Source organism: Leifsonia tongyongensis (assembly GCF_010686705.1).
GTDB lineage: Bacteria > Actinomycetota > Actinomycetes > Actinomycetales > Microbacteriaceae > Diaminobutyricibacter > Diaminobutyricibacter tongyongensis.
Genome location: NZ_JAAGWY010000002.1, coordinates 743,085 through 856,336, shown reverse-complemented (window position 1 = coordinate 856,336; position 113,252 = coordinate 743,085). Strand labels below are relative to the sequence as shown.

The window sequence follows — 113,252 nt, the reverse complement described above, 5'->3', positions numbered from 1 at the left end:
TCAGGATTCCTCGCTCGCGGGACGGCTCAGCCAACTCGCGGTCGAGCGTCTCGCCGACGAGGGCGTCGAAGCCGAGTTCATCGCTATGCGCCTTCCGTATTCTGTGCAGCATGACGAAGAGGACGCCCAGCTTGCCCTCGGCTTCATCAAGCCGCAGCGGACCGTTACTTTCAACATCCAGCGCGGTGTCGACGGCTTCGAGGCGGAGTTCCCGGATGCCGTGAGCGAGCCCATGACGGATTTCACCAAAGGCAACGCGAAGGCTCGCGCACGCATGATCGCGCAGTACGCCATCGCAGGGCAGCGTCGCCTCCTCGTGGTCGGAACCGACCACGCAGCGGAGGCTGTGACGGGGTTCTTCACCAAGTACGGTGATGGCGGAACCGACGTCCTGCCGCTCACGGGGCTCACCAAGCGGCAGGGCCGAGCTCTCCTCGAGTACCTCGAGGCGCCATCGCGGCTCTACCTCAAGGCGCCGACCGCCGACCTGCTCGACCATCGGCCGGGCCAGACCGACGAAGAGAACCTCGGACTGACCTATGCGGACATCGACGACTTCCTCGAAGGCAAAGACGTGGCCGAGGAGGTCGCGATCGCGATCGAGAACCGCTACCTGGCGACCGAGCACAAGCGCCGCGTGCCCGTGAGCATGTTCGACGACTGGTGGCACGAGCGCGGCGGCTACTCGAAGTAGCCGCCCCGTTCGTAGCTAGCCGACCGGCGTGTAGCGCTGGGTCGGGGCGGTGTCCGTACGCTCCTCGGCGGTCGCTGCAGTGGATGCCGCGACAGGCTCGCTGCGGAGTGCGGGCTCCGGCACCTGCGCGGCCTGCGTGCCCGCATACTGTTCGTGGTGCTGCTGGGCGACCCACGCATCCTGCTGCGCGAGCAGGGCACGTTCGCTGTCCGAGTTCTCGAACCGCCAGCGCTCGAGGTCGCTCTGGAAGATACGACGTGCGCGCGACGGGTTGTTCTGCCACTCGATGAGCCGGTCGCGGAACTCGGCGATGGCCGGGTCGAGCTGGTAGCCGAATGTCGCGGAGCTCCGCTTGAGCTCGGCGAGCTGGTGCCCAGCCCAGTTGGCCGCGATGCCCGCGCCCTTGATGGGCAGCAGACGGACCAGGATGTCGGCCTGGCCGACGGCGCGGTCTGAGAGGACTTGCTCGCCAGGGGTCAGGGAATTCCAGACGGATGCCTCGGTCGCCGCATCGACGAGGGCAGCGATGGCCGACGCCTTCTGCTGGCGGTCCGTGCGGGAGAGCAGGCCTTTGATCGCCCCGCGGGCGATCCAGGCTGCCAGCAACCCGGAGATGATCACGGCGACTGCGAGCACCACCGCGTTGAAGATCGCCGGGCTTGCGCTGGGCGAGAGAAGCCAGTCTACGAAGTCATTCCACCACTGCATGATCGGATGGTACCCGTGCGAATCCCTAACGCCCGGATGCACGCGCGCAGTGTCGCAGACTGGCCGGCGATCTTCATCCGCCGCCTTCTCTACGAGGCGTGATCGGTGCCGTGCACGGCGTACGGCTCGATCGCGTCGATCTCGTCGGCCGTGAGCGGCGGAGCGTCGAGGGCGGCGACGTTCTGTTCGAGCTGGACGACACTCGACGCACCGATGAGCGCACTCGTGATCTGGGGTTGGCGCAGCACCCAGCTCAGGGCGAGCTGGGCGAGGGTCTGACCGCGGCCTGCCGCGATCTCATTCAGTGCGCGTGCGCGCTCCAGGTAGAGCGGGCTCAGCTGGTCTCCCGAGAGGAACCGGCTTGTCGCCGCCCGGGAATCGCTCGGCACCTGCCCGTCGAGATAGCGGTCGGTGAGCATCCCCTGCGCAAGCGGCGAGTAGACGATGCTTCCGATGCCGAGTTCGTCGAGCACCGGGAACAGTCCGTCCTCGATGTGGCGGTCGAACATGGAGTAGCGGGGCTGGTGGATCAGCAGCGGAACCTTGTGCTCTGCCAAGGCGGCGGCCGCGGCGACCGTCTGCTCCGGGTCGTAGTTGGAGATGCCGACGTAGAGGGCTTTGCCCTGCCGAACCGCGGTCGCGAGCGCGCCCATGGTCTCTTCGATCGGCGTCTCCGGGTCGGGGCGGTGCGAGTAGAAGATGTCGACGTAGTCGAGGCCGAGCCGACCGAGGCTCTGGTCAAGGGAGGACAGCAGGGTCTTGCGCGATCCCCACTCGCCGTAGGGTCCCGCCCACATGTCGTAGCCGGCCTTGGTCGAGATGATGAGCTCGTCCCGGAAGGGGCGGAGGTCTTCGGCGAAGATCCGGCCGAAGTTGGTCTCGGCGCTCCCCGGGGGCGGACCGTAGTTGTTCGCGAGGTCGAAGTGGGTGATGCCGAGGTCGAACGCGCGTCGCACGATCGCACGCTGGGTATCGATCGGGCGCGCGTGCCCGAAGTTCTGCCAGAGCCCGAGCGAGAGGGCGGGGAGTTTCAGCCCGCTCCGTCCGGTGCGGTTGTAGGTCATCGAGTCGTAGCGATCCGCGGATGGGGCGTAGGTCATGACCTCATCGTAGGAGACCAGTCCTTCACAATCCTGGCCGTCGTTGAGTTATCCACGGGTTCAGAGTCTTCGGTCGACCCAGCGGGTGCGCCCGTCGAGACTCGAACGGAGACGCCGAACCGGCGCTCAGAATTCGAGGAGGCATCCGATGAACGATTCTCTGTCCACCCGCGGCCTGGTGGCCACCGTGCCCAACCACATCGTCACGAGCGAAGGGCTGCCGATCACGAGCTTCCGGCTCGCAGCCGCCCAGCGCAAGTTCAACCGATCGACCCAGTCGTGGGAGACGAGCGACACCAACTGGTACACCGTGACCGCGTTCCGCCAGCTCGCGCTCAATATCGCGGCCTGCGTCGCGAAAGGCGACCGAATCGTCGTCTCGGGCCGGTTGTCGATCCGGGACTGGGAGAGCGGGGAACGCAGCGGAACGGTCGTGGAGATCGATGCGGATGCGGTGGGCCACGACCTGACCTGGGGCACGTCGACCTACTCCCGCACGCTGAAGCGCTCGGAGCCTGCCGAGTCGCAGCCCGCGGCGGGGTCGACCGATGCGATCACGCAGACGGCATGGGGTGAGGCGGACCAGCCCGCGCCGCCTGGAGGGCTCCTCACAGCGTCGGAGGAATTGCGGTCGGATGAGGACACCGATTCGGACACCGGGGCCGACTCCGGTTCGGACACCGGGGCCGACTCCGGCGCAGCCGCGGCGGCGGATGAGGATGCGTCTCTCGTGCTTTCCCTGGACGACGCCGAAGCGCTCACCGTCGGCTCAGGGAGCGCACCCTAGACTCACGAAGAAGGTTCGGGCCGATGCATGAAGGAGGCGCAATGCGGGCAGTCCGTGATGTGCCCCGACGGAGCCGGCCCGGTCGTGTGCTCGCCGGCGCAGCGGGTCTCCTGGTGGCGGTCACGGGGCTCGCCGCGTGCATGTCGCCCCCGCCGCCACCGCCGAAGTCGTCCCCCGTGTCGTCCTCGGCACCGTCTTCGTCGGCGTCCACGACGCCCTCACCCAGCGCGCTCGCGCTCGACCCGACCGGTACCGCGGCCGACAACAAGGCCTTCTTCGATGACGTCAACCGCGCTGTGCTGGCGAGGAACCCTGCTGCTGTGGGGCGCGATTTCATTGACGCGCTGGTCGCGGCCGGCTTCCACAAAGCCGACATGCAGCTCACGGTCGACACGACGACGATCGGGCTCAAGGCCAATTCGATCCAGTTCTCCGTCCGCTTCAACGGCGGCTGCCTGATCGGCCAGAACGGCGACGGGAGCGGCGGCTACCAGAGCGCCGTGACCCCCGTGCTCGCGACCGGGAACTGCCTCGTCGGCGACACCCGCCCCATCGACTGGTAGCCCGACTCGGCGCAAGGTGGGCCTGTGGGCCCAATTAGACTGGAACGCATGGCCGAATACATTTACTCGATGGTGCGCGCCCGCAAAGCGGTTGGCGACAAGCTGATTCTCGACGACGTGACCATGGCGTTCCTGCCCGGGGCGAAGATCGGTGTCGTCGGGCCCAACGGCGCCGGAAAGTCGACCATCCTCAAGATCATGGCCGGCCTCGACACCCCCAGCAACGGCGAGGCCAAGCTGACCCCGGGGTACTCGGTGGGCATCCTGATGCAGGAGCCGGTCCTCGACGAGACCAAGACCGTCCTCGAGAACGTGCAGGAAGGCGTCGGCGAGATCAAGGCAAAGGTCGATCGCTTCAACGAGATCTCGACCGCGCTCGCCGACCCCGACGCCGACTTCGACACGCTGCTGGCCGAGATGGGCACGCTGCAGGAGCAGATCGACGCCGCCGACGCGTGGGATCTCGACTCGCAGCTCGAACAGGCGATGGATGCGCTCCGCTGCCCGCCCGGCGATTGGCCGGTCAACACGCTCTCCGGTGGTGAGCGGCGCCGCGTCGCCCTGTGCAAGCTCCTCCTCCAGAAGCCGGATCTCCTGCTGCTCGACGAGCCCACCAACCACCTCGACGCCGAAAGCGTGCTCTGGCTCGAGCAGCACCTCGCCAAGTACCACGGCGCCGTCCTCGCCGTGACCCACGACCGGTACTTCCTCGACCACGTCGCGGAATGGATCGCCGAGGTCGACCGCGGCCACCTCTACCCGTACGAAGGCAACTACTCGACCTACCTCGAGAAGAAGCGCGAGCGTCTCGCCGTCCAAGGCAAGAAGGATGCGAAGCTCGCGAAGCGGCTGTCTGACGAACTCGACTGGGTGCGCAGCAACGCGAAGGGCCGCCAGGCGAAGTCGAAGGCGCGACTCGCCCGCTACGAGGAAATGGCTTCCGAAGCGGAGCGCACCAGGAAGCTCGACTTCGAAGAGATCCAGATCCCGCCGGGACCGCGTCTCGGCCAGATCGTCCTCGACGCGAAGAACCTCGAGAAGGGGTTCGGCGACCGGCAGCTCATCGACGGCCTCACCTTCACGCTCCCGCGCAACGGCATCGTCGGGGTGATCGGCCCGAACGGCGTCGGAAAGACGACGCTCTTCAAGACCATCGTCGGGCTCGAACCGCTCGACGGCGGCGACCTGAAGGTGGGCGAGACGGTCCAGATCTCGTACGTCGACCAGAGCCGTGGCGGCATCGACCCGAACAAGACCCTGTGGGAGGTCGTCTCCGACGGTCTCGACTACATCCAGGTCGGCAAGACCGAGGTCCCGAGCCGGGCCTACGTTTCCACGTTCGGCTTCAAGGGCCCCGACCAGCAGAAACGCGCGGGGATCCTCTCCGGTGGTGAGCGCAACCGCCTGAACCTCGCACTCACGCTCAAGCAGGGCGGCAATCTGCTGCTGCTCGACGAGCCGACGAACGACCTCGACGTCGAGACGCTGTCCAGCCTCGAGAACGCGCTCCTCGAGTTCCCCGGTTGCGCCGTGGTCATCACGCACGACCGGTGGTTCCTCGACCGCATCGCAACGCACATCCTCGCCTACGAGGGCACCGACGAGGATCCGGCCAACTGGTACTGGTTCGAAGGCAACTTCGAGGCGTATGAAGAGAACAAGGTCGAGCGCCTCGGACCGGACGCGGCCAAGCCGCACCGTTCGGCGTACCGCAAACTCACCCGCGACTGATCCGGCGCGGGAGGCGGGCCGACCATGAAACTGCACGTTCCCATCGGGCTTCGCTGGAGCGACCTCGACGCCTACGGGCACGTCAACAACGCCGCGATGCTGCGCCTCCTCGAGGAGGCGCGCATCCAGGCGTTCTGGGTGAACGATGACGCCGAAGAGGCCGTCGGCGGCACCACCGCCGTACTCGACGGCCGGCCCGGAGCCGACACGCTCACGCTGATCGCGCGGCAGGAGATCGAGTACCTGGCGCAGATCCCGTACCTGCGGCAGCCGCTCGACGTCCAGCTCTGGCTCGGCCGGCTCGGAGGCGCCAGCCTCGAAGTCTGCTACGAAGTGTGGTCGCCCCTCGGGATGGAACCGCGAACCCTGTACTCACGCGCCGCGACCACGATCGTGCTCGTCGACGCTGCAACCCAGCGTCCTCGTCGCATCAGCGACCACGAGCGCGCCGCCTGGACGCCCTACGTCGACGAACCCGTCCAGTTCGCCAAGCGCGGCTGACCGCATCCGTCTGCTGCTCAGCCTGCCTCCTCGCCCTCCCGAGCCCAGCCATCCGGCGACTTGGCACTAGTGGACGTTCCCACGCGATCAGAACAGCCACGACTGCCAACTCATCGACGGGTCGTCCGTTTGAGAGCACGGGACGATCGGGGACAGCAGCCCGCTCAGGAGACGGTGACGGTACTCCCGGAGACCGTGGCGCTCAGTTTCGGCAGGGGCGAGGGCGCCGGGCCCTGGATCACGGCCCCCGTCGCCGCATCGAAGCGCGAGCCGTGGCAGGGGCAGTCGAACTCCTTGCCCGCAGGCGCGACGGTGCAGCCCAGATGGGTGCACACAGCGCTGAAGGCGACGACGCTGCCGGCGGTCGGCTGAGCGACGACGATCGGCGTCGATCCCAGGTTCGCCGAGGTCGCACCGCCGACCGGTATGTCCGAGAGCTTGAGGGTTACGGGAGACGCGCCTGCGGAGCCCGATCCGCCACCGGCCGCGCCTCCCGTTCCGGAACCCGCACCGCCGGGCGTGCATGCGGCAAGGGCTAGCGCCCCGGCCCCAAGCAGAGTGGCCCCTCCGATCGTGATGACGGATCGGCGTGTGAGCGGCGTGGGTTCGTTCATGCGGGCTCCTTCGTTTGCGGCGTAGTTTAGCCGTTACCGATATGCACGAAGCGTGAGGGTGAACGGTTCAGAGGGCCCGGTGAACTTTCCGGCGCTGGAGGCCGTGTCATTGGTGGAGGTGTTCATGCCGCAGGACGACGCGCAGCTCCTGCGCGAGCTGCACGACCAGCACGCACAGGCTTTGTGGCGCTATGTCGTGCACCTGACCGGCGATCGTGCGATGGCGGATGATGTGGTTCAGGAGACGCTGCTGCGCGCGTGGCGCAGGCCCGCCATCCTCGACCAGTCCCAGTCGTCGGCACGGGCGTGGTTGTTCACCGTCGCCCGGAACATCGTGATCGACGACAGGCGCAGCGCACATGCCACTCACGAGATCGGCACGGACACCCTGCCGGAGAAACCGACCGGCAACGAAGCGGATGCTGTTCTCGAGTCCTGGTTGGTGACGGATGCGCTGGCCGAGCTCTCCGTCGAGCACCGCGCGGTCATCGTGCACGCCTACTACGCAGGACGTTCGATCGCAGAGATCGCGCGCGAGCTGGACATCCCGGAGGGGACGGTGAAGTCGCGCATCCATTACGGCCTGCGAGCTTTGCGACTCGCACTTCAGGAGAGGGGGGTGACCGAGCGATGACCAGTCATGACGAGTTCTCGACGTGGGACGGCGCGTACCTTCTCGGGGCGCTCTCCCCGGCCGATCGCCGCGCTTTCGAAGCGCACCTTGCGACATGCTCGGCATGCGCAGCCTCGGTGAGCGAGCTGGCGGGCCTTCCCGGCCTGCTCGCACGGGTCCCTGCAGAGCAGGCGCTCGCCCTGGTTCCGTCGGCGGCGGCCGAACCCGGAGCCGCTGCAGAGGCCGACGACACGTCTCCCCGTCTGGGTACGGCACCGGATGCCCTCCCGAAGCTTCTCAGCGCAGCCCGCCGTCACCGGGCACGCGTCCGTTGGTGGACCGCCGGATCGATGCTGGCCGCCGCTGCCGTCCTGGCGTTCGTCGCCGCGCTGGTCCTTCCCGGCGTAGTCACCCCGAGCGCCCCCCTCGCGCAGGGCACGCACGTGACCCTCTCGCAGGTCGAACCGAATCCGTTGAGCGCCGATGTCCGGCTGATCTCGGAGCCGTGGGGGACCCGCATCGAGGCGAACTGCAGGTACGACGAGTGGGAGGGTTCGACGAAGTCGGGTCCGTGGACGTACACGATGGTGGTCACCGATCGCAAGGGCGCGTCGATGCAGGTCTCGAGCTGGACTGCCTCGGCCGGCACCACCGTGTCGCCGACCGCCACGACGAGCGTCCCTGTCGCGGATATCGCATCCATCGACATTCGTGCCGCAAGCGGACAGGTGCTCCTCAAGACCACCTTCGAGTGACCGGGGTGTGGGCTTTGGCCTTCGATTCGGCTTCCACTGGCACAGGGCCCACACCTCACCTCACCTGCCGGGATCAGGTTCGGCCGGGAACCCGGATCATCCCTTCCTGCGCGACGCTGGCCAGCAGTCGCCCGTCGCGGCTGTAGATGCGGCCGAGCGAGAGCCCGCGGCCGCCGGTCGCGCTCGGAGACTCCTGCGCGTAGAGGAGCCATTCGTCGACCCGTCCGAATCGGTGCCACCACATCGCGTGGTCGAGGCTCGCGGCCTTCAGCCCGGGGGTGGACCAGGCGACGCCGTGGCGGCGCATCGCGGATTCCATGATCGTGTAGTCGCTCGCGTAGGCGAGGGCCGCACGGTGAAGGTCGGGGTCGTCGGGGAGCTGGCCGACCGATTTGATCCAGACCGCCTGGTGGGCGACGTGTTCGCCTTCGACGCTGAGGTAGACGGGACTCGGCACATGCCGCATGTCGAAGGGACGGTCGCTGGCCCAGTACTGCGCGACCGGATGGTCGATGTGGGCGAGCGTGGCCGCCGAGTTCGGCAGCGACTCGGGGTCCGGCAGGCCTTCGGGCATCTCGACCTGGTGGTCGAGCCCCTCGTCTTCGTCCTGGAACGACGCGATCATCGACAGGATGGGCAGCCCTTCCTGGTACGCCTGGGTGCGTCGCGTGGAGAACGAGCGGCCGTCGTGGATCCGGTCGACGGAGAACGTGATGGGGAGGTTGACGTCTCCGGGGCGCAGGAAGTAGCCGTGCATCGAGTGCACGACCCGCTCATCCGGAACCGTGCGCATGGCCGCGATCAGGGACTGCGCGAGCACCTGGCCGCCGTAGACGCGACCGAGCGGCATCCATTGTGACGGGCCTGTGAAGATGTCCTCGCTGGTTCGGGCACCGGTGTCGGTCAGGTCGAGCGCGGTGAGCAATGAAGCGAGGGGCTCTGTCATGGTGCCTCCGTATCGGTGTCCCTTGGTAGTTTAGACAGCAGATGAGCCAGTCATTCTTTCTCGTGGATTCCCTCGCGGTGTCCGATCTTCAGGTCTACCTGTCGCGTGCCGGTCGTGTTGAGGACGGTTCGGTGCGCCTGATCGGCGGTTCCGGGGTCCTCGCCGTCTACACGGCCATCCTGTATCCGCGCGGTCTGCTCGACCAGACCCCGACTGTGCTGGGCCTGCGCACGTTCGCGATCCAGCCGGGCGTCGCCTTCGACGCCGTCGTGCCGATGCGCTCGCTTCTCGATCGTCTCGCGCGCATCACGGAGACGCTGAACGCGGGCGGCGCGGACACGGATGCCCCGTCCGGGCCTGTCGAGGTACGCATGCCTCTCGAGGTGAGCACCGTCACCTGGGCGGGCATCTCGCCTCCGCGCGGTGGTTGGCGTGCCGTCGGCGAGACCGGCTACGACGTCCTGGCGCCGACCGCGAAGGCGGGTATCGCCGAGGTTGCGGAGGCGATCCCGTCGGGCACAGGGGAGCAGCTCGTGCAGCGGGTTCGCGCCGAAGTGTGGGGGCGGCCCATCGACGGGCTGGAGTATGTTCCCGCCGGTGCGGCGTTCGCGGCCGAGAGCCTCGGGTTCTTGGCGCAGGATGAGCCGATCACGATCCACGAGACCGGCCCGTGGACGCGCCTCACCACGCGCCGCGGCCACATCCTGATCCGCCGTCAGGCCTGGACGCTGCGGCCCTGACCCCGCCGCCCCGTCACAGGTGGGCGATCGCCCGTCCCGCCTGGCGCCCGGAGAACAGGCATCCGCCGAGGAAGGTCCCTTCGAGCGACCGGTACCCGTGCACGCCCCCGCCGCCGAACCCGCTCGCTTCGCCGGCCGCGTACAGCCCAGGGATCGGCTGGCCGTCCGCGCCGAGTGCGCGACCGCTCAGGTCGGTCTCGATGCCGCCGAGGCTCTTGCGCGTGAGCACGTGCAGTTTCACCGCAATCAGTGGCCCGGCTTTCGGGTCGAGCAGTTTGTGCGGCGTCGCCACCCGGATGAGCTTGTCACCACGGTAGGAACGCGCGCCGCGCAGCGCGGTGATCTGCGCATCCTTCGTGAAGTCGTTGTCCATCTCGCGGTCGCGCTCCCGGATGTGCCGTTCGACCCGGTCGACGTCGAGCGGGGTGTCGGAAAGCCGCTGCATCCCTTCCAGCAGCTCGGGAAGGGTCTGCGCGACGATGAAGTCTGCACCTTTCTGCTTGAAGGCCTCGACCGGCCCGGGCGCACCAGGGCCGACCCGCTTGGCGAGCAGCCGGTAGTCCTTGTTCGTGAAGTCGGGGTTCTGCTCGCTCCCCGACAGCGTGAACTCCTTCTCGAGGATCTTCTCGGTGAGCACGAACCAGCTGTAGTCGTGGCCGGTCGCCCGGAGGTGTTCGAGGGTTCCGAGCGTGTCGAACCCGGGGAACAGGGGTGCGGGGAGCCGGTTCCCTTCTGCGTCCAACCACAGTGAGGAGGGACCGGGGAGGATGCGGATCCCGTGGCTCGGCCACACCGGGTTCCAGTTCTGGATCCCCTCGACGTAGTGCCACATCCGATCGCCGTTGATCAGGCGCGCACCGGCCTTCTCGGTGATGCCGAGCATCCGCCCGTCGACGTGCGCGGGCACACCCGAGAGCATGAATTCCGGCGGAGTGCCGAGCCGTTCCGGCCAGTTCGCGCGCACCAGGTCGTGGTTTCCGCCGATGCCGCCGCTCGTCACCGCGACCGCGGGCGCACGCAGCGCGAACTCACCGACGACGTCGCGGTTGCTCGCGGCGCCCCGCAGTGCCGGGTCGTCGGCCAGCACCGCGCCGCGCACACCGACGACGGCACCGCCGTCGACGATCAGCTCGTCGACGCGGTGGCGATGCAGGACGGTCACCAGTCCGGCCTCGACGCCTTCCTGGACGCGCCGGATGAACGGGGCGAGCACGCCGGGCCCGGTGCCCCAGGTGATGTGGAAGCGCGGCACGGAATTGCCGGGGCCGCCCGCGGAGTATCCGCCGCGCTCCGCCCATCCGACGATGGGGAAGAACCGCACCCCCTTCTCGTGGAGCCACGCGCGCTTCTCTCCTGCGGCGAAGTCGAGGTAGGCCTCGGCCCACTTTTTCGGCCAGTGGTCTTCGTCGCGGTCGAAGCCGGCGGTACCGAACCAGTCCTGGCGGGCGAGTTCGAGCGAGTCGTGGACACCGAGCCTGCGCTGTTCCGGGGAGTCGATGAGGAAGAGCCCACCGAAGGACCACCACGCCTGACCGCCGAACGATGCGGCGGGCTCCTGTTCGACGATGGTCACGTGCTTGCCGGCCTCGACGAGTTCGGCTGCCGCGACCATGCCGGCGAGTCCTGCTCCGACGATGATGGCGTGGGGTTCGGTGGATGGGGTCATCGGTGTGTCTCCTTCGGCACGGGTCACCCAATTGTGCAGTATCCCGGTGGTGCTCCAGCGTCGCCACGGCAGGGACGCGCGCCCGCTACTCCTCGAAGGTGTTGACCATCGCGTGGGCGGCCCGTTCCAGATAGCTCCACAGGGTCTCGTGCTGCAGCGGCGGAAGGTCGAGAGCGTCGACGGCTTCGCGCATGTGGGTCAGCCAGCGGTCACGGGCCTCCGGGTTGACCTTGAAGGGCATGTGGCGCATCCGGAGTCGCGGATGACCGCGCTGCTCACTGTACGTCCCTGGGCCACCCCAGTACTGCTCGAGGAACAGGGTGAGGCGTTCCTCGGCGGGGCCGAGGTCTTCCTCCGGGTACATCGGCTTGAGCACGGGATCAGCTGCGACGCCCCGGTAGAACGCCCCGACGAGCCGCCGGAACGTCTCGTGGCCGCCGACCTGTTCGTAGAAGGTCTCTTCGACACCCGCACCGTTCTCGCTGGAGCGGAGGATCACGGGGCTGGGAGCGACGGATGTGACGGGCGCGCCGGACGCGGATGATGCGGTCTCGCTGGTGGGCTCGATCGGGCCGAGGGGGATGGTCACGTCAGTCCTCGTGTTTCGCGGGTGGGCGCGGCGTGGTTCGCGGGAGTTTCACGGTTGGATCGACGACGGGCATCGAGCGCGGGTCCGGCGAGGTGGGGGAGACGACGGTCGGCGAGGCGGCCGCAGGCGCCGCGCTGGCGGGCGCAGCGGCCTTCCGTGCTGCGCGGGCCTTGCGCCCCTTGGGCGCTTCGACGACCGCGACCGGCTTGGTGCGGGGAGGCCGGGCCCCGGTGACGCTCGCAGCGCCGTCGAATCCGCTGAGCACGATCGTGTTCAGCGACGGCAGCCTCACATCCATCTCGTCGAGCGCCTCCTTGAGGCGCATCCGGAGTTCGCGGGCCACATCGTCGCGTGCGGTCGTGCGCGACTTCATGACGATGCGGATGACGAGGGCGTCTTCAGAGATCGACTCGAGTCCCCAGATCTCGGGCTTCTCGATGATGCGCGACCGCCATTTCGGGCTGGTCGCAAGCGCGTTCGCGGTTTCCAGCATCTTCGCCTGGACCGCTTCGACGTCCGTGTCGTACGGCACAGCGAGGTCGATGATGACGCGCGCCCAGCCCTGCGACATGTTGCCGACGCGGAGGATCTCGCCGTTGCGCACGAACCAGAGCGTCCCGTTGACGTCGCGCACCTGGGTGACCCGGATGCCGACCGCTTCGACCACGCCGGTCGCCGACCCGAGGTCGACGATGTCGCCGACGCCCAGCTGGTCCTCCATCACCATGAACAGGCCGTTGAGCACGTCTTTGACGATGTTCTGAGCACCGAAACCGAGGCCGGCGCCCAGGGCCGCCGTCAGGAGGGCGAGCGATCCGAGCGCAGTGGGCGCAGCCGTGTTGATGATGAGGATGACGGCGATGATCCCGATCGTGACGTTCACGACGTTGCTCAGCACCGTGCCGATGGTGCGCGTACGCTGCACGACGCGAACGGCGGCGAGGGGGGACGCGGCGATCGCCTGCGTGTCCTGCACGTTCTGCGTCTTCTTCACGCCGTTGACGATCTGGCGCACGACGCGGCGGATGACGACCCGGAGGATCCAGGCGAGCAGGAACGCGCCGACGATGATGCCCGCGATCTGCGCGAGGACCCAGCCGGCGTCGACCGCCCAGTTGCCGAGGTCGGTCCAGAAGGTTGCTTTGAAGATCACCATACGAAGCCCAGCTTATCGATCGTGCTCTGGACGCCGCCTGAATCGTCAGCGTGCATTGAGGCCGTTCTCGTAGGCGAAGATCACCGCATGAACCCTGTCGCGCAGGCCCAGTTTGGCGAGGACGCGGCCGACGTGCGTCTTCACGGTCGACTCGGTGAGGTAGAAGCGCTGGGCGATCTCACCGTTCGAGAGCCCTTCGCCGATGGCCTGCAGGATCTCCCGCTCGCGCGGGGTCAGCACGCGGACGGGATCGTTCGCCGCCTTCGGAGAGCCGGCTGCAGGCAGCCGGTCGGAGAACAGCTCGAGCATCGCCCGTGTGACGCGGCCCGACACCGCGGCGTCGCCCGCCGCGACCGCGCGGATCGCCTGCGTGAGTTCCGAAGGACGCACGTCTTTGAGCAGGAAACCGCTCGCGCCCGCCCGGAGGCCGCCGAACGCGTACTCGTCGAGGTCGAACGTTGTCAGGATGATCACCCGTGCCGTCGGGGTTGCCGCGACGATCCGGCGGGTCGCCTCGATACCGTCGAGCCCCGGCATGCGCACGTCCATGAGGATCACGTCGGGCGCGGCTTCGACGGCGAGCCTCGTCGCGCTCTCGCCGTCGCCGGCCTCGCCGACGACCTGCAGATCGGGTTCGGCCTCGAGCACCATGCGGAAGCCGAGACGCACGAGCGCCTGGTCGTCGACGATCAGGACCCGGATGCGACGGGCGGCTTCAGCGGTTGCGGCGTCTGTCACGTGTGCTCCTCCATCGACTGGCCGTCCTTCGACAGGCCGGGCAGCTCTGCGTGGACGCGCCACCCACCCGCGGGCCGCGGACCCGACTCGACGGTGCCGCCGTAGAGTCCGGCCCGCTCGCGGATCCCGAGCAGCCCTCGGCCCGCGCCCTGCCCGGCGGGGGTGTGAACGGTGGCGTCGTCCTCGACGGTCACGGTGACTTTCGACGGAGAGTAGGCGATCACCACATCCACCGTCGACGCGGCCGGCGCGTAACGCAGCACGTTCGTGAGCGCCTCCTGGACGATCCGGTACACGGTCAGCTGCTGACCGGTGTCGTCCGGTGCCGTGCCCGTCGTCCGGAACCGGACCGGGAGGCCTGCGCCGCGGAAGGTCTCGACCAGCGACGAGAGGTCGTCCGCGCCCGGCTGCGGCTGCCTCACGGCATCCAGCGCGTCGTCCTCGCTCAGCACCCCGAGCATCCGCCGCATGTCGCCGAGCGCCGAGCGCCCGGTCTCGGCGACCTGGCGCATCGCGTCCGCCGACCGTTCCGGTGCCGTGGCCGTGAGTGCCGCCGAGCCATCGGCGAGCGTGATCATGACCGTGAGGCTGTGCGAGACGATGTCATGCATCTCGCGGGCGATTCGTGAGCGTTCTGCAGCCGTGGCGATGGTGGCCTGCTGGTCCCTTTCGCGGGCGAGCTGCCCTGCCCGCTCGATGAGCGCCTCCAGGTACCGGCGCCGGTTGCCGATGTTGATCGCGATGACGACGACGAGAAGCGCGAGCACGATGACCTGGAAGAACGCGTTGATCGGGGGAGCGGCCAGCGGAGCCACATCCGTATTGCCGTGCAGCACTTCGAAGGTGATCCCCGCGACCGCCGTGACCGCACACACCACGCCGTACGCGATCCAGCCTTCACGCGTCGACCGGTACACGGCGACGGCGTACAACCCGAAGAGCGCGGCCAGGAAATCGAAGTCGCGCCCGACGAGGACGAGCGTGAACATCGCGGCGAGACCGATCCCGAGCACGACCCACGGTCGGTAGCGCCGGAACAGCAGAGCGACCGCGCAGAGCACGGCGAGTACGAGCGGAACCACGGCCCCGGCGACCGTCGTCACCGGGCCGCTGCGCTGCGTGAACGACGAGACGCCGGCGCCAGCGAGGTAGAACCCCGCAATGAGCGAGTCGACCAGCCACGGGTGGCGCGCCCAGAACTGCCGGATGACCCCCGGAGCCTTGGGCAGACGCAGGTCTCCCTCGGTGGGCGAAGCCGGCCCACCGAGGGAGAGGTCGTGTTGCGTCATGGTTGGGACTTTACGCGTCCCGGCGCTTGAGGAGGATCGCACCCGCGGCCAGCGAGACCGCGGCCCAGGCTGCGACGACGAGCACCTGCTGCCACGTGTCGAGCGTGCTGCTCCCACCGAACCCGCGGAGTCCGAACGACGAGAGGCCGGCGTTCATCAGCAGGTAGGGCGCCCAGTCGTGCATCCACTGCAGCGGGGCGATCGTGAACACGATCGGGAGGAGCAGGATGATCCCGAGCGCTGCGGCGATTCCGCCCGCGCTCGCTCGAAGGACCGCACCGAGGCCGAGCGCGAAGACCGAGACGATCGCGAGGTACAGCGCGCTGCCGAGGATCGGCATGATCACAGCGCCGTCGAACGTCGCGCTGAAGCCCTTCGACGCCAGGATCGGCGAGGCGGCGAAGAATGCGAGGGTGGACGCGACGACTCCGACCACGAACGAAGAGACGAACAGGACAGCGGCCTTCGCCCAGAGCGCCGGCAGCCGGCGGGGGACCGCCGTGAGGGTCGAGCGGATCATCCCCGTCGTGTACTCGCCGCTGATGACCAGCACCCCGAGCACCGCGATCACCAGCTGCCCGAAGAAGACCCCGAACAACGATGCGTTGAGGACGATCGTCAGCTGCTGGGCAGCGGGCAGAGCGCCGTGTTCGGCGGGGATGCCGAGGCTGATCAGGAGCGCGAGCCCGACGGAGACGACGATGACGATAGCGAACGACCAGACCGTCGAGCGCAGGGTGCGGAGCTTGATCCATTCCGACCGGAGCACACGCGGGAAGGAGAGCCCGCCGGTCCCGGCCGTTCGGGCGTGGGTGAGGGTTGCGGTGGTCATCGGGAGATCTCCGTCCGGTATTCGACGTCGTCCTGCGTGAGGGCGAGGTACGCCTCTTCGAGCGAAGCGTTGATGGGTGTGAGTTCGTGGAGGACGATCCCGGCCTGGGCCGCGGCCTCGCCGACCTGCGCGGCGGTGAGTCCGCCGACCTCCAGGAGCTGGGCTTCAAGACCGGTGATGGTCACATCCGGGCCGCCCACGAGGTTCGCGAGCTGGTCGGGCTGCGGGGTGCGGACGCGCACAGCGTTGCGGGTCGCGCCGGTCAGGATGTCCTGCACAGGCGCATCCGCCAGGATGCGGCCCCGTCCGAGCACGATGATGTGGTCAGCCGTCTGCGCCATCTCGCTCATCAGGTGACTCGACAGGAAGACCGTACGGCCTTCCGCGGCGAGCTGCCGGGCGAATTGCCGAACCCAGAGCACGCCTTCCGGGTCGAGACCGTTGACCGGCTCGTCCAGGATGAGGGTGGCCGGGTCACCGAGCATCGCTGCGGCGATGCCGAGTCGCTGCCCCATCCCGAGCGAGAAGCCGCCGACGCGCTTGCCGGCGACCGCCTCGAGGCCGGTCAGGGCGATGACCTCGTGCACGCGCTTGGTGGGGATGCCGTGCGTGGCGGCCATGGCGAGCAGGTGGTTGTACGCCGTGCGCCCGGTGTGGACCGCTTTGGCGTCGAGAAGAGCGCCCACTTCGTGGAGCGGTGCGCGGTGATCGGCGTATCGCTTGCCGTTCACGATCGCCGATCCGGAGGTCGGGCGGTCGAGCCCGACGATCATGCGCATCGTGGTCGACTTGCCGGCGCCGTTCGGGCCGAGGAAGCCGGTCACCTTGCCGGGCTGCACCGTTGCGCTGATGTCATTGACGGCGGTCTTCGCGCCGTACGTCTTGGTCAGTCGTTCGAGTTGGATCATGGCTTCGAGCCTAGGAAAGGCGGGCGCGGACCGGATCGACCGCTGGGACGCATTAACGGCGGATGCCGTGGTACTCGGGTACCACGGCATCCGTCAGCGGGCGCGATGACTAGGAGGCGTCCTTCGCCTGGGCGGCGAGGGCTCGCTCGACTCCGGCCAGGTTCTCGACAACCAGGCGGCGGAGGGCCGCCGGCTCCGGGTTCGCGTCGAGCCAGGCCCTGGTCGCGTCACGGAGCTCGAGGTTCGCCAGCGGGGCCGGGTACATGCCGGCCACGAGGTATTCCGCGATCTTGTAGGTGCGCGAGGTCCAGATGTCCTGCAGCGACGCGAAGTACGGGCGGATGAACGCGGCGAGCACGTTCTTGTCGGCGGCGCGCTGGAACCCGAGACCGGTGAAGCGGACGATCGTGTTCGGCAGGGCATCCGAGCCGAAGACCGAGTCCCACGCCGCCTGCTTGCCTTCCAGCGTCGGGATGGAGGCTGCGGCCTGCGCAGCGAACTGAGCCCCGTTCGCGGTGTTGTCGGCGGCGAGAGCCGCCTCGATCTCCGCCGTGCCGGCCTTGCCGCCGGCAGCCAGCGCGACCAGCAGCTCCCAGGCGAGATCGGTGTCGATCTCGAGTCCGTCGAGCTTCGTCGCACCGTCGCGCAAAGCAGCGACGGTCGCCAGCTGCTCGTCCGTCGACGCCAGGGCGGCGAAGAACTTCACGAACTGGAACTGTGCGTCGCTGCCGGCCTCGGCCTGCTCGGCGAGCGTCCACAGGGCCGCGGCCGCCTCCTCGCTCGTCGCCTTCTGGCTGTCAGGCGCGACGTAGGCACTGGCCGCCAGGACAAGCTGGTTGAGGGTGGTGCGGAGAGTGGTCGACTCGGTCTCCGAAGCGATGTTCCCGAGAACCAGGCGCACGTAGTCGCAGGCCTTGGTTTCGGCGTCGCGGGTCGCATCCCACACCGCCCCCCAGACGAGCGAGCGCGCGAGCGGGCTCTCGATCCGGGAGAGGTGCTCGATCGCGACGGCGAGCGACTCCTCGTCGAGGCGGATCTTCGCGTACGCGAGATCGTCGTCGTTGATCAGTACGAGGTCGGGGCGCTTGAGCCCGACGAGCTCGGCTACGTCCGTGCGCTCGCCGTCGACGTCGAGCTCGACGCGGTGGTCGCGGACGAGCTTTCCGTCGACGAGGTTGTAGAACCCGATCGCGAGACGGTGCGGGCGGATGGTGGGGTAGTCGGGGGCGGCGGACTGCAGCACCGAGAATGCGGTGATCACGCCATCCGCATCCACCTCCAGCTCCGGGCGGAGCGTGTTCACGCCGGCTGTCTCCAGCCACTTCCTCGACCAGTCGGCGAGGTCGCGGCCGCTCTTCGCCTCCAGCTGCACGAGAAGGTCGCGCAGTTCGGTGTTCCCGTGCGCGTTCTCCTTGAAGTAGGCGCTGACCCCGGCGAGGAAGTCGTCCTGGCCGACCCACGCGACGAGCTGCTTGAGCACGGAGGCGCCCTTGGCGTACGTGATGCCGTCGAAGTTGACCTGAACGTCTTCGAGATCGTTGATCGTCGCGACGATCGGGTGCGTCGACGGCAGCTGGTCCTGGCGGTAGGCCCAGCTCTTCTCCATCGCGGCGAAGGTGGTCCATGCCTCGTGCCACTCGGTGGCCTCAGCGGTCGCGAGAGTCGATGCGTACTCGGCGAACGACTCGTTCAGCCACAGGTCGTTCCACCACTTCATGGTGACCAGGTCGCCGAACCACATGTGGGCGAGCTCGTGGAGGATCGTGACGACGCGGCGCTCCTTGATCGCGTCGGTGACCTTGGAGCGGAACACGTACGTCTCGGTGAACGTGACGGCGCCGGCGTTCTCCATCGCTCCCGCGTTGAACTCGGGCACGAAGAGCTGGTCGTACTTCTCGAACGGGTAGGCGTAGTCGAACTTCTCCTCGTAGAAGGCGAAGCCCTCGCGCGTCTTCTCGAAGATGTAGTCGGCGTCGAGGTACTCGGCGAGGCTCTTCCGCGCGAACACGCCGAGCGGAACGGTGCGGCCGTCGCGGCTGGTCAGCTCACTGTGGACGGAGTGGTACGGCCCGGCGATCAGCGCGGTGATGTACGAGGAGATCACCGGCGACGGGGCGAACGTCCAGGTCTTCGCACCGTTTCCGGCATCCGTCGGCTGAGGGGTGGGCGAGTTGCTGACGACCTGCCAGTGGTCGGGCGCGGTGACCGTGAACTGGAAGGTCGCCTTCAGGTCGGGCTGCTCGAACACGGCGAACATGCGGCGCGAATCCGGTACCTCGAACTGGCTGTACAGGTACACCTCGCCGTCGACAGGGTCCACGAAGCGGTGCAGGCCCTCACCGGTGTTGGTGTAGATCGCGTCCGCGACGACGGTCAGCTCGTTCTCGACCTGCAGGCCGTCGAGCCGGATGCGCACGCCGTCGCTGACCGACGCCGGGTCGAGCTCGACACCATTGAGGGTCACCGAGTGCACCGTGCGCGTGATGGCGTCGATGAAGGTGGACGCACCGTCGGCGGCGCCGAAGCGGACGGTCGTCGTGCTGCGGAACGTCTCCGGCCCCGTCGTCAGGTCGAGCGCGACCTCATAGTTGTAGGTGCGGATGAGCGCAGCGCGCTCCTGGGCTTCGACGCGGGTGAGGTTCTCTCCGGGCACGCTGACTCCTTCGGTATGCGCTTGTGGCGTGGGATGGGATCCAACACACCACCCTATGCGAAGGGCCGGCGAGGCTCAGGCTACGAAGGCGAACCGATCGGCTCACGCACCATCGACCGGACCGGCTGCTCGAGCGAGATGAACCGCTTGGACACGTCGATCGTCGAGATCAGCAGCGAGCGCAGCCGCTCGTCCCGGTCGTCGACGAAGGCGTGAGCGATCCCGTCTACGGCGCTGAGGACCAGCGCCTGGGTCTGACGAGGCGTCGTCGACTCCGGCAGCTTGGTCTGGTAGCGGCCGAGGAACTCGCGGGCCCAGGCTTCGGCGGCGGGCGCGGAATGCAGGGCCTCCGCGATCGGCGCCTCGGTCCCACTCGGTGCGCCGCCCATCCGTGTCAGCACCGCGTCGCAGACGATCGCTCCTACCGCCAGCGAGTCCTGTCGGGCCTCGGAGGCGATGGGAAGGGCGGCCGACGCGACGTGCAGCGCGATGATGATCTCCAGTCGCGGGTCGGTCGTCGTCAGGCCGATCACCGACGGGATGAGGGGTGCGAGCGTGTTCCGCGCCTTGTTGGAGATCGTGTCGTTCACGGCTCTGGCCAGGTTCGCCAGCCCCGGGTGGGTGCACGAGGGATGGTCGCTCCAGCGTTCGCCGGCGAGATAGGAGGCGAACTCCATGAAGCACGCGCCCCGGCGTGGGTTGCGGTGCTTTCCGGCCGAGAGGATGGGAACGAGGACTTCAGGATCCGATGAAGTTGGCATCTGGCGCCTCCGCGCAATTAGACCGTTGTATCCGACTCTCCTCCATGTGGCCGCGAAGATCAATGGTCCTCATAAACTGTTCGAATGCGCATCCACATCGCCACCGATCACGCCGGTCTCGACTTCAGCACGCACCTCAAGCAGCACCTCGCCGAGGCCGGCCACGAGGTCGTCGACCACGGTCCGACCGAGTACGATCCGATCGACGACTACCCTGCCTTCTGCATCAACGCGGCGAAGGCCGTGGTCGCCGACCAGCAGGCAGGAGTCCAGGCTCTCGGTGTCGTCTTCGGCGGGTCGGGCAACGGTGAGCAGATCGCTGCGAACAAGGTCCACGGCATCCGGGCCGCACTCGTCTGGAACACCAGCACCGCCGAACTCGCTCGTCAGCACAACGATGCGAATGTCATCTCGATCGGCGCCCGCCAGCACACGATCGAGGAGGCCACCGGGTTCATCGACACCTTCATCGCCGAACCCTTCTCGTTCGAAGAACGGCATGCCCGCCGCATCGCCCAGCTCGCCGAATTCGAGGCGACCGGCACCATCGCGGGCAAGCACGTCGACGCATAGAGGAGCCGCCGATGCCTGAGGGTCACTCCGTCCACCGCATCGCCCGCCAGTTCGCACAGAACTTCGTCGGGCGCCGCGTCGCCGCCTCATCACCGCAGGGGCGTTTCGCCGAGGGGGCGTCGCTCATCGACGGTCGGACGATGACCGACGCGAAAGCCGTCGGCAAGCAGATGTTCCTCGAGTTCGACAACGGCCTCTGGTTGCGCATCCACCTCGGAATCTACGGAGCGTGGGACTTCGCGGGCGACATCAGTGTCGACCCGACGATCGCATCCGCCAACGGACGCATGGGGCAGACCAACCAGCGGGGGACCGTGCTGGACAGTGCAGGCGAGAACTCGCTGCACAGTATCGGCGCACCCCGGCGTACGCGACTGCGCATGGCGGAGTCGGAGAAACTCGAAGACGAGATCACCGAGTTCCCGCCCGAGCCGATCGGTCAGGTGCGGGTGAGGCTGCTGACCGACACAGCCGTCGCCGACCTCCGGGGACCGACCGCGTGCGAGGTGCTCGACGCCGCGCAGGTCGATGCCGTGATCGCGAAGCTCGGCCCCGACCCGCTGGTCGATGACAGCGCCGAGGCCGAGGAGCGCTTCGTCACGGCGGTGCGCAAGAAGCCGACGCCGATCGCGCTGCTCCTGATGGACCAGAGCGTGGTCAGCGGGATCGGGAACGTCTACCGCGCCGAACTGCTCTTCCGGGCCCGGCAGAACCCGCACACCCCCGGGAAGCTCGTGCCCGAGGAGACGGCACGCGCCCTCTGGCGCGACTGGACGAAACTGCTGCGCATCGGATTCGAGACCGGCCAGATGATGACGATGGACGACCTCGACGACGACGCCTACCGCAAGGCGATGGCGTCGCGCGACGACCGACACTGGGTCTACAAGCGCGAGGGGCTGCCGTGCCGGGTCTGCGGAACGCACATCCTGATGGAAGAGCTCGGCGGGCGGAAGCTTTATTGGTGCCCGATCGACCAGAATTGAGCCATGCGCCAGAATCCCAGCTTCGTGCTCGCCGACCCTGAAGAGATCGCCCGGGTGATCCGCGAGAACCCATGGGCGACGATCGTCAGCAACACATCGGGCGGTCTCGTCGCATCCCATTACCCCGTCCTCATCGACGAGACCCGCGACGAGCTGTCGCTGGTGACGCATGTCGGGCGCCCTGACGAGCAGCTGCACGAGCTCGGCCAGCACGAAGTGCTGTTCATCATCCAGGGGCCGCACGGGTACATCTCGCCGGGCTGGTACGACCCGAAGCCCGCGGTCCCCACCTGGAACTTCATCGTCGTGCACCTCAGCGGCGTCCCCGAGATCCTCAGCGACGAAGAGAACCTCGAGGTGCTGGCCTCGCTCGTCGACCACTTCGAGGACCGGATGCCCGAACCGCGCCGCATGAACGGCACGCCGGAGAACACCGAATACGCCGCCCGCATCTCGAGCGGGACGGTCGGCGTCCGCCTCACGCCCACCCGTATCGTCGCGAAGTCGAAGATGAGCCAGAACCGCCCACAGGAGTCGGTCGACCGCATCATCGCCGAACTCGAGGGCGACGGCCCGTACTCGAGCGAGGCGCTCGCGGCAGAGATGCGACGCGTGCGCGACCGCATGCGCCGATGAGCCTCGCGCTGCGTGGCGCGCGGCTTCCCGGCCACGACGGGCTCGTCGATCTGCTCGTCGAGGATGGCCGGATCGCCTCGATCGCGCCCGCGGCGCACGAAGCCGCCGAGCCGCCGGCCGGAGCCGAACCGCTCGCCGTCGACGGCCGCTGGGTGGTCCCGGGGCTGTGGGACAACCATGTCCATTTCACCCAGTGGGCGCGCACGTCGCGGCGCCTCGACGTGTCGGATGCCGAATCGGCGGCCCACGCCGCGCGCCTGGTCGAGGTGACGGCCCCCGCTCGCGACGACGAGGTGCTCGTCGGCTTCGGCTACCACTCTGCGCGCTGGCCCGACGAGCCGACCAGGGAGCTGCTCGACCGGGCTGCAGGCGGCAGGCCGGTGGTGCTCATCGCCGGGGACCTGCACGCGTGCTGGCTGAGTACGTCCGCGGCGGGGCGTTTCGCCCCCGATTCGGTCGCTGCCGTCCTGTGCGAAGACGAGTCCTTCGCCGTGATCACAGCCCTCGAATCGCGCGACGAACCCGACCTCGATGCGTGGGCCCTCGAGGCCGGCCGGCAGGCGGCCGCGCGGGGCGTCGTCGGGATCGTCGACCTCGAGATGGCATGGAACCTCGACGTCTGGCTTCGCCGGATCGAGGCCGGCCACGACAGCCTGCGCATCGACTTCGGCACGTACACGCAGGACCTCGGCCGCGCGATCGAGCTCGGTCTCCGAACCGGCGAGGTCATCGACGGGAGCAGCGGCCTGCTCAGCGTCGGCCCGTTCAAGGTCATCACCGACGGATCGCTCAACACCCGCACCGCGTTCTGCTTCGACCCCTACCCTGATTCGGGCGCGAGCGAGCATCCGTTCGGGGTCCTCACCGTGCCCACCGACGAACTGATCGAGCTCATGACGATCGCGAGCGAGGCAGGTCTGGAGCCGGCGGTCCATGCGATCGGCGACCACGCGAACCATCTCGCGCTCGACGCCTTCGAACGGGTCGGCTGCACGGGCCGCATCGAGCACGCGCAACTGCTCGCGACGGACGACATCGCGCGGTTCGCCCGCCTCGGCGTCACGGCCAGCGTGCAGCCGGAGCACGCGATGGACGACCGCGACGCTGCGGATGCGCTCTGGGCCGGGCGGACCGGTCGAGCCTTCCCGCTCGCCGCACTGCACCGCGCCGGGGCGAGACTGGCGTTCGGATCGGATGCTCCCGTCGCGCCCCTCGACCCGTGGGCGTCGATCGCGTCCGCCGTCGCGCGCAGCAGGGGAGCGCGGGCGCCGTGGCATCCCGCGAATGCGGTGTCCCGCGAGGTCGCGCTGACCGCATCCGCCCGCTCGTCCGTCGCGGTCGGCGAGGTCGCCGACCTGGCCGTCGTCGAACGCGATCCGCTCGCCTGCACGCTCGGCGAACTGCGCCGGATGCCCGTGGCCGCCACCCTCCTGGGCGGCCGCTTCACCCACACCACCCTGCACTGATTGCCTTAGCTCCCGGGACGACGAAGGGTCGCCCGAAGGCGACCCTGTGCGTCGGTGCGACCGGTGCTACTTGCTGATGTGGGCGAACAGGAACCAGCGGTCTTTGTCGAGACTGCGGGCGATCTCGATGGCGACGCCCTGGCTGGTCTGGTCGAGCTCGTGCACCCCGACGAAGTTGGCGCCGCGCACATGCCAGTGGGCCTGCGCTGACCGTCGAGGCGGTGCTGCGAGCGGGCATCCGGGGGGATAACCCCCGACCCTGTTCGGATGCTGGCCGGGTTCAGCAGCCGACCCGCGATCGCGAGGCTGGAAGCATGACCGGCGAACCACGACCATCCCGCCTCCGACGCCCTCGAGCGACGCTCGCCGCGCTGACCATCGCAGCCGCATCTGCGCTCGCGATCGCGGGTGGTCTTGCCGCCTGCAGCCTCGTCGGCGGCGGAACAATCGACACGGCCGGAAAGGTCCCCTTCGATCGGCCGCTTGCGATCCCGCCGATCGCGGTGGCGAAGACGGATGCGACAGGTGAGAAGGTCGTCGGCCTCACGGCAGAAGCTGGAACCAGTTCGTTCCTGCCGGGCAGGAGGACCACGACCTGGGGCTTCGACGGCGCCTATCTCGGCCCGACGATCGTCGCGAATCGTGGGGACCGGCTCCGCGTCAACGTGAAGAACGACCTCGCCGAGGCCACGACTGTGCACTGGCACGGGATGCACCTTCCCGCGGCGATGGACGGCGGACCGCACCAGGTCGTGGACCCGGGCGAGACCTGGTCACCCCACTGGCGCATCGACCAGCCGGCCGCGACCCTCTGGTACCACCCGCATCTGCACGGCGAGACCGAGAGGCACGTGATGATGGGAATGGCGGGCATGGTGATCCTGCGCGACCAGCAGGAGGCCGCGCTGAACCTGCCGCGCACCTACGGCGTCGACGACATCCCGGTGATCGTGCAGGACAAGCGTTTCGACGCCCAGGGCCAGTTCACCGACAGCACGCGGGGATTCATCGGTGCGATCGGCGACACGCTCCTGGTGAACGGCACCGTCGGACCCTATCTCGATGTCACCACCGACGTGGTGCGGCTCCGGCTGCTCAACGCATCGCCGGCGCGGGTGTACGACTTCGGCTTCAGCGATGGCCGGACGTTCGACATGATCGCGTCGGATGGCGGACTGCTGGCGAAGCCTGCTCCGCTCAGGGGCATCCGCCTGTCGCCGGGGGAACGCGCCGAAGTGCTGGTGCGGCTCACCCCCGGCGAGAAGGTCAGCCTCCGCTCGACGAAGCCGGACCTCGGTCTGGACGGCGTCACGAGCGGGATGAACGCCGGCAACGACACCCTCGATGTGCTGCAGCTTCGTGCCGGCGCAACACTGCGGCCGCTCGGCGCGATGCCAACCGTGCTGGCGCCGCTCGAACGATGGTCGCTGGGGGCGGCATCCGTCACCCGCACCTTCGACCTGAGTGGTCACAGCATCAACGAACAGAAGATGGACATGGGCCGGATCGACGAGACGGTCGAAGTCGGCACCCTCGAGCAGTGGGTCGTCACCAACTCGATGCACGCACCACACAGCTTCCATGTGCACGACGTGCAGTTCCAGATCGCCAATATCGGTGGATCGCCCCCGCCGCCTGAACTCGCCGGCTGGAAGGACACCGTCTACCTGCCGCCGCAGACCGAGTTCCGCCTGCTCATGCGGTTCACCGACTACACGAGCCGGACCGTTCCATACATGTACCACTGCCACCTGCTCACCCACGAAGACGCCGGAATGATGGGCCAGTTCGTCGTCGTGAAGCACGGTCAGAAGGCCGGCACGCCGCCGGCGGACACCACCACCCCGACCGGCGACGGCCGGGGCCCGAGAAACCAGGAGATACACCATGAGCACTGAATCGCTCGCTCAGCACACCCCATCTGACACTCTGGATGCTGTGAGCAGCACCCGCCCGCAGCAACCGGCCCGACGCGGTTACGTCGCGCTCTGGCGCGGGGTTCCCCGCGAGCTCGGCTTCCTCATCCTGACGATGCCCATCGCGTACACCGCCTTCACCATCCTGAACGTCACGTTCTGGACCGGTGTCGGCACCCTCATCATCTACATCGGCGTCTTCCTCGTGGCCGGTTCCCTCTACATCGCACGCGGTTTCGGCACGCTCGAACTCGTCCGGCTCCGGTGGGCGGGACAGCCGGAGATCGGGCGGCCCGACTGGAACCCCGGCGACAAGCCGATCACCTTCTGGCGCGGGGTCTTCGGGCCGTACGCCAACGGGCACTACTGGCTCTACCTGCTGCACGCCATGGTGCTCAACCCGATCATCAGCATGATCAGCTGGGTGTTCACGGTCGTGTGGGTCTCGGTCGGCCTCGGTGGTGTCACCTACTGGTTCTGGGACCGCTTCGTCCCGCATCCGGACAGTGAGATCTACCTCTCCAAGGTCATCTACGAATGGTGGTTCGGGACACCCGCCCCGTTCAACCCGATCGCCGGCGACAACCTCATGGAGTTCGTGCTCGGCGCCATCTGCCTGGTCACCCTCCCGTACATCACCCACGTCATGACCTTGATGCACCAGGCCGTCGCCCGTGGCGTACTCGGTGCGTGGCGGTCGGAGGCGCTCCAGCGGGAGGTCGCGGACCTCTCCGCGTCACGCGGGGCGGCCGTCGTGGCGGAGGACCAGTCGCTGCGCCGGCTGGAACGCGACCTGCACGACGGGCCGCAGCAGCGCCTCATCCGGTTGCAGATGGACCTCGCAAGCGCCGAACGCAAACTCGACAGCGACCCCGAGGGCGCCCGCGCCATCCTCGCGGAGGCGGGCCAGCAGGCGAAGGACACACTCGAAGAACTCCGCGCCCTGTCACGCGGATTCGCGCCGCCCATCCTCCAGGATCGCGGCCTCGCCGCAGCGCTCGACTCCCTGGTCGCCCGGAGCACGGTGCCCGTCACCTTCGAGAACGGCCTCGAATCCGACCTGCGGCTGCCGTCGGAGATCGAGCGCAGCGCGTATTTCATCGCGGCAGAACTGCTCACGAACGTGTCCCGCCACGCGGGTGCGACCGCCGCCCGGCTCGCCGTGGATGTGGCGGAGGACCCGGACGGAGCCCGCCGACTCGACCTGTGGGTCACCGACAACGGCCACGGGGGAGCGACCCCCACCGCGGGTCACGGCCTCAGTGGACTCGACGAACGGGCCCGCGGCCTGCGCGGCGACCTGGTGATCGACAGTCCGGTCGGCGGCCCGACCCGTATCGGCGTACGGATCCCGGTGACGGAGACGCCCGCGAACTGAGCCATATGCTGGGGGGATGCACGCGCATCCCCCCGCTTTGCGTGTCGTCGTCGCCGACGATTCCGTGCTCCTGCGCGAAGGGCTCGTGCGACTGTTCGACGAGGCAGGCTTCGACACGGTCGGAGCCTACGGCGATGCGGATGCGCTTCTCACCGACGTCGGCGAGCTCCGGCCCGACGTCGTGGTGCTCGACGTGCGCATGCCGCCGACGTTCCGGGATGAGGGTGTGCGCGCCGCGGTCCGGCTGCGGTCCGAGCATCCGGGCGTCGGGGTGCTCCTCCTCAGCCAGTACGTCGAGGGGACGTACGCGCAGGAGCTGCTGGCCGCCGGTGAAGGGGGAGTGGGCTACCTGCTCAAGGACCGCGTCGCTTCGCTCGACGAGCTGCAGGATGCGATCACCCGGGTCGCCGACGGCGGCACCGTGCTCGATCCCCAGGTCGTGCGCGAACTGCTCGTACGGCGCACCGACCCGCTCGAGTCGCTGACCCCGCGGGAGAGCGAGGTGCTGCAGCTGATGGCGGAGGGGCGCACCAACGCAGGGATCGCATCCCGGCTCGTGATCGGCGTCGGGGCCGTCGAGAAGAACGTGACGGCGATCTTCCAGAAACTCGGGCTCGAGGACTCGGGAAACGACCATCGCCGGGTGCTCGCCGTGCTCGCCTTCCTGCAGCACTGAGCTTTCTGCAGCGAGGCGGCCACTCATCGGGGGGTGGGACGAGCTGTGGTCCTCCCTTTTTGGAGCTACTGGTGCGGATGCCCGCTCGATACGCTGCACCCATGGGTCTCTTCTCCAGGCGTGCGCCGGTGCCATCGACCGGTCATTCCGAAGACGATGAACTGTACGCGCTGATCGCCCAGCGCAGCGATATCAGGGCGCCGCGGCACTGGGTGCACTACCTGTATTTCCCGGATGAGAGCGGAGCGCGCGCTGCGTGCGCGGCCGCCGTGGACCACGGGTGGGTGCTCCAGCGCGTCGGGGCTCCTGCGGCAGGCGAGGAGTGGATCGTCATTGCCGAGCGCCGCGACATCGTCGTCACGCCGGAAGCCATCCGTGACGCCCGCGCCTTCTTCGGCGCGCTCGCCGCATCCATCCGCGGCGGGGAGTACGACGGCTGGGAAGCCAGCCTCTGAGGCTCGCTTGTGGCGTCGAGTGGTCACGAACGCACCGAATGGTCGCGTTGTGAGGTGAGTTACCGACGACTCGAGGGCTAGACGGGCGGGATGGGGAACGGCGTCAGCAGCTGGCGGCTGACCAGGTTGACCGTGTTCGCCAGTGCCTGCTCGGTCGCCTCCGGCACGAAGGGGACGTCGCGCACCGTCCAGAGTGTGACCGCCGCAGCCCAGGCCGCGTCGCGGGCCCGGTCCATGGAGAAGCTGGTCAGGATGTTCGCAAGCGGCGCCAGCGGTGCGCCGTACTGCACGACCGTCTTGTCGAGGAACTCCGCCCGGATCGGTCCCACGAGTTGCGCCAGCAAGCCGTTGATGCGGTCGAAGTCGCCGTGGATCGAACCCGACTGGGGATCGCGGTTGCGCTGCCTGCAGGTGTCCACGACCGCGAGGGCCAGGTCGTGGTTGATGTGCGCGTTCATCCCTGCGAGGGCGAACTGGAGCGGGAAACGCGGCGCCGCGCGCGCGTCGACCAGCGGCTGCCATGCTGTCGCCACCGGCTGACCTGCCGCGATGGCGCGGGGGACGTCCAGGAAGATGTCGGCGAACACGACATCCAGCGCTTCGGTGAACGCCGGGTCCTGGAAGGTGCCGTCGGTGAGGCGCTGGGCGACGAGCGCAGTCACCTGGCGGTAGATGTCGAGGAACACCGCGATCCCGTCGGATGCAGGGAGCGGCATGAGCACCGCATCCATCTCGCTGAGGACTGCTTCGATCGCAGCCGGGGCCGGCGTCGGGGACATGTCTGCATGCTGCCACCATTCCGCTCGCTGGCGGAAGGGCGAGTCGTCACTATGTCCCCGATTCGCGCCGCCTTTCGGTTACATGGCGACCACTGGACGGGCCGGATGAGGCGGGGCTACGGTTGGCCTGTGTCCAGCGAACCGGCCAAGCCCGAAAGTGCACATCTCGGCGACGTCGTCTCCACTGTGGTGCTGATCGTCGTCTCGCTCGGGGTGGGCATCGCCCTCTTCTTCGGAGTCTTCCTCTGGGACACGACCGGCAGCACGCACGCGCTCGGGTTCTTCCTCGGCGTCTGGGTACCGCCGGTGCTGACCGTGCTCGGGATCGTCGGCGGGATCGCCGCGCTCGTGCGCCGTCGACTCGCATTCGTCTACCCGCTCGCGGGCATCCTGCTCAGCCTGCTGGCCTGGTGGATCGCGGAGTCGCTGGCGACCGCGTAGGTGTGGCCGCCCTCCGTGAGGAGCGGGGCTTGAACCCGATACTCACCGAGACACAAGAGCGTTACTTGACCGGGGAAGGCGACTCTCTTGCGGCCCTCGCTCGGAAGGCCGGCACGTAGATTGCACGCATATGAGTAGATTGCACGCATATAGAGGGCAAAGGGTGTGGCCAGTTCGAGACGTATGCGGCTGCACGGGACTGTCTGGCTCACGAAGCGATAGCCCCCATTTCGGGGCAAAAAGTGGTCGGGAGATATTGTTAGTGGAACTATGTGTCTACTGCCTAATGCATCGGAGGCCACATGCCCGTAGATCTCCCCTATATGCCTTCCGTCGCGAACGTGCCAGCTATCTTCGACAAGATAAAGGGCGCTGGCACGCCCCCGAAATTCACGCATGACTTTCTTAAGACAAATCTCGGATTTGGTTCGTCAAACGATCGATCGGTGATAAAGATCCTCAGGTCGCTTGGGTTCCTGACCGCCGATGGAGTTCCAACCCAGCGATATAACGACTTCAAGGGCACGCAAGGCAAGGCTGCCGTTGCAGAAGGACTGAGGGAGGGTTGGTCTGAACTCTTTCTGAGCGACCAGAAGATCTACGAAAAGTCAGCTGCCGACATCCTTGCCACGGTTAAGGGCGTATCCGGTGCGGGAGACGCGGTAGCAAGGAAGATGGCGACCACGTTCAAGGCGTTGTGTGACCAAGCCTCTTGGAATTCGCGACCTCAGCAACACGGCACCATCGAAGATGCGGAACGTGAGAGTCCCGAGGTCGGAGAACAGAGCCGGCCGGGACAGCAAGCTCCGATACTTCCGGACTCATCGTCAGGTCTGCTTCGGCTGCATCACGATATTCATCTCCACTTGCCTCCGACCTCCGACGTGAGCGTGTACCGCGCTATCTTTCAGGCGTTGAAGATGGAGCTGATGTGAGCGGCGAGTCGTCACTTCGTGAATGGCTATTCAAAGGGTTGACAGTCGACTCGGCACTTAACGAATTGGAAGCGCAGGGACTATCGGTTCGTGCTCCGACTGATCCGCAAGCGCTCCAGCGAGTGATGCCTCTCGAGGATTTTTCTCCTGAGTTGCGGGCGTCTGCCATGCGCGCCCTACCTGCCTACTTGGCCTTTTTTTGCTTCGAGAATTCAGCTCGCGAAGTGGTTGCAGAGCGGCTGTCTGAGGCTAATGGTCCGGAGTGGTGGGACTCGTGCGCATCCACCTCCCTCAAGCAAAAGGTGAGTAGACGCCAGGAGAGTGAAGGTAAGGATCGGTGGCACATGCGTCGCGGTGCTACAGAGATCTATTACACCGATTTTGGCGACCTTGAGTCCCTTATTCGAAATAATTGGGAGGCTTTCGAGGACTTGTTCCCCGATATCAACTGGGTCGTCAGTCGTTTCGATGAACTCGAGAAAAGCCGCAACATCGTCGCCCACAACAACTTGTTAGAGCCGAACGAGGTAAACCGGATTGGCCTCTATCTTCGAGACTGGACCCGACAGGTCGGCTGAGACACTGACACAGGACCATGTCTCAGAAGCTTCTCGACACGAAAGTTGCTCAGGCGAACCCGCGCAATCGACCAGATGGTGGATCACTTCGCGATCTGAGCGCCCTATGCGTCATAGTCGCCACCGCGCCTTTCCACAACACCGATCACTTCGTACAGGAATGATTCCACTCAGCATTGCTGAGAGACTCTGCTCGCGGAGCCTCGACGAAAACTTTCCGGATCCCGCGGCGATCGGTCGTCGCTCTGCACCGCGCCTTTGTCAGGGCTCAAACGCCTTCACCAGCTGAACGAGTGGAGTTAAAGTACGCAAACTTGTCTACGTCACGTGGAGCAATGAGGTAGTCGGCGAGCATCAACGTTCTACGCGCTGGCTCCGCCACATTTAGGGTTGTTTGCCAATACCCAATTTTGGATCTCGCATTCCGCGAGAAGGGTTGGACCACAGCGGCGGTCGTTCCGCGGTACTTTCCCATCGAAGTCGGAGAACGGATTTCGAGTTGTGACGCACGACAGCCATGAACCACGTCACAGGGATAGCGCGAGGATCTGGCTCTGAAGAATCTCGACCCGATAGGCCGCTCGTCCAGTGTTAGTAAGAGAGGGGATGACGGGAATCGAACCCGCGTAATCAGTTTGGAAGACTGAGGCTCTACCATTGAGCTACATCCCCGCGCCGGCTCAGCCGGGCACCCGAACATCGTAATACAGGTTCGCTGGGCGCTCTGACCACCGCGCCGCGCGGGTCAGCGGGCTCCATGCCGGTGCAGTAGACTTGCGCGTGGTCTTTCGCCCCCGACGGGTTCGTTCGCGTCGCGGTAACGGACCGGGCGGGTTGAGGTCGACGAACCCGGGGCGTAGCTCAGCTTGGCTAGAGCGCCCGCTTTGGGAGCGGGAGGTCGCAGGTTCGAATCCTGTCGCCCCGACCAACCTCATAACCTCCGCAGAGACCATCGTTCAACTATCAGGAGAACCCAACACGTGAAGACCACGGTCGAAAAGCTCAGCCCCACACGCGCGAAGCTCACCATCTCGGTGACGCCGGAGGAGCTGAGGCCCAGCATCACCCACGCCTACGGGCACATCGCCGAGCAGGTCAACATCCCCGGCTTCCGTAAGGGCAAGGTTCCGCCGCCCATCATCGACCAGCGGGTCGGCAAGGCCGCCGTTCTCGAGCACGCGGTCAACGAGGGTCTCGACGGGTTCTACCGCCAGGCTGTCGAAGAGAACGACCTCCGTCCGCTGGGCCGCCCCGAGGCGGACATCACCGAGTGGCCGAACGAGAAGGACTTCTCGGGCGACCTGCTGCTGACCATCGAGGTCGACGTGCGCCCCGAGATCACGCTGCCCGACTACAACAATGTGAAGATCACGGTCGACGCGGCCGAGGTCAGCGTCGACGACGTCGAGGAGGAGCTCGACCGCCTGCGCAGCCGCTTCGGCACGCTCGTCACGGTCGACCGCCCCGCGAAGACGGGCGACTTCGCCCAGATCGACCTGGTCGCCACGATCGGCGATGAAGAGGTCGACACGGCCAACAGCATCTCGTACGAGATCGGTTCGGGCGAGCTCATCGAGGGCATCGACGAGGCTCTCGACTCGCTGAGCGCGGGGGAGACCACCACGTTCGAGGCGCCGCTGATGGGTGGAGACCACGAGGGCGAGAACGCCCAGATCACGGTCACCGTCTCGGCTGTCAAGGAGCGCGAGCTTCCCGAGGCCGACGACGACTTCGCGCAGATCGCGAGCGAGTTCGACACGATCGGCGAGCTCCGCAGCAGCCTGCGCACGCAGGTCGAGCGGTCGAAGACCTTCGGTCAGGGGTCGGATGCACGCAACCAGCTCGTCGAGAAACTCCTCCAGCTCGTCGAGGTCCCGGTTCCCGAGAAGCTCGTCGAAGACGAGGTCCACCGTCACCTCGAGAGCGAGAACCGCCTCGAAGACGACGTGCACCGCGCCGAGGTCACCGAGTCGAGCGAGCGCACGTTCCGCACGCAGATCCTGCTCGACGAGATCGCGCAGGTCGAGAACGTCAAGGTCAGCCAGGACGAGCTGACCCAGTACCTCATCCAGGGTGCCGCCCAGTACGGCATGGAGCCGAACGAGTTCGTGCAGGTGCTCAGCGAGAACGGCCAGATCCCGTCGATGGTCGGCGAGGTCGCCCGCAACAAGGCCCTCGCGATCGTCCTCGGCCGCGCCGAAGTGACCGACACCAACGGCAAGAAGGTCGACCTGGCCGAGTTCACGGCTGTCGACAACGGTGACGAAGACGGCGAGAACATCTTCGAAGAGGTCGTCGAGACCGCCGAGGCCGCCGAGGCTGCAGAGGCAGACGGCGGAGCCGCCGACGCTGACGCCGAGGCCGAAGCCGCGGAGAAGCCGGCACGGAAGTCGAAGAAGAAGTAGCAGTCCACGAGCGTGAACGGGCCGGGGTCGAAAGACACCCGGCCCGTTCTGCATTGCCGAAGGCCCGCTCTGGTTGTCAAACCTTGTGGGTGCAGTTCGGCGGCACGGGCACTTTTTGACGAATCGGATGCGGAACCGCTCTACCGACGCGCGCTCGCCCTGGGCCTGGCCGAGCCGTACCGGGCGCAATCGGTCATCCAGCTGGCCAGCACCCTCCGCAATCTGGGCCGCGCGGAGGAGAGCGTCGCCCTGCTGAGAGAAGTGCTGGCCGAGCATCCGGACCACGAACTGGCCGACGCCGCGCGGGCCTTCCTCGCGCTCGCGCTCGTCAGCCGAGGGGATGCCGTGGCCGGCGCATCCGTCGCCCTGGCTGCGCTCGCGCCACACCTCCCTCGCTACAGGCGCGCCGTCGAAGGGTACGCAGCCGAGCTGTAAGAAAAGGGGACCCCCTGGCCGACGCCGTGGGCACGAGACGGGAACGAGCTCAGCGATGCCGTCAGCGACTACCGTCCGGGTCGGCAGCTCGACCCGTCAGCGCTGGGCAGCCAGAGACGTCTTCGCGGCGCGCGGCCCCATAACCCGTCCGACGACGTTGACGAGCATCCGCCGGGGAACGAGTCGCATCGCCACGATGCTGAGCCTGTTGACGCGACCGGATACGACACTCGGCGGCGGGTTGCGCCGGTCCAGTGTGCTGAGAGCCAGCGCGACGACCTCCTCGGGCGTCTTGTAGGAGCCATTCTTCGCTCGCTCGGTGCCGACGACGTCGAAGAATTCGGTGCGGGTCGCGCCGGGGGAGAGCGCGAGGACCCGAAGACCCGTCGGCTTCGCCTCATTCCAGAGCGCCTCGGTGAAGCTGAGGACGAACGCCTTTGTTGCGCCGTAGACCGCCATGGAAGGGATGGGCTGGTAGGCGGCGGTGCTCGCGACATTGATGAGGGCTCCGTCACCGTGGGACGTGAGCGAGGGGAAGAACGCCCTCGACAGATCGACGAGTGCGGCCACATTCAACTGGACCTGTTCGGTGAGGCGGTCCGCGTCGGCGGTGGCGAACGGTCCGTACATGCCGAAGCCGGCATTATTGACGAGGGTGTGCACGTCGACGCCGAGCTGGTCGAGCCGGCCCGCGAGGTCCGCTGCGGCTCCTGGCGCGGACAGGTCGAGGGCGATCGGGGTCACGGCGACCCGATGGGCTGCCCGGAGTTCTGCCGCGAGGGCTTCGAGCCGGTCGGCGCGCCGGGCCACGAGCACGAGGTCTGCACCGCGTGCCGCGAGCTGCTTGGCGAACTCCGCACCGAGGCCGGAACTGGCTCCAGTGATGACCGCTGCGCCGCGGGAGTAGTCGATGGGTGGCATGAATGCGTCTCCTGGGTATTTGGTGAACAGCTGTTTACCAAGGTAGCTTTACACGTGTACACCCATTGTGTCCAGTGCCCCCGGTGAAAAGGAGAGCGGATGACCGCCAAACGCGAACCCAACGCCCGCGGCGACGGCGACCGCCTCCGATCCCAGCTCGTCGACGCCGCCAGCGACCTGCTTCTCCGTCCACAGCCGCTCGCCGCACCATCGCTCCGCGCTGTCGCTCGCGCATGCAACGTGTCGCCCGCCGCCGTCTACCTGCACTTCGAATCGCAGCAGTCGCTCATCTGGGCTGTCATCGAAAGCCAGCTGGATGCACTCCGCACCGACCTCCCCGGCCTCGACGACCCAGAACTCCCGCTCACCGAGCGGATGCGACGATTCGCGGAAGGATACGTCGCCTGGGGAATCGCCCACCCCGGCGCCTACCAGCTCATCTTCGAAAGTGCCGACCAGCTGGGCCTGGAACCCCACGAAGGCGGCCCCGGCTGGGACCTCATCCTCAGCGCAGCGGCGCTCATCAGGGAAGCCGGCGGCCTCGACCAGGCAGAGGCCCAACTCATGGCCACGAGAGTCTGGGTCGGCCTGCACGGCCTCGTATCGCTGCGCATCCACAAAGCGGGACTGCGCTGGGCGACCACACCGGCCGAAGAAGCCGAGGGCATCGTCGGGATGCACCTTGCAGCGCTCACCGCCCGTAGTAGCTGACCGCAAGCAAACACTGGAGCCGCAAAGCGGCGCCGAGCTGTTCAGCCCACGGCACTGTGTTTGTCTCGTTCGCCGTGGCCAGATCAGCCCGCCCAGAGGGCGCGCTGATCTGCCCACGGCGAACAGTACGGATTCTGTGTGTTGGCTCCTATAGATTCGATTCGAAGCGACAAGGAAATGGAGCGAGACATGGCCGAATCGGGCATGCAACCGAGTGTTTTTGACCGACTCTTGAAGGACCGCATCATCTGGCTCGGGTCGGAGGTGCGTGACGAGAACGCCAACGAGATCGCGGCGAAGCTGCTCCTGCTCGCAGCAGAGGACTCCAAGCGGGACATCTACCTCTACATCAACTCTCCCGGTGGTTCGATCACCGCGGGTATGGCGATCTACGACACCATGCAGTTCGTCCCGAACGACATCGTCACGGTGGGCATCGGCATGGCGGCGTCGATGGGGCAGCTGCTGCTGACCGCAGGCACGAAGGGCAAGCGGTACATCACGCCGAACGCGCGCGTGCTGCTGCACCAGCCGCACGGCGGCTTCGGTGGAACGGCGAGCGACATCCAGACGCAGGCGGCTCTCATCCTCGACATGAAGAAGCGCCTCGCCGAGATCACCGCGGCACAGACCGGCAAGTCGGTCGAGCAGATCAACGCCGACGGCGACCGCGACCGCTGGTTCACCGCCCAGGAGGCACTCGAGTACGGCTTCGTCGACCACATCCGCGAGACCGCGACCGAGGTCGTCGGCGGCGGCGGCACGGACGTCAAGTAGACCACCGGAAGGAACAGGAAAGAACATGAACATCCCCACTTTCGGCGGACAGGCGTTCAACGGCCTCCAGGCGCCGGGCTCGCGGTACATTCTGCCGAGCTTCGAGGAGCGCACGGCCTACGGCTACAAGCGTCAGGATCCGTACGCGAAGCTCTTCGAGGACCGCATCATCTTCCTCGGTGTGCAGGTCGACGACGCGTCGGCCGACGACATCATGGCCCAGCTCCTCGTGCTCGAGAGCCAGGATCCGGACCGCGACATCGTCATGTACATCAACTCGCCCGGTGGCTCGTTCACCGCGATGACGGCGATCTACGACACGATGCAGTACATCCGCCCGCAGATCCAGACGGTCGTGCTCGGCCAGGCGGCATCGGCTGCGGCCGTGCTGACCGCGGCGGGCTCGCCGGGCAAGCGGCTCGCGCTGCCGAACGCACGCATCCTCATCCACCAGCCCGCCGTCGGCGAGGCCGGGCAGGGCCAGGCGTCCGACATCGAGATCCAGGCCAACGAGATCATGCGGATGCGCACTTGGCTGGAGGAGACGCTCGCGCGCCACTCCAACCGGTCGCAGGAGCAGGTGAACAAGGACATCGACCGCGACAAGATCCTCTCCGCCGAGGAGGCCCTGGAGTACGGTCTCATCGACCAGGTTCTCACCAGCCGCAAGAACCTTCCGGCTCTCGTGAAGTAGCCTCCGCGGCACGACCGAACGGGGCGATCGTCTGACGACGATCGCCCCGTTCGGCGTGTCAGGGCCCCCGCATCGCTGAGGGCGAACGCGCCGTGAAGCATTTGCGGCACGGGTGCGCACCTTTGTCGCTCGTTCAGGTTAGGCTCGTCAGAAGATACCCAAAGGAGGAGGGTGACGGATGGCTCGCATAGGGGAAAGCGCCGATCTGCTCAAGTGTTCCTTCTGTGGCAAGAGCCAGAAGCAGGTCCAGCAGCTCATCGCCGGTCCGGGTGTCTACATCTGCGATGAGTGCGTCGAACTCTGCAACGAGATCATCGAGGAGCGGCTCGCCGAAGCCGGCGAAGAGGCCACCGGCGAATTCGACCTTCCCAAACCGAAGGAGATCTTCGGTTTCCTCGAGGAGTACGTCATCGGCCAGGAGGCGGCCAAGCGCGCGCTCGCGGTCGCGGTCTACAACCACTACAAGCGCGTTCGCGCGAAGGCCACCATCACCTCGGCCGACACGATCGACGATATCGAGATCGCCAAGAGCAACATCCTGCTCATCGGTCCGACCGGGTGCGGCAAGACCTATCTGGCGCAGACCCTGGCGAAGCGTCTCAACGTTCCGTTCGCAGTCGCCGATGCCACTGCGCTCACCGAGGCGGGCTACGTCGGTGAAGACGTTGAGAACATCCTCCTGAAGCTCATCCAGGCCGCCGACTACGACGTCAAGCGGGCCGAGACCGGCATCATCTACATCGACGAGGTCGACAAGATCGCCCGCAAGGCCGAGAACCCGTCGATCACGCGAGACGTCTCCGGCGAAGGCGTGCAGCAGGCACTCCTCAAGATCCTCGAGGGCACCGTCGCCTCCGTGCCGCCGCAGGGCGGCCGCAAGCACCCGCACCAGGAGTTCATCCAGATCGACACGACGAACGTCCTGTTCATCGTCGCCGGTGCTTTCGCGGGGCTCGAAGACATCATCTCCCAGCGTGCCGGCAAGAAGGGCATCGGCTTCGGAGCCCCGCTGCACAGCAAGGGCGACGACATGAACCTCTTCAGCGAGGTTCTTCCCGAAGACCTGCACAAGTTCGGGCTCATCCCCGAATTCATCGGCCGGCTTCCGGTCGTGACCACCGTGACGCCGCTCGATCAGGATGCTCTGATGCAGATCCTGACCGTTCCGAAGAACGCGCTCGTGCGCCAGTACCAGCGCATGTTCGAACTCGACGGTGTCGAACTCGACTTCGAGCCGTCAGCGCTCGAAGCGATCGCCGACCTCGCTGTGCTTCGCAAGACCGGCGCCCGTGGGCTCCGCGCGATCATGGAAGAAGTGCTCGGCCCGATCATGTTCGAGGTTCCCTCGAGCAGCGAGGTGGCCCGCGTCGTGGTCACCCGCGAAGCAGTGCTCGAGAACGCCGCACCCACGATCGTCCCTCACCGCCCGCGTCGCGAAGAGAAATCCGCCTGACCTGACGGTCACGCACTCGCGGTCACGCACTCGTCGGTGACGGCGAAGGTTTGTCGGCTACCGGCGGCTCGGCGGCGGGAATCAGCATCAACGGGGCCCGCGAAACCATGAGCCATGTCGGCAAGACGACCAGGCAGAGCAGCGGGAACAACGCTGGTGAACCCGTCACCGCAGCCGCGACGAAGAGAGCCACCCATCCGTCGCGGGCGATCGCCAGGGTCAAGCCCAGGATTCCACATCCCACTGCGACAACCAGCGGAATGGAAGGAACCAGCGCATTCGCCAGGACGCCTACTGCCGCTCCGATGAAGACCGCAGGGAAGATGCGTCCACCGCGGAACCCCGCAGACGCGGCAACGAGGAGGGCGACAACCTTCACGGCAACGATCCCGAGAAGCTGCCAGCCGGAGAACTCGGCACGACCCGACACGAGCTCACCCATCTGAGCAAGCCCCTTGAACAAGGTGATCGGGCCTCCGAGAGCCCCCAGAACGCCGAGCACAGCACCGCCGAGCGTGATGTAGATCACCGGGTGTCCGATCCGGTGGAACAGCCGGTGCACCACGGGAAACAGGAACACCGCCACCAGCCCGACCGCGGTTGCCAGTACGCCGATGATCAGGCCCGAGAGCAGATCCATCGGCTGGATCTTGTCGTACGCGGGCATCGGGACCAGGAATGTCGGATGATCGAGCAGCGTCATCGTGATCGACCCTGCGCCTGCGGCCACCAGCGGGAGGAACAGCCGATCCCAGAGCGCGCCACCGGTTTTCAGCGCTGCCACGATTCCGGTGAAGACGAGGGCCGCTGCCACCGGGGTACCGAAGAGGGCGCCGATCGTTCCTGCCGCGGTTATCAGGAAGATGAGGTCGCCGGGGATGCGCGGCCACAACCGTCCGACGAGGGCCACCATGAGGGCGATGTTGATGGCGAGGATCGGGTTCTCGGGGCCGAGACTGACACCGCCCGCGAGTCCGAGGACGGTGACGATGATCAGCGACGGTAGAACGGCCAGCTTCAGCGGCGGCGCTATGAGTTCGGTGGTCGCGGTGTCCGGCCCCCCGTGACCGGGCACGAGCCAGACGACCAGGCCGACCGCGAGACCTGTGAGCGTGAGCACCCCGAAGATCCACCAGCCCGACGACCCATCGATGCCGAGCGCCTTCGGAAGACTGGTCCACACGCCATCCTCGATGAGGGCGGAAACCTCGTCCAGACCGTACAGCACGAGCGCTGAGACCACGCCGATCAGGACCGATGGTATCGCGAGCGCCACGAGCGTTCGCAGGGGAACTGAAGTAGTCGGTGCCGGTTGATCCGTCATGGTGCCCCATTCATCCGTGTCGCCCCGTGGTCCGGCTGTCGGTCAGCCGTCGAGTCCGCGCCGTTTCAGCAGTGGTTCGATCACCGCATCCCGCCCGCGGAAATCTCGGTACGCGTCGAGGGGGTCTTTCGACCCGCCGACCCCGAGAAGCCGTGAGCGGAAGCGATCGCCGTTCTCTCGTGTCAAGCCGCCGTTCTCCTTGAACCATTCGACGGTATCCGCGTCGAGCACCTCACTCCAGATGTACGAGTAGTATCCCGCGTCGTAGCCGCCGGAGAAGGTATGGGCGAAATACGTACTCGCGTAGCGTGTCGGGACGGCCGGATTGTCGAGTCCGGCGTGAGCCAGTGCATCCGCTTCGAACGTCGCGACGTCGGCGACGTCGTCATCGGCGGTGATCGTGTGCCAGGCCTGGTCGAGAAGCGCGGCGGCAAGGTATTCGCTGGTCTTGAAGCCCTCATTGAACGATGACGAGGCGTTGAGCCTGTCCACCAACTCGTGCGGCATCCGCTCGCCCGACTGGTAGTGGACGGCGTAGTTCTCGAGGATCTCGGGCCAGAGCATCCACATCTCGTTGACCTGGCTCGGAAACTCGACGAAGTCGCGGAACACGTTCGTCCCGGAGAACTTCGGGTAGGTGACGTGAGCGAACAGGCCGTGGAGGGCATGACCGAACTCGTGGAAGAGCGTGTTGGTCTCGTCGTAGGTGAGCAGGGTGGGCTCGCCGGCAGCGGGCTTCGGCACGTTGAGGTTGTTGACGACGACCGTCGGGTTGCCGAGTAGTTCGGACTGGGAGATCAGGGGGTTCATCCACGCGCCGCCGCGTTTCGAATCGCGGGTGTAGAGGTCGAGGATGTACAGGCCGAGTGGCGAACCGTCCTCGTTGGAGACCTCGAAGACGCGCGCATCCGGGTGGTACGCGACGAGGTCGGGGCGCTCGGCGAAGGTGATCCCGTACAGCCGGGTGGCAGCGTAGAAGACGCCGTCGCGGAGCACCCGCTCGGCCTCGAAGTACGGTCGCATCGCAGCGACGTCGACGTCGTACTTCTCCTGCCGCACCTTCTCGGTGTAGTGCGCCCAGTCCCAGCTGGCCAGGGCGAAGTCCTCTCCGATCTGGTGTTGGAGATCCGCCTGTTCTGCACGCGCGTTCCGGGCCGCCGCGGGCGCCAGGCGACCCAGCATGTCTGCGACGGCGGCAGGGTTCTTCGCGGTCTGATCGGCCGTCACGTAGGCCGCGTGGGTGTCGAAGCCGAGCAGGCGCGCGCGCTCCGATCGCAGTTTCGTGATCTCCAGCACGAGTTCCCGGTTGTCGTTGTCGCCTCCGCGGATGCCGCGCGAACGCGACGCGGCCATGATGCGGGCGCGGAGGGCGCGGTTCGTCAAGCCGGCGAGGAACGGGTGCCCGGTCGGGAGCACCAGCGTGATGACGAACTTTCCGTCCAGCCCTCGCTCACGCGCCGCCTCCGCCGCGGCCGAGATCTCGCCCTCCGACAGGCCGTCGAGTTCGGCCACGTCGTCCACGACCACGGCGAGGTCGTTCGTGTCGGCGAGCAGGTTCTTCTCGAACCGGGTCGTGAGCGTCGAGAGACGCTGGTTGTAGTCCTTGAGCGCGTCTTTGTCCTGATCGCTCAAGCCCGCGCCGGCGAGCGTGAACTCGGTGAAGTACCGCTGCACGAGGTACCGGGACTCGGCGTCGAGGTCCAGAGAATCGAGCTGGTCGTGGATCGCCTTGATCCTCGCGTAGAGCGCGGGATCGAGCCTGATCGCGTCATCGTGCGCTGCGAAGAGCGGTGCGATCTCTTCTTCGAGGGCGTTGGTGACGTCGTTGCTGTCCGACGAGCTCTTGTTGTAGAACACTTCGGCGACGCGCTGGAGCAGCTGGCCGCCCTTCTCGAGCGGGATGATCGTGTTCTCGAAGGTCGGTGCGTCCTCCTCCGCAGTGATCGAACGGATCTCGGCCAGGTGCTCCTCGAAGCCCCGCTCGAATGCCGGACCGTAGTGCTCGTCACGGATCTCTGCGAACGGGGGCAGCTGGTAGGGGAGGGTACTCGGTGCGAAGAACGGATTGCTCGAATCTGCCATTGCCCCAGCCTAGGACGCAAGGCACCTACGATGTGGCTATGGCAGGTCAGGAGCGTTACACCCACGGTCACCATGAGAGCGTTCTCCGCTCCCACACCTGGCGGACGGTCGATAACTCCGCGGCCTATCTCATGCCTCACCTGCGGCATGGGCTGAACGTGCTCGACGTGGGCAGCGGACCCGGGACCATCACCATCGACCTGGCGCGCCGCGTGTCGCCGGGTCAGGTCGTCGGAGTCGACGCGTCCCCCGAGATCGTCGCCTCGGCCACCGGGCTCGCCGAGGACAACGGGCTGCACAACGTGCGTTTCGAGGTGGGCGACGCCTACCGGCTGGAGCACGCGGACGACAGCGTCGACATCGTGCACGCACACCAGGTGCTGCAGCACGTCGCCGATCCCGTGGCCGTTCTGCGCGAGTTCAGGCGCGTGACGAAGCCCGGCGGCATCGTGGCCGCCCGTGATGTGGACTGGGGCGGCACGATCTGGGCGCCGTCACTCCCTGGCCTGGACGAGTGGATACGCGTCAGCCAGGCGGTTCAGCGAACGAACGGCGGGGACCCTTTCGCGGGCCGGAACCTCAAAGCGTGGGCGCTGGAGGCCGGGTTCGAGAGCGTGGAGAGTTCGGCGTCGGTCTGGTGTTTCGCATCCGACGCAGAGCGCGAATGGTGGGGCGAATCGTGGAGCGTGCGCACCCTCGAGTCCGATTTCGCCGCGCACGCGATCGAGACGGGACTGGCCGACCTGGCCGTCCTGCGGACGATCTCGGAGTCATGGCTGCAGTGGGCGGCCGCGCCCGACGGCTGGTATGCGATGGTGCACGGGGAGATCATCGCGACCGTCTAGTGCAAAGGAATTCTTGCAAAACACATATTGCAAAGATTCAATTGCAAAGGAATGCTTGCAAAGAAAGCTTTGCGTCGCTAGTCTGACGGTATGAGCAACGCAGACGAGACCCCGGCGGATGCCCCGATGCCGGCCGCCGAACGATTCAAGCCGCTCGGCATGGAGGCGCTCCGTGCTCTCGCGCATCCGCTCCGCGTCCAGATCATGAACGAGCTGTCGGATTTCGGGCCGCTGACGGCCAGCGGCCTCGCAGCCCGCCTCGGCGAATCGAGCGGGGCGACCAGTTACCACCTGCGCCAGCTGGCGAAGCACAACATCATCCGCGAGGTCGAGGGCAAAGGCTCCGCCCGCGAACGGTGGTGGGAGATGTCGCCCGGCGGTGTGACCATCGGCTCACCGGAGACGCTCGAGACACCGGCGGGCCGCGAGGCCACCGAGCTGGTTTCGCGCGAGTGGCAGCTCAACAACGAACGGCGGCTGGCGGCGTTCATGCGCTACGGCCTCGAACGGCTCGGCATGGAGTGGAGGGAGTCGGCCTCCCTCTCTACCGCCCACCTCAAGCTCACCCACGAGCAGCTGAAGGCGTTCGGGGAGGAGTACTTCGAGCTCCTGGACCGACTCACGACGAAATACCGCGGGCAGGAGACGCCGGGGGCCCGTCGCACCCAGATCCAGTTCAACGCATTCCCCCTGATCGACGCCGCGGCCGACGACGCCACGGGCGACGCAGACGACAGAGGACCCGGCGCATGACCGCACCCGCAGCGGTGGCCAAGCCGCAGCGCACGCCGCTGAGCCCGGGCTTCAACCGGCTGTGGAGCTCCGCGATCGCGAGCAACCTCGCCGACGGCATCGGGCGCACCGCCGTCCCGCTCATCGCCACCACCCTGACCCGTGACCCGGCCCTCATCGCCGGCCTCACGGCCGTCACCTTCCTGCCGTGGCTGATCTTCGGCATTCCCGCGGGCATGCTCCTCGACCGGGTGGACAGGCGCGTCGCGATGGCGGTGGCCAACACTCTCCGGTTCGCCGTCGCCGCGCTGCTGTCCGTCCTGATCGCGACGGGCGGGCTCACCATCTGGTGGCTCTACGCGTGCGTGCTGCTGTTCGGGATGGGGGAGACCGTCTTCGACAATGCCACGACGACAGTGGTGCCGAGTCTCGTGACCCGCGACCAACTCGATCGCGCGAACGGACGGATGCAGTCGGCCGAGATCGTCGTGCAGAACTTCATCGCCACACCGATCGCCGGATTCCTCTTCGCCGTCGCGATCGGGCTCCCGATCTGGCTGACGGGCAGCGGATTCCTCGTCGCAGGTCTGCTGGCACTCGCGATCCCCGCCGCCGCGGCACGTGGTTACTCGGCTGCGCGCAGCGAGACGGGTGAGGTGGAGACACCGCGACCGGCCTTCGGCGCCGTCGTGTCCTTCCTCATCCACCAGCGGTTCCTGCGGAACATGATCGTGCTCACCTCGGTAACTGCATCCGCTCTCGCATTCGCCCAGGGAAGCGTCGTGCTCCTGCTCCTGCAGACGTTCGCCGTTCCGCCTGCCGCGATCGGAGTCGTCACCGCCGCCGTCGGCGTCGGTGCGCTCATCGGCGCGCTCACCGCGAGCATCTTCGTCGAGCGCTTCGGGCGCGGGCGCGTGATGTTCAGCGCCGTCCTCGTCAGCGGCGCCGGCCTCCTGGGCGTCGGTGTCACCTCGAACGTCTTCATCGCGATCACCGCGTACGCCATCGGCGCGTTCGGTGTCGCTGTCTGGAACGTCCCCTGGGGGGCGCTCCGCCAGGCCATCGTGCCGTCCGACATGCTCGGTCGCGCGATGGGGATCATCAGGACGATCGGCTGGGGACTTACGCCGATCGCCACGGTCCTCGGCGGCTTCGTCGCCCGGATCGACCTCAGGCTGCCGTTCGTCATCGGTGGCGGCCTCGTCGTCGTGCTCGCGCTCATCGCGACCCGACTCCTGCTGTCTGCCGGTGCCCAGGCGCCGCAGCACGCCAACGAAACGCAAGGGAACGCATCATGACCGTCATCCCGTACTCCACGACACCCTCGGCTCGCGCGACCGCACCGAGTATCCTCGACCGCCTGCTGATCAGCGCGGGGACCGCCCTCGCCGATTGGGGCGTGCGCCGGGCTACACGACACGCTGTGCCCGACTTCGGGGATCAGACGGCCGCCTTCGAGGCCCGGCGCGAGACCGCGGCCCGCATCCTTCCGATGCTGCCGCGGTAGGTTCTACCGCTCGTCGAACCGTTCAGGCTCGTCGAACTCGTCGGGTTCGTGTTCGACCGGTTGCGTGATGGTCGCCGAATCCTCGGTGGGGTTGTAGCGGATCACCGTTCCATCATCGAGTTCGACGACCGGCCTGCCTTCCAGCCAGGTCAGCGTCCAACGCCATGAGGTGGTCTCGACATCGAGGGCGACCAACTCTTCTTCGACCGTCGTGACGGCATAGGCGACCACTTCGGGAAGGGAATCCGGGGCGTCACCGCCGACCGGCCAGCGCGTGCCGAGCTGCATCGTCTAGAGCTCGATCTCGTACGTCACCCACGGAGTGCGGGTGCCCAGTTCTTCGTACAGGCGGATGGCCGTCTCATTGTCCGGTGCGGTGATCCACTGCACCACGCCGAGGTTGCGCTCCTGGGCGATGCCGCGCACGGCCTCGATGAGTGCTTTCCCGGCGCCGTGGCCGCGTGACGGCTCGTCGACGTAGAGGTCGTCGAGGAACAGCCCGCGGTCGGACTCGAGCGGTCGTGCGAACTCGCGGTAATGCGCGAGCCCGACCAGCTGATTGTCGTCGTCCGCCTCATCGTCGACGACGACCAGCGCGTTCTCTTCGTGGCCCGGGTCGATCAGCCAGCTCCACACGAGGAGTGCCTTCTCATCGGTGAGAGCGGTCTTGTAGAACGCGGCATACTTCTCGTACAGGCCGAGCCAGGCGAAGAAATCGCCGTCTGCAGCCGGTCGAACCGTTATCGACATTGGTGCCCTCCTGTCGCCGTACTCCGCAGGCTGAGTGTCGCCACTCCTCCCGACCCTATCGCGAGCGCCCGCCCATGGTCGATCTTTGGGACGGTACGGCTTCACTGCGCGTCAGGGCACCAGGTCGTAGGTGACCCACTCCGTCTTCTCCGCGACGCGGTCGTAGACGCGTTGCGCGGCGGCGTTGTCGGCTGCGGTGATCCAGCGGACGACGGAGAGTCCCTCCTCCTGTGCACGGGTGCGGAGGGTTTCGAGGATGGCCGTCGCCGCCCCCTGGCCGCGCGCATCCGGTGCGACGTAGAGGTCGTCGAGGAACAGCCCGCGGCTGCCGGCGAGTGGCCGGGAGAACACGCGCACATGGGCGAGACCGACGGGCTCATCCGCGTCGTCCAGCGCGAAGTAGGCCTCGAGTTCGTGCGTTGGGTCGGTCAGCCAGCTCCAGACGAGCACGGCCTTCTCGTCGGTCAGCGGCGAGTCGTAGAACTCGCCGTAGCCGGCGTACAGGTCGAGCCAGGTGAAGAACTCACCGTCGTCGACGCGACGAACGGTCGTGGTCATCGGGCCTCCTCGGTCGGGGGGATGGGCGCAAGAAGGATATCGGCCACGACCAGCACATCGCCGGATTCGAGCCGCAGGTCGGCGATTCGCCCGACCGCCTTCAGATCGTCGGCTGCGAGGCGGAGGGCCGCAAGGGCCTCGTCAGGGCCCGTGATGACTGCGCTGGCGACGAGGGTCTTCTGGGATGCCTTGGCGTCGGTCTTCGCCCGGCGGATGCCCGTGAGGGCCTGGCTGGTGAACGAGAGCACGGCGGAGTCGTCGTCCCATTCGCCGGTCACTTCGGACGCCGCCGGCCACGCCGTGAGGTGTACGGAGCCCGCGTTGAACCACGACCAGGCCTCCTCCGTCGCGAAGGGCACGACCGGCGCGAACAGCCGGAGAAGGGTCGACAGCGCGATCCGCAGTGCGACCACCGCGGAGACCTGCTCAGGACCGGCCGCCGAGTACGCGCGCTCCTTGACCAGTTCGAGGTAGTCGTCGCAGAACGCCCAGAAGAACGTCTCGGTCTGCTCGAGTGCGCGCGCATGGTCATAGCCGTCCAGCGCGTCCGTCGCGTCGGTGACGACCGTCGCGAGCTGCTGGAGCATGCTGCGGTCCAGGGGCTGGGTCACGAGGGCGAGCTCGTCGGAGGCCGGCGCCTCGAAGCCGAGGATGAACTTCGCGGCGTTCAGGATCTTGATCGCCAGGCGGCGGCCGATCTTGATCTGCGTCGGGTTCTGCGGGTCGAAGGCCGCATCGGTGCCGAGCCGGCTGGACGCCGCCCAGTAGCGGACCGCATCCGAACCGTGCTGTTCCAGGATGTCGACGGGCGTCACGACGTTGCCCTTCGACTTCGACATCTTCTTGCGGTCGGGGTCGACGATGAAGCCGGAGATGGCGGCGTGCGCCCACGGTGCGACGCCGTGCTCGAGCTGCGAGCGGAGCACGGTCGAGAACAGCCAGGTGCGGATGATGTCCTGGGCCTGCGGCCGCAGGTCGAACGGGAAGACGGTCTTGAAGAGCTCGTCGTCGCGCATCCAGCCACCCGCGAGCTGCGGGGTGAGGGACGACGTCATCCAGGTGTCCATCACGTCGTGTTCGCCGATGAAGCCGCCGGGCTGGTTGCGCTGACTCTCCTCGAAACCGGGGGCGGCATCCGACGACGGGTCGACAGGAAGGGTGTCGACGGAGGGGAGGATCGGCTGGTCGAAGACCGGGTTGCCGTCCGCGTCGAGGGGGTACCAGATCGGGATGGGCACGCCGAAGAACCGCTGACGTGAGATCAGCCAGTCGCCGGAGAGCCCGCCGACCCAGTTCTCGTAGCGCACCCGCATGAAGTCGGGGTGCCAGTCCAGGCCCTGGCCGAGTTCGATGAGCCGTGCCCGCAGTTCCTCGTCGCGTGCGCCGTTCTTCACATACCACTGGCGGGTCGAGACGATCTCGAGCGGCTTGTCGCCCTTCTCGAAGAACTTGACCGGGTGCGTGATCTGGCGCGGGTCGCCGATGAGGTCACCCGACGCTTTCAGCAGTTCGACGACGGCCTGCTTGGCCGAGAAGATCGTCTTTCCGGCCAGCTCCCCGTACGCGGCCTTGCCCGCGTCGCTGGTGATCGCGTCGGGCGCCTCGGACACGATGCGGCCGTCGAAGCCGACGATCGCACGGTTGGGGAGGTCGAGTTCGCGCCACCACACCACGTCGGTGATGTCACCGAAGGTGCAGATCATCGCGATGCCGGTGCCCTTGTCGGGCTGGGCGAGATGGTGCGCGAGCACCGGGACCTCGACACCGAACACCGGGGTGGTGACGGTGCTGCCGAAGAGCGGCTGGTAGCGCTCGTCGTCCGGATGCGCGACCAGGGCGACGCACGCAGGCAGGAGTTCGGGCCGCGTGGTCTCGATGAAGACGGGGCCGTCCGCCCCGTGGAACGAGATGCGCTGGTAGGTGCCGGGCTGCTCACGGTCTTCCAGCTCGGCCTGGGCGACCGCCGTGCGGAAGGTCACATCCCAGAGGGTCGGCGCCATCGCCTGGTAGGCCTCGCCGCGCTCGATGTTGCGCAGGAAGGCGAGCTGCGAGGTGTGCAGCGCTTCGGTGCCGATCGTGCGGTAGGTCTGCGACCAGTCCACCGACAGCCCGAGCGAGCGCCACAGCGCCTCGAACTGCTTCTCGTCCTCGACGGTGAGGCGTTCGCAGAGTTCGATGAAGTTGCGACGCGAGACCGGCTGCTGGTCGGCCGCCTTGGAGCTCTTGGTATCGCCACCCTCGAACGGTGGCGTGAAACCGGGGTCGTACGGCAGCGACGGGTCGCAGCGCACGCCGTAGTAGTTCTGGACACGTCGTTCGGTGGGGAGGCCGTTGTCGTCCCAGCCCATCGGGTAGAAGACGTGCTGGCCGCGCATCCGGTGGTAGCGGGCGACGATGTCGGTGTGCGTGTAGCTGAAGACGTGGCCGATGTGGAGGGAGCCTGACGCCGTGGGCGGGGGCGTGTCGATCGAGTAGATGCACGTGCGGTCGGTCTCGGCGAGGGCGGTCGCACGGTCGAAGAGGTAGGCGCCGTCGGACTGCCAGCGGCCGCCCCATTTGGCTTCGAGCCCTTCGAGGGCGGGCTTGTCCGGCACAGGGTTGGCGCTCATGGTGCTTCTCCGAATCGATATATGCGGCACCGTGTCATTGGTGGGGTGCCTGAGTATGCGTTCCCTCAAGCGTACCGGAGCGCCCCGGGTCGCCGAGAATCACGGGAAACGGCGAGAGTCGCCGTTCCACCGGGTCGTATCGGCGCGAACGGCGACTCTCGGTCGCAGGTCAGAGTCAGACGGCTGCGGGGGCGGCCTCCGCGGGGGCGGGGAGGGGGAGCTCGTCGATGATCGGCTTGCGGCGGGCGGCGAACCCGGCCGCGACCAGCGTGATCACCGACATGATCGCCAGCACGATCCCGGGGTGCCACCACGCGCTGCCCGTGGCGTGCGCGAGGATTTCCGTGATCGCCGGGATGAACGCCGTCAGGAGCGCCGCGATGCTGTACGCCACCGAGAGGGCGCTGTAGCGGTTGCGGCTCGGGAACAGATCGGACATCAGCCCGCCGAGTCCGGCCCACGACAGGGTCGGGAGTGTTCCTCCGATGATCATCGTGGCGACCAGGATCGGGAAGGTGGCGTACTGCAGGTACCAGTACATCGGGAAGGTGATGAGCAGGGTCCCGATCGCGCCGATCGCGACGACCCGTGCCGACCCGATGCGGGTCGCCCACACGCCGAACAGTGGGATGGTGACGAGCTGAAGCAGGCCGCCGATCGTCGTCGCGATCAACAGGTCGTTGAAGCTGAAGCCGAGAGTGGTCGTGCCGTAGCTCACCATGTACGTGTTCATCAGCGAGTACGAGCCGATGCCGAGGATGGCGGCGCCGATCGCGATCACGAACGGGCCGGGCGAGTTGCGCAGCACGTCGGCCAGCGGGAAGCGGTCGCGGCTGTTGGTCGCGACGAGCTGCTTGAACACCGGCGTCTCGTCGATGGACCAGCGGAGGTACAGCGAGACGAGCAGGAGCGGGATCGCCGTCAGGAACGGGATGCGCCACCCCCACTCGGCGATCTGCGACTGCGTCAGCATGAGGGGGAGCACGATGAAGACCGCAGCGCTCAGGATGGAGCCGACCGGCGATCCGAGCTGGGGGAGCGACGCATAGAATCCGCGGCGCTTCGGGTTGGCGTACTCGGTCGCGAGCAGGATGGATCCGCCCCACTCGCCGCCGAGCGACAGGCCCTGGATCAGGCGCAGGAGGACGAGGGCGATCGCGCCGAACCATCCGGCGACGGCGTAGGTCGGAAGGAGGCCGACGAGCCCGGTGCTCACACCCATGATCGTGATTGTGATGAGCAGGGTCGCTCGGCGACCGATGCGGTCGCCGAGGTGCCCGAAGACGATTGCGCCGAGTGGCCGGATGACGAACCCGGCGGCGATCGTGAGGAACGCTGCGAGGATGCCCCCGAAGGTGCCGAGGGGCGCGAAGAAGAGGGGCGCGACGAAGAATGCGCTGAAATACGCGAAAAGGTAGAAGTCGTACGATTCGAGTGCGGTGCCGATGAACGACGCGATGGTCACGCGGCGTGCGGTGCCGGGGGTTATCCCTGGACGGTCGGTCTCGCTGAACGTCAGGGTGGCGGATGAACTCACGAACGGTCCTTGTCTGTTGTCGCTTGTGGCGGTCTTAGTATTTGGATCGGGTCCAATAATAGGCATGAGGGGGAACGCATGAGCGCTGCGGACCATTCCCGCACCTCGCACGGCGGTTCCGGCCGCCCGCGAGCGTCCTCGCGTGCCATGCTCGCCGAGGCGGCAGCGGAGCTCTTCCTCGAGCAGACCTACGCCCGTACGACGATCGACCAGATCGCGCAGCGGGCCGGTGTCAGCCGCAACACCTTCTTCAACTATTTCCCCGCGAAGAGCGATGTGCTCTGGTATGAGGTCGACGACAGCCTTCGCGGTTTCGGTGAGATCCTCGCATCCATCCCGGACACCGTGCCCGTGATGACGGCCGTTCGCAGCGCCATCCTCTCGCTCGCCGGAGACTTCAGCCCGGCCCGCGTCCCGATCGCGCTCACCCAGTTCGACCTGATGGGTACGAGCGACGAACTCGAGTCGTCGGCGCTCTCGCGATTCCTCGCGGTCGTCCGCCAGCTCAGCGCCGACATCAGCCGCAGGCTCGGCACACCGGCCGCGGGCCTGGAACCGCAGGCGATCGCGACCGCGGTCATCGGAGCGGCCGTCGCCGCTGCCGGCGTCTGGGCGCGGGCAGGGGTCCGTCGGGGCGCCCTCACGCCCTACGTCGCCGACGCGGTGACACCCGTGTGCTCCGGGTATCAGGGGATGCTCGATCGTCAGGCGGCGACCCGCTAGAATCGACGGTACAGACGTCGACCCGGCCATCACCGGTGAGTCTTCGGAAGAACAGCGCAGCCGAGCGGGAGGCGCCCAGTAGAACCGAACGGGGCTGGCCCGTCACAGCCAAGGAACAAGCGGTTGCGCGGTGCCGAAGGAGGCAGCGCGCGGCAAGCGGGGTGGTACCGCGACTCGCGCCTCGAGCGCCTGGCGTCCTCGTGCAGACACAGAACCTGCCAGGAGAGAAATGCCGTACCCCAAGTCGAACCCCGGCGACGAGCAGCCGGACACCGGTGCACCCCGGGGCGTGACGCCGTCGCCGAACTTCCCGGAGATCGAGACCGAGGTCCTCGAGTTCTGGCAGAAGGACGGCACCTTCCGCGCATCCATCGACAACCGGGCGGATGCACCGGAGTGGGTCTTCTACGACGGCCCGCCCTTCGCCAACGGTCTCCCGCACTACGGTCACCTCCTGACCGGCTACGCCAAGGACGTCTTCCCCCGGTTCGAGACGATGCGCGGGCGCAAGGTGGAACGCCGCTTCGGATGGGACACGCACGGCCTGCCCGCCGAGCTCGAAGCGGAGCGGCAGCTCGGCATCACCGACAAGAGCCAGATCGAAGAAATGGGCATCGCCGTCTTCAACCAGGCGGCGCGCGACTCGGTGCTCCGATACACCCGTGAGTGGCGCGAATACGTCACCCGGCAGGCGCGCTGGGTCGACTTCGACAACGACTACAAGACGCTCGACGTGAACTACATGGAATCCGTCATCTGGGCGTTCAAACAGCTGCACGGCAAGGGTCTCGCGTATGAGGGCTACCGGGTGCTGCCGTACTGCTGGCGCGATCAGACGCCGTTGTCGAACCACGAACTCCGGATGGACGACGACGTCTACAAGATGCGGCAGGACCAGACGGTCACCGTGACCTTCCCGCTCGTCGGCGAGAAGGCGGAGGCGCTCGGCCTGACCGCTGTCCGCGCACTGGCGTGGACGACGACCCCGTGGACGCTGCCGACGAACCTGGCGCTGGTCGTCGGGCCGGACATCCAGTACGCCGTCGTGCCTGCGGGGCCGAACGGCGGAGCCGACGGCGCCGGCAACCCCGAGCACGCGGACTTCGGAGCCGAATACCTGCTGGCGGTCGACCTCGTCGGCAACTACGCCAAAGACCTCGGCTATGCGTCGCCGGCGGATGCGCTCGCGGCCGTGACCCGGCGCATCCCGGGCTCCGAACTCGAAGGCGTGCACTACGACCGCCTGTGGGACTACTACGCCGACACCGAGAGGTACGGCACCCAGAACGCGTGGCAGATCCTCGTCGACGACTACGTCACCACCGAAGACGGCACCGGCATCGTGCACCAGGCTCCGGCCTACGGCGAAGACGACCAGCGCGTCTGCGAGGCGGCGGGCATCCCTGTCATCATCTCGGTCGACGACGGAGCGCGTTTCCTGCCGGCCATCGAAGACGTCGCCGGTCTCCAGGTGTTCGAGGCCAACCGGCCGCTCACCAAGCTGCTCCGCGAAGGGGGCCGCCTGCTGCGCCAGGCGAGCTACGAGCACTCGTACCCGCACTGCTGGCGGTGCCGCAACCCGCTGATCTACAAGGCGGTCTCCAGCTGGTTCGTCCGGGTGACGGAGTTCCGCGACCGCATGGGCGAGCTCAACCAGGAGATCACCTGGGTTCCCGACAACGTCAAGGACGGCCAGTTCGGCAAGTGGGTCGGCAACGCCAGGGACTGGTCGATCTCGCGCAACCGCTACTGGGGCTCGCCGATCCCGGTGTGGAAGAGCGACGACCCCGCGTACCCGCGCGTGGACGTGTACGGCTCGCTCGCCGAACTCCAGGCCGACTTCGGCACGCTGCCCCTCGGCGTCGACGGCCGGCCCGACCTCCACCGCCCGTACATCGACGAACTCACGCGGCCCAACCCCGACGACCCCACCGGCCGGTCGACGATGCGCCGGATCCCCGACGTCCTCGACGTCTGGTTCGACTCCGGGTCCATGCCGTTCGCCCAGGCGCACTACCCGTTCGAGAACCACGACTGGTTCGACTCGCACAACCCGGCCGACTTCATCGTCGAATACATCGGGCAGACGCGCGGCTGGTTCTATCTGCTGCACGTGCTGTCGACTGCGCTGTTCGACCGCCCGGCCTTCAAGAACGTCGTCAGCCACGGCATCGTCCTCGGCAACGACGGGCAGAAGATGTCGAAGTCGCTGCGCAACTACCCGGACGTCAACGAGGTCTTCGACCGTGACGGTTCGGATGCGATGCGGTGGTTCCTGATGTCGAGCCCGGTGCTGCGCGGCGGCAACCTGATCGTGACCGAAGAGGGCATCCGCGAAGGGGTGCGGCAGGTCCTGCTCCCGCTGTGGAGCACCTGGTACTTCTTCTCGCTCTACGCCAACGCGAGCGGTGAGGCCGGGTACGAGGCGACCTGGCGCACGGATTCGACCGACGTGCTCGACCGGTACCTCCTGGCGAAGACCCGCGACCTGGTCACGGAGGTCACGGCAGACCTCGAAGCGCTCGACAGCACGCTGGCGGCAGCCAAGCTGCGCGACTTCGCGGATGTGCTGACCAACTGGTACGTCCGCCGCTCGCGCGACCGCTTCTGGACCGGTGTCGTCGACGACGGCGAGAACAGCGAGGCCTTCGACACCCTGTACACCGTGCTCGAGACCTACTGCCGCGTCGCGGCCCCGCTCCTGCCGCTGGTCACCGAACGCATTTGGCAGGGCCTCACCGGCGGGCGCAGCGTCCACCTCACCGACTGGCCGTCCGCTGAGCCGTTCCCGGCCGACGACGCGCTCGTCGACGCCATGGACCGCATCCGCACGATCAGCTCGACCGTGCTCTCGCTGCGCAAGCAGGCAGGGCTCCGGGTCCGGCTTCCGCTCGCACGGCTCACCGTCGTCGCGCACAACGCGGAGGCGTTGCGACCGTTCGAGGCGATCCTGAGCGACGAGCTCAACGTCAAGGCTGTCGACCTCGTCGAAGTGCAGGAGTCGAGTGCGGCCGACTACGGCATCACCAGCAGGCTGACCGTGAACGCCCGCGCCGCAGGCCCGCGTCTCGGAAAGGACGTGCAGCGTGTGATCCAGGCGGCTCGCGCCGGCGACTGGTCGGAGGTCGACGGGATCGTCACCGCCGGGGGGATCGAACTCGCAGAAGGCGAATTCGACCTCGTCCTCGAGACCGCCCAGGCCGACGGCGAGACAGGCACGGCACTCGCCCTGCTGGTGGGCGGGGGATTCGTGATCCTCGATACCAAGACCACACCCGATCTCGAGGCGGAAGGACTCGCTCGCGATGTCATCCGCGCCGTACAGGACACCCGCAGGGCCGCTGGGCTCGACGTGAGCGACCGCATCCGCCTCGACCTGGTGTTCTTCGACGACGCGGATGCGACGGCCATCCTGCGCGCATCCGACGTCGACATCGCGGCCGAGACCCTCGCCATCGAGACGGAGTTGCGCTGGCCGGAACGCCATCCAGTGATCGACGGGTTCGCCGAGCAGATCCCGTCGGAATGGCTCGCGAGCGTCGTCGAGCACGACGCCGCCTTCTACCAGGACTTCGCAGCCGGCCAGTTCGCGAACGCGGGACGGTTCATCGTGGCGGTCACCCGCCTGGACGGGAGGATCGATGTCTGACAGCGAGGACTTCAGGGCCGCGGGCGACGCCGTCTACCAGGCGCTGCTCTCGCGGCTCGGAGAGGCGAGCCCGCAGCCGCGGCTCGCGCCGACGAGACGGGCCGTCGAGCTCCTGGGAGACCCGCAGCGGGCGTACCCGATCATCCACGTGACCGGCACGAACGGCAAGACCAGCACGAGCAGGATCGCGGAGAGCATCCTGCGTGCGTACGGCCTGCGCACCGGCCTCTTCACGAGTCCGCACCTGGTGCGGTTCAACGAGCGGATCATGATCGACGGCGAGGCGATCGGCGACGAGGCGCTGGCGCGCAACTGGGACGACATCCAGCCCTACCTCGAGATCGTGGACAGCGAGCTCGAGACCGCAGGCGAGCTGCCGCTCACATTCTTCGAGGCGATGACGGTGCTCGCGTTCGCGTGTTTCGCGGATGCGCCCGTCGACGTCGCCGTCATCGAGGTGGGGATGGGCGGCGAATGGGATTCGACCAATGTCGGTGACGGTCAAGTCGCCGTCTTCACACCCATCTCCCTCGATCACACCAACCGCCTCGGAAACACCGTCGCGGAGATCGCGCGCACGAAGTCCGGGATCATCAAGCCCGCCGCCGACGTGGTGAGCGCGGTGCAGCCGGCGGAGGCGCTCCGCGAGCTGAAGCACGCGTCCGAGCTGACCGAGTCGACGCTCGCCACACAGCCCGAGGCGTTCGATGTGGTCAGGACCTCTGTCGCGGTCGGCGGCCAGCTCGTGACCATCCGGGGGCGGGCTGCAACCTACAGCGACCTCTTCCTTCCGCTGTACGGCGACCACCAGGCGCAGAACGCGGCAGTGGCCGTCGCAGCCGTCGAGACGTTCCTCGGGCGGGGCACGATGCCCCTCAACAGCGAGCTCGTCGAGGAGGGACTGGCCGAGGCCACCTCGCCCGGCCGGCTCCAGCTGATCGGAATCGAGCCGACCGTGCTCGTCGACGCGGCGCACAACCCGAGTGGAGCGGCGACCCTGGCTGCCGCGCTGCGCACGTATTTCGACTTCGACGAGATCGCATTCGTGATCGGCGTGCTCGTCGACAAGGACGCGGTCGGCATCATCCGGGAGTTCGCGCCCCTGGCGACGCGGTTCTACGCGACCCAGTCCGGATCGGAGCGCGCGATCGACCACGAGGTGCTGGGCGACCTGGTGCTGGCCGCGACGAACGCCGAATCGACGTATGTGTTCGCGGACCTCGGCGAGGCGATCGAGGAGGCTCGTGAGTGGGCATCGGAGTCGCCGAGGCGTGCCGTCGTCGTCACCGGGTCGATCACCCTCGTCGGCGACGCGATGGCGATCGCCGCAGAACGCGACTGGAAGCCCGCATCGTGAGCGACGCATCCGGAACCCCCGGCGAGCCGGACGACGCACCGCGGCGGGCTCGTCGCACCCGATCGATGCGCGAGAGCCTCGGCTCGATCGTGCTCGGGTTCGAGCTGGTCATCGTCTTCCTGGGTGCGCTCGTGCTGTTCGGACTCAAGAGCCTGCCCGCCGCCGTCGCGCTGGGCGGGGGAGCGGTGCTCATCGTGCTGATGATCATCGCCATCGGTCTGCTGCGCTACCCGATCGGCGTCATCATCGGATGGGCGGTGCAGCTGATCGTCATCGCTGCGGGCCTGCTCGTCCCGGCCTTCTACATCGTCGGTGCGATCTTCGCCGCGATGTGGACCTACGTCATGATCGTCGGAGGCCGGATCGACCACCGCGATCGCCTCGCCCGCCAGACCCACCCTGGACAATCCCACCCTGGAATGGAGAAACCAGAATGACCACCACCGTCGAAGAGACCCTCGTCCTTGTGAAGCCGGACGGCGTCGCGCGCAACCTGACCGGCGAGATCCTGCGCAGGATTGAGGCGAAAGGCTATTCGCTCGTCGACATCCGGATGCTTCAGGCCGATCGCGACCTGCTCGCTCGGCACTACGAGGAGCACGCGGGCAAGCCGTTCTACGAGCCCCTCGTCGAGTTCATGGAGAGCGGGCCGGTGGTGGCCATCCGCGTCGCGGGCAACCGGGTGATCGAGGGAGTCCGGTCGCTCGCCGGCGCCACCGACCCGACGAACGCGCTGCCGGGGACGATCCGCGGCGACCTCGCGCGCGACTGGGGCCTCAAGGTGCAGCAGAACCTCATCCACGGCAGTGACTCGCCGGAGTCCGCGGAAAGGGAGCTGGCGCTCTGGTTCTAGAACCGCCGAAGCGCAGCTTCGTCGGCGCTGGCGTCGCGGGATCGCGATGCGATCCTTCAAGCTCCAGCGCGGGGCTGGCGCTCTGGTTCTAGAACCGCCGAAGCGCAGCTTCGTCGGCGCTGGCGTCGCGGGATCGCGATGCGATCCTTCAAGCTCCAGCGCGGGGCTGGCGCTCTGGTTCTAGGCGCCCAGCCATGTCAGCGCACTACTTTCGGCCGAGCGCACTAGCACTAACAAGTGCGCTCGGAAGGTAGTAGTGCGGCGACGCGCTTGGGTCTGGGGTCAGAGGCGGTGCAGCCAGTCGAGCTGCACCTGGGCGATGACCGCGACGATGATGTAGCAGGCGAGCGTGATCAGGGGCACCCAGCCATACCACGCGGCGGCGATCCGGCGGACGGATGCCGGAACGGGAATATTCCCCGTCTTCAGGTTGTACAGGGTCACCAGCCAGAACGTCGGGATGGTGACCGCCCAGGTGAGCATGCACCATGGGCAGAGCACGAACAGCTGGTAGATGCTGGTGTAGATCAGGAAGATCACCAGTGCGAGCGCCGCGACCACTCCGAGGTTGAAGATCAGCCAGTACCACCGCGCGAAGCGACCGCCCGCGAGGATCCCGACCCCGACGGCGATGGTCGCCGTCCACCCGGCGATGCCCAGGATGGGGTTGGGGAAGCCGAGCAGCGACCCCTGCCACGACTCGAGATTCTTGCTGCAGCCCACGAGCACGCTGATATTGCACGACAGCTGGGCGTTCGGGTTGGCCAGCACGGCGAACTTGTCGAGCGTCAGCTGGAATGCCGCCCAGAACCCGATGAGTCCCGCGACGATGAGCGAGACGGCGAGGACAGTCGGACGCTTGGCTGGCTCAGTCAGTGACACCCTCGGATTATGGCATATCACCCCGTGCGACTCGGCGGGGTGCGCACGGACGTGAGCGGGGTCGTGCGATAATTGGAGGGAAGTCTCCCGGGCCGCGCCCGGAGAGGCGCCAAAGAAGGCTTTTTGGGCGTCGATACGCCCAGCAGTGGTCGGTCAGAGTGGCCGGCAGTCAGACATTGAGACAGTGTGATCAGAGCCAAGAGCCGGTCGCACGTGTAAAGGATTGGCGGGACGGCGCTCAGCGTGGTTCCCGCTCTGGAGAGTACCCGGGCAGGTGGCGCGGTCGCCCACCCGGTTGAGGAGTGCACCAGAGATGGTGGAAAACGAAAATACCGACAACACACAGGCAAACGCGGCGGATGGATCCGCTGAAACGGGATCGAGGAAGCGCACGCGACTGTTCGGCACCCGGAAAGCGTCGAAGAAGACTTCGGCGCCGATCGATGAGCAGCAGCCTGTCGCGTCCACGCCGGTGACGACGGCGCCCGTCCAGCCGAAGGCCACGCAGTCCGCGGCCGCCACGAGCACCCGCACCGAGACGGTCACGGCGTCGGCCCCGGTCGATGCGCCCGCGGCGGACGCGGACGCAGCGGATGCGGATGCAGCGGATGCGCCCGCGGCGGATGTGGTCGCCGACGGGTCCGAAGCGCCCGAGATCCAGTCCGTCGGGGCCCCGGCGGCGCCACAGCGTCCCGCCACGGCCATCCTGTTCCAGGCACCGGACATCAAGCCGTTGCCGCCGCTCCCGCGAACGTCACGCGAGGGTGACGGCGAGGAGACCAGCACGGTCCGCCGTCGCGCGCGCCGCCGCCCAGGCGATGAGAGCAGACCCGGATCGGACGACCCGGCGAACACCGTCGTCAAGGTGCGTACGCCGCGCGAGCCCGAGCTCATCACCGAGCCCCAGCGGGTCAAGGGCTCGACCCGGCTCGAGGCGAAGAAGCAGCGCCGGCGCGACGGGCGCGATGCAGGGCGACGCCGTCCGGTGATCACCGAAGCCGAGTTCCTCGCGCGCCGTGAGTCCGTCGACCGCCAGATGATCGTCCGTTCGAAGAACGGCCGGATCCAGATCGGCGTGCTCGAAGACAAGGTTCTCGTCGAGCACTACGTGGCGAGGTCGCAGGAGGCATCCCTGATCGGGAATGTCTATCTCGGACGCGTGCAGAACGTGCTCCCCAGCATGGAGGCGGCGTTCGTCGACATCGGCCGTGGCCGCAACGCGGTGCTCTACTCGGGCGAGGTCGACTGGGATGCTGCCGAGACGGGAAACCAGCCGCGACGCATCGAACTCGCGCTCAAGGCCGGCGACCGAGTGCTCGTTCAGGTCACGAAAGATCCCGTGGGCCACAAGGGCGCGCGCCTGACCAGTCAGGTCTCGCTGCCCGGCCGCTACCTCGTGTACGTGCCCAACGGGTCGATGAACGGCATCAGCCGCAAGCTCCCGGACACCGAACGCGCTCGCCTCAAGAAGATCCTCAAGGATGTGCTCCCCGAGAACGTCGGCGTGATCGTGCGTACGGCGGCGGAGGGTGCGACCGAGGAACAGCTGACCCTCGACGTCAACCGGCTCACGTCCCAGTGGGCGGACATCAGCAAGCAGGTCGAATCGGTCCAGGCGCCGGCACTGCTCCACAGCGAGCCCGACCTGCTCATCAAGATCGTGCGCGACGTCTTCAACGAGGACTTCCAGAAGCTGATCATCGCCGGCGACGACGCGCGCCAGACCATCGAGAGCTATCTCCGTCAGGTCGCGCCCGACCTGCTCGACCGCGTGGAGCCGTACACGGGGGAGCGCGACGCGTTCGACGAGTACCGCATCAGCGAACAGATCGAGAAGGCGCTCGACCGTAAGGTCTGGCTGCCGTCGGGCGGCTCGCTGGTCATCGACCGCACCGAGGCGATGACGGTCGTCGACGTGAACACCGGCAAGTTCGTCGGTTCGGGCGGAAACCTCGAAGAGACCGTCACGAAGAACAACCTCGAAGCTGCTGAGGAGATCGTCCGCCAGCTCCGCCTGCGCGACATCGGCGGGATCATCGTCGTCGACTTCATCGACATGGTCCTCGAGACCAACCGCGATCTCGTCCTCAGGCGCCTCATCGAGTGCCTCAGTCGCGACCGAACGAAGCACCAGGTCGCCGAGGTCACGTCGCTCGGACTCGTGCAGATGACCCGCAAGAAACTAGGTCTCGGGCTGCTCGAGACGTTCAGCGAACCGTGTGAGGTGTGCGCTGGGCGTGGTGTCATCGTGCACCACGATCCTGTCGTGAAGCACCGTCCACTCCAGCAGGCGCCGACGGAGCGTCGCCGGGGTCGCGGCGGCCAGCAGGGCGGTCAGCAGAGCACAGGCGGCGGTTCGACCCCGTCGACGAACGGCGCGACGCACGCCATCACCGATGACGCGAAGAACGCGCTGGCTCAGATCGCGGCGAGCACCATCCTCGCGCACGCACACGACGAGCACGCCGGCGAGGATGCGACGCAGGCGGGCTCGGGTTCGGCCGTCCACGGCAAGCACGTCGCCGGGTCGGCCGAGAGCACTCCGCGCGAAACGGCGAACGCTGAAGGTGTGGAGCCGGCCGCTGACACCGCGGCGTCCGCTGAGATCGATTCGGCCGAACCTGTCGCCATCCTCGACATCCCCGTCACGAAGGCGCCGAAGAACAACCGGCGCGTGAAGGCGAAGGACGCCGAGCAGCTGCTCGACTCTGTGCTCGACGCACTGCCGCAGCCGAAGCAGCCCGGCCAGGGACGCAGCCGAAGCCGCAGGGTCACCACAGCATCACTGTCCGGCGGCGTCATCGCATCCGAGGTGACTCGCGTCGAGCCGGAGGACTGACTAATCCTGGGTGCGCCGGTGGGCTTCGCGATCCTTTGCGGGGATGCGCAGCCCACTGGCCCGAAGGCGGCGCACGAGTTCTCTGCCGCTCACCGCACTCGCTCCGGCAGCGACGAGCCGGTCATACCGTTCGGCGGGAACGTCGTAGTGGTCGAGATCGAACGCGCGCGAGCGGATGTCGTTCGCCGCGGCGAATTCGTGCAGCTCGTCGAGCGAGGTATCGCTCACCAGGTGCGACCACAGCGTGCCGTGCGCCGGCCACGCCGGGGGATCGATCAGCACCGTCATACGATGATTGTAGGAACCGGTCATGCCGGGATGAGCGGATGCTCGTCCATCCCGCAGCGCGAATTGACCGGGAGACACCCATCAGCTAAAGTTGACCGTTGGTGTGTGTTGGGCATAGCCCGCACGTTTGCCATGGTTTTCTGAGAGGTGGAGCGCCGAAAGCGCGACTCCAGTCTCACCAGTGACTCCCTGAAGAAAAAGTAGGAACTGCAGCAGCAGCTTTTCGAAGCGCGGGTGCGGATCCCCAGAGAAAAGGTACGTAAAAGTGGTTTACGCAGTTGTGCGCGCCGGTGGTCGGCAAGAAAAGGTCGAGGTCGGCACCATCGTGACGATGGACCGCATCAAGGCCGACAAGGACGGCAACGTCGAGCTGGCTGCTGTGCTGCTTGTTGACGGTGACAAGATCACCTCCGACGCGAAGTCGCTCGCCAAGGTGAAGGTCACCGCAGAGGTCCTCGGCGACCTCCGTGGGCCGAAGATCGTCATCCAGAAGTTCAAGAACAAGACCGGTTACAAGAAGCGCCAGGGCCACCGTCAGGAGCTCACGCGCGTCAAGATCACCGGCATCGCGTAGCGCCGACACAAGGCTTAGGAGAAGAAGCAGATGGCACACAAAAAGGGAGCGAGTTCCACTCGCAACGGCCGTGACTCGAACGCCCAGCGCCTCGGCGTGAAGCGCTTCGGTGGCCAGGTCGTCAGCGCCGGCGAGATCATCGTCCGCCAGCGCGGCACCCACTTCCACCCCGGCGTCAACGTCGGCCGTGGCGGCGACGACACCCTCTTCGCCCTCGCCGCAGGTGCGGTCGAGTTCGGCAACAAGGGCGGCCGCAAGGTCGTCAACATCGTGGTCGACGCCTGACCAGCACCAGACACACACGGCTTTTCGGATGGGCGAGCTTCGGCTCGCCCATCCGTGTTTGAGGCCTCGGGCGAACATTCGCCCCGAGTACCGTAGTCCCTAGTAAACAAGCGCACCTGGAGTATCGATGGCAACGTTCGTGGATCACGTGACGTTGCACCTGCGCGCCGGTCACGGCGGCAACGGGTGTGTGTCCGTCCGACGCGAGAAGTTCAAACCGCTCGCGGGCCCCGACGGGGGCAACGGCGGCAACGGGGGCGACATCGTCCTGGTCGCAGACCCCCAGGTGACGACGCTGCTCGGGTATCACCGCAACCCGCACCGTTCGTCGGAGAACGGCGGCTTCGGGATGGGCGACCACCGCAGCGGTCACACGGGCGAAGAGCTCGAACTTCCCGTTCCTCTGGGAACGGTCGTCAAAGACGTCGACGGCAACGAGCTCACCGACATGAACGAGCCGGGCATGCGCTTCGTCGTAGCTCCCGGCGGCCAAGGTGGCCTCGGGAACGCCGCGCTGGCGACGACCAAGCGCAAGGCGCCCGGCTTCGCCCTCCTCGGGACACCCGGCTGGGAGGGCGACGTCAACCTCGAGTTGAAGACCGTCGCCGATATTGCGCTCGTGGGCTACCCCTCTGCGGGCAAGTCCAGCCTCGTCGCCGCAATGTCGGCCGCGAAGCCGAAGATCGCCGACTACCCCTTCACCACGCTCCACCCGAACCTCGGCGTCGTCCAGGCGGGCGACGTGCGCTACACGGTCGCGGATGTGCCCGGCCTGATCGAGGGAGCGAGCGAGGGGAAGGGGCTCGGCCTCGAATTCCTGCGCCATGTCGAGCGATGCAGCGCCCTGCTTCACGTTCTCGACTGCGCGACGCTTGAGCCCGGCCGTGACCCGCTGACCGATCTCGACGTCATCCTCGCCGAGCTCGCCGCGTATCCGGTGCCCGACGGCCAGGTTCCGCTGCTCGAGCGCCCACAGCTGATCGCCCTGAACAAGATCGATGTGCCCGACGGCCGCGAACTCGCCGGGTTCGTCCGGCCCGAACTCGAGTCGCGCGGATACCGGGTGTTCGAGATCTCGACCGTGAGCCACGAGGGCCTGCGCCCCCTCTCGTTCGCCCTTGCAGAGATCGTCGAGACGGCTCGCGCCGAGGCGGCCGCGGCCGAGCTCGTCAGGCCGCGCATCGTCATCCGGCCCAAGGCCGCCGACGAGGGCGGATTCATCGTACGAGTCGAGGGTGGTTCGTTCGGAAACATCTATCGCATCCTCGGTGCGAAGCCGGAGCGCTGGGTCGCCCAGACCGATTTCGCCAACGACGAGGCAGTCGGCTTCCTTGCGGACAGGCTGGCCAAGCTCGGCGTGGAGGACCAGCTCTTCAAGGCGGGTGCCGTTGCCGGATCGACGGTCATCATCGGCCACGACAACGGCGTGGTCTTCGACTGGGAGCCGACATTGACGTCCACCGCCGAGTTGCTGACGGCACCACGCGGAACGGACGCCCGCCTCGACGCGACCAGCCGCCCGACGCGCCACCAACGTCGCGAAGAATACTTCGAGCGGATGGATGCGAAGGCGGAGGCGCGGGCGGAACTGCTCCGGGAGCGCGACGCCGGCCTCTGGAACGACGATGAGGGCTTCGAGATCACACGTGAGGAGACCGAGACGGAATGACGATCGCGGATCGCAGCCAGGTTCCCGCCGCGAGACGCGTCGTCGTGAAGGTGGGCTCATCATCCATCAGCGGTGACAACGCCGGGCAGATCGCGCCGCTGGTCGACGCCCTCGCCGAAGCCCATGGCCGCGGCACCCAGGTCATCCTCGTCTCGTCCGGTGCGATCGCGACCGGCATCCCGTACCTCGCCCTCGATTCCCGTCCGACCGACCTGGCCACCCAGCAGGCTGCAGCCGCTGTCGGCCAGAACGTCCTCATCTACCGCTACCAGGACAGCCTCGACCGGTACGACATCGTGGCCGGCCAGGTTCTCCTGACGGCGGGGGACCTCGAGAACCCGACACACCGCACCAACGCGCAACGCGCGATGGAACGCCTGCTCGACCTGCGCATCCTGCCCATCGTGAATGAGAACGACACCGTCGCCACCCACGAGATCCGGTTCGGCGACAACGATCGTCTTGCCGCACTCGTCGCCATGCTCGTGAAGGCCGACCTGCTGATCCTGCTCTCGGATGTGGATGCGCTCTACACGAAGCCGCCGCAGGAGCCCGGTGCCGAGCGCATACACGAGGTCGCTTTCGACGACGCACTCGAAGATGTCGTGATCGGGTCCACCGGGCTCTCGGGCGTCGGCACAGGTGGCGCGCTGACCAAGGTCTCCGCCGCGCGCCAGGCTGCAGAAGAAGGAACGGCGGTCATCCTGACCGCGACGACGCTGGTCACCGAAGCGCTCCGCGGCGAGCACGTCGGCACCTGGTTCGCGCCCGCACCCTGAGGTCGTCGCGCCGGTAAGCTTGTGCCATGCCCGAGACGACGCTGGACCGCGCAACCCTCTTCGACAAGCTCACGGCTGCGAAGACGGCCTCGCTCGCACTCGGAACCGCGACCACCGGGCAGAAGGATGCGGCTCTGGGGACGATCGCGGCGGGCATCCGGAGCTCGGCGCGCGACATCCTCGAAGCGAACGAGCTCGACCTCGCGAACGGCCGCGAGAACGGCCTGTCGACCGGTCTCGTCGACCGGCTGACACTGAACGAGACGCGTCTCGACGCGCTGGCGGATGCTGTGCTCCAGATCAGCGCGCTGACCGATCCCGTGGGCCAGGCGGTTCGCGGAAGCGCCCTCCCCAACGGCGTGAGGATCACCCAGGTCCGCGTTCCTTTCGGTGTCGTCGGTGCGATCTACGAGGCCCGGCCGAACGTGACGGTCGACATCGCGGCGCTGGCCCTCAAGAGTGGCAATGCCGTAGTGCTTCGCGGCGGCAGCGCGGCGATCAACACCAACCGGGTGCTCGTCGAGGTGATCCAGGCGGCGCTCGCGGAGGCGGGGCTTCCAGCGGACTCGGTGCAGACCATCGACGAATTCGGACGTGAAGGCGCCACCGAGCTGATGAAGGCACGGGGCCTGGTCGATGTGCTGATCCCGCGGGGGAGCGCCGAGCTGATCTCGACGGTCGTGATGGAGTCCACCGTGCCGGTCATAGAGACCGGCGCCGGAGTGGTGCACATCGTCATCGACGAAACCGCCCGCGAGGACTGGGCTGTCGACATCGTGCACAATTCGAAGGTGCAGCGGCCGAGTGTCTGCAACTCGGTCGAGACCCTGCTCGTGCACGCGGCAGCCGCTGAACGGCTGCTACCGCCGGTTGCCGCGCGGCTCGTCGAGTCCGGTGTGACGATCCACGCGGACGAGCGGTCGCGCGCCCTTCTTCCCTTCGCCGTGCCGGCCGTCGAGGAGGACTGGTCGACGGAGCACATGAGCCTCGACGTCAGCGTGAAGATCGTCGACGACCTCGACGAGGCGATCGACCACATCCGTCGGTACTCGACTCAGCACACGGAGTCGATCATCACGAACGACCTCGCCAACGCGGAGCGCTTCCTCGCCGAAGTGGACTCCGCCGTCGTGATGGTCAACGCATCGACACGCTTCAGCGACGGCGGCGAATTCGGGTTCGGTGCCGAGGTCGGCATCTCAACGCAGAAGCTGCACGCCCGGGGACCGATGGGGTTGCCCGAGCTGACCAGCACCAAATGGATCGTCCGCGGGTCGGGGCAGACACGGCGCTGAGTCGCGGCTGACCTGCGGCTGAGTCGCTCCTCCACAGGGCCTCCGCCAACCCTGAGAGTGTCGGAACAGGTCCTGACCAGCACATTGGTCGTTGACCCCCGGTTGTGTGGCGTGCGCCTCGTCGGTTTTGCGCGACTTCGCGCACTAGACTGTGGGGTGGCGTTCGCGCCAAGGAGAGGAAGAACCACCATGTCATTCGCGACGGCCGTCCTGGCCCAGACTGAGACCACGACCCAGCTTTTCATGCCGCCGTGGGGGTTCGGCCTCACCGCCATCGTCATCTTCGCCGTCCTTGGCTTCGTCATCTGGACCTACCGTGATGTCGCGAATCGCCACAGTCACCGCACCGGCCCGCACGCAGCCGAGCATGCCACGGCCCCGGGTGCGACCCACCACGGCACCGGACATCCCACCGAGTCCGGGCACTGACCCCGGATCGCATGGCACTGCCGGAGAAGCGCCGCCCACGCATCGGCGTGATGGGTGGAACGTTCGATCCGATCCATCACGGGCACCTCGTCGCCGCGAGCGAAGTCGCCCAGTCCTTCGACCTCGACGAGGTCATCTTCGTGCCGACCGGGCATCCGTGGCAGAAGGGCGACGTCTCGCCCGGCGAGCACCGCTATCTGATGACGGTCATCGCCACGGCATCGAATCCCCGCTTCACGGTGAGCCGAGTCGACATCGACCGCGAAGGGCCGACCTACACGATCGACACACTGCGGGACATCCACGGTTCCCGTCCAGAAGCGGAGCTCTTCTTCATCACCGGCGCGGATGCGATCGCCCAGATACTCAGCTGGCGCGACGTGAACGAGTTGTGGGCGCTCGCGCACTTCGTCGCTGTGAGTCGCCCGGGACATGACCTGACCATTTCAGGATTGCCGAACCAAGACGTAAGCTTGTTGGAGGTTCCGGCCCTGGCAATCTCGTCAACCGACTGCCGGAGCCGGGTGAACAGGGGATTCCCCGTCTGGTATCTCGTACCTGACGGTGTTGTTCAGTACATCTCCAAACACCATCTGTATCGGAGTGTGGCATGACTTTGTGGCAAGACCAGCCGCCACAGACACGGCGACAGGCCCGCGAACAGGAGCGCTCGCAGACTCCCGTTGAAAATGCGCCGGCCTCGTCCCGTCGGGCGGCCACCATTGAACCAACCCCTGCCGGCGAGATCCCGGCCGTCACGACTCCGTACGTCTTCGCATCCGGTCGAGACGGGGCCGCTCCCGAGGCCCCCGCACCAGGTGCTTTCGGCGAGAAGAGTGCGCCACCCGCGCGCCCTAACCTTCCGACCTATGGAACGTCCTTCGACTCGATCCTGTCGCAGCAGTCTCAGCCGGAAGGGGAGGCGGAGGCGCCGGCGCCCCAGTCGCCGCTCTTCCGTGACAGCGCTTCGCCCGACGCGAACGAGCCCGTGACGACTCCCGTCGCCCTTGTTCCCGCATCCGAGCTTCCCGAGCCGGTAGCGACCGCCGCCAGCGATGACTCCGAGAACTGGGCTCCCGAGCGCACGCTCACGCGCCGGGAACTCCGCGCGATGCTGCAGGCGCAGGAGGCGAACCAGTTCGCCGGAGGGCGTACGGATGAGGCGGCGGCTGACGTCGAGCCCGCAGCCCCCACGTTCACCCCGCCGCTCGCAGAGGCACCGGTGGGGTCGCCGGATGTCAAGGATCCGCTCGCAGCTCTGTTCGCGCAGAATGCCAGGGAGGCCGAGCAGGATGCGACCTCTGCTCCGTCCGCGTCCTCGCTTCCGCTCGCCGACAAGCCGGCGGCTCCGTCGTCGTGGCCGTTTGCGCCACTCGCACCCAGCACCGCCGAACCCGACACGGACGCTCGGCCCTTCGAGTCCGCGAATGAACGAACCGCGACCGACGACAACGTGAGCTTCGGCCTGCCCCTGGTTCTGCCTACCCCTCCGGCTGAGCCGGCCGGACCCACGCCACAGTCTCCGACGGCCTTCGTTCCGGTGGCGCCCGCGCCACCCGTTGCACCCGCAGTTCCGAAGCCGCAGGCGCGGGAGCTTCCGGACGCGCGGGCGGTCGACGAGGCCCCGCGCCAGCCCTACCAGCCGCCGGTCGGTCACTGGTCGACGGCGGGGGAACTCGACGACAAGAACCAGCAGTTCGATCAGGTCATCTCGCGGAGTGTCGGCTCATCCGGTGCCGCCACGACGACGAACGCTCTCATCCTTCCGGTCGTTCCCTCAGCACCCGACGCGACAGGGCCGCTGACGAGCACCGGTGAGATCCTGGTCACGGGTTCGATCGACCTGCCTCGCGGAATGGGCTCGACAGGTCAGCATCCCGACCGCTACGACTCCTCCGACATGGACCGCATGTTCGAACAGGACGAGAACGAGTTCAACACGTCCGACGTCGCCCCGATCCGTGCGTCGCGCGCTGTGAGCACCCACACGTCGACCCGCGGAGTCATCACTCCACCCAAGAAGCGCGGTGGACGTCTCCCCGTCGTTTTGTCCATTACGGCGGCCGTCCTGGCCATCGGGGTCGTCGGACTCCTCGTCGCCGGTTACATCCTGAAGGTCTTCTGATCATTTTCGTCAACAGTTCTGCAGTTCCGGCGGCGCGCACGTGACCGCCTCCCCACGTTCCATCGAGATCCTCCAGGTCGCCGCGCGCGCCGCGGACTCGAAAGGCGGCGACGATCTGGTCGCACTCGACGTGTCGAACCCGCTTCCGCTCGCCGATATCTTCCTTCTCGCAACCGGTCGTTCCGAGCGCAACGTCGTTGCAATCGCGAGCGAGGTCGAAGACAAGCTCAACGAGGCCGGTGTCAAGACTCTTCGTCGCGAAGGCAAAGCGGAAGGCCGCTGGATCCTGCTCGATTTCGGCGATCTCGTCGTGCACGTCTTCCACGAGGAAGACCGTATGTACTACGCCCTCGAAAGGCTCTGGAAAGACTGCCCGGTCGTACCTCTGGAACTCCCTGTCCACGAGGCGGCCGAGTAGTCGGAGGTGGGCCTCGACGGGGTGCTCGGTTTTTGCGCGCGCTTCGAATGTAGTAGTCTGAGGAGGTTGTTTCCGAGCGATCGAAAACAGCATCTGGGTCTGTGGCGCAGCTGGTAGCGCACCTGCATGGCATGCAGGGGGTCAGGGGTTCGAGTCCCCTCAGATCCACCAATGTGATGAGTCACGACATCGTTCATAGATGAGTCGCGACATCGTTCATAGTTCAAGAAGAGCCCGGCCATCGGCCGGGCTCTTTGTTTTGGTCCCGAGAGCGGCCGCGGGCTCGCCGACTTGAGCCATTTCGCGATCCCTGAAGCGGCGGGGCAGTTCGGCTCAGGTCGCGCCGGATCTTCGGATCCCAGACACCTCTTTTGTGGGTGTTGCGCCGCTCTTCGCTCGTCAGCGCATCAGAGACACCCTCAGATCTACCAGTGTGATGAAGAGGCCGGCCGTCGGCCTGGACTCTTTTCGTTGCGGATGGCTGCCCCGAACCGCAGCAACGAGATTGGCCGGCGGATTCGCGTAACGGATTCCACTTCTTCGCGTCCTCTCTGTAGAGGACCTCTCCTCGATGGACTGTACCGATGAGGATTGGAGACACAGTGATCGAACATCCCGAGAACGACGTTCGGGCCGACGGGACCCGTGAGTGCCCGAGCCGACGAGATCTGGTCGCTTACGTCCGAGAAGAGTGCAGCGGCGATGTGCAGTCTCGGGTTCACCGGCATGTGGACGCTTGCGACGGTTGCGCCGGCGCTGCAGATGATATTTTCCATCGCGGCGGCGAGCTGCGGGCTCGGGCACTACCGTTGCTCGCCGGCGGGTCGGGCCTTGGCGCCGGGGCGTCTCTGATGCAACCTCAGCCCGCTCAAGCTGTGGTCGTTCCCATTCGATCTGCCGGTGGGGAGAAGGTCGCACGAGAGCTCCGGCGGTCATTCAGGAACACCGGTGTCACGACGATCGGCGCGGCAGGCCTGGTCGCCGCGACAGCAGTGGTCTGTGTCGCCGCACTCTCGCCGAGCATCCCGAACAGCCACCCGCGAGAAGCGCCCTCCGCAAAGACGACGCAGGACGAACCGGCCGCGATCGAACCCGCTCCGTCGGCGCCTATCCAGAACAGCCCGGTGGCCGCTCCAGTGATCCCGACATTTCCGGGCGTACCCCTCGCCGATCGAGCCCCACTGAAGGAGGCAGCAGGTGGCATCGCACTCGAGCCGAACCTACCGCGGTCGAATGCGCCGGTCTCCATTCCCACTCCGAGCCCTGCGCCGACGCCGATCGCTGAAACTCGGCCTACCCCGGATCGCTCCGAAGCGTGCGGCGGATCGACAGAAGGTCACTCGCCGGTGCTGAACCTTCCCCTCTCCGATGTCTCCGGCTCGACCGCCGTCGTTGCCGCAGAGGGCAGCACGGCGGCCGCCTACGCAGGGCTGATGGAGACGACGCTCACAGGGCCGATGCCCTGCTCGTCCGTGCCGGGGGGCGCCTACCACCTCGACGGTGCCAGCAGCTTCGCGCACACCAGTGAGGTCATGCCAGCGCTCCACACCTTCACGATCGCGATCTGGTTTCGCACGAGCACACCCGGGGGCAAGCTGATCGGCTATGGCGACGCCGCGACGGGTGCGTCGAGCTCGTACGATCGGCACCTCTACCTCACAGATGACGGCGAACTCGTCTTCGGGGTGTTTCCCTCCAAGGTGAAAACAATCCAGAGTCCAGCTTCATACACCGACGGGAACTGGCATCACGCGGTCGCTACCCTCTCCGGCAGCGGGATGCGCCTCTACGTCGACGGTTCGGAGGTTGCCGCGGATCCTTCGGTGACCCGCGCCCAGGCCGACTATTTGGGGTACTGGCGGATCGGTTACGACAATCTTGACAAGTGGGGGCCGACGACTCCAGGCAACCACCACTTCGCGGGAGACCTCCGCTACGCGCAGGTCTACCCAGAAGATCTCGGAGCAGCGGACATTGCACGGCTCTACCATGCAACCCTCGCAACGTAGAAGTAGAGGGGCCGGCCGCGTTAGATTCCTGCCGCGCCGCCGTCTCTCTGTACAAGACATCGTGTGGGAGAGACGGGGCGTCCGGTGAATGAGCTGTGGGAGAGTGTGGCCTCCTTGGGGGAGGCCAGGCATCAGGTGGTCATGTTCCTCCTGAACCGAGCCTTCTCGGAGTCGGACAGTTGTCGCCTGAGAAGGATCTTCGGCGTGGTCGACGAAATCAACCGTCTCGTCGACGACCTCGACAAGTCGGACGCGCGAGCGATCTCGAGGGTCAGAGACATGCTCAACGGCGGTCTGGACCAACTTCAGCGTGGGGCGTTGAACGAACGTGCCAGCGGTTCCTGGCACTCGGCACCGGCGATCGTTGTCGGGAGAGCGCCCTTACCGTAGCCTGAGCGCAGATATTCGGATGACCGTCAGGAGAAGGCGTGACGTCTCGATCGGGTCCGACCCGAACTGATCCGCTCGAGAACCCGGTGTGGTCGTCGCTGAATGGTGCGCGGTGCGCCTGGGCGGGTACGTCGGGATCCGCGTAGGCGGTGCGCTTGTCGCCATCGCGGGGCGCTGCATGAACCCGGCGTCTTTGCGCGGCCACAGCCGTGAGGCGAGGGTCGCCGGAGCGATCGCGGGAGTAAAATTAGGCTGACCGGGCTTTCTGGATGATTGCGACGAAGTCTGCGATTACTGGAGGATTTCGGTCGTGCGTTTTACAGGCAATACATTGCGACAGTCGAATATAGTGCTGGCGACGAGTCGATGACCCATGCGCTTCCGGTATGGCGTCACGGAACCCCACGAGGAATGCAGAGATGAGCGACGGCGCGCCCATGCGGCGGAGGCGATCCAACGGCCCTCCGTCGGTGCGCCATGGCCGCCTGCACAAGCGCCGCCCCTACGCCACGGTCGCGAAAGTGCTCGTTGCGACCCTCGGCGTGCTGATCGTCAGCGGCGGATCGATCGCAGCGATCGCCGCGTGGGATGTGGCCCGAACGATCAAGCCCGGTGTCCACCTCGCCTTGCCGCCGGGAAAAACCGCGGTGCCGATCCCGAGCGTCGGAGCGATCGACGGCGGCGTGAATCTTCTGCTGACCGGAACCGACACACGTACCGGCCAGGGCGGCGCGTTCAGCACCGCCGACGAACTCAGCGGGTCGTCCGGCGCGGGCAACAACGACGTGACGATGCTCGTGCACATCGCGCAGAACCACCAGAGCGCGATGGTCGTCAGCTTTCCCCGCGACATGATGATCCCCATCCCGGAATGCCCCAACCCGACCGGCGGCACCTATTACGCCGTGGATAAAGGGATGATGAACTCGACCCTCTCGCGAGGCGGTCTCTCGTGCGTCGTGCTCACGATCGAGAAGCTCACGGGAGTGTCGATCCCGTTCGCGGCCGAGGTCAGCTTCGACGGTGTCAGCGCGATGTCGAACGCGGTCGGGGGAGTGACGGTCTGCCTTGCGTCACCGGTGGTCGACAAATACACCAACCCGCCCCTCGACCTCGCGGCCGGAGAGCAGACCATCGTCGGCCCGGAGGCACTCTCGTTCCTGCGCAGTCGTCACGGTGTCGGTGACGGAAGCGACCTCGGGCGCATCAGCAACCAGCAGGTCTTCCTGTCGGCGCTCGCCCGGAAGATCGTCAACGGCGGTGTGCTCGCCAATCCTTTCCAGCTCTATCCGCTGGCGAAGGCGGCTGCGTCGAACATGACCCTGTCGGACACACTGACGAACCCCACCACCATGGTGCAGATCGCCCTGGCGCTCAAGAACACCGGCCTCGACAAGATGACGTTCATCCAGTACCCGGTCGTCACCGACCCGGACAACGTGAACCGCGTGATCCCTCACAGCTCGTCAGCGGAGGTCCTGAACAACGCCCTCGTCAACGACCTGCCGGTCCAGCTCACCGGAACGACAGGTCGGGCGGCGGAGCTCGCCCCGGGTTCGCCGACAGCAACACCCACCCCGACCCAGGCTGCGGCTCCCTCGACGCCGGGCGCGACCACGACGCCTGGCCCCACCACGGCGCCGGCACCCGCGACCTCGGGCCCAGCCCCCGTCGTGCTCCCCTCCGACACCACGGGGCAGACGGCCAACCAGCAGACGTGTACCAAGGGCAACGGCTGACCGGCTGACCCGCGAACCTCAGGCGGGAAGGGGCGGCGTCACAAGGAAGTGCCAGCCCAGCCACCACCAGAACAGAACGATTGTCAGACGGGCCGCCCGATCCTGCATGACGCCGTCGAGGAGTTCGCCGAACCGCGCCAGGCGTGACTCCTCGCGGCGTGAGGTGAGCACGAGGACGACCATCGCAAGTCCGCAGGCGATGAATCCGGCGATGGTGACGATACGGGTCATCGCGACCTCCCCCGGCGGATGAGGGCATAGCCGCCCACAAGCCAGATCGCGATGAGCACGGCCCTCGCGATGGGCGAAGCGATGAACGGGTCGACGAGGTCGGAGAGTGGGGGGAAGGCGAACTCGGCGGCCGGCGACGGTCGGCTCATGAAGTAGGCTCCGATCTCCCAGGCGCAGCCCACCACGGCGATCACGGACCAGGCGAACGCGGCCCGGCGCACCGCATCCGGTCGCGCACGCGGAGTCGGGACGGCGGGCTGCGGCCACACGACCGGAATGAGCGCGACGCCGATCGCCACCACGACGACCGACTCCACCCCGCCGTACAGCGGGGCAAGGGCCAGCACGAGCAGCAGCACGGCCATGAGGATCCAGGAGAGGAGGCGGCGCGCGGTGCGCTCACGGTCCAGGGGCCGGATGCGGAGCCAGCCGAACGCATCCAGCGCCAGCCCCAGCGCGCCGGCGAAGAAGATCAGGCCGTCGACCGGTGCGCCTCGGAAGAGATGGAACGCGCCCGTCAAGGAGAGGATGGCGATCCACGCGGCACGCGTGATGGTCGCAGAGCGTGTGCCGGTCTGTGCGGCGCGCTCCGACTCTGCTGGTCGATCCGTTGCCATGGCGATCACTAGGGTACGCTCCAAACCCCCTGCACGTGCGCTGCTCTTGCCTTTCGTGTCGGCCCCACGTTTACTGAGAACATGGCGGCTGAGCGTATGACCACGATTCAGCGCCGCGTTCTGATCGTCGCGATCCTGGCGTCGTTCGTCGCCTTCCTCGACAGCGCGGTCATCAACGTCGCACTCCCCGCGATCTCCCGCGAACTCGGCGGCGGGCTACCGCTGCAGCAGTGGGTGGTCGACGGCTACCTGGTGACGCTCGGATCGCTGATCCTCATCGCTGGCTCCCTCTCGGATGTGTTCGGACGCCAGCGGATCATGGTCGTCGGTCTCGTCGGCTTCGGGGTGACCTCGTTGCTGTGCGCCTTCGCGCCGACGGGGCTCTTCCTCGTCATCTCACGCGCATTGCAGGGGGTGGCCGGCGCGCTGCTCGTTCCCAGCTCCCTGGCGATGATCATCTCGACCTTCAGCGGCGCACCACAGGCGAAGGCGATCGGGCGCTGGACCGCTTGGACCGGGGTCGCCCTGATCGCGGGGCCCATCCTTGGCGGGATCTTCGTCGACACGCTCTCCTGGCGGTATGTCTTCGCCATCAACGTGATCCCGATCGCCATCACGTTGCTCATGATTCTCGGCCTTCGCCCGTTCACCAAGGGCTCAGGCGGACGCGTCGACTATCTCGGGGCGACCTTCGGATCGCTCGGTCTCGCCGGCACCGTCTTCGCGCTGATCGAGCAGGGTGTCTTCGGCTGGGCGGATCCGAGGGTCTACCTCCCGCTGATCGGCGGAATCGTCTGCCTGGTGATCTTCTTCATCGTCGAGACCCGCGTCGCCAGCCCGATGCTTCCCCTCTCGCTGTTCACCGTGCACAATTTCTGGGTCGGCAACATCGCGACAGCGTTCGTGTATGGAGCGCTGGCCTTCGGGCCGTTCATCGTCACTCTGTACCTGCTCCAGGTCGCCGGCTTCCGGGCGACGGCGGCGGGCTTCGTGTTCGTCCCCACCACGCTCTGCATGCTCCTGCTGTCAGGCCTGTTCGGCGGTCTGTCCGGTAGATACGGGCCGCGGCTGTTCATGGCGGTCGGCCCGATCATCGCCGCCGGGGGTTTCGTCTGGCTGATGACGATGGGGACGTCGGTGAACTACCTGACCGAACTTCTTCCGGCTTCGCTGCTCTTCGGTGTCGGGTTGTCCGTCACGGTCGCGCCGCTCACCTCGGCGATCCTCGGGGCCATCGATCCCGACCGCGCCGGGATCGCCTCGGCGACGAACAACGCGGTCTCGCGCATCGCCGGGCTGATCACGGTGGCGATGGCCGGGCTCATCGTGGGCGGGCAACTGGACAAGGCGGGTCTGGACCGGGCGCTGGTGGCGACGGCCGCGCTCCTCATCGCGGGTGGCCTCGTATCGGCTATCGGTATCCGCAACCCGCAGCACGCGGTGGCGGCCTCGCCTCAGAGCGCGATCGACTGACCCGCCAGCGCGAGCATCACGACGTCGATGAGGGCGCACGCCATGATCAGCTGCATGAGCAGCCTCGTCGTGTTGGTCCGTGCGACCAGGACGACGCCGATTGCGGTGATCACGAGGCCGATCACGAGGCCGGCGATCAGCACCGGTCCGGGTTCCGATCCAGGGCCGAAGGTCAGGATGATCGTTGCCAGCGCGACGCAGGCGAACGCGATGTAACCGGATGCACGTGCCCCGAGTCGATGGGGGAGACCGCGCACCCCCGTGTCGCGGTCGTAGGCAAGATCGGGCAGAACGTTGGTGAAGTGGGCGGCGATGCCGAGGAGTGCGCCGACGACGACCACCCAGGGAGCAGGGACCTGGGGAACCACCTGGCCGAGGGTCGCGACCGCGGGCAGGAGGCCGAAACTGACGGCGTACGGCACAACGGAGACGGGAGTGTTCTTGAGCCCGAGGTTGTACGCCCATCCGCTGGCCACGGCGACGATGTGCACAATGGCCGCCAGTGGACCGAGCAGCAATGACAGCACGATCATCACGCCCGCCGCGATGAACGCCGCAGTTCGGACTACACCCACGGCCACGGCGCCTCGGGCGGCGGGTTTGTCGGCCCGGTGCACGGCGGCATCCCGGCCGGCGTCGATCCAGTCGTTCGACCAGCCGATCGAAAGCTGGCCCGCCAGGATGGCAGCCATGAGGAGGATGAGCCGGGCCGGGTCGTACGAAAGGCCGAGCCCGAGCACTCCGGCAACGATCGTGACGACGACGGTCGGCCCCGGATGGCTGGCCAGCAGCAGCGCGCGAACCGTTTTCGGCATGGTCACATGCTATCGATGTAAACAATTTGCGCGATCTTGCAATGAATTGCGTATGATCGGGGCATGTCGAAGCGTCTGGCCGAAGTTGCCCGCAAAGTCGGAGTGAGTGAAGCGACCGTGAGCCGGGTGCTCAATGAGAAGCCCGGCGTCTCGGAGGCCACGAGACAGGCGGTGCTGACGGCGCTCGATGTGCTCGGCTACGAGCGGCCGAGCAAACTGCGCGGGGAGCGGGCGCGGCTTGTGGGCCTCGTCCTGCCGGAACTTCAGAACCCGATCTTCCCGGCATTCGCCGAAGTGATCGGGGGAGCGCTCGCCCAGAACGGCTACACGCCTGTGCTCTGCACCCAGACCGCCGGCGGGATCTCCGAGTCCGACTACGTCGACCTGCTCCTGCAGCAGCAGGTCTCCGGCGTGGTGTTCGTCGGGGGAGCGTACTCGCAACGGGATGCGTCGCACGAGCACTACGCGCGGCTGACCGATCTCAACCTGCCGACGGTGCTCGTGAACGCTCCCGTGGACGACCTCGACTTCGCGACCGTCTCCTGCGACGACTCGGTCGCGATCGAGCAGGCGCTGAACCACTTGCGGCAGCTGGGCCACGAGCGGGTCGGGCTTCTCATGGGCCCGAGGGACCACGTGCCGTCGCAGCGCAAACTCGCTGCCGCCAAACGCCTGATCGCCTCCTGGGGGCTGCCGTTCCACGACGAGCTCGTTGTCCATTCGCTCTACTCGCTGGAGGCGGGCCAGGCCGCAGCGACACGACTGCTGAGCGCGGGCGTCACGGCGATCGTGTGCGCGAGCGACCCGATGGCCCTCGGGGCCATCCGCGCCGTGCGGCGAGCGGGCCTGTCTGTTCCGGCGGATGTCTCCGTGATCGGCTACGACGACTCCGCTCTGATGAACTGCACCGAGCCGCCGCTGACCACCGTGCGGCAGCCCATCGAACCTATGGGGCGAACGGTGATCGAGCTTCTCCTCCGGCAGATCTCGAGCGACTCGGCGATCTCCGATGAGCTGTTCTTCGAGCCGGAATTGGTCGTCAGGGGCTCGACGGGGCCAGCTCCAGCGCGCTGATTCGAACGCAACGCAACGCAAAAGTACGCAAATAACTTACGTTCTGTTTAGTTCTTGCATCAATCTGTCGATAACGCTACGTTTGCGATCGACGACGGCGCCGTGAGGTTGGACGCTGTCGCTCCGACCGAACGAACCGTCGACCCGGACATCGCAGCGCGAAGACCAGGAGTCGCCCGATTGAGAAGGACTCCGAGTGGATCTTCGCGTGCTCGCTGCCCAGCCGGAATCGCCGGCGTCCGCCGCAGCGGAAACGTCGACCAGGCGACCGCCCGCACCGCCGCAGCGCGATCCGCTCTGGTGGCGAAGCGCGGTCATCTACCAGATCTACATCCGCAGCTTCGCCGACGGTAACGGCGACGGAATCGGCGACCTGGCCGGCGTCAGGAAACATCTCGGGTATCTGCGCGACCTCGGCGTCGACGCCATCTGGTTCACACCGTGGTACGAGTCGCCGCTGGCGGACGGCGGCTATGACGTCTCCGACTACCGTACGATCAACCCCGCGTTCGGAGAGCTCGCCGAAGCCGAGGCGCTCATCCAGGAGGCACTGCAGTTCGGCATCCGCACGATCATCGACGTGGTCCCCAACCACATCTCCGACCAGCACCCCTGGTTCCAGGCCGCACTTGCGGCCGGTCCCGGATCGCCCGAACGCGAGCGGTTCTGGTTCCGCCCCGGCAACGGCCCCGCCGGAGACGAGATGCCCACCCACTGGGTGTCCAACTTCTCCGGAGAGACCTGGACGCGCACCGTCAACCCGGACGGAACACCGGGCGAGTGGTACCTGCACCTGTTCACCCCGCAGCAGCCGGACCTGAACTGGAATCATCCCGACGTCCGGGCCGAACACGAAGCGATCCTCCGGTTCTGGTTCGATCGCGGCGTCGCCGGCGTCCGCATCGACTCGGCCGCCTTGCTCGTCAAAGACGCGACGCTGCCCGAAGTCCCTGCTGATCCGGGCCCGGGGGAGCATCCCAACCAGGACCGCGACGAGCTCCACGACATCTATCGCGGCTGGCGCGCCATCGCCGACTCGTACCCGGGAACGCGTGTGCTGGTCGGTGAGATCTGGCTTCCCGACATCGACCGCTTCGCGATGTACCTGAGACCGGACGAACTCCACACGGCCTTCAACTTCGACTTCCTCGCCCGCCCCTGGAATGCCCAGGAACTGCGGGCGTCCATCGACGAGACCCTGGCGGCACACGCTCCTGTCCACGCGCCGTCGACCTGGGTGCTGTCCAACCACGACGTCACCCGGCCCGTCACCCGGTACGGCCGCGAAGACTCGTCGTTCGCCTTCGCGAAGAAGCGGGTCGGCACGCCGACCGACCTCCGGCTCGGCGAGCGTCGCGCCCGTGCAGCAGCCCTGCTCACTGCGGCGCTCCCCGGATCGCTCTACATCTACCAGGGCGACGAGCTCGGCCTTCCCGAGGTCGAGGACCTTCCGGCGGACCGCCTCGAGGACCCGATGCACTTCCGCTCCGGCGGAATCGACCCCGGCCGGGACGGATGCCGCGTGCCGCTGCCCTGGCGGGGCATCCACCCGCCCTACGGGTTCAGCCCGGCCGGCGCATCCGCCGAGCCGTGGCTTCCCCAGCCCGAATCGTGGGCGCACCTGACCGTCGAAGCAGAACAGAGCAACCCCGCATCGATGCTGTGGCTCTACCGCCAGGCCCTCCGCATCCGCCGCAAGACCGACGGACTCGGCGACGGCCCGCTCGCCTGGCGCGACAGTGCCGAAGATGTGCTCGTATTCGCCCGTGGCGAGCACTTCGTCAACGTCACCAACCTCTCGGATGTGCCCATCGCGCTCCCGGAGCACACGGCCATCCTGCTCAGCAGCAGTCCGCTGGAACACGGACTCCTGCCCCCGGACTCCACGGCGTGGCTACGAACACAGCACGAGCCGCCGGAGCGCATCGCGGAACCCCGCCGCGGTGCACAAACGCACCACCAGCAATGACAAACACAGAACCCACAAACACACTCCGAAAGGAACCGACAATGAGGTCACCAAGAACGGTCGCAGCAGTCGCGGCGATCACGCTCGCCGGCGTCGGCCTGCTGGCCGGCTGCTCGAGCTCGGGCGGTGGAACCAGCGCCGACGGCAAGGTGCACATCACCGTCGCCAGCCTGATCCCCGGCAGCGACAAGTCCGCATTCAAGGCATTCGACGACCGCGTCAAGGAGTTCGAGAAGGCGAACCCCGACATCGTGCTCAAGTCCGAGGAATACCAGTGGACGGGACCGACGTTCGCCACACAGCTCGCCGGCGGCACCCTGCCTGACGTGTTCAACGTGCCGTTCACGGACTCGCAGTCGCTGCTCCAGGCCGGCCAGCTCGCCGACATCACGGCTGAGGTCAAGCAGCTGCCCTATGCGGACAAGTTCAACCAGAACATCCTCGCCGTCGCCAAGAAGGGCGACAAGATCTACGGGATCCCGTACGGTCCGTATGCGATGGGCCTGTCCTACAACCGGGAGATCTTCCAGAAGGCGGGGCTCGACCCGAACAAGCCGCCGACAACCTGGGACGAGGTGCGCCAGGACGCCAAGATCATCTCGCAGAAAGTTCCCGGTGTCGCGGGCTACATGCAGATGACCAAGGGCAACACCGGTGGATGGGAGCTGACCACCACGACGTACGCCCGCGGTGGACGCATGGAGACGGTCGGATCCGACGGAAAGACGAAGGTCACCACGAACAACCCGGTCACCAAGGAAGCGCTTCAGTTCCTGCACGACATGCGTTGGACGGACAACTCGGTCGGGCACAACTTCCTGCTCGACTGGAGCGGCATCAACCAGGCGTTCGGTGCAGGCCAGATCGCGATGTACCCGAGCGGATCGGACGTGCTCACAGCTCTCGTTCAGCAGGACAAGGTCGATCCGAAGAACTACGGGCTGACCATCCTCCCGGTGGCGAGCTCGGGTGACGCCGGCGTGCTCGTCGGCGGCAACGTCGCAGCGGTGAGCCCGAAGTCGTCGGACGCCCAGCGCAAGGCCGCCGTCAAGTGGATCGACTTCTACTACATGCAGAAGCTGCTCAGCCAGGACCAGGCCGTCGCCGACGCGAAGGTGCTCGCCGCCTCGAACCAGCCGGTCGGCGTTCCGACGCTCCCGGTCTTCGACAAGGCGACCTACGACCAGACGCTGTCGTGGATCAAGGACGAGGTGAACATCCCGCTCGAGAACGTGGCGCCGTTCACCGACAAGATCTTCGACGCCAACCTCGTGCCTGAGCCGAACAAGCACACGCAGGAGCTCTACGGAGCGCTCGACTCGGTGGTCCAGGCCGTGCTCACCGACAAGAACGCGAACATCGACAAGCTCCTCAGCACCGTGGACACCAACATCCAGGCGCTGGTCGACGCAGACAAGTAACGAGGCAGTGGGGAGGCTGGCGGGGCGCTCGGCGCCCTGCCAGCCTCCAGCCGCATCCGCCGACGCCGCACCGAAAGAGAAGGCAGCTCCATGACAGCAATCGACCGGCCGAGGACGAGCTCGCGCAGACTCGTCCGACGCAGCCCCGCCACCTGGATCCGGGGAGGGGGCCTCAGCACACTCGTCTTCCTCCTGCCGATGCTCCTGATCTTCGGTCTCTTCTCGTGGTACCCGATCGTCCGGGCCATCATCATGAGCTTCCAGCACACGAACCTGGTCTCGGCCCCGACCTGGGTCGGCTGGGACAACTTCGTCCAGGTCGTCAACGACCCGCTCTTCTGGACGGCCATCGGCAACACGGCCTGGTTCGCGCTCCTGGCGCTCATCCTCGGCTATCCCGTTCCCTTGATCGCCGCAGTCCTCATGAGCGAGGTCAGGCGGGCGAAAGGCCTTTACAGTGCACTGGCCTACCTTCCGGTCGTCGTTCCCCCTGTTGTCGCAGTCCTGCTCTGGAAGTTCTTCTACGACGCGAGCCCCACAGGGGTCTTCAACACGATCCTGGGCTGGGTCGGCATACCCCCGCAGCCGTGGATCCAGGATGCGACGCAGGCCATGCCGTCCCTGGTCGTCGAGGCGACCTGGGCTGCCGCGGGCGGAACGATCATCATCTACCTCGCCGCGCTCACCGGGGTCGCCCCCGAGCTCTACGACGCAGCAGAGGTCGACGGCGCGAGCATCTGGAACAAGATCTGGCATGTGACGCTGCCGCAGCTCCGGGGCATCCTGCTCATCACCCTGATCCTCCAGATCATCGGGACCGCGCAGGTCTTCCTCGAGCCCTTCCTGTTCACGGGCGGGGGTCCGGTCAACGCGACGGTGACCATCCTGCTGCTCATCTACCGTTACGCCTTCCAGAACAGTCTCGGCGGCGACTATGGGGCGGCGACGGCGCTCAGCCTCATGCTCGCCGTGTTCCTCGCCGTGCTCTCCCTCGTGTACTTCCGCCTCACCAAGTCCTGGAGCCAGAATTGACCACGTCGACCGATTACACGCCAGAGGTCATGAACGTGCTGACCGACGAGCTCGAGAACTCCGGCATCGCGGGTGGGCCCCCTCAGCGCCCCCGACGGCGACGTCGCGGCAAGGCAGCGCAGGAGAGCGCCGACCGCGGCATCCTGTCGCCGTCCGACTGGCGACGGCGCAGGACGCGCTGGACCAACCGAACCCTGCACATCGTGCTGCTCGTCGTCCTGTTCATTGTCGGCCTCGGCCCGCTGCTCTGGCTGGCCAAGTCGGCGATCACTCCGACGGTCGACACGCTCAGGACGCCGATGGCACTGTTCCCGCACGGCGCCGACTGGTCGATCGTCTCCACGGCGTGGTCGACGGTGCACATCGACGTCCAGTTCGTGAACACGATCTGGGTCGCGGCCGGCTCGTGGACCTGCCAGATCGTGGTCGCCACGACGGCAGGCTATGCACTGAGCGTGCTTCGGCCCAAATACGGCAACGTCATCTACGGGCTCGTCCTCGGGACGCTCTTCGTGCCGGCCGTCGTGCTGCTCGTTCCCCTTTACCTGACGATTCTCAACCCGCCGCTGATCGGCACCTCGCTCATCAACACATTCTGGGCCGTGTGGCTTCCGGCCGGCGCCAACGCCTTCAACGTCGTGCTGGTGAAGCGCTTCTTCGACAACCTGCCCCGGGAGGTTTTCGAGGCGGCACGCACGGACGGCGCGGGGCCCTTCCGCCTGTTCTGGTCGATCGTGCTGCCGATGTCGAAGCCTATTCTCGGAGTGGTCTCGGTCTTCGCGATCATCGCGGCGTGGAAGGACTATCTCTGGCCGATGCTCGTGCTGCAGGATCCGGCCATCCAGCCGCTCTCGGTCCGCCTCCCGAACCTGCAGCAGGCGATCGAACTCGATGTCTACCTCGCCGCGCTGGCCATCTCGACGCTGATCCCCATCGCACTGTTCCTGGTGTTCCAGGGGCTTTTCCTGCGGAGCGCCGGACTGGGAGGCGCCGTCAAGGGCTGATGCGCAGGTTGCGCCATGGTCGCGCGGTTACCATCGGACGGTGAAGGCGCATCCGACGAATCAGGGCCGCCGGCGTCGCCCCTGGCGCGGCGTGGGGGCCGTCGCCGTCGTCGCCCTGATGCTGGCCGGCTGCGCATCGCCCCGCGTCGGCACGGCGCCGGCCACGCCCTCCGCGACGACGCAGCGCTCCGCCCCGGACCCCGTGACGGTGTACGCCGAATCGCGTCTCGCTTCGATGACGCTGCGGCAGAAGGTCGCCAGCCTGCTCATGCTCCACCGGCCGGGCGTCGACGGCGCCGCGCTTCGCGCGTTCGTCGAACGGTACGAGCTGGGCGGACTCATCCTGATGGGCGACAACATCCCGCAGGGGATGGCTGCGCTGCGGGCAGAGACGGACGAGATCAGCCCGGACCCCGGACTCCCCGTCCTCACAGCCACCGACGAAGAGGGTGGAATCGTCCGCCGCCTGCCTGAGGACTCTGCGCCCGGCGCCGAACAGCTGAAGCAGGAGGATCCGGATGCGACCCGTGCCGCTTTCGCCGGCCGTGCAGCGCTGCTGAAGCAGGCCGGGATCTCCCTCAACTTCGGAACGGTCGCCGACGTCACCGCCGACCCGAAGTCCTTCATCTACGACCGGGTTCTCGGCGCGACGCCGGCGGATGCGAGCAGCCGGGTAGCGGCTTCGGTCGCGGGCCAGAAGGGTGCGGTGCTGTCGACCCTCAAGCATTTCCCGGGTCATGGCGAGGTCGAAGCCGATTCGCACGTCGGCATCCCGACGACGCCCGTCTCCCTGGCCGACTGGCGCGTGCGGGACGAGCCGCCGTTCGTGGCCGGCGTGAAGAGCGGTGCGGATGTTGTCATGTTCGGTCATCTCGTCTACAGCGCGGTCGACAGCGAGCCGGCCTCGCTCTCAGCGGTCTGGCACCGCATCCTCGCCGACGACGTCGGTTTCAACGGAGTGACGGTGACAGACGACCTGCGGATGCTGCAGGACTCGGGTCTGCCGCAGTACCAGGATCCGGGCGAGAACGCCGTGAAGGCGCTGGCTGCGGGCAACACGATGCTCCTGTTCGTCCTCGGCGCCGATCCGTCGCAGGACGGTGTCGACCCCGATCGGGTGATCGACGCGGTGGTGTCGGCCGTGAGCGCAGGGCGGATCCCGCTTGGCCAGATCGACGAGGATGCGCTCAAACTGCTCGAACTGCGCCGGTCGGTCGCCGTCGGCGGCGACTGATCCGAAGAATTCCGGCGGTCTCGGAATAACTCGGCAATCCATACGCTTGCATGGAAGTGAGGGCGGAATTCACCACCGCCCAGGCTTCACAACCACCGACTGAACAACAGGAGAGCATCTATGTCCGAAAACGTCACGATTCCCGGATACAAAGCCGGCACCTGGACCATCGACCCGTCGCACAGCGAGGTCGGGTTCAGCATCCGCCACCTCATGATCAGCAAGGTCAAGGGCGTATTCGAGAACTTCGACGCGACGTTCGTGACGGCTGAGAACCCGCTCGAGTCGACCGTCACCGCGAAGGCCGAGGTCGCCTCGGTCAACACCAACGACAAGAACCGTGATGCCCACCTGCGCACGGGCGACTTCTTCCTCGCAGAAGAGCACCCGACCATCGACTTCGTCTCCACCGGCGTGCGCGTGGACGGCGGCGACTTCCTCGTCGACGGCGACCTCACGATCAAGGGCGTGACCAAGCCGGTCACCTTCGACTTCGACTTCGGCGGCTTCGGCCAGGACCCGTACGGCAACTACAAGGCCGGCGCGACCGCGAAGACCGAGATCAACCGTGAGGACTTCGGCCTCACCTGGAACTCGGCTCTCGAGACCGGTGGCATGCTCCTCGGCGACAAGGTCACCATCACGCTCGAGCTCCAGGCGGTCCTCGCACAGGACTAGTCCCGCAGCAATACACTATTTCTCTCAGGGGTCCCGCACTTTCGGGGCCCCTGAGTTCGTTTCAGGATGCGTCCTCGCCGGTGATCTCGTCGTGGATGCGGCGGAGGTCCTCGACCAGGGAGCCGATCAGCACCCAGTGCCGGGAATTGGGCGCCACCACCGAGAGTGGGGCGGTCAGAACCGGTACATCCGCGGTCACCGCTTCGGGTTCGGGGGCGTCGGAGGGGTCGCGGGAGAGCAGCCTGAGGTCGTGGGATGCGCGGCTCAGTTCGTCGGCGATCGCGCCGACAGTGGGCTCCCGGGACACGCTGTCGTCGTAGCGGTCGTGGAAGGCGCGCGTCATCCCGAGGGTCCGGGTTATCACGGGTCCGAGGCGCTTGAAGAGCGCGTCGACGGCCTCCAGATCGCGCCGGTGCCGCGACTGCCGGGGGTTCAGGGTGAGGCTTTCGCGGGCCTGGGTGAGCGCAGCCTCGGCCTTGGTCTGCATCGGACGAAGCAGGCGGGCCGTGATGAGCAGTTCGTCGAGTTGCGCCGGGGTCTGCGGCGTCATCAGCGCCACGGCCAGGCGGTCGAGCGTGGCCGCAGCCTCGTTGCCGAGCCCGTTGACGGAGGTCCGGGCCGGACCGATCAGCACGGGGGGAACGATCGCAACGTTCACGATGATCCCGACGACGGCGCCGATCACGGTCTCGATGATGCGGACGAAAGCGTAGCCGGGGGATGCCGCACCGATCGCGAGCACGAGCATCGCGGTGATCGGGACCTGGTTGGCCGTGCCCGGGGTCAGCTTCAGCGCCCATGAGAGGAAGATCGACAGAACGACCGCGAGCAGCACGATCCAGCTCGTCGTGCCGAACAGCAGGCCGACACCATAGGCGATCGCCACTCCGACGATCACGCCGATGCTGCGCTCGATCGCACGCCCGATCGACTGATTGACGCTCGGCTGGACCACCAACAGGGCGGCGATGGCCGCGAAGATCGGCAGCTGGGTCGGCAGGAACGTGCCGGCGATGAGCCACGCGAGGATCATCGCGATAGCGGTCTTCGTCACCTGCAGGAGCGGGACGCGCGAAGGGGCCTGCAGGGTCGTTGGCAATCGCACGACTCAAGGCTACGGTGTCAGGCCACCTCGCCGCGCAGGCCGAGGAATCGGCCGTATGCGGCGACCCCCGCCGCGAAGCCCGACTGCTCCGCCGTGCTGAGCGGCATGAAGGGCTGCGCTTCGATGGCTACGCGTGTGCCGTTCGCCGCCCGCCGCCACGTGCCGGCGATACGACCCTTCGAGACGATGAGCGGTTTGAAGATGCCGTTCCCCCCAGGAACGACCCGATCGGCGAACTCTGGTGCGAGCACGGGGGACCGGTCCTGGTAGCCGAGGAGGTATTCGTCGAATCCGGGCAGTACGTGGAGCGACCGCGGACGCGCCGCGCGTGGCGTCGTCGAGTCCGCGAGTTCAGCGGTCATCCAGTAGGTGATGCCGTCCAGGTCGAAGGACGTCACGCGGTCTCGGATGATCGCAAGGCCCGCCTTCGCCCCGGCCAGCGTGCCCTTGGTCCACCAGACGTAGTCCTTGAGGGTGGCGGGGCCGTGCCCGGCCAGGTAACGCAGCAGGAACTCCCCCAGGGCCTCGTCCCCGTCGAGCCGGCGCTGATCGGGCGCCCACTCGTCGAGGAGTACGAGCGACTGCTGGCTGCGGTGGGGCGGGCCCCAGCAGATCACCCCGGTCTGCGCGAGGTAGTAGATGAGGTGATACCCGCGCTGGCCGGTGGTGCGGATGCCCTTCCGCTCCCAGAGTTCCATCAGCTCGGTGCGTCCCAGCGATCCTCCGCCGGTCAGCGCTGCAACGACCACATCACGAGCGCGTACGAAATCGTCGTCCTCGAGTTCCAGCTGGCGGTGGCGGCGAGCGAGGCCGGTGATCATGCGCGGGGTCGTCACCCGCAGCATCCACCCGAGTTCGCGTGCGGGCACGAAGTGGAGCGTGCCGCGCATCGGCCAGGAGCGGACGATCTCTCCGCGTTCGAGTGCGGCGATGACGTCGGCCTGCGATGAATCCGCCGTCCGTACGCCGAGAGCCCAGCACGCGGCTGCGAAGTCCTGCGCCTGGACCGCGAGCAGCCGGTCGGTCACGGCCGTCGGTGACTCCAGGGGCGAGGCCAGTGCGTGGGCGGCCTGACGGAACCGGTAGAGGTCGGCGTACCCCGCGTGCGTCGGCATGAGACCAGTATCGCGGCCGCCACCGACAGAGGTCAGGTCAGGATGCCGAGTTCCCTGAGCTGGTCGCTGAGGCCGGCGCCGTCGGGCGAGTACACCCACGGCACGCCGCTCGTCTCCGAGTGCTTCTCCGCCTTGGAACGACCACCCGCGAGCACCGCCTCACCTGTCGACAACTGGCGGATGGCGACCGCGGCGACGTTCTCGGGATGCTTGGTCGTGAACTCGCCGTAGATGGTCTCGTCGTGCTGCCCGTCGTCGCCGATGAGGAGCCAGCGCAGACCGGGGAATTCGCCCGCAAGCCGCTCAAGGCTCGACTCTTTGTGCAACTGGCCGCTGCGGAACCAGCGATCGTGGGTCGGCCCCCAGTCGGTGAGCAGCAGCGCGCCCGGAGGAAAGAGGTTGCGCGACAGGAAGCGCTTGATCGTCGGCGCGACATTCCAGGCGCCTGTCGAGAGGTAGATCACGGGTGCCCCCGGATGCGTGGCCGCGAGTCGCTCGAGCAGCACCGCCATACCGGGCGTCGGGACGCGTGCGTGCTCGTCGAGGACGAACGTGTTCCAGAAGGCGAGGAAGGGCCGGGGGAGCGCGGTCACCATGACGGTGTCGTCGATGTCCGAGATCACGCCGAAGCGGGCAGAGGGGTCGACGATGAAGACGGGGGACTCGACGGCGCCCTTCGAGTCGGCCGTGTACATCCGGACGGTGTGCCAGCCCGGCGACAGCTGCACGGGGATCACGGTGTCGATGACGCCGCCGCGGTCGGGGCGGACCTCGTGGGTGGTGCCCTCGATCTCGATCGTGACCGGGACGTCGCTGATGGGCACGCTGATGAAGGACCGCCAGCCCCGGATGCTCTCCTCGCGCCGTCTGTTGGCGGTCTCCGATCGGCTGCCGGGCCGCGGGTCGCGTGCGAGTACTACGCGCCCGAGGATGCGCGCCCAGGTCGGCGCGCCGTACCCGGTGTACGGGAGGACGGTGGAGAGAAAGCCCCTTTTGCGGGCACGCTTCGCGCGGAACTCGTGGAAGACGTCCTCGATGCGCGCCGCGCGGTGCATGATGGGCTCGACGCTCGCCGCGCGCTTCTCGGGTGTACGGGCCATATGTGCCAGTTTCTCACGAACCGCTGTGGTTCCGGACGCCGGCTGTCACGTGCTCGGGGAGCTTCACCCGATCCTCCAGCGACGCGCCAGCGGGTTTACAGCAAAAATGAGGGATTCCCGGTTTATGATCCAGTCATGGCGGGTTCGTCCTGCCGGAGGGCTGGGGACCCGCAGCGCCGTATTGTGGACATGCAGGAAAGAAGGAGTAGCCCTAGTGCCCATCAATGATCTCGTGACCGGCCAGAGCCAGTCAGGAGCACCTCTCGTCCGCACTGAGCCGATTCAGGAGCGCAGCGCCGCGCGAATCGACGCTCTTCTCGACGCCGCCGCCGAAGTCGTGGACGAGATCGGTTTCGACCGTCTGACGACCGCGATGGTGGCTGAGCGGGCCGACGCATCCATCGGAACGGTCTACCGGTACTTCCCCGACCGCATCGTCCTGTTGCAGGCGCTGCGCGACCGGGCGCTCCAGCGCTATCGCGCTGCCGTCGTGGAGGCCATCCACGAGGCATCGCCGGAGCACTGGTGGGATGCGATGGAGTGCGCCATCGACGCGTTCGTGGAGATGTTCCGCAGCGAGCCGGGGTTCCGGATCATCCGGTTCACCGACGCCGAACGCCAGTCCGCCTCGGCCGGGGCCGGATTCGGGGAGGACTTCTTCGCACACCAGTTCGCCAACATCCTCGCAGAGGAGTTCGGTCTCCCCGCGGGCGACCAGCTGAACTTCCGTCTCGAGGTCGCGGTCGAGATCGCCGACTCGCTGATCACCCGGGCGTTCCTCATCGACCCGCGCGGAGACGAGGCGTTCATCGAGGAGGCCCGTGTGGTCATCCGCGAATACCTTGCGAAGCGCTACGGCGACGGCTCAACCGACTGAATCGATCGGCCTCCGGCGGAATGTCGGTGGTGTGCGGCAGCGTTTCATACTGAAGATTCCCTTCACAAACGGCAATCCGTCTTTGCCAAACGCTCCGAATGGTGTTTGGGTTGAACATCTGGCACGTGTTGATCCGAAAACTTCCTCGAGGAATGAGCCGCATAGATGATCGAATTCCGATCGGTGACAAAGCAGTTCCCCGACGGAACTGTGGCCGTTCGCGACTTCTCGCTGATCATCCCGTCGCGCAAGATCACGGTGCTCGTCGGTTCGTCCGGCAGTGGCAAGACGACAATCCTCCGCATGATCAACAGGATGGTCGACCCGACGAGCGGCACCATCGAGATCGACGGCGAAGACATCTCGACGCTGGCTCCGGTGAACCTGCGCCGCAGCATCGGCTATGTCATGCAGAACTCGGGCCTCCTGCCGCACCGCAAGGTCGTCGACAACATCGCGACGGTGCCCCTCCTGCGCGGCGTGAAGAAGCGGGTCGCCCGCGAGAACGCGCTGGAGCTGATGGACACCGTCGGGCTCGACAGGTCGCTCGCCGACAAGTATCCGAGCCAGCTGTCGGGCGGCCAGCAGCAGCGCGTCGGAGTGGCACGCGGACTCGCCGTCGACCCGAACATCCTGCTCATGGATGAACCGTTCGGAGCGGTCGACCCCATCGTGCGCGACGACCTCCAGCAGGAGCTCCTGCACCTCCAGCGTGAACTCGACAAGACGGTCGTCTTCGTCACGCACGACATCGACGAGGCCTTCCTCCTCGGTGAACAGGTGGTGATCTTCCGTACCGGCGGGATCGTGGCTCAGAAGGGCACTCCCGCCGAGATCCTCAGCGACCCCGCCGACGACTTCGTCGCGTCGTTCGTCGGCGCCGACCGGGGCAAGCGCTCCCTGCACATCGAACAGACCCCGACCGGCGACGTCCTGGTCGACAGCGACGGGCGCACCGCAGGCGTGCTCTCCGCCGATTCCGCCCACGAAGCAAAGGCCGCGACCCTCATGGGCGCGGGTGCTCCGGCGCAGGGTGAGGAAGCGCCGTGAGCTGGCTGTGGTCGAATTTCGGCCTCATCGACTACGGCCAGGTCTGGGACCTCACTGTCATCCACATCGGTCTGAGCATCCCCCCCATCGTCTTCGGCTTCCTGCTCTCGCTTCCGATCGGGTGGATCGCCAATCGGTATCACGCGACGCGCGGAACCCTGCTGACGATCGGCGGCATCCTGTACACGATTCCGTCGCTCCCACTCTTCATCGCGATGCCTTCACTGATCGGAACGAAGATCCTGAACCCGATCAACGTGATCGTGGCGCTCACGATCTACGCTCTGGCCCTGATGGTGAGAACGACGGCCGATGCGCTCGGGTCCGTCTCCGGTGACGTGCTGCAGTCGGCGACCGCTGTGGGCTTCTCGAGCTGGCGCCGGTTCTGGGCAGTCGAGCTGCCGCTGGCCGGGCCCGTTCTCCTGGCGGGCCTGCGGGTGGTCTCGGTGAGCACCGTCAGCCTCGTGAGCGTCGGGTCGCTGATCGGGGTCAACAACCTGGGCAACCTCTTCATCGACGGCTACCAGCGCTCCTTCCCCGAAGAAGTGGTGGTCGGCATCCTGGCCGTGATGGCGATCGCGTTCGCGTTCGACGGCATCCTCCTGATCCTCGGCCGCCTGCTGATGCCCTGGACACGGATCGACAAGCGCAGCCGCAGGGCTGTTCGCCGCGAGCAGTTGCGGGTGGTGACGGAAGCATGATCAACTTCGTCGCGGCATTTGCCTGGCTCAGCGATCCGGCCCACTGGGTGGGACCGGACGGCATTCCGACGCGGATGTGGGAGCACATCTGGTATTCCGGGCTGACTCTTCTGATCGCTGCCGTCATCGCGATACCCATCGGACTCGCGATCGGGCATACGGGCCGCGGCCGGGGAGTGGCTGTCTCGATCTCCGGTGCGCTCAGGGCGATTCCGACGCTCGGCCTCGTCGTGTTTCTGGCACTGGAGCTCGGCGGACTCGACATCACCTCACCGCTGATCGCCCTCACCATCCTTGCGATCCCGCCCGTGCTCGCGGGTGCCTACGCGGGCATCGATGCGGTCGACAAGAGCACGGTCGATGCGGCGCGCGCCATGGGCATGACCGAAATGCAGGTTCTCCGGAAGGTCGAGCTGCCGCTCGCGCTGCCGCTGATGATCGGCGGTCTTCGATCCGCGATGCTGCAGGTCATCGCGACATGGACGGTCGCGGCGTTCCTGCCCGTCGGCGGGCTCGGCCGGTACCTGATCGACGGGTTGTCGGTCCGTGCATACGACGAGATGCTCGCGGGGTCGATTCTCGTCGTCCTGCTCGCCCTCGTCACCGACGGCGTATTCGCGATCATCCAGCGCCTTGTCGTACCGCGGGGCGTCATCGTCTCCCGTGTCACAGATGTCCGTGTGAAGACTTCGCGTCCTCGTGCGGTGGTGGGTGTGCCCATCCAGGAAAGCACCACCGAGTAGAGAAGAAAAGGAAGAATCATGTTTGCATCAAGAAGAGGCCGCATCGCCGCAGGCGTGCTCGCCGCGGGGGCGTTGCTAGCTCTCAGCGCCTGCTCGTCCGGCAATGCGCTTGACAGCGGCAGCACCTCCTCGAGCTCCGCCGGCACCATAACGGTCGGCTCGGCTGCGTTCGGCGAATCCCAGATCATCGCTGAGATCTATGCTCAGGCCCTCGAGGCGAAGGGGGTCAAGGTCAACCGCAATCTCAGTATCGGCCAGCGCGATGTCTACCTAGCCGCCCTCAAGGACGGCTCGATCGACCTTATTCCGGAGTACAGCGGAAACCTGCTTCAGTTCTACGACAAGACCGCCACCGCGCAGTCGAGCGACGATGTGTACTCGGCCCTGCAGAAGGCGCTCCCCGCAGGATTCGAAGTGCTCAACCAGTCGCAGGCCCAGGACGCCGACTCGTACAACGTGACCAAAGCGTTCTCCGACAAATACAACGTCAAGTCGCTGGCCGATCTCGCTGCCGTCAAGGTCCCGTTGACCGTCGCGGCGAACCCTGAGTTCGCCACGCGGCCCTACGGGATTCCCGGGCTGAAGAGCCAGTACGGCGTCACCGCCGCGCTGAAGCCGATCAACGACAGCGGCGGTCCCGCAACGGTCACTGCGCTGAAGAACGGATCGGTGCAGCTCGCCGACATCTACACGACCACGCCTGCCATCAAGGACAACAACTTCGTGACCCTCGAGGACCCGAAGCACATGATCCTCGCCCAGAACGTGCTTCCGCTGATCAACTCGAAGAAGGTGAACAGCACCGTCAAGGACGTCCTCAACAAGGTCGACGCCGCCCTGACCACCGCTGACCTGATCGCGCTGAACAGCGACAACCAGGGCGCGCAGAAGGTGTCGCCGGCAGATGCCGCCAAGAAGTGGCTAGCCGACCACAACCTGGGCTGACGTTCGCACGATGAAGGGCGGCGGGCCGGACGACCCGGCTCGCCGCCCTTCATCGTGATCCGGCTAGTCGGTCGACGGTGAGCGCAGCCGCTTGACGAGCGACCAGAGATATTCGACCGACGAGGCCATGTCGGCCGTGTCGTCGAGCATCCACTGCACCTGCATCCCGTCGGCGACAGCTATGACGAGCCTGGCGACTTCACGGGCGTCCAGCGTCGGGTCGAGCCGGCCCGCCCGCTGTTCAGACGCGATGTACTGGGCGAGCTGGTCGATGAAGAAGCGATAGCGTTCGACGAAGTAGTCGTGGCCCGGGTGACTCTCGTCGGCCGCCTCCGCCGAGATGGTCGCATACAGGTGCACGAGACCCGGGACCTCCGCATTGTGACGCATGGCATCGACCAGTCCCTGGAACGGATCGTCGTGCTCTGCAGCCGAGGCCAGGTCCGCTTCGTCGCGCTTGCGCAGGACTTCGGCGAAGAGCTCCTCCTTCGAGCTGAAATGGTGCAGGAGCCCCGCCTGGCTGAGACCGACCGCTTCAGCGATCTCACGCAGCGACGCGCGCCGGTAACCCCGCTCGGCGAAGACCTCCAGGGCTGTTGTCAGGATCTCTTCGCGCTTGGCGAGACCCTTGGCGTACGAACCCTTCTTCGGCGTGGACACGACACGATGCTACTGGCTTACGCAACGCACCGAGATCCGATTCTGCTCGGCACCGGGCGCTTGGTAGGTTGGAGACGGACGCGCCAAGCGTTCGCCTCCACAGGAATCACCATCCTGCCGGAAGCTCCGTCGATGATGCGACCGAGATTCGGCCGTTCCCTGAGGAGTACTGCGTGAACGACGCTCTGGATGCCCTGCTGCTGGCTCGCTGGCAGTTCGGTCTGACCACGATCTACCACTTCCTGTTCGTGCCGATCACGATCGGGATGGCTACCACAGTCGCGATCTTCCAGACCGCCTGGTACCGCACCGGCAAGGTGCATTACCTGCAGTTGACGCATTTCTTCGGCAAGATCTTCCTGATCAACTTCGCTATGGGTGTCGTGACCGGCATCGTTCAGGAGTTCCAGTTCGGCATGAACTGGTCGTCATACTCCCGATTCGTCGGCGACGTGTTCGGTGCCCCGCTGGCGTTCGAAGGCTTGCTTGCGTTCTTCCTCGAAGCGACGTTCATCGGCCTGTGGATCTTCGGCTGGAGCAGATTGCCCCGGGGGCTCCACCTCGCGAGCATCTGGATGGTGGCCGTCGGCACGATCCTGTCGGCCTACTTCATCATCGCAGCGAACGCGTTCATGCAGTGGCCGGTCGGCTTCACCCTGAACGATGCACGTGGGCGTGCCGAACTGACCGACATCTGGGCCCTTCTCACGAACAAGGTCGCGCTCGCAGCCTTCCCGCACACGCTGGTGGCGTGCTTCATGGTCGCGGCCGGCCTTGTGATCACGGTCGCGGCGTGGCATCTGTCCCGCGGACGCAATCTCGAGACCATGCGCCCCGCCCTCAAATTCGGTTTGTGGGCCATGATCATCGCGGGCGTCCTCACCGTTCTGACGGGCGACCAGCTGGGCCTCGTCATGGTGGCGACGCAGCCCATGAAGATGGCGGCTGCCGAGGCGCTGTACCACACGGCGACCGGCGCCAATGCCTCGTTCTCGATCTTCACCTGGGGCACACCGGACGGTGTGCATGAACTCTTCTCCATCCGCATCCCGTACCTGCTGTCGTTCCTTTCGACGCACACGCTCAACGGCACCGTCGAGGGAATCAACGAACTCCAGGCGCAGTACGTCCAGCTGTACGGTCCGGGCGACTACACGCCGATCATCTGGGTGACGTACTGGGCGTTCCGGTGGATGATCGGCCTCGGTCTCCTCCACGTCCTGATCGCGATCGCCGGCCTCTGGGTCACGCGAAGGGGTCGTTCGCCGGCCCGCTGGGTCTGGAGGATCGCCATCTGGGCGTTCCCGCTCTCGCTCGGCGCGATGATCATGGGCTGGATCTTCACCGAGATGGGCCGGCAGCCGTGGATCGTGTTCAGCCTGATGAAGACGACGAACGGTGTGTCGCCCGAGGTCACCGGGGTCACGGTGCTGATCTCGCTGATCGCGTTCACCCTCATCTACGGCATCCTGGCGGTGGTGGAGTTCCGCCTCGTCAAGCGTGCGGCTCAGAAGGGTCCCGACCCCATTGAGGAGCCACGGGACGAATCGGGCGAGATCGCCCCCCTGGCGACGGTCTACTAGGAGCGCGTGATGGATCTGACAATTCTCTGGTTCTGGATCGTCGCCGGCCTGTTCGTGGGCTACTTCGTGCTGGACGGCTTCGATTTCGGGGTCGGGATGGCGCTGCCCTTCCTCGGCAAGGACGACGTCGACCGCCGGGTCATGATCAACACGATCGGGCCGGTCTGGGACCTCAACGAGACGTGGCTGATCGTCGCAGGCGCATGCCTCTTTGCGGCGTTCCCCGAATGGTATGCGACGCTCTTCAGCGGTTTCTACCTCGCACTGCTGCTGATTCTGCTCGCGCTGATCGCGCGCGGTGTCTCGTTCGAGTACCGTCACCAGCGACCGGATTCCCGTTGGAAGGCCTGGTTCGACGGCATGATCGTCGTCGGCTCGGCCGTTCCCGCGTTGCTGTGGGGGGTCGCGTTCGCGAACATCGTGCAGGGGGTCGCTCTGGATGCGCACCACAACTACACGGGAACCCTCTTCGACCTGCTGAACCCGTACGCCCTGCTCGGCGGCCTGACGACCCTCCTGCTGTTCTTCACCCACGGGGTCGTCTTCGTCTCGTTGAAGACGGAAGGCGACATCCGTGAGCGCGCCCGGAGACTCGCTTCACGCTCGGGCGTGATCGCGATCGTGGTCGCTGCTGCTTTCCTCCTCTGGACCGGTATTGCGCATTTCAGCGTCGGCTTCACGATCCTCGCCCTCATCGCAGCGGTCGCTCTTGTCCTGTCGTGGGTCGCGAACCTGCGGGGAGCGGAGGGGTGGTCCTTCCTGTTCATGGCCCTGACGATCGCGTTCGCGGTGATCGCCCTGTTCGCGAACCTGTTCCCGAACGTGATGCCGGCGACGGATCCGGCCAACAGCCTGACGATCCGCAATGCGTCGAGCACGCCCTACACCCTCACGGTGATGAGCTGGACGGCCCTCGTGTTCCTCCCGCTGGTCGTCCTCTACCAGGGCTGGACCTACTGGATCTTCCGCAAGCGCCTTTCGCGGGCGAGCATCCCGTCCGATGTCGCGCATTCGGCGGCCGGCTGATCGCGTGAGACCTCTCGATCGGCGCCTCCTCGCGTACGCGTCGGTGGCGCGCACCATGCTCGGGCTGGGCGGCATCCTCGCGTGTGCGCAGGCCGTGTGCATCGTCGCCTTCGCCTGGATCGTCACACAGCTGGTCGTCCGGGCGATCGCGGGTGAGCGACTCGCAGAGCTCGGCGGCCTTCTGGCGGTGCTGGTCGCCGTCGTCGCAGTCCGTGGGCTGTTGCTCTGGCTGGCCGATCTCACCGCCACCCGGGGTGGCGCCCGTTCGATCGGGCAGCTGCGTGCCTCCCTTCTCACGGCCATCGGCCGGCTCGGGCCATCCTGGCTCGCGTCCCGCAGCACGGCCGACGTGACCCTGACTGCGGGCCGAGGCCTCGATGCCCTCGACGGGTACTTCACGCGGTATCTTCCACAGCTGGTCATGACGGCGATCGCGACGCCGCTCATCGTCGTCGTCATGCTGGTGAGCGACCCGACGAGCGGCGTGATCGTCATCGTGACCCTTCCGCTGATTCCCCTTTTCATGGTGCTCGTCGGGTGGGCGACCCAGGCGGCCCAGCAGCGCCAGTGGGAGACGCTCGGCCGGCTCTCACGCGCATTCCTCGACGTCGTCAACGGTCTTGCCACTCTCAAACTGTTCGGCAGGGAGCATCGTCAGGTCGACCGGATCCGCGCGGTCAGCGACGAGTACCGGGTCCGCACGATGCGGGTGCTGCGGGTCTCGTTCCTCAGCGGGTTCGTCCTCGAACTCGGAGCGAGCCTGTCGGTCGCGATCGTGGCGGTGGAGGTGGGCCTTCGGCTGCTGTCGGGGGATCTCACGCTCGGGGTCGGTCTCTTCGTGCTGCTGCTGGCGCCGGAGGCGTTCCTCCCCGTCCGCAACATCGGCAGCAGCTACCATGCCGCGACGGAGGGCATCGCCGCAGCGGAGCACGCGTTCAGCATCCTCGACGAGGACAAGGGGCGCGGGGCAGCCGCTGACAGGGGTGAGCGCACGACGCGCTCTGCGCCGCGACTGGACCCGACGCTGGCCGACGGAGCGATTGTGATCGACTCGGTGTCGGTCGAGTACGGCGGTGTCGACGGCGTCCGTGATTTCAGCGCGCGATTCGAGCCCGGGGCGCTGACCGTCGTGGCGGGCCCGAGTGGCGCGGGAAAGTCGAGCCTCATCGCAGCGCTGCTCGGTTTCACGGATTTCGACGGCGACATCCGGATCGGCGTCGGCGAGCATCCACCCAGGGAACGCGAGCCTCGCGACCTGGTCGCGTGGTCAGGGCAGCGGCCGGCGCTGTCTGCCGGCACGGTGGGGGAGAACATCGCGCTCGGCACCGACCTCTATCGCGAGGACCGGGTCATCCTGGCCCTCTCCCTGGCGGCGGCCGACGAGCTGTCGCCCGCCACGATCCTCGGCGTGGGAGGTGCAGGACTCTCGGGAGGCCAGGCGCAGCGGATCGCTGTCGCCCGCGCTGTCTACCGGATGCTCGAACGCGACTGCCCCGTGCTCCTGCTCGACGAGCCGTCCTCCGCGCTCGACGACCAGACCGAGGCGGAGCTCGTGGTCCGGCTGCGCGAACTCGCCGCAGCGGGACGCACGGTCGTCGTCGTGAGCCATCGAGCTGCGGTGATCGGCGCAGCCGACGCCGTCATAGCAGTGGGGGAGCTCAGCCATGCGTGACGCGCGCGTCCGGGCCGTCCTCCGTGGCTCGCAGCCGCCGCTGCGGAGGTTCTGGTCTTCCGTCGCCTTCGGCGTCCTCAGTGCCGCCTCCGCGGTCGCCCTGCTTGCGGCCTCGGCCTGGCTGATCACCCGCGCGTCGGAGCAGCCATCGCTGATCTACGTCTCGGTCGCGGTCGTCGGCGTGCGGGCGTTCGCGCTCAGCCGGGCGGTCTTCCGCTATCTCGAACGGCTCGCCGGACACGACGCCGCGTTCCACCAGCTGGCGTCGATTCGCGCCGGAATGGTCGCCGAGCTCGTTCCGCTCGCACCCGACGGGCTCGGCGACACCCGACGCGGCGATCTGCTCTCCACGCTGGCCGACGACGTGGACGAGCTTCAGAATCGCTCGCTGCGCGTGATCCAGCCCCTGGTCACGGCCGGGATCGTCGCGGTCCTCACTGTCGTCGGCGTCACGATCCTCCTCCCGGCCGCCGGCCTCATCCTCGCGGTCACGCTCGCACTCGCCGGCATCTTCGGCACGATCGTCAACGGATCGTTCTCGTCGAAGGCGGAGCGGGCGATCGCTACTCTCCGCGCCGAGCTCAACGATCGGGTCCTCGACCTTGTGAGCAACCTCGCGGTACTGACGGCGTTCGGCGCGCTCGCGGGCGAGACGCGTAAGGCCGTGGACGCAGGGGCGACGCTGACACGCGCCATCCGGTCACGCGCCTCGGCAGCGGCACTCACCGCGGGTCTCGTCTCCGTGCTCGCCGGCGGAGCGACCATCGGAGCCTTCCTCGTCGGTGTTCCGGCCCTGGATGCCCACCGGATCGACGCGCCTGCCCTTGCTGTGCTAGCCCTTGTGCCGCTGGCTGTCTTCGAGGTCTTCGGAATGCTTCCCCTCGCCCTCGGTGCGCGGCGCCAGGTCATCGCGAGTGCCGAGCGGATCGCCCGGACCGTCCCGGCCACCATCCCGGCGGCCGTTCCGGTCGACCTCCCACAGCCGGTCGACCTCCCACTGCCGGCCGCGCTCCCGTCGTCAGCGCACGATCCCGTTCTCGTGCTGGACGGCGTCACGGCCCGCTGGCCGAACGTGGAGCAGCCGGTGCTCCGCGGAGTTTCCCTCCGGCTGCATCGCGGCGAACGGATGGTGATCGAGGGGCCGACCGGGTCGGGCAAGACGGCACTCGCCCACGTCCTGACGCGCTTCATCGACTACGAGGGAAGCTACCGTCTCGCAGGGGTCGAGGCGCGCGACCTCGCGCAGGACGACGTGCGGACCGTCGTCGGGCTCTGCGAGCAGCAGCCGTACCTCTTCGACTCCGACATCCGCCAGAATCTGCTCTTCGCGCGTGACACGGCGACGGATGCGGACCTCGAGGCCGTCCTCGAACGAGTGGGCCTCGCGGAATGGCTGCGAGACCGCGGAGGACTCGACGCCCGGGTCGGCGAGCGTGGAGCGCTCGTCTCCGGCGGCCAGGCGCAGCGCATCGCACTCGCCCGGGCGCTGCTCGCTGACGTCTCAGTGCTCATCGCCGACGAGCCGACGGCCAACGTCGACCTCGACGTCGCCGATCGGATCGTTCGCGACATCGTCACCGCCGCTTCGCAGGCGGGCACTGCCGTCATCCTGATCTCGCACGTGGCGGTCGCGCCCGACCTCGTCGACGTTCGCCTTCGGATGGAGGAGGGGCGATTGAGACGGACCGTGGCCGACCCCGTGCCCGACGGAACCGCCGACTCCGACGTCAGTCCAGAGGGCGTGCCAGCGCGCTGAGCCGAGGACGCCACCGTTGCGCATGCCGGCCCTCGACGTTCAGGTCCGGGCCGTCGACCCAGGCGTCGACGACGCGGATGCCGTGGAGGGCATTGACCGCCCACAGCTCGCAGCCCTCGAGTTCCTGCGGAGTGGTCTCCTCCTCGGCGACGGGCGCGCCCATGGCCGCCTCAACCGTCATGATCGAGCGGGCGGTGACGCTCGGGATGCGCGGCAGATAGGCGGGCGGAACCATGAGCTGTTCGCCGCGCCACCACATCAGTGCGCTGGTCGAGCCCTCCGAGACGAGCCCGCCATCGAGGATGACCGCCTCGCGCGCGCCCGACCGTTGCGCCTCCTGCCGCAGGCGGAGCATCGCGTCGAGGTCCGGGCCTTTGATCGTGGGCTCTGTGCGGGGGTCCTCGCCGTGGTGGGTCGCCACGACGACGGTGTCCTGCAGTTCGGGGGCCGACCGCAGGCGGAAGTGGAGGCGGAAGGCGCCGTCGTTCGACGAGACCTCCAGCCGGGGGAACCAGTTGCCCTCCCGAGGAACCAGTGAGAGAGCATCCGCGAAGAAGGTCTCGAGTTCGCCCTCGTCCGGATGACCCCGGGCGACCGCCGACTCGATGAACCGGCTGCGGTGAACGTCGACCGCCAGCGTGCGGCCGTCGCTCACCAGGAACGAATCGGCTACCTCGAGGCGCGTTGCGAAGAGTTCGCAGTCCTCGAGCAGGCGGAGGGCGCCGTCATGCCAGTCGAAGATCGCGGAGATCTCACTCATCCGACGTCCCTTCGTCGCGCGCGCTGCACAGCGCCCGGCCGCTGCCGGGCCGCTCTAGGCTAGTACGATGGCCACCCGAATCCTGCGATTTCCGCTCTCCGAATGGCTGGAACCCGAGGCGGTCTTCCTCGCGGCCTTCGCTGACGAGCCGTATATCGCCTGGCTGGACTCCGGTGCGGATGCGGAGACCGGGGTGTCCGTGATCGCGACGGCCACCGAGGGATCGCGTTTCGCCACGGCATCCGTCGCCGACGGCACCGTCTCCGTCGGCCGCCCCGGGAAGTCGCCCGCGACCGGGCCGGGCGACATTCTCGACGCTCTTGCTTCGTCTTTGGCGGGATTCGGCGACCTCGAGCCGAGGCATCCGGAGGCGACCGACTTCTCGCTCGGCTGGATCGGCTGGCTCGGGTACGAGTACGGTGCGTCGGCGAACGGGGTGCCGGTGTCGCCGACGCGTGTGCCCGATGCGGCGATGCTGTTCGTCGAACGCGCCGTCGTCTTCGACCACGCGACGCGAACGATCGAACTGATCGCCCTGGACGAGGAGGGTGCAGCGGGGTGGGCGGACGAGCTGCGGTCCCGGCTGACTGCATCCGTTGGTCCGGCTGCACCTCCGCGCATGCTGCTCGGTGACACGGCGCCCGGCGAGGTCGGCCTGCGGTGGCGGCACGACGACACCGACTACCTGCGTCTCATCGGCGAATGCCAGGAGGCCATCCGACGCGGGGACGCGTACCAGCTGTGCCTGACCAACGAGGCGACGGCCGACGTCTCGGTCGACCCGATCGAGGCGTACCTCCGGCTGCGTGCGTCGAGTCCGACCCACCACGGCGGTCTCCTCAGGTTCGGGGATGTCGCACTCCTGAGCTCCTCGCCGGAGCAGTTCCTCTCCATAACCCCCGGCCGGCGCATCCGGACCAAGCCGATCAAGGGCACGCGGCCGCGCGGGGCCACGGTCTCGAGGGACCTCGAGCTACGAGCGGAACTCGAGGCCAGCGAGAAGGAACGCGCCGAGAACGTCATGATCGTCGACCTCATGCGCAACGACCTGGGGCGGGTCTGCGTGGTGGGATCGGTCGAAGTCCACCACCTGCTGGCGGTGGAGAGCTACGCGCAGGTGCACCAGCTCGTCAGCACCGTCGAAGGCGTCCTGGCCGAAGGGGTCGATCCGCTGGCCGCGGTGGCGGCGTGCTTTCCCGCGGGCTCGATGACGGGCGCGCCGAAGATCAGCGCCATGCGCATCCTGCACCGGCTCGAGAACGGCCCGCGGGGGATCTATTCCGGATGCTTCGGCTACCTGGGGCTCGACGGCAGCGTCGATCTCGCCATGGTCATCCGCAGTATCGTGGTCGAACCGGAGCGCGTGTCCCTCGGGGCGGGCGGAGGGATCACGGCACTGTCCGTCCCGGAGGAGGAGCTCGACGAGGTCGCCGTGAAGGCCTCGGCGCTCATCGCGGCGCTGGTGCGGTGAGCACCAGGGAACGGACGGCGGCCCCCCAACGTTTAGTACCCTTGACGATGGGCGTAGCCCGCTCTGACTGCGGGCCACCTTCAGCGTCGACGGGCCCATCAACACGATGATTGAGAGTTACGTGGCACACGAGCACGATTCAGCCAGCGCGCCGACCGAGAGCGCGCAGTACGACTTCGCCGCCATCCAGGACAAGTGGCTTCCGGTCTGGGATGAGCTGAAGCCGTTCGCGACCGACGACCCCAACGACAAGCGGCCGCGCAAATACGTGCTCGACATGTTCCCGTATCCCTCGGGCGACCTGCACATGGGTCACGCCGAAGCGTACGCACTGGGCGACGTCATCGCCCGCTACTGGCGGCAGCAGGGCTTCAACGTGCTGCATCCGATCGGCTGGGACTCCTTCGGCCTGCCCGCGGAGAACGCCGCGATCAAGCGCGGCCTCGACCCCAACGGGTGGACCAACGACAACATCGCCCAGCAGAAGGCGAGCATGCGCCGCTACGCGCCGAGCTTCGACTGGGATCGGGTGCTGCAGACCAGTGACCCGTCTTACTATCGGTGGAACCAGTGGCTGTTCCTGAAGCTCTATGAGAAGGGGCTGGCCTATCGCAAGGCGAGCCAGGTGAACTGGTGCCCCTTCGACCAGACCGTGCTGGCGAACGAGCAGGTCGTCAACGGCCGCTGCGAGCGCTGCGACCACCTGGTGACCAAGAAGAAGCTGACCCAGTGGTACTTCCGGATCACCGACTATGGCGACCGCCTGCTGGACGACCTGAACCAGCTCGAAGGCGCCTGGCCGAGCAAGGTCATCAGCATGCAGCGCAACTGGATCGGGCGCTCGATGGGCGCCGACGTGCAGTTCGCCATCGAGGGCCGCGACGAGCCGGTCACCGTCTACACCACACGTCCCGACACGCTCTACGGTGCGACGTTCATGGTCGTCGCTCCGGACTCCGACCTGGCGGCCGAGCTGGTGGCGGATGCGCCTGAGAAGGTCAAGGAACGGTTCAACACCTACCTCGACACCGTGCGCGGTACGACCGAGATGGACCGCCTCAGCTCCGACCGCGAGAAGACCGGCGTCTTCCTGGACCGGCACGCGATCAACCCGCTGAACGGCGAGCGCCTGCCGATCTGGGCTGCCGACTACGTGCTCAGCGACTACGGCCACGGCGCCATCATGGCCGTGCCCGCCCACGACCAGCGCGACCTCGACTTCGCGCGCGCCTTCGACCTGCCGGTGCGCGTCGTGGTCGACACCAACCAGCCGGTCACCGGTGCGATCCCGGTCATCCACACCGACCCGGAGACCGGAGAGGCGATCCTCCCCGATGAACTGCCGCCGCAGAACCCCGCGGAGACGGGCATTGCGCTGACCGGCGACGGGCGCCTGATCAACTCGGGTCCATTCAACGGGCTGAGCAAGTCGAACGCCATCCGGAGGGTGACCGAGGCGCTGCAGGCGAGCTCGCTCGGCCGCTCGGCCAAGAACTTCCGGCTGCGTGACTGGCTGATCTCCCGTCAGCGCTACTGGGGGACGCCCATTCCGATCATTCACTGCGAAGAATGCGGTGAGGTGCCGGTGCCCGAGTCCGACCTGCCTGTACTGCTGCCGCCGGCAGATGGACTCGACCTGCAGCCGAAGGGCACCAGCCCGCTGGGAGCAGCGGAGGACTGGGTGAACGTGGCCTGCCCGTCGTGCGGGGGCGCTGCGAAACGCGACACCGACACCATGGACACCTTCGTGGACAGCTCGTGGTACTTCCTGCGCTATCTGTCCGTGGGTGACGACACCCAGGCGTTCGACCCGGCCGAAGCCGAGAAGTGGGCGCCGGTCGACCAGTACGTCGGAGGCGTGACCCACGCCATCCTGCACCTGCTCTACGCGCGGTTCATCACCAAGGTCCTGTTCGACCTCGGCTACCTGGGCTTCACCGAGCCCTTCACGGCGCTGCTGAACCAGGGGCTGGTGCTGATGGACGGTTCGGCGATGAGCAAGTCGCGCGGCAACCTGGTGAAGCTCTCCGAACAGCTCGACGAGCACGGTGTGGACGCGGTGCGCCTGACGATGTCGTTCGCAGGACCACCGGAAGACGACATCGACTGGGCCGACGTGTCTCCGGCGGGAAGCGCGAAGTTCCTGGCGCGCGCCTGGCGCGTCGCGAACGATGTGACCAGTTCGCCGGATGTGCTGTGGAAGGACGGCGACGTCGCCCTGCGACGCATGACGCATCGTTTCCTTGCCGACGCGCCAGGACTGATCGAGGCCTTCAAGTTCAACGTCGTCGTCGCGCGGCTGATGGAGCTCGTGAACGCGACCCGCAAGGTCATCGACACCGGAGCGGGGGCGGGTGATCCTGCCGTCCGCGAGGCCGCCGAGGTGACCGCGATGGCGCTCAACATCTTCTCGCCCTACACCGCCGAGGACATGTGGGCGACGCTCGGGTACGAGCCGTCGGTCGCCCTCGCTCAGTGGCGTAAGCCCGACCCGTACCTGCTCGTCGAAGACGCGGTCACGGCCGTCGTCCAGGTCGACGGAAAGGTGCGCGATCGACTCGAGGTGTCGCCGAAGATCTCGAGCGACGATCTGGAGGCGCTTGCGCGTTCGTCGGCGGCAGTCGTGCGTTCGGTGGGAGATCGGGAGATCGTGAATGTCATCGTGCGCGCTCCGCGACTCGTGAACATCGCCACCCGTCCGGCCGGCTGACAGCACGGCGGGTTGACGGCAGGGGCGGCTCCTGCCGCTCCTGCCGCTCCTCCACAATTCGGGGCGCGGTGAGGGTGCTCCACAGCTGAGCTCGATTCGACTTCACGGGGACGCGTCGATCCGTAGCGTTCAGCTGTGCGACATCGAGCAGAACCCGGGCTGAGCTCCCTCGCAGCGGAAGCGCGCGAGGGCTCGCGGGGTGCCCGCATTCGCATCGGAGTCGGTGCGGGCGTCGTCCTGCTCCTCGTGGCGCTGGTGGTCGCCGTCGTGGTCACGACGCTCGCGCCCCGCGGGGGAGTCCGCGAACTGGATGCCGGCCGGGGCATGACGACCCCTCCCGCGACGAATGCCCGCGACGGTGCGCCCAGCGGCACCGGCGCCGGGACAGCTGCTCCTGTCCTGCTGGTGCATGTCCTCGGGGCAGTCGTCAGACCGGGAATCGTCGAGCTGCGTCCCGGTGCGCGCGTGGTGGATGCGATCGCAGCGGCCGGTGGGCTCGCTGCCGACGCGAATCCAGGCGGTGTCAACCTGGCGCGGTCGGTCGCAGACGGGGAGCAGCTCGTGGTTCCGCGCGAAGGCGAGGTGATCGCTCCGCAGGCGCCGACGGCCGGTGGCGTGACCGGTGGTGCGCCGGGCGGAGCACTCGTGAACCTGAACCTCGCCTCCGCCGCCGAACTGCAGGCTCTCCCGCGCATCGGTCCGGCGCTCGCCCAGCGCATCGTGGACTGGAGGGAGGCCCACGGGCTCTTCGCGTCGCCCGCCGACCTGATGAAGGTGAGCGGGATCGGGCAGACCCTGTTCGATGCACTCAAAGACCTGGTCACGGTATGACGGTCGACCTCCGTCTGGTCGTCCCGGCGGCGGCGGGCTGGCTCGCGGCCCTGGCATTGGTGTTCGTCCCGCACGCTGCGGCGTCCGTGGCGTTCGGAGCGTGGAGCCTGGCGGTGGCCCTGTGCGCGGGAGCAGTGCTCTGGTCGGGCACCAGGGCGGCGTGGCGCGTGGCAGGGCTGTCGGTCGTCGCCGTCGCCCTCCTTGCGACGGTGATCGCCGTCGAAGCGCCGGCCCGTACCCCGCCATCGCTCGAGGCCGCAGCGAAAGGTGGCCGCCAGACGGTGCTCGACGTCCGGCTCGACGCGGCACCTCGCCCGGTCACCGGCGGGGAGGGGGCACTCGCGCGCTGGCGGTTCGTCGGCACAGCTGTCAGGGCGGTCGAGGGGTACGACGCCGTCACGATGAGTGTCCCGGTGGTCGTGTTCGCGACCTGCGATGGAGCATCCCTGTCCCGCGTCGGGTTCGGCGACACGGTCAGCGTGAGGGGGCGTGTCCGCTCAACCGAAGCCGGAGACCGGGCCGCCTATCTCGTGAGCTCGACTGAGGCACCGACGCTGAGAGCGGGCGCCCCGTTCTGGCTGTCGTGGACGGACGGATTGCGCTCGAGCTTCAGCGCGGCTGCAGCGCAACTTCCCGGCGAGGGGGGAGGCCTCCTGCCCGGGTTGTCCATCGGCGATGTGAGCGCTGTCGGCGCAGAACTCGACGCGGCGATGAAGACGAGCGCGCTCAGTCACGTCACCGCCGTCTCCGGCTCCAATTGCGCCCTCGTCACGGCGCTCGCCTTCGCCGGCGCGGCGAGCGCGGGTGTCGGGCGCCGGCGCCGGGCGGCGATCGCCGTCGTCGCGCTTGCCGCGTTCGTGGTGCTCGTGACACCGGACTCGAGTGTCGTCCGCGCCGCGATCATGTCGACGATCGTGCTGTGCTCGCTCGCGGGAGGCCGGCCATCGCGCGGTCTCCCAGCCCTCGGCCTGGCCGTGCTCGTGCTGCTCCTGCTCGACCCGTGGAAGGCGGTGGACTTCGGCTTCGCTCTCTCGGTGCTCGCCACCGGCGGTCTGCTCCTTCTCGCAGGTCCGCTCACAGCGGCACTCTCGCGATGGATGCCCGCGAAACTCGCGATGATCATCGCGATACCGCTCGCGGCGCAGCTCGCGTGCCAGCCTGTCCTCATCCTCCTCGACGCGACGCTGCCTCTGTACGGAGTCGCCGCGAACGTGCTCATCGAGCCGGCCGTCCCGGTCGCGACGATCCTCGGCCTCGCTTCCTGTCTGCTGCTGCCGGTCGTTCCGGTGGTCGGCCAGGCACTCAGCTGGCTCGCGTGGCTTCCGTCGGAATGGATCGCGCGAGTGGCGCTCACAGTCGACCAGTTGCCCGCGAGTCGCCTTCCCTGGGTCGGCGGCGGCGTGGGGCTCGTGCTCGCGGCGGTGGTGCTGGTGCTCGTGTGCATCCGCGTCGCCAGCCCGGCCGGCCGTCGCTCGGCGTGGCTGTCCGTCGTCGCGACCATCGGTCTCATCGGCGGCGTCGGCGTCTATGCCGGGTCGCTGGCGGGGGTGGGGTTGGGGGACAGGCAGGCGCTGCCGGCCGACTGGCAGATCGCGGCCTGCGACGTCGGTCAGGGCGACGCGGTGCTGGTGCGTGATGGCGACCGTCACGCACTCGTCGACGTCGGCCGGCATCCGGAGCCGATCGGCGCGTGCCTCGACCGGTTCGGGATCGATACTCTGGACCTCCTGGTCCTCACCCACTTCGACATCGACCATGCGGGCGGGCTCGCGGCGGTGGTCGGCCGTGTCGACCGCGCGATCGTCGGTCGCGCGGTGAAGCCGGGCGATGAGGCTGCCCTGGACTCTCTGCGTCGCGGAGGCGCGGTGGTCGAACAGGGCACGACCGACCTCAGCGGCCGGCTCGGCGGCCTGGCCTGGTCCATCCTCTGGCCGACCGGCGGCGGTGCCGTCGATGACCTTCCGAGCGGCAACGAGGGGAGCGTGACGGTCGAGTTCGAGGGCCGGGGCATCCGCTCGATCTTCCTCGGCGACCTGGGAGAACGGCCGCAGGACGCGCTCCTGGCCACGGGACGGGTGCGGCCCGTCGACGTCGTCAAGGTCGCCCACCATGGCTCGGCCGACCAGTCCCCGGGCCTGTACGAGCGGCTGGATGCGCAGATCGGGCTGATCTCCGTCGGCGCGAACAACGGGTATGGGCATCCGACGCGGTCCCTGCTCGACCTGCTGGCGAGGTGCGGGACCAGCGCTCCCCGGACAGACCGGCAGGGCCTGCTGGTCGTCTCGCCACCCCACGACGGCGGCGGCATCGCGGTGTGGACCGAGCGCGCCGGCGATGACGGAGGCGGCACCTATGCTGGAACGGACGAAGGAGGAACGTGGCGGCACGGAATACGGGAGGCGCCCGCGGCGGCAAGACGACGGGCGGCGCAGGTCGATCGGCGGCGGCGATTCCCCAGGTCGCGTGGAACGGCATCCGTCCGAAGCCCGTGGTCCTCGTCTCGGGCACCGAAGGGTTTCTCGCGGACAGGGCCATCCGGCTGCTTCGCGACCAGCTCAAGGCCGAAGACCCGAGCCTGGAGATCAGTGACCTCGCCGCGAACGACTACGCGCCGGGCGAGCTCCTCACCCTGGCCAGCCCCTCCCTGTTCGGTGAGCCGCGGCTGATCCGCGTCGACGCCGTCGAGAAATGCACGGACGTGTTCCTCGACGAGATGCTCGGCTATCTGGCGTCACCGGCGGACGGCGCTGTCGTCGTGCTGCGTCACGCAGGAGGGGTGCGCGGCAAGAAGCTGCTCGACGCGATCCGCTCAGGCTCCGGCGACGGCATCGAGGTCGTATGCGCAGAGCTGAAACGCGACGCGGACAAGTATGAGTTCGCCCAGGCGGAATTCGCGACGGCCGGCAAGAAGATCTCACCGGGGGCACTCCGCGCGATCACTTCGGCGTTCAGCGACGATCTCGCCGAACTCGCTGCTGCCTGCCAGCAGCTCATCTCCGACATCGGGGCCGAAGTCACCGAGGCCACGGTCGACAAGTACTACAGCGGCCGTGTCGAGACCAACGCGTTTCAGGTGGCCGATGCCGCCATCGCCGGCCGACACGGCGAAGCGCTGGTGACATTGCGGCATGCTCTCGCGTCCGGCGCCGATCCTGTTCCGATGGTCGCGGCGTTCGCCGTCAAAGTCCGCACCATGGCCAAGCTGTCGGGCGCGCGCGGCAGTTCCGCCCAGCTCGCCTCCCAGTTCGGTCTCGCTCCGTGGCAGGTCGACCGGGCCCAGCGCGATCTGCGCGGGTGGACCGACGAGGGACTCGGTCGCTGCATCGAGGTGCTCGCCGAGACGGATGCGAACGTCAAAGGCGGCGGCCGCGACCCGGTGTATGCGCTCGAGCGTCTCGTCCGGATCGTGGCCGCGCGCGGTCGCGCCTGAGCCGCGCTCAGGCAACGCGAAAGGGCCCCCGTCATTCGACGGAGGCCCTTTCGCACAGTGCCCGCGGGCACCGAGGAATACTAGAGGCTTGCGACCTGCTTGGCGATAGCCGACTTCTTGTTCGCAGCCTGGTTCTTGTGGATGACGCCCTTGCTGGCAGCCTTGTCGAGCTTCTTGGCGGCGACCTTGAGCGCCGAGGTCGCCTTGACCTTGTCGCCGGCGATGACAGCTTCGCGCGTTGCGCGGACTGCGGTCTTCACTTCGCTCTTGACCGCTTTGTTGCGCTCCTGAGCCTTCTTGTTGGTGCCGATGCGCTTGATCTGCGACTTGATGTTTGCCACGAGTGGTTGAGTTCTTTCGTTCGATGGGAGTTTCGGATGTGCCGCTCAGCGAGAGAGGGCGCCTTGCGGCAAGATCGTGCGGACAGAACCCACACGCAAGCCAACAGACAACGTTACCAGCACGATGCCGTTCCCGGCAATTTCACCGTGAACGGTCAGGCGAGGGCTGCGCGCTGCGGCGCGTAGCTCCCGTGTGCCAGTTCCTCGACGAGGCTCGGACGGTTCGGCTCCCAGCCGAGCTCGACGCGAGCGCGCGACCCGCTCGCCTGCTGGTCGAGGAGAAGTGCATCCGCGTACCCGGCGCCGAGCCGTTCACGGGACGCGTCCGCGGACTCTCCCGTCACGCCGGCGAGTCCGGCCGCCTGCGCCGCCGCCTCGCCGAGCTCGCGCACGGTCGGGTTGTGGCCGCTCGCCCCGATGTAGGTGCTCCCGGCCCGCGCGTTCTCGAGCGCAAGCACGTAGAGCGCCGCGAGATCGTCGACGTGCACGGTCGTCCAGTGCTGGGTGCCGTCGCCGATGAGCAGGAGGGTCGGAGGCACCGTGTCCGTGACCGGCGCACCGACGATGTCGTTCGGGATCCCCTTGCCGTAGCCGTAGACGATGCCCGGCGCGATGACGATCGTCCGGATGCCGAGAGCGTCGCGCACGCGCGACTCGTTCACCCCGCGCCAGGAGGTCAGCTCGGGCGGGTCGACGGGCGATGTCTCCGTGATGGCGGGGCTGGAGCCGTAGGTCCAGATCCCACCGGTGTGGATGAACGGCTTGTCGCTGCCCTCGAGCCCGCGGAAGACGCCGGTGATGAAGTCGTGGTCGACATCCTTCGCGGAGGCGAGATGGATGACGCCGTCGCTGGCCTCGGATGCGTCGGCCACGAGGTCGATGTCTCGCGCATCCCCCACGAGCGCCGTGGCGCCCGCTGCGGTGACCTGCGCGACTCGGGACGGGTGCCGGACGAGGGCGGTCACGGAGTGGCCTTCGTCGATGAGGCGTCGGAGAACGGATGATCCGATGAAGCCGGTCGCGCCGGTCAGGAGAATGCTCATGAAAGCAGTAACGCAGGTGGGCGCGCGGCATTCCATCCGGTTCGTCCCGCGTGGCCGTCAGCGCCACCCGGTCAGCCTCGGTCGTCACCCTGGTGCGACGTCGTTCCGGGAGTGAACGAGACGCCGCGGAGCGCCTCACCGGCGTGTGCCGTCCGCAGGGTGGTGAAGCTCTCGCCCGCGTCGGGGGTGACGCCGGAGAGGCGGTCGGTGATCGCCACCAGCTTGTTCGGGTCTGCGCCGGTGTCGGTCGCACCGCTGACCGTCGAGGTGATGCCGTAGACCGTCACCGTGCCGTCGCGGTGGACAGTACCGGTGAGGTTGCGCAGCCCGTCGGTCGCCGGTGCCCACGGAAGGCCTGTAGCGGAGTTGTTCCCGGTCGGGTAACCCGGAACCTGGTACGGAGCACCAAGGTTCACACCAGCGGTCAGGGTGTACGCGAGCTTCCAGACACCGTTCGCGAGGGTCCACTTCTGCAGGCCTGCCGAGGTCTGTGCTGCGGCCGCGGTGTAGGCGCCCCCGGCATAGGTCGCGACGCCGTTGCCCTCATCCGCGACGTAGAGCGTGGTCGCGTCGCGCCCGCGACGTACTGGGTGCGGCTGCGGCCCCGCCTTCCGTTCGTCGTGTCGGGGTGCATCGTTGTGCCGGCTTTCATGGGATTCCCTTCGAAGACGATTGACGTATGACAACGAATCGCTGTGCTGCGAACTCCCGTGGCTGTTCGAGAAACGATGGATGAACGATCGGTGAACCTCTTCGCGCCGGGTCGTAGGCTCGACCCATGAAGACTGCTCCCGCATCCGTCGCCATCGTCAACGCCTACATCGTCCCGGTCGCCGGCGATCCGATCGAGGGCGGGACGGTCCTGATCGAAGCGGGCACGATCACCGCCGTCGGCCGCGACATCGCCATCCCCGCCGAGATCGACGTGGTCGACGCCACCGGCAAGTGGGTTCTGCCCGGCTTCGTCGAAGCCCACGGCCACGTCGGCATCGATGAGGAGGCGAACGGACCGGCCGGCGACGACACGAACGAGCTGACCGCGCCGAACACGGCGGCCGTGCGGGCGATCGACGCCATCAACATCGACGACGAAGGTTTCCGCGACGCGCTCGCGGGCGGGATCACGTCGGTGGTCGTGAAGCCGGGCTCGGGCAACCCGATCGGTGGCCAGACAGTCGCCATCAAGACGTGGGGCGGACGCACGATCGATGAGCAGGTGATCAGTGATTCGGTGAGCGTGAAGTCGGCGCTCGGCGAGAACCCGAAACGCGTTTACGGGGCGAAGGACAAGACACCGAGCACCCGGCTGGGCGTCGCGCTCATCATCCGCCAGGCGTTCGTCGAAGCCCAGGACTACATCGCGGCGCGCGACGCGGCACAGGAGGCGGGCACCGCGTTTCCGCGCGACCTCGCCAAGGAGGCGCTCGCGCGGGTGCTCGAGGGGGAACTCGCGTGGGACCAGCACACGCACCGTCACGACGACATCGCCACGGCCATCCGCCTGGCCGACGAGTTCGGCTACCGGCTGGTCATCAACCACGGCACAGAGGGCCACAAGCTCGCTGACGTGCTGGCCGAGCGGGACATCCCGGTGATCTTCGGCCCTCTGTTCACCTCGCGCTCGAAGGTCGAGCTGCGCGACCGTGCCATCCGCAACCTGGCGACACTCGCGGCCGCCGGAGTGCGCATTGCGATCACGACCGACCACCCGGTCGTACCCATCAACTTCCTCGTGCACCAGGCGTCGTTGGCCGTCAAGGAGGGGCTGCCCCGCGACACGGCGCTGCGGGCCCTGACCGTGAACCCCGCATCGTTCATGCGCCTCGACGACCGGGTCGGCTCGTTGACGGTCGGACTCGACGGAGACGTCGTCGTCTGGTCGGGCGACCCGCTCGATGTGAACTCGCGCGCGGAGCGGGTGTTCATCGAGGGCGCCGAGGTGTATCGGTGGGTGGATGGCCGGGGACAGGTCGTCGAACGCTCGGAGCGTTTCGCGAGCTGACCCATCCGCTGACGACGGCGTCCCGGGAGCGGCCCGGGTCGTGGGAGAATTGGCCCACAATGTCACCACGAGCTCTGAAGGCCCTCGAGCCCGCCGCGACCGATCCGGCGTCCATCCGCAATTTCTGCATCATCGCCCACATCGACCACGGCAAGTCGACGCTGGCCGACCGGATGCTCCAGATCACCGGCGTCGTCAGCGACCGCGACATGCGGGCGCAGTACCTCGACCGCATGGACATCGAGCGTGAGCGCGGCATCACGATCAAGAGCCAGGCGGTGCGGATGCCGTGGCAGGTGGACTCAGACACGTTCGCCCTGAACATGATCGACACCCCCGGCCACGTCGACTTCACCTACGAGGTCTCCCGGTCGCTGGCCGCGTGCGAGGGCGCCATCCTTCTCGTGGACGCCGCCCAGGGCATCGAAGCCCAGACGCTCGCGAACCTGTATCTGGCGCTCGAGAACGACCTCACGATCATCCCCGTGCTCAACAAGATCGATCTGCCGGCGGCCGACCCGGAGAAATACGCGGCGGAGCTTGCTTCGCTGATCGGCGGCAAGCCGGAAGACGTCCTGCGGGTGTCCGGCAAGACCGGCATGGGCGTCGAGGAGCTCCTCGACCGGGTCGTCGAACTCATCCCGGCCCCGGTCGGCGATGCCAAGGCCCCTGCGCGAGCGATGATCTTCGACTCGGTCTACGACAGCTACCGCGGTGTCGTGACCTATGTGCGCATGGTCGACGGCCAGCTGTCGCCTCGCGAGCGCATCCAGATGATGTCGACGAGGGCGACCCACGAGATCCTCGAGATCGGGGTGAGCTCGCCGGAGCCGACCCCGAGCAAGGGCCTCGGCGTCGGCGAGGTGGGCTACCTGATCACCGGCGTGAAGGATGTGCGCCAGTCGAAGGTCGGTGACACGATCACGACGGCCGCGAAGCCTGCGACTCAGGCGCTCCCCGGTTACACGGAGCCGAAGCCGATGGTGTTCTCTGGCCTGTACCCGATCGACGGCAGCGACTATCCGGAGTTGCGCGAGGCGCTCGACAAGCTGAAGCTGTCGGATGCGGCCCTCGTCTACGAGCCGGAGACCTCGGTCGCGCTCGGCTTCGGCTTCCGCTGCGGATTCCTCGGGCTGCTCCACCTCGAGATCGTCACCGAGCGCCTGGAGCGCGAGTTCGGCCTCGACCTGATCACGACGGCCCCCAGCGTGATCTACGAAGTCACCACCGAGGACAAGAAGACGATCACCGTCACCAACCCAAGCGAGTTCCCCGGCGGCAAGATCGCCAAGGTCGAGGAGCCGATGGTGAAGGCTGCGATCCTCGCGCCGAAGGACTACGTCGGCGTGATCATGGAACTCTGCCAGAGCCGCCGCGGATCCCTGCTCGGTATGGAGTACCTCGGTGAGGACCGCGTGGAGATCCGCTACACGATGCCGCTCGGCGAGATCGTGTTCGACTTCTTCGACCAGCTCAAGAGCCGCACGGCCGGATACGCCTCGCTCGACTACGAGCCCGCGGGCGAGCAGGAGGCCGACCTGGTGAAGGTCGACATCCTCCTTCAGGGCGAACAGGTGGATGCGTTCAGCGCGATCGTGCACCGCGACAAGGCGTACGCCTACGGCGTGCTCATGACCGGCCGCCTGCGCGAACTGATCCCGCGCCAGCAGTTCGAGGTGCCCATCCAGGCCGCCATCGGCGCGCGCATCATCGCGCGTGAGAGCATCCGCGCGATGCGCAAGGACGTCCTCGCGAAATGCTACGGCGGTGACATCACCCGCAAGCGCAAGCTCCTCGAGAAGCAGAAAGAGGGCAAGAAGCGGATGAAGATGGTCGGCCGCGTCGAGGTCCCGCAGGAGGCGTTCATCGCAGCCCTGTCCGGCGACACCGAGAGCGTCAAAACGTACAAGAAGTAGCTCGAGTCAGCCGGCGAGGGCGACGGCGATCGCAGCGAGTTCGGCGTGGCGGCCGGAGGCC

General features: G+C 67.2%; 106 protein-coding genes, 3 tRNA genes and 1 pseudogene (2 of these 110 cut by a window edge). 72 read left to right on the top strand and 38 right to left on the bottom strand.

The annotated features are described in order from the left end of the window. Positions 1 to 694: the 3' portion of an NAD(+) synthase gene (gene nadE, locus G3T36_RS12045; RefSeq protein ID WP_163290000.1), read on the top strand. The gene continues 149 nt to the left of window position 1, outside the view; only the last 694 of its 843 coding nucleotides appear in the window; the start codon falls outside the window, past its left edge; it ends in the stop codon at positions 692 to 694. A 15-nt stretch (positions 695 to 709) separates the two neighbouring features. On the opposite strand, the gene G3T36_RS12040 is transcribed toward nadE, so the two are convergent. Further along, positions 710 to 1,402, bottom strand: a complete 693-nt coding sequence (locus G3T36_RS12040) for a hypothetical protein (RefSeq protein WP_163289999.1) — start codon at positions 1,400 to 1,402, stop codon at positions 710 to 712. Between the two features lie 89 nt (positions 1,403 to 1,491). Further along, positions 1,492 to 2,502: an aldo/keto reductase gene (locus G3T36_RS12035; protein ID WP_163289998.1), complete on the bottom strand. Its 1,011-nt coding sequence runs from the start codon at positions 2,500 to 2,502 to the stop codon at positions 1,492 to 1,494. Between the two features lie 148 nt (positions 2,503 to 2,650). On the opposite strand from G3T36_RS12035, the gene G3T36_RS12030 reads away from it, so the two are divergent. The 4 genes from G3T36_RS12030 to G3T36_RS12015 are packed head-to-tail and all read left to right on the top strand — an operon-like array spanning position 2,651 to position 6,084. Next, a complete protein-coding gene (locus tag G3T36_RS12030; protein ID WP_163289997.1) occupies positions 2,651 to 3,289 on the top strand; it encodes a single-stranded DNA-binding protein in 639 nt (212 codons plus the stop codon). A 41-nt stretch (positions 3,290 to 3,330) separates the two neighbouring features. Next, the gene (locus tag G3T36_RS12025; RefSeq protein WP_163289996.1) at positions 3,331 to 3,852 is read left to right on the top strand and encodes a DUF6993 domain-containing protein; all 522 of its coding nucleotides are present in this window, start codon (positions 3,331 to 3,333) and stop codon (positions 3,850 to 3,852) included. Positions 3,853 to 3,900: 48 nt separating this feature from the next. Then, positions 3,901 to 5,583 carry an energy-dependent translational throttle protein EttA gene (gene ettA / locus G3T36_RS12020; protein ID WP_163289995.1) on the top strand — a complete coding sequence of 561 codons (1,683 nt, stop codon included), beginning with the start codon at positions 3,901 to 3,903 and terminating at the stop codon, positions 5,581 to 5,583. A gap of 24 nt (positions 5,584 to 5,607) precedes the next feature. Then, complete coding sequence (locus G3T36_RS12015; protein WP_163289994.1) at positions 5,608 to 6,084, top strand: acyl-CoA thioesterase; 477 nt, start codon at positions 5,608 to 5,610, stop codon at positions 6,082 to 6,084. A gap of 164 nt (positions 6,085 to 6,248) precedes the next feature. Here G3T36_RS12015 and G3T36_RS12010 read toward each other — a convergent pair whose 3' ends face one another. After that, complete coding sequence (locus G3T36_RS12010) at positions 6,249 to 6,698, bottom strand: QcrA and Rieske domain-containing protein (protein ID WP_163289993.1); 450 nt, start codon at positions 6,696 to 6,698, stop codon at positions 6,249 to 6,251. A gap of 124 nt (positions 6,699 to 6,822) precedes the next feature. Here G3T36_RS12010 and G3T36_RS12005 point away from each other — a divergent pair, with 124 nt between their 5' ends. Together G3T36_RS12005 and G3T36_RS12000 are read left to right on the top strand one after the other, a co-directional pair. Further along, complete coding sequence (locus tag G3T36_RS12005; RefSeq protein ID WP_163290320.1) at positions 6,823 to 7,332, top strand: sigma-70 family RNA polymerase sigma factor; 510 nt, start codon at positions 6,823 to 6,825, stop codon at positions 7,330 to 7,332. Then, positions 7,329 to 8,066: an anti-sigma factor family protein gene (locus G3T36_RS12000; protein WP_163289992.1), complete on the top strand. Its 738-nt coding sequence runs from the start codon at positions 7,329 to 7,331 to the stop codon at positions 8,064 to 8,066. The genes G3T36_RS12005 and G3T36_RS12000 overlap by 4 nt, the downstream gene beginning before the upstream one ends. A 73-nt stretch (positions 8,067 to 8,139) precedes the next feature. On the opposite strand, the gene G3T36_RS11995 is transcribed toward G3T36_RS12000, so the two are convergent. Continuing rightward, positions 8,140 to 9,012: an acyl-CoA thioesterase gene (locus G3T36_RS11995; RefSeq protein ID WP_163289991.1), complete on the bottom strand. Its 873-nt coding sequence runs from the start codon at positions 9,010 to 9,012 to the stop codon at positions 8,140 to 8,142. A gap of 41 nt (positions 9,013 to 9,053) precedes the next feature. On the opposite strand from G3T36_RS11995, the gene G3T36_RS11990 reads away from it, so the two are divergent. Beyond that, positions 9,054 to 9,752 carry a DUF8185 domain-containing protein gene (locus G3T36_RS11990; RefSeq protein ID WP_163289990.1) on the top strand — a complete coding sequence of 233 codons (699 nt, stop codon included), beginning with the start codon at positions 9,054 to 9,056 and terminating at the stop codon, positions 9,750 to 9,752. Between the two features lie 13 nt (positions 9,753 to 9,765). Here G3T36_RS11990 and G3T36_RS11985 read toward each other — a convergent pair whose 3' ends face one another. The 9 genes from G3T36_RS11985 to G3T36_RS11945 all read right to left on the bottom strand — a co-directional run bounded on the left by G3T36_RS11985 (position 9,766) and on the right by G3T36_RS11945 (position 20,344). Beyond that, positions 9,766 to 11,418, bottom strand: a complete 1,653-nt coding sequence (locus G3T36_RS11985) for an FAD-binding dehydrogenase (RefSeq protein ID WP_163289989.1) — start codon at positions 11,416 to 11,418, stop codon at positions 9,766 to 9,768. 85 nt (positions 11,419 to 11,503) lie between these two features. Continuing rightward, a complete protein-coding gene (locus G3T36_RS11980; protein ID WP_163290319.1) occupies positions 11,504 to 11,914 on the bottom strand; it encodes a globin domain-containing protein in 411 nt (136 codons plus the stop codon). Positions 11,915 to 12,008: 94 nt separating this feature from the next. Continuing rightward, positions 12,009 to 13,163 carry a mechanosensitive ion channel family protein gene (locus G3T36_RS11975; RefSeq protein ID WP_163289988.1) on the bottom strand — a complete coding sequence of 385 codons (1,155 nt, stop codon included), beginning with the start codon at positions 13,161 to 13,163 and terminating at the stop codon, positions 12,009 to 12,011. A 45-nt stretch (positions 13,164 to 13,208) separates the two neighbouring features. Beyond that, a complete protein-coding gene (locus tag G3T36_RS11970; protein ID WP_163289987.1) occupies positions 13,209 to 13,901 on the bottom strand; it encodes a response regulator in 693 nt (230 codons plus the stop codon). Then, entirely contained in the window at positions 13,898 to 15,190 is a 1,293-nt protein-coding gene (locus tag G3T36_RS11965; protein WP_240148444.1) for a sensor histidine kinase, read from the bottom strand. Before G3T36_RS11965 ends, G3T36_RS11970 begins: the two co-directional genes overlap by 4 nt. A 10-nt stretch (positions 15,191 to 15,200) precedes the next feature. After that, positions 15,201 to 16,022: an ABC transporter permease subunit gene (locus G3T36_RS11960; protein ID WP_163289986.1), complete on the bottom strand. Its 822-nt coding sequence runs from the start codon at positions 16,020 to 16,022 to the stop codon at positions 15,201 to 15,203. Beyond that, the gene (locus tag G3T36_RS11955) at positions 16,019 to 16,930 is read right to left on the bottom strand and encodes an ABC transporter ATP-binding protein (RefSeq protein WP_163289985.1); all 912 of its coding nucleotides are present in this window, start codon (positions 16,928 to 16,930) and stop codon (positions 16,019 to 16,021) included. Before G3T36_RS11955 ends, G3T36_RS11960 begins: the two co-directional genes overlap by 4 nt. Before the next feature lie 109 nt (positions 16,931 to 17,039). Then, entirely contained in the window at positions 17,040 to 19,583 is a 2,544-nt protein-coding gene (pepN, locus tag G3T36_RS11950; RefSeq protein ID WP_163289984.1) for an aminopeptidase N, read from the bottom strand. A gap of 80 nt (positions 19,584 to 19,663) precedes the next feature. Further along, entirely contained in the window at positions 19,664 to 20,344 is a 681-nt protein-coding gene (locus tag G3T36_RS11945; RefSeq protein WP_163289983.1) for a hypothetical protein, read from the bottom strand. Between the two features lie 84 nt (positions 20,345 to 20,428). On the opposite strand from G3T36_RS11945, the gene G3T36_RS11940 reads away from it, so the two are divergent. From G3T36_RS11940 to G3T36_RS11925, 4 genes are read left to right on the top strand one after another with little or no spacing between them, the layout of a single operon-like run. Continuing rightward, the gene (locus tag G3T36_RS11940; protein WP_163289982.1) at positions 20,429 to 20,917 is read left to right on the top strand and encodes a ribose-5-phosphate isomerase; all 489 of its coding nucleotides are present in this window, start codon (positions 20,429 to 20,431) and stop codon (positions 20,915 to 20,917) included. An 11-nt stretch (positions 20,918 to 20,928) separates the two neighbouring features. After that, complete coding sequence (locus G3T36_RS11935) at positions 20,929 to 21,903, top strand: Fpg/Nei family DNA glycosylase (RefSeq protein WP_163289981.1); 975 nt, start codon at positions 20,929 to 20,931, stop codon at positions 21,901 to 21,903. Positions 21,904 to 21,906: 3 nt separating this feature from the next. Next, complete coding sequence (locus tag G3T36_RS11930) at positions 21,907 to 22,539, top strand: FMN-binding negative transcriptional regulator (RefSeq protein WP_163289980.1); 633 nt, start codon at positions 21,907 to 21,909, stop codon at positions 22,537 to 22,539. Beyond that, complete coding sequence (locus G3T36_RS11925) at positions 22,536 to 24,005, top strand: amidohydrolase (protein ID WP_163289979.1); 1,470 nt, start codon at positions 22,536 to 22,538, stop codon at positions 24,003 to 24,005. Before G3T36_RS11930 ends, G3T36_RS11925 begins: the two co-directional genes overlap by 4 nt. A gap of 66 nt (positions 24,006 to 24,071) precedes the next feature. Here G3T36_RS11925 and G3T36_RS20005 read toward each other — a convergent pair whose 3' ends face one another. Continuing rightward, positions 24,072 to 24,194, bottom strand: a complete 123-nt coding sequence (locus G3T36_RS20005; protein ID WP_275690004.1) for a ferritin family protein — start codon at positions 24,192 to 24,194, stop codon at positions 24,072 to 24,074. A 125-nt stretch (positions 24,195 to 24,319) separates the two neighbouring features. Between G3T36_RS20005 and G3T36_RS11920 the strand changes: the two genes are divergently transcribed. From G3T36_RS11920 to G3T36_RS11905, 4 genes are all read left to right on the top strand, one after another. After that, positions 24,320 to 25,903 carry a multicopper oxidase family protein gene (locus G3T36_RS11920; protein ID WP_163289978.1) on the top strand — a complete coding sequence of 528 codons (1,584 nt, stop codon included), beginning with the start codon at positions 24,320 to 24,322 and terminating at the stop codon, positions 25,901 to 25,903. Further along, positions 25,893 to 27,299 (top strand): sensor histidine kinase, encoded by a 1,407-nt coding sequence (locus G3T36_RS11915; protein ID WP_193571078.1) that lies wholly within the window; start codon positions 25,893 to 25,895, stop codon positions 27,297 to 27,299. The genes G3T36_RS11920 and G3T36_RS11915 overlap by 11 nt, the downstream gene beginning before the upstream one ends. A gap of 16 nt (positions 27,300 to 27,315) precedes the next feature. Further along, positions 27,316 to 27,975, top strand: coding sequence for a response regulator transcription factor (locus tag G3T36_RS11910; RefSeq protein WP_163289977.1), 660 nt, complete (start codon positions 27,316 to 27,318; stop codon positions 27,973 to 27,975). 101 nt (positions 27,976 to 28,076) lie between these two features. Beyond that, entirely contained in the window at positions 28,077 to 28,430 is a 354-nt protein-coding gene (locus G3T36_RS11905) for a ribonuclease E inhibitor RraB (protein WP_163289976.1), read from the top strand. A 77-nt stretch (positions 28,431 to 28,507) separates the two neighbouring features. Here the strand turns inward: G3T36_RS11905 and G3T36_RS11900 are convergent, their stop codons facing one another. Next, positions 28,508 to 29,209, bottom strand: coding sequence for a DUF5995 family protein (locus G3T36_RS11900; RefSeq protein WP_163289975.1), 702 nt, complete (start codon positions 29,207 to 29,209; stop codon positions 28,508 to 28,510). 129 nt (positions 29,210 to 29,338) lie between these two features. On the opposite strand from G3T36_RS11900, the gene G3T36_RS11895 reads away from it, so the two are divergent. From G3T36_RS11895 to G3T36_RS11885, 3 genes are all read left to right on the top strand, one after another. Further along, entirely contained in the window at positions 29,339 to 29,650 is a 312-nt protein-coding gene (locus tag G3T36_RS11895; protein ID WP_163289974.1) for a hypothetical protein, read from the top strand. A gap of 302 nt (positions 29,651 to 29,952) precedes the next feature. Then, a complete protein-coding gene (locus G3T36_RS11890; protein WP_163289973.1) occupies positions 29,953 to 30,585 on the top strand; it encodes a DUF5343 domain-containing protein in 633 nt (210 codons plus the stop codon). Continuing rightward, on the top strand, positions 30,582 to 31,163 hold the full coding sequence (locus G3T36_RS11885) for a Swt1 family HEPN domain-containing protein (RefSeq protein WP_163289972.1): 582 nt from the start codon (positions 30,582 to 30,584) through the stop codon (positions 31,161 to 31,163). The genes G3T36_RS11890 and G3T36_RS11885 overlap by 4 nt, the downstream gene beginning before the upstream one ends. Positions 31,164 to 31,764: 601 nt before the next feature. Here G3T36_RS11885 and G3T36_RS11880 read toward each other — a convergent pair. Next, a tRNA-Gly gene (locus G3T36_RS11880) sits at positions 31,765 to 31,835 on the bottom strand. A 178-nt stretch (positions 31,836 to 32,013) separates the two neighbouring features. Between G3T36_RS11880 and G3T36_RS11875 the strand changes: the two genes are divergently transcribed. The 3 genes from G3T36_RS11875 to G3T36_RS11865 all read left to right on the top strand — a co-directional run bounded on the left by G3T36_RS11875 (position 32,014) and on the right by G3T36_RS11865 (position 34,003). Further along, positions 32,014 to 32,091, top strand: a tRNA-Pro gene (locus tag G3T36_RS11875). Between the two features lie 52 nt (positions 32,092 to 32,143). Continuing rightward, on the top strand, positions 32,144 to 33,568 hold the full coding sequence (tig, locus tag G3T36_RS11870; protein WP_163289971.1) for a trigger factor: 1,425 nt from the start codon (positions 32,144 to 32,146) through the stop codon (positions 33,566 to 33,568). A 12-nt stretch (positions 33,569 to 33,580) separates the two neighbouring features. Further along, the gene (locus tag G3T36_RS11865; RefSeq protein WP_163289970.1) at positions 33,581 to 34,003 is read left to right on the top strand and encodes a tetratricopeptide repeat protein; all 423 of its coding nucleotides are present in this window, start codon (positions 33,581 to 33,583) and stop codon (positions 34,001 to 34,003) included. A 96-nt stretch (positions 34,004 to 34,099) separates the two neighbouring features. Here the strand turns inward: G3T36_RS11865 and G3T36_RS11860 are convergent, their stop codons facing one another. Further along, positions 34,100 to 34,924, bottom strand: a complete 825-nt coding sequence (locus G3T36_RS11860; RefSeq protein WP_163289969.1) for an SDR family NAD(P)-dependent oxidoreductase — start codon at positions 34,922 to 34,924, stop codon at positions 34,100 to 34,102. Positions 34,925 to 35,023: 99 nt separating this feature from the next. On the opposite strand from G3T36_RS11860, the gene G3T36_RS11855 reads away from it, so the two are divergent. The 4 genes from G3T36_RS11855 to clpX all read left to right on the top strand — a co-directional run bounded on the left by G3T36_RS11855 (position 35,024) and on the right by clpX (position 38,559). Then, positions 35,024 to 35,635: a TetR/AcrR family transcriptional regulator gene (locus G3T36_RS11855; protein ID WP_163289968.1), complete on the top strand. Its 612-nt coding sequence runs from the start codon at positions 35,024 to 35,026 to the stop codon at positions 35,633 to 35,635. A 189-nt stretch (positions 35,636 to 35,824) separates the two neighbouring features. Beyond that, entirely contained in the window at positions 35,825 to 36,412 is a 588-nt protein-coding gene (locus G3T36_RS11850; protein ID WP_163289967.1) for an ATP-dependent Clp protease proteolytic subunit, read from the top strand. 25 nt (positions 36,413 to 36,437) lie between these two features. Then, positions 36,438 to 37,106, top strand: a complete 669-nt coding sequence (locus tag G3T36_RS11845; RefSeq protein ID WP_163289966.1) for an ATP-dependent Clp protease proteolytic subunit — start codon at positions 36,438 to 36,440, stop codon at positions 37,104 to 37,106. A 178-nt stretch (positions 37,107 to 37,284) separates the two neighbouring features. Beyond that, positions 37,285 to 38,559 (top strand): ATP-dependent Clp protease ATP-binding subunit ClpX, encoded by a 1,275-nt coding sequence (gene clpX, locus G3T36_RS11840; RefSeq protein WP_163289965.1) that lies wholly within the window; start codon positions 37,285 to 37,287, stop codon positions 38,557 to 38,559. 22 nt (positions 38,560 to 38,581) lie between these two features. On the opposite strand, the gene G3T36_RS11835 is transcribed toward clpX, so the two are convergent. Further along, positions 38,582 to 39,883, bottom strand: coding sequence for an ion channel protein (locus tag G3T36_RS11835; protein WP_163289964.1), 1,302 nt, complete (start codon positions 39,881 to 39,883; stop codon positions 38,582 to 38,584). Positions 39,884 to 39,925: 42 nt separating this feature from the next. Continuing rightward, the gene (locus tag G3T36_RS11830) at positions 39,926 to 41,965 is read right to left on the bottom strand and encodes a M3 family metallopeptidase (protein WP_163289963.1); all 2,040 of its coding nucleotides are present in this window, start codon (positions 41,963 to 41,965) and stop codon (positions 39,926 to 39,928) included. 38 nt (positions 41,966 to 42,003) lie between these two features. Here G3T36_RS11830 and G3T36_RS11825 point away from each other — a divergent pair, with 38 nt between their 5' ends. The 4 genes from G3T36_RS11825 to G3T36_RS11810 all read left to right on the top strand — a co-directional run bounded on the left by G3T36_RS11825 (position 42,004) and on the right by G3T36_RS11810 (position 45,049). Next, positions 42,004 to 42,810, top strand: coding sequence for a methyltransferase domain-containing protein (locus tag G3T36_RS11825; protein WP_163289962.1), 807 nt, complete (start codon positions 42,004 to 42,006; stop codon positions 42,808 to 42,810). A 90-nt stretch (positions 42,811 to 42,900) separates the two neighbouring features. Beyond that, positions 42,901 to 43,563 carry an ArsR family transcriptional regulator gene (locus G3T36_RS11820; RefSeq protein WP_163289961.1) on the top strand — a complete coding sequence of 221 codons (663 nt, stop codon included), beginning with the start codon at positions 42,901 to 42,903 and terminating at the stop codon, positions 43,561 to 43,563. Next, positions 43,560 to 44,840, top strand: a complete 1,281-nt coding sequence (locus G3T36_RS11815; RefSeq protein WP_163289960.1) for an MFS transporter — start codon at positions 43,560 to 43,562, stop codon at positions 44,838 to 44,840. The genes G3T36_RS11820 and G3T36_RS11815 overlap by 4 nt, the downstream gene beginning before the upstream one ends. After that, complete coding sequence (locus G3T36_RS11810; RefSeq protein ID WP_163289959.1) at positions 44,837 to 45,049, top strand: hypothetical protein; 213 nt, start codon at positions 44,837 to 44,839, stop codon at positions 45,047 to 45,049. Before G3T36_RS11815 ends, G3T36_RS11810 begins: the two co-directional genes overlap by 4 nt. Positions 45,050 to 45,052: 3 nt before the next feature. Here the strand turns inward: G3T36_RS11810 and G3T36_RS11805 are convergent, their stop codons facing one another. From G3T36_RS11805 to G3T36_RS11785, 5 genes are all read right to left on the bottom strand, one after another. Further along, complete coding sequence (locus G3T36_RS11805; protein WP_163289958.1) at positions 45,053 to 45,337, bottom strand: hypothetical protein; 285 nt, start codon at positions 45,335 to 45,337, stop codon at positions 45,053 to 45,055. 3 nt (positions 45,338 to 45,340) lie between these two features. Continuing rightward, the gene (locus G3T36_RS11800) at positions 45,341 to 45,799 is read right to left on the bottom strand and encodes a GNAT family N-acetyltransferase (protein ID WP_163289957.1); all 459 of its coding nucleotides are present in this window, start codon (positions 45,797 to 45,799) and stop codon (positions 45,341 to 45,343) included. A gap of 111 nt (positions 45,800 to 45,910) precedes the next feature. Continuing rightward, positions 45,911 to 46,357 carry a GNAT family N-acetyltransferase gene (locus tag G3T36_RS11795; RefSeq protein ID WP_163289956.1) on the bottom strand — a complete coding sequence of 149 codons (447 nt, stop codon included), beginning with the start codon at positions 46,355 to 46,357 and terminating at the stop codon, positions 45,911 to 45,913. After that, entirely contained in the window at positions 46,354 to 48,966 is a 2,613-nt protein-coding gene (gene valS, locus G3T36_RS11790; protein ID WP_163289955.1) for a valine--tRNA ligase, read from the bottom strand. Before valS ends, G3T36_RS11795 begins: the two co-directional genes overlap by 4 nt. A 175-nt stretch (positions 48,967 to 49,141) precedes the next feature. After that, positions 49,142 to 50,503: an MFS transporter gene (locus tag G3T36_RS11785; RefSeq protein WP_163289954.1), complete on the bottom strand. Its 1,362-nt coding sequence runs from the start codon at positions 50,501 to 50,503 to the stop codon at positions 49,142 to 49,144. Positions 50,504 to 50,581: 78 nt separating this feature from the next. Between G3T36_RS11785 and G3T36_RS11780 the strand changes: the two genes are divergently transcribed. The 5 genes from G3T36_RS11780 to ndk all read left to right on the top strand — a co-directional run bounded on the left by G3T36_RS11780 (position 50,582) and on the right by ndk (position 57,085). Further along, positions 50,582 to 51,226 (top strand): acyl-CoA-like ligand-binding transcription factor, encoded by a 645-nt coding sequence (locus G3T36_RS11780; protein WP_163289953.1) that lies wholly within the window; start codon positions 50,582 to 50,584, stop codon positions 51,224 to 51,226. A 229-nt stretch (positions 51,227 to 51,455) separates the two neighbouring features. After that, positions 51,456 to 54,875, top strand: coding sequence for an isoleucine--tRNA ligase (ileS, locus tag G3T36_RS11775; RefSeq protein WP_163289952.1), 3,420 nt, complete (start codon positions 51,456 to 51,458; stop codon positions 54,873 to 54,875). Beyond that, positions 54,868 to 56,232, top strand: coding sequence for a bifunctional folylpolyglutamate synthase/dihydrofolate synthase (locus G3T36_RS11770; RefSeq protein ID WP_163289951.1), 1,365 nt, complete (start codon positions 54,868 to 54,870; stop codon positions 56,230 to 56,232). Before ileS ends, G3T36_RS11770 begins: the two co-directional genes overlap by 8 nt. Then, positions 56,229 to 56,669 (top strand): DUF4233 domain-containing protein, encoded by a 441-nt coding sequence (locus G3T36_RS11765; protein ID WP_338031560.1) that lies wholly within the window; start codon positions 56,229 to 56,231, stop codon positions 56,667 to 56,669. Before G3T36_RS11770 ends, G3T36_RS11765 begins: the two co-directional genes overlap by 4 nt. Continuing rightward, a complete protein-coding gene (gene ndk, locus G3T36_RS11760; protein WP_163289950.1) occupies positions 56,666 to 57,085 on the top strand; it encodes a nucleoside-diphosphate kinase in 420 nt (139 codons plus the stop codon). Before G3T36_RS11765 ends, ndk begins: the two co-directional genes overlap by 4 nt. A 282-nt stretch (positions 57,086 to 57,367) precedes the next feature. Here the strand turns inward: ndk and G3T36_RS11755 are convergent, their stop codons facing one another. Further along, positions 57,368 to 57,961 (bottom strand): vitamin K epoxide reductase family protein, encoded by a 594-nt coding sequence (locus tag G3T36_RS11755; RefSeq protein ID WP_163290315.1) that lies wholly within the window; start codon positions 57,959 to 57,961, stop codon positions 57,368 to 57,370. A gap of 319 nt (positions 57,962 to 58,280) precedes the next feature. Between G3T36_RS11755 and G3T36_RS11750 the strand changes: the two genes are divergently transcribed. Continuing rightward, on the top strand, positions 58,281 to 60,806 hold the full coding sequence (locus G3T36_RS11750) for an Rne/Rng family ribonuclease (RefSeq protein WP_163289949.1): 2,526 nt from the start codon (positions 58,281 to 58,283) through the stop codon (positions 60,804 to 60,806). Here G3T36_RS11750 and G3T36_RS11745 read toward each other — a convergent pair whose 3' ends face one another. Beyond that, entirely contained in the window at positions 60,807 to 61,094 is a 288-nt protein-coding gene (locus G3T36_RS11745; protein WP_163289948.1) for a DUF4031 domain-containing protein, read from the bottom strand. Between the two features lie 265 nt (positions 61,095 to 61,359). On the opposite strand from G3T36_RS11745, the gene rplU reads away from it, so the two are divergent. From rplU to G3T36_RS11685, 12 genes are all read left to right on the top strand, one after another. Next, the gene (gene rplU, locus G3T36_RS11740; protein WP_163289947.1) at positions 61,360 to 61,668 is read left to right on the top strand and encodes a 50S ribosomal protein L21; all 309 of its coding nucleotides are present in this window, start codon (positions 61,360 to 61,362) and stop codon (positions 61,666 to 61,668) included. Between the two features lie 30 nt (positions 61,669 to 61,698). Then, on the top strand, positions 61,699 to 61,953 hold the full coding sequence (gene rpmA, locus G3T36_RS11735; RefSeq protein ID WP_163289946.1) for a 50S ribosomal protein L27: 255 nt from the start codon (positions 61,699 to 61,701) through the stop codon (positions 61,951 to 61,953). Between the two features lie 127 nt (positions 61,954 to 62,080). After that, positions 62,081 to 63,622, top strand: coding sequence for a GTPase ObgE (gene obgE / locus G3T36_RS11730; protein WP_163289945.1), 1,542 nt, complete (start codon positions 62,081 to 62,083; stop codon positions 63,620 to 63,622). After that, the gene (proB, locus tag G3T36_RS11725) at positions 63,619 to 64,401 is read left to right on the top strand and encodes a glutamate 5-kinase (protein ID WP_163289944.1); all 783 of its coding nucleotides are present in this window, start codon (positions 63,619 to 63,621) and stop codon (positions 64,399 to 64,401) included. The genes obgE and proB overlap by 4 nt, the downstream gene beginning before the upstream one ends. Positions 64,402 to 64,427: 26 nt before the next feature. Further along, a complete protein-coding gene (locus G3T36_RS11720) occupies positions 64,428 to 65,696 on the top strand; it encodes a glutamate-5-semialdehyde dehydrogenase (protein ID WP_163289943.1) in 1,269 nt (422 codons plus the stop codon). A gap of 189 nt (positions 65,697 to 65,885) precedes the next feature. After that, on the top strand, positions 65,886 to 66,125 hold the full coding sequence (locus G3T36_RS11715) for a hypothetical protein (RefSeq protein WP_163289942.1): 240 nt from the start codon (positions 65,886 to 65,888) through the stop codon (positions 66,123 to 66,125). A gap of 11 nt (positions 66,126 to 66,136) precedes the next feature. Continuing rightward, entirely contained in the window at positions 66,137 to 66,739 is a 603-nt protein-coding gene (gene nadD, locus G3T36_RS11710) for a nicotinate-nucleotide adenylyltransferase (protein WP_163289941.1), read from the top strand. Continuing rightward, the gene (locus G3T36_RS11705) at positions 66,736 to 68,250 is read left to right on the top strand and encodes a hypothetical protein (RefSeq protein WP_163289940.1); all 1,515 of its coding nucleotides are present in this window, start codon (positions 66,736 to 66,738) and stop codon (positions 68,248 to 68,250) included. Before nadD ends, G3T36_RS11705 begins: the two co-directional genes overlap by 4 nt. Positions 68,251 to 68,290: 40 nt before the next feature. Then, entirely contained in the window at positions 68,291 to 68,668 is a 378-nt protein-coding gene (rsfS, locus tag G3T36_RS11700; RefSeq protein ID WP_163289939.1) for a ribosome silencing factor, read from the top strand. Between the two features lie 95 nt (positions 68,669 to 68,763). Then, a tRNA-Ala gene (locus tag G3T36_RS11695) sits at positions 68,764 to 68,839 on the top strand. Positions 68,840 to 69,519: 680 nt separating this feature from the next. Next, on the top strand, positions 69,520 to 70,677 hold the full coding sequence (locus G3T36_RS11690) for a LamG domain-containing protein (RefSeq protein ID WP_240148443.1): 1,158 nt from the start codon (positions 69,520 to 69,522) through the stop codon (positions 70,675 to 70,677). An 809-nt stretch (positions 70,678 to 71,486) separates the two neighbouring features. Then, entirely contained in the window at positions 71,487 to 72,806 is a 1,320-nt protein-coding gene (locus G3T36_RS11685; protein ID WP_163289937.1) for an LCP family protein, read from the top strand. Positions 72,807 to 72,824: 18 nt separating this feature from the next. Here G3T36_RS11685 and G3T36_RS11680 read toward each other — a convergent pair whose 3' ends face one another. Continuing rightward, complete coding sequence (locus G3T36_RS11680; RefSeq protein WP_163289936.1) at positions 72,825 to 73,037, bottom strand: DUF6186 family protein; 213 nt, start codon at positions 73,035 to 73,037, stop codon at positions 72,825 to 72,827. After that, positions 73,034 to 73,654: a hypothetical protein gene (locus G3T36_RS11675; protein WP_163289935.1), complete on the bottom strand. Its 621-nt coding sequence runs from the start codon at positions 73,652 to 73,654 to the stop codon at positions 73,034 to 73,036. Before G3T36_RS11675 ends, G3T36_RS11680 begins: the two co-directional genes overlap by 4 nt. A gap of 81 nt (positions 73,655 to 73,735) precedes the next feature. Between G3T36_RS11675 and G3T36_RS11670 the strand changes: the two genes are divergently transcribed. After that, the gene (locus tag G3T36_RS11670) at positions 73,736 to 75,127 is read left to right on the top strand and encodes an MFS transporter (protein WP_240148442.1); all 1,392 of its coding nucleotides are present in this window, start codon (positions 73,736 to 73,738) and stop codon (positions 75,125 to 75,127) included. On the opposite strand, the gene G3T36_RS11665 is transcribed toward G3T36_RS11670, so the two are convergent. After that, a complete protein-coding gene (locus tag G3T36_RS11665) occupies positions 75,109 to 75,942 on the bottom strand; it encodes a UbiA family prenyltransferase (protein WP_163289934.1) in 834 nt (277 codons plus the stop codon). The two genes, G3T36_RS11670 and G3T36_RS11665, sit on opposite strands and share 19 nt — an antisense overlap. Positions 75,943 to 76,005: 63 nt before the next feature. On the opposite strand from G3T36_RS11665, the gene G3T36_RS11660 reads away from it, so the two are divergent. From G3T36_RS11660 to G3T36_RS11630, 7 genes are all read left to right on the top strand, one after another. After that, positions 76,006 to 77,016: a LacI family DNA-binding transcriptional regulator gene (locus G3T36_RS11660; RefSeq protein ID WP_163289933.1), complete on the top strand. Its 1,011-nt coding sequence runs from the start codon at positions 76,006 to 76,008 to the stop codon at positions 77,014 to 77,016. A 196-nt stretch (positions 77,017 to 77,212) separates the two neighbouring features. Beyond that, the gene (locus G3T36_RS11655) at positions 77,213 to 78,985 is read left to right on the top strand and encodes an alpha-amylase family glycosyl hydrolase (protein ID WP_163289932.1); all 1,773 of its coding nucleotides are present in this window, start codon (positions 77,213 to 77,215) and stop codon (positions 78,983 to 78,985) included. 41 nt (positions 78,986 to 79,026) lie between these two features. After that, entirely contained in the window at positions 79,027 to 80,406 is a 1,380-nt protein-coding gene (locus tag G3T36_RS11650) for an extracellular solute-binding protein (RefSeq protein ID WP_163289931.1), read from the top strand. A 90-nt stretch (positions 80,407 to 80,496) separates the two neighbouring features. Beyond that, positions 80,497 to 81,438, top strand: a complete 942-nt coding sequence (locus G3T36_RS11645) for a carbohydrate ABC transporter permease (protein ID WP_193571076.1) — start codon at positions 80,497 to 80,499, stop codon at positions 81,436 to 81,438. A 29-nt stretch (positions 81,439 to 81,467) separates the two neighbouring features. Continuing rightward, the gene (locus G3T36_RS11640; protein ID WP_163290312.1) at positions 81,468 to 82,442 is read left to right on the top strand and encodes a carbohydrate ABC transporter permease; all 975 of its coding nucleotides are present in this window, start codon (positions 81,468 to 81,470) and stop codon (positions 82,440 to 82,442) included. Positions 82,443 to 82,482: 40 nt separating this feature from the next. Then, complete coding sequence (locus G3T36_RS11635) at positions 82,483 to 83,676, top strand: glycoside hydrolase family 3 N-terminal domain-containing protein (protein WP_338031559.1); 1,194 nt, start codon at positions 82,483 to 82,485, stop codon at positions 83,674 to 83,676. 120 nt (positions 83,677 to 83,796) lie between these two features. Then, the gene (locus G3T36_RS11630; protein WP_163289930.1) at positions 83,797 to 84,354 is read left to right on the top strand and encodes a YceI family protein; all 558 of its coding nucleotides are present in this window, start codon (positions 83,797 to 83,799) and stop codon (positions 84,352 to 84,354) included. A gap of 61 nt (positions 84,355 to 84,415) precedes the next feature. Here G3T36_RS11630 and G3T36_RS11625 read toward each other — a convergent pair whose 3' ends face one another. Genes G3T36_RS11625 through G3T36_RS11615 form a run of 3 tightly spaced genes read right to left on the bottom strand, consistent with a single transcriptional unit; the run spans position 84,416 to position 87,674 of the window. Beyond that, positions 84,416 to 85,459, bottom strand: coding sequence for an aromatic acid exporter family protein (locus G3T36_RS11625; RefSeq protein WP_163289929.1), 1,044 nt, complete (start codon positions 85,457 to 85,459; stop codon positions 84,416 to 84,418). A gap of 17 nt (positions 85,460 to 85,476) precedes the next feature. Next, positions 85,477 to 86,574: a winged helix DNA-binding domain-containing protein gene (locus G3T36_RS11620; protein WP_163289928.1), complete on the bottom strand. Its 1,098-nt coding sequence runs from the start codon at positions 86,572 to 86,574 to the stop codon at positions 85,477 to 85,479. 32 nt (positions 86,575 to 86,606) lie between these two features. Beyond that, a complete protein-coding gene (locus G3T36_RS11615) occupies positions 86,607 to 87,674 on the bottom strand; it encodes an App1 family protein phosphatidate phosphatase (protein WP_163289927.1) in 1,068 nt (355 codons plus the stop codon). 214 nt (positions 87,675 to 87,888) lie between these two features. Here G3T36_RS11615 and G3T36_RS11610 point away from each other — a divergent pair, with 214 nt between their 5' ends. The 5 genes from G3T36_RS11610 to G3T36_RS11590 all read left to right on the top strand — a co-directional run bounded on the left by G3T36_RS11610 (position 87,889) and on the right by G3T36_RS11590 (position 91,990). Then, on the top strand, positions 87,889 to 88,551 hold the full coding sequence (locus G3T36_RS11610; RefSeq protein ID WP_163289926.1) for a TetR family transcriptional regulator: 663 nt from the start codon (positions 87,889 to 87,891) through the stop codon (positions 88,549 to 88,551). A 165-nt stretch (positions 88,552 to 88,716) separates the two neighbouring features. Further along, positions 88,717 to 89,601: an ABC transporter ATP-binding protein gene (locus G3T36_RS11605; protein ID WP_163289925.1), complete on the top strand. Its 885-nt coding sequence runs from the start codon at positions 88,717 to 88,719 to the stop codon at positions 89,599 to 89,601. Further along, complete coding sequence (locus G3T36_RS11600) at positions 89,598 to 90,302, top strand: ABC transporter permease subunit (RefSeq protein WP_163289924.1); 705 nt, start codon at positions 89,598 to 89,600, stop codon at positions 90,300 to 90,302. Before G3T36_RS11605 ends, G3T36_RS11600 begins: the two co-directional genes overlap by 4 nt. Then, positions 90,299 to 91,045: an ABC transporter permease gene (locus tag G3T36_RS11595; RefSeq protein WP_163289923.1), complete on the top strand. Its 747-nt coding sequence runs from the start codon at positions 90,299 to 90,301 to the stop codon at positions 91,043 to 91,045. The genes G3T36_RS11600 and G3T36_RS11595 overlap by 4 nt, the downstream gene beginning before the upstream one ends. Positions 91,046 to 91,063: 18 nt before the next feature. After that, positions 91,064 to 91,990: an ABC transporter substrate-binding protein gene (locus tag G3T36_RS11590; protein WP_163289922.1), complete on the top strand. Its 927-nt coding sequence runs from the start codon at positions 91,064 to 91,066 to the stop codon at positions 91,988 to 91,990. Between the two features lie 63 nt (positions 91,991 to 92,053). Here G3T36_RS11590 and G3T36_RS11585 read toward each other — a convergent pair whose 3' ends face one another. After that, entirely contained in the window at positions 92,054 to 92,650 is a 597-nt protein-coding gene (locus tag G3T36_RS11585; protein WP_163289921.1) for a TetR family transcriptional regulator, read from the bottom strand. 173 nt (positions 92,651 to 92,823) lie between these two features. Here G3T36_RS11585 and G3T36_RS11580 point away from each other — a divergent pair, with 173 nt between their 5' ends. The 4 genes from G3T36_RS11580 to cydC are packed head-to-tail and all read left to right on the top strand — an operon-like array spanning position 92,824 to position 98,687. Next, positions 92,824 to 94,233 (top strand): cytochrome ubiquinol oxidase subunit I, encoded by a 1,410-nt coding sequence (locus G3T36_RS11580; RefSeq protein ID WP_163289920.1) that lies wholly within the window; start codon positions 92,824 to 92,826, stop codon positions 94,231 to 94,233. 9 nt (positions 94,234 to 94,242) lie between these two features. After that, entirely contained in the window at positions 94,243 to 95,259 is a 1,017-nt protein-coding gene (gene cydB, locus G3T36_RS11575) for a cytochrome d ubiquinol oxidase subunit II (protein ID WP_163289919.1), read from the top strand. Positions 95,260 to 95,263: 4 nt separating this feature from the next. Then, positions 95,264 to 96,931, top strand: a complete 1,668-nt coding sequence (cydD, locus tag G3T36_RS11570) for a thiol reductant ABC exporter subunit CydD (protein ID WP_163289918.1) — start codon at positions 95,264 to 95,266, stop codon at positions 96,929 to 96,931. After that, positions 96,924 to 98,687, top strand: coding sequence for a thiol reductant ABC exporter subunit CydC (gene cydC / locus G3T36_RS11565; protein WP_163289917.1), 1,764 nt, complete (start codon positions 96,924 to 96,926; stop codon positions 98,685 to 98,687). The genes cydD and cydC overlap by 8 nt, the downstream gene beginning before the upstream one ends. Here the strand turns inward: cydC and G3T36_RS11560 are convergent. Further along, positions 98,659 to 99,447 carry an aminotransferase class IV gene (locus tag G3T36_RS11560; RefSeq protein ID WP_163289916.1) on the bottom strand — a complete coding sequence of 263 codons (789 nt, stop codon included), beginning with the start codon at positions 99,445 to 99,447 and terminating at the stop codon, positions 98,659 to 98,661. The two genes, cydC and G3T36_RS11560, sit on opposite strands and share 29 nt — an antisense overlap. A gap of 67 nt (positions 99,448 to 99,514) precedes the next feature. Here G3T36_RS11560 and pabB point away from each other — a divergent pair, with 67 nt between their 5' ends. From pabB to holA, 5 genes and pseudogenes are all read left to right on the top strand, one after another. After that, positions 99,515 to 100,918 (top strand): aminodeoxychorismate synthase component I, encoded by a 1,404-nt coding sequence (gene pabB, locus G3T36_RS11555; protein ID WP_163289915.1) that lies wholly within the window; start codon positions 99,515 to 99,517, stop codon positions 100,916 to 100,918. 106 nt (positions 100,919 to 101,024) lie between these two features. Further along, entirely contained in the window at positions 101,025 to 103,628 is a 2,604-nt protein-coding gene (gene leuS, locus G3T36_RS11550) for a leucine--tRNA ligase (protein ID WP_163289914.1), read from the top strand. Between the two features lie 135 nt (positions 103,629 to 103,763). Next, on the top strand, positions 103,764 to 104,459 hold the full coding sequence (locus G3T36_RS11545; protein ID WP_338031558.1) for a ComEA family DNA-binding protein: 696 nt from the start codon (positions 103,764 to 103,766) through the stop codon (positions 104,457 to 104,459). Then, positions 104,456 to 106,573: pseudogene (locus G3T36_RS19835) on the top strand (ComEC/Rec2 family competence protein); the annotation flags it as partial. The gene G3T36_RS11545 and the pseudogene G3T36_RS19835, both read left to right, overlap by 4 nt. Before the next feature lie 263 nt (positions 106,574 to 106,836). Beyond that, positions 106,837 to 107,889 carry a DNA polymerase III subunit delta gene (gene holA, locus G3T36_RS11535; RefSeq protein WP_420811042.1) on the top strand — a complete coding sequence of 351 codons (1,053 nt, stop codon included), beginning with the start codon at positions 106,837 to 106,839 and terminating at the stop codon, positions 107,887 to 107,889. Positions 107,890 to 107,969: 80 nt separating this feature from the next. Here holA and rpsT read toward each other — a convergent pair whose 3' ends face one another. The 3 genes from rpsT to G3T36_RS11520 all read right to left on the bottom strand — a co-directional run bounded on the left by rpsT (position 107,970) and on the right by G3T36_RS11520 (position 109,959). Then, positions 107,970 to 108,230, bottom strand: a complete 261-nt coding sequence (gene rpsT, locus G3T36_RS11530) for a 30S ribosomal protein S20 (protein ID WP_163289912.1) — start codon at positions 108,228 to 108,230, stop codon at positions 107,970 to 107,972. Positions 108,231 to 108,385: 155 nt separating this feature from the next. After that, positions 108,386 to 109,273 (bottom strand): NAD-dependent epimerase/dehydratase family protein, encoded by an 888-nt coding sequence (locus G3T36_RS11525; protein ID WP_163289911.1) that lies wholly within the window; start codon positions 109,271 to 109,273, stop codon positions 108,386 to 108,388. Between the two features lie 71 nt (positions 109,274 to 109,344). Continuing rightward, a complete protein-coding gene (locus G3T36_RS11520; RefSeq protein ID WP_193571073.1) occupies positions 109,345 to 109,959 on the bottom strand; it encodes a hypothetical protein in 615 nt (204 codons plus the stop codon). A 92-nt stretch (positions 109,960 to 110,051) separates the two neighbouring features. On the opposite strand from G3T36_RS11520, the gene G3T36_RS11515 reads away from it, so the two are divergent. Continuing rightward, the gene (locus tag G3T36_RS11515; RefSeq protein WP_163289910.1) at positions 110,052 to 111,275 is read left to right on the top strand and encodes an amidohydrolase; all 1,224 of its coding nucleotides are present in this window, start codon (positions 110,052 to 110,054) and stop codon (positions 111,273 to 111,275) included. A gap of 59 nt (positions 111,276 to 111,334) precedes the next feature. Further along, positions 111,335 to 113,191: a translation elongation factor 4 gene (gene lepA / locus G3T36_RS11510; RefSeq protein ID WP_163289909.1), complete on the top strand. Its 1,857-nt coding sequence runs from the start codon at positions 111,335 to 111,337 to the stop codon at positions 113,189 to 113,191. A 6-nt stretch (positions 113,192 to 113,197) separates the two neighbouring features. Here the strand turns inward: lepA and G3T36_RS11505 are convergent, their stop codons facing one another. Then, positions 113,198 to 113,252: the final stretch of a hypothetical protein gene (locus G3T36_RS11505; RefSeq protein ID WP_163289908.1), read on the bottom strand. The gene runs 1,061 nt beyond the window's last position; the window shows 55 of its 1,116 coding nt (coding positions 1,062–1,116); the start codon falls outside the window, past its right edge; it ends in the stop codon at positions 113,198 to 113,200.

What these genes read in the sequence shown, in the direction of transcription:
- G3T36_RS12040 (WP_163289999.1), bottom strand. Translation starts at nt 1,402, where the DNA reads ATGCAGTGGTGGAATGACTTCGTAGACTGGCTTCTCTCGCCCAGCGCA.
- G3T36_RS12035 (WP_163289998.1), bottom strand. Translation starts at nt 2,502, where the DNA reads ATGACCTACGCCCCATCCGCGGATCGCTACGACTCGATGACCTACAAC.
- G3T36_RS12030 (WP_163289997.1), top strand. Translation starts at nt 2,651, where the DNA reads ATGAACGATTCTCTGTCCACCCGCGGCCTGGTGGCCACCGTGCCCAAC.
- G3T36_RS12025 (WP_163289996.1), top strand. Translation starts at nt 3,331, where the DNA reads ATGCGGGCAGTCCGTGATGTGCCCCGACGGAGCCGGCCCGGTCGTGTG.
- ettA (WP_163289995.1), top strand. Translation starts at nt 3,901, where the DNA reads ATGGCCGAATACATTTACTCGATGGTGCGCGCCCGCAAAGCGGTTGGC.
- G3T36_RS12015 (WP_163289994.1), top strand. Translation starts at nt 5,608, where the DNA reads ATGAAACTGCACGTTCCCATCGGGCTTCGCTGGAGCGACCTCGACGCC.
- G3T36_RS12010 (WP_163289993.1), bottom strand. Translation starts at nt 6,698, where the DNA reads ATGAACGAACCCACGCCGCTCACACGCCGATCCGTCATCACGATCGGA.
- G3T36_RS12005 (WP_163290320.1), top strand. Translation starts at nt 6,823, where the DNA reads ATGCCGCAGGACGACGCGCAGCTCCTGCGCGAGCTGCACGACCAGCAC.
- G3T36_RS12000 (WP_163289992.1), top strand. Translation starts at nt 7,329, where the DNA reads ATGACCAGTCATGACGAGTTCTCGACGTGGGACGGCGCGTACCTTCTC.
- G3T36_RS11995 (WP_163289991.1), bottom strand. Translation starts at nt 9,012, where the DNA reads ATGACAGAGCCCCTCGCTTCATTGCTCACCGCGCTCGACCTGACCGAC.
- G3T36_RS11990 (WP_163289990.1), top strand. Translation starts at nt 9,054, where the DNA reads ATGAGCCAGTCATTCTTTCTCGTGGATTCCCTCGCGGTGTCCGATCTT.
- G3T36_RS11985 (WP_163289989.1), bottom strand. Translation starts at nt 11,418, where the DNA reads ATGACCCCATCCACCGAACCCCACGCCATCATCGTCGGAGCAGGACTC.
- G3T36_RS11975 (WP_163289988.1), bottom strand. Translation starts at nt 13,163, where the DNA reads ATGGTGATCTTCAAAGCAACCTTCTGGACCGACCTCGGCAACTGGGCG.
- G3T36_RS11965 (WP_240148444.1), bottom strand. Translation starts at nt 15,190, where the DNA reads ATGACGCAACACGACCTCTCCCTCGGTGGGCCGGCTTCGCCCACCGAG.
- G3T36_RS11960 (WP_163289986.1), bottom strand. Translation starts at nt 16,022, where the DNA reads ATGACCACCGCAACCCTCACCCACGCCCGAACGGCCGGGACCGGCGGG.
- G3T36_RS11955 (WP_163289985.1), bottom strand. Translation starts at nt 16,930, where the DNA reads ATGATCCAACTCGAACGACTGACCAAGACGTACGGCGCGAAGACCGCC.
- G3T36_RS11945 (WP_163289983.1), bottom strand. Translation starts at nt 20,344, where the DNA reads ATGCCAACTTCATCGGATCCTGAAGTCCTCGTTCCCATCCTCTCGGCC.
- G3T36_RS11940 (WP_163289982.1), top strand. Translation starts at nt 20,429, where the DNA reads ATGCGCATCCACATCGCCACCGATCACGCCGGTCTCGACTTCAGCACG.
- G3T36_RS11935 (WP_163289981.1), top strand. Translation starts at nt 20,929, where the DNA reads ATGCCTGAGGGTCACTCCGTCCACCGCATCGCCCGCCAGTTCGCACAG.
- G3T36_RS11930 (WP_163289980.1), top strand. Translation starts at nt 21,907, where the DNA reads ATGCGCCAGAATCCCAGCTTCGTGCTCGCCGACCCTGAAGAGATCGCC.
- G3T36_RS11925 (WP_163289979.1), top strand. Translation starts at nt 22,536, where the DNA reads ATGAGCCTCGCGCTGCGTGGCGCGCGGCTTCCCGGCCACGACGGGCTC.
- G3T36_RS11920 (WP_163289978.1), top strand. Translation starts at nt 24,320, where the DNA reads ATGACCGGCGAACCACGACCATCCCGCCTCCGACGCCCTCGAGCGACG.
- G3T36_RS11915 (WP_193571078.1), top strand. Translation starts at nt 25,893, where the DNA reads ATGAGCACTGAATCGCTCGCTCAGCACACCCCATCTGACACTCTGGAT.
- G3T36_RS11910 (WP_163289977.1), top strand. Translation starts at nt 27,316, where the DNA reads ATGCACGCGCATCCCCCCGCTTTGCGTGTCGTCGTCGCCGACGATTCC.
- G3T36_RS11905 (WP_163289976.1), top strand. Translation starts at nt 28,077, where the DNA reads ATGGGTCTCTTCTCCAGGCGTGCGCCGGTGCCATCGACCGGTCATTCC.
- G3T36_RS11900 (WP_163289975.1), bottom strand. Translation starts at nt 29,209, where the DNA reads ATGTCCCCGACGCCGGCCCCGGCTGCGATCGAAGCAGTCCTCAGCGAG.
- G3T36_RS11890 (WP_163289973.1), top strand. Translation starts at nt 29,953, where the DNA reads ATGCCCGTAGATCTCCCCTATATGCCTTCCGTCGCGAACGTGCCAGCT.
- G3T36_RS11860 (WP_163289969.1), bottom strand. Translation starts at nt 34,924, where the DNA reads ATGCCACCCATCGACTACTCCCGCGGCGCAGCGGTCATCACTGGAGCC.
- G3T36_RS11855 (WP_163289968.1), top strand. Translation starts at nt 35,024, where the DNA reads ATGACCGCCAAACGCGAACCCAACGCCCGCGGCGACGGCGACCGCCTC.
- G3T36_RS11850 (WP_163289967.1), top strand. Translation starts at nt 35,825, where the DNA reads ATGGCCGAATCGGGCATGCAACCGAGTGTTTTTGACCGACTCTTGAAG.
- G3T36_RS11845 (WP_163289966.1), top strand. Translation starts at nt 36,438, where the DNA reads ATGAACATCCCCACTTTCGGCGGACAGGCGTTCAACGGCCTCCAGGCG.
- clpX (WP_163289965.1), top strand. Translation starts at nt 37,285, where the DNA reads ATGGCTCGCATAGGGGAAAGCGCCGATCTGCTCAAGTGTTCCTTCTGT.
- G3T36_RS11835 (WP_163289964.1), bottom strand. Translation starts at nt 39,883, where the DNA reads ATGACGGATCAACCGGCACCGACTACTTCAGTTCCCCTGCGAACGCTC.
- G3T36_RS11830 (WP_163289963.1), bottom strand. Translation starts at nt 41,965, where the DNA reads ATGGCAGATTCGAGCAATCCGTTCTTCGCACCGAGTACCCTCCCCTAC.
- G3T36_RS11825 (WP_163289962.1), top strand. Translation starts at nt 42,004, where the DNA reads ATGGCAGGTCAGGAGCGTTACACCCACGGTCACCATGAGAGCGTTCTC.
- G3T36_RS11820 (WP_163289961.1), top strand. Translation starts at nt 42,901, where the DNA reads ATGAGCAACGCAGACGAGACCCCGGCGGATGCCCCGATGCCGGCCGCC.
- G3T36_RS11815 (WP_163289960.1), top strand. Translation starts at nt 43,560, where the DNA reads ATGACCGCACCCGCAGCGGTGGCCAAGCCGCAGCGCACGCCGCTGAGC.
- G3T36_RS11810 (WP_163289959.1), top strand. Translation starts at nt 44,837, where the DNA reads ATGACCGTCATCCCGTACTCCACGACACCCTCGGCTCGCGCGACCGCA.
- G3T36_RS11805 (WP_163289958.1), bottom strand. Translation starts at nt 45,337, where the DNA reads ATGCAGCTCGGCACGCGCTGGCCGGTCGGCGGTGACGCCCCGGATTCC.
- G3T36_RS11800 (WP_163289957.1), bottom strand. Translation starts at nt 45,799, where the DNA reads ATGTCGATAACGGTTCGACCGGCTGCAGACGGCGATTTCTTCGCCTGG.
- G3T36_RS11795 (WP_163289956.1), bottom strand. Translation starts at nt 46,357, where the DNA reads ATGACCACGACCGTTCGTCGCGTCGACGACGGTGAGTTCTTCACCTGG.
- valS (WP_163289955.1), bottom strand. Translation starts at nt 48,966, where the DNA reads ATGAGCGCCAACCCTGTGCCGGACAAGCCCGCCCTCGAAGGGCTCGAA.
- G3T36_RS11780 (WP_163289953.1), top strand. Translation starts at nt 50,582, where the DNA reads ATGAGCGCTGCGGACCATTCCCGCACCTCGCACGGCGGTTCCGGCCGC.
- ileS (WP_163289952.1), top strand. Translation starts at nt 51,456, where the DNA reads ATGCCGTACCCCAAGTCGAACCCCGGCGACGAGCAGCCGGACACCGGT.
- G3T36_RS11770 (WP_163289951.1), top strand. Translation starts at nt 54,868, where the DNA reads ATGTCTGACAGCGAGGACTTCAGGGCCGCGGGCGACGCCGTCTACCAG.
- ndk (WP_163289950.1), top strand. Translation starts at nt 56,666, where the DNA reads ATGACCACCACCGTCGAAGAGACCCTCGTCCTTGTGAAGCCGGACGGC.
- G3T36_RS11750 (WP_163289949.1), top strand. Translation starts at nt 58,281, where the DNA reads ATGGTGGAAAACGAAAATACCGACAACACACAGGCAAACGCGGCGGAT.
- G3T36_RS11745 (WP_163289948.1), bottom strand. Translation starts at nt 61,094, where the DNA reads ATGACGGTGCTGATCGATCCCCCGGCGTGGCCGGCGCACGGCACGCTG.
- rpmA (WP_163289946.1), top strand. Translation starts at nt 61,699, where the DNA reads ATGGCACACAAAAAGGGAGCGAGTTCCACTCGCAACGGCCGTGACTCG.
- obgE (WP_163289945.1), top strand. Translation starts at nt 62,081, where the DNA reads ATGGCAACGTTCGTGGATCACGTGACGTTGCACCTGCGCGCCGGTCAC.
- proB (WP_163289944.1), top strand. Translation starts at nt 63,619, where the DNA reads ATGACGATCGCGGATCGCAGCCAGGTTCCCGCCGCGAGACGCGTCGTC.
- G3T36_RS11720 (WP_163289943.1), top strand. Translation starts at nt 64,428, where the DNA reads ATGCCCGAGACGACGCTGGACCGCGCAACCCTCTTCGACAAGCTCACG.
- G3T36_RS11715 (WP_163289942.1), top strand. Translation starts at nt 65,886, where the DNA reads ATGTCATTCGCGACGGCCGTCCTGGCCCAGACTGAGACCACGACCCAG.
- nadD (WP_163289941.1), top strand. Translation starts at nt 66,137, where the DNA reads ATGGCACTGCCGGAGAAGCGCCGCCCACGCATCGGCGTGATGGGTGGA.
- G3T36_RS11705 (WP_163289940.1), top strand. Translation starts at nt 66,736, where the DNA reads ATGACTTTGTGGCAAGACCAGCCGCCACAGACACGGCGACAGGCCCGC.
- G3T36_RS11690 (WP_240148443.1), top strand. Translation starts at nt 69,520, where the DNA reads ATGCAACCTCAGCCCGCTCAAGCTGTGGTCGTTCCCATTCGATCTGCC.
- G3T36_RS11685 (WP_163289937.1), top strand. Translation starts at nt 71,487, where the DNA reads ATGAGCGACGGCGCGCCCATGCGGCGGAGGCGATCCAACGGCCCTCCG.
- G3T36_RS11680 (WP_163289936.1), bottom strand. Translation starts at nt 73,037, where the DNA reads ATGACCCGTATCGTCACCATCGCCGGATTCATCGCCTGCGGACTTGCG.
- G3T36_RS11675 (WP_163289935.1), bottom strand. Translation starts at nt 73,654, where the DNA reads ATGGCAACGGATCGACCAGCAGAGTCGGAGCGCGCCGCACAGACCGGC.
- G3T36_RS11670 (WP_240148442.1), top strand. Translation starts at nt 73,736, where the DNA reads ATGGCGGCTGAGCGTATGACCACGATTCAGCGCCGCGTTCTGATCGTC.
- G3T36_RS11665 (WP_163289934.1), bottom strand. Translation starts at nt 75,942, where the DNA reads ATGCCGAAAACGGTTCGCGCGCTGCTGCTGGCCAGCCATCCGGGGCCG.
- G3T36_RS11660 (WP_163289933.1), top strand. Translation starts at nt 76,006, where the DNA reads ATGTCGAAGCGTCTGGCCGAAGTTGCCCGCAAAGTCGGAGTGAGTGAA.
- G3T36_RS11650 (WP_163289931.1), top strand. Translation starts at nt 79,027, where the DNA reads ATGAGGTCACCAAGAACGGTCGCAGCAGTCGCGGCGATCACGCTCGCC.
- G3T36_RS11645 (WP_193571076.1), top strand. Translation starts at nt 80,497, where the DNA reads ATGACAGCAATCGACCGGCCGAGGACGAGCTCGCGCAGACTCGTCCGA.
- G3T36_RS11640 (WP_163290312.1), top strand. Translation starts at nt 81,468, where the DNA reads ATGAACGTGCTGACCGACGAGCTCGAGAACTCCGGCATCGCGGGTGGG.
- G3T36_RS11630 (WP_163289930.1), top strand. Translation starts at nt 83,797, where the DNA reads ATGTCCGAAAACGTCACGATTCCCGGATACAAAGCCGGCACCTGGACC.
- G3T36_RS11620 (WP_163289928.1), bottom strand. Translation starts at nt 86,574, where the DNA reads ATGCCGACGCACGCGGGGTACGCCGACCTCTACCGGTTCCGTCAGGCC.
- G3T36_RS11615 (WP_163289927.1), bottom strand. Translation starts at nt 87,674, where the DNA reads ATGGCCCGTACACCCGAGAAGCGCGCGGCGAGCGTCGAGCCCATCATG.
- G3T36_RS11605 (WP_163289925.1), top strand. Translation starts at nt 88,717, where the DNA reads ATGATCGAATTCCGATCGGTGACAAAGCAGTTCCCCGACGGAACTGTG.
- G3T36_RS11595 (WP_163289923.1), top strand. Translation starts at nt 90,299, where the DNA reads ATGATCAACTTCGTCGCGGCATTTGCCTGGCTCAGCGATCCGGCCCAC.
- G3T36_RS11590 (WP_163289922.1), top strand. Translation starts at nt 91,064, where the DNA reads ATGTTTGCATCAAGAAGAGGCCGCATCGCCGCAGGCGTGCTCGCCGCG.
- cydB (WP_163289919.1), top strand. Translation starts at nt 94,243, where the DNA reads ATGGATCTGACAATTCTCTGGTTCTGGATCGTCGCCGGCCTGTTCGTG.
- cydC (WP_163289917.1), top strand. Translation starts at nt 96,924, where the DNA reads ATGCGTGACGCGCGCGTCCGGGCCGTCCTCCGTGGCTCGCAGCCGCCG.
- G3T36_RS11560 (WP_163289916.1), bottom strand. Translation starts at nt 99,447, where the DNA reads ATGAGTGAGATCTCCGCGATCTTCGACTGGCATGACGGCGCCCTCCGC.
- pabB (WP_163289915.1), top strand. Translation starts at nt 99,515, where the DNA reads ATGGCCACCCGAATCCTGCGATTTCCGCTCTCCGAATGGCTGGAACCC.
- leuS (WP_163289914.1), top strand. Translation starts at nt 101,025, where the DNA reads ATGATTGAGAGTTACGTGGCACACGAGCACGATTCAGCCAGCGCGCCG.
- G3T36_RS11525 (WP_163289911.1), bottom strand. Translation starts at nt 109,273, where the DNA reads ATGAGCATTCTCCTGACCGGCGCGACCGGCTTCATCGGATCATCCGTT.
- G3T36_RS11515 (WP_163289910.1), top strand. Translation starts at nt 110,052, where the DNA reads ATGAAGACTGCTCCCGCATCCGTCGCCATCGTCAACGCCTACATCGTC.
- lepA (WP_163289909.1), top strand. Translation starts at nt 111,335, where the DNA reads ATGTCACCACGAGCTCTGAAGGCCCTCGAGCCCGCCGCGACCGATCCG.